General features: G+C 35.8%; 97 protein-coding genes, 1 tRNA gene, 1 other RNA gene, 7 pseudogenes and 1 riboswitch. Of the genes and pseudogenes, 45 read left to right on the top strand and 61 right to left on the bottom strand.

The genetic code is table 11. From position 1 onward, the window contains the following. Positions 1-107: 107 nt before the first annotated feature. The 10 genes and pseudogenes from eno to ilvI all read right to left on the bottom strand — a co-directional run bounded on the left by eno (position 108) and on the right by ilvI (position 15,404). Complete coding sequence (gene eno / locus A9G47_RS11325; RefSeq protein WP_065566679.1) at positions 108-1,409, bottom strand: phosphopyruvate hydratase; 1,302 nt, start codon at positions 1,407-1,409, stop codon at positions 108-110. 46 nt (positions 1,410-1,455) lie between these two features. Continuing rightward, positions 1,456-3,093, bottom strand: a complete 1,638-nt coding sequence (gene pyrG / locus A9G47_RS11320) for a glutamine hydrolyzing CTP synthase (protein WP_065566680.1) — start codon at positions 3,091-3,093, stop codon at positions 1,456-1,458. A 604-nt stretch (positions 3,094-3,697) separates the two neighbouring features. Then, entirely contained in the window at positions 3,698-5,815 is a 2,118-nt protein-coding gene (locus tag A9G47_RS11315) for a TonB-dependent receptor (RefSeq protein WP_065642911.1), read from the bottom strand. A gap of 314 nt (positions 5,816-6,129) precedes the next feature. Further along, positions 6,130-6,288 (bottom strand): annotated as a pseudogene (locus tag A9G47_RS11310) (MFS transporter TsgA); the annotation flags it as partial. Between the two features lie 112 nt (positions 6,289-6,400). After that, positions 6,401-7,023: pseudogene (locus tag A9G47_RS15065) on the bottom strand (phosphorylase family protein); the annotation flags it as partial. A gap of 669 nt (positions 7,024-7,692) precedes the next feature. Continuing rightward, positions 7,693-9,123: a hypothetical protein gene (locus A9G47_RS11295; RefSeq protein WP_141674851.1), complete on the bottom strand. Its 1,431-nt coding sequence runs from the start codon at positions 9,121-9,123 to the stop codon at positions 7,693-7,695. 456 nt (positions 9,124-9,579) lie between these two features. Then, positions 9,580-12,117 (bottom strand): IgaA/UmoB family intracellular growth attenuator, encoded by a 2,538-nt coding sequence (locus A9G47_RS11290; RefSeq protein ID WP_065642907.1) that lies wholly within the window; start codon positions 12,115-12,117, stop codon positions 9,580-9,582. Positions 12,118-12,582: 465 nt separating this feature from the next. Next, on the bottom strand, positions 12,583-12,882 hold the full coding sequence (locus A9G47_RS11285; RefSeq protein WP_065642906.1) for a hypothetical protein: 300 nt from the start codon (positions 12,880-12,882) through the stop codon (positions 12,583-12,585). Positions 12,883-13,191: 309 nt separating this feature from the next. Next, positions 13,192-13,686, bottom strand: a complete 495-nt coding sequence (gene ilvN, locus A9G47_RS11280; protein ID WP_065566682.1) for an acetolactate synthase small subunit — start codon at positions 13,684-13,686, stop codon at positions 13,192-13,194. Further along, a complete protein-coding gene (gene ilvI / locus A9G47_RS11275; protein ID WP_065642905.1) occupies positions 13,686-15,404 on the bottom strand; it encodes an acetolactate synthase 3 large subunit in 1,719 nt (572 codons plus the stop codon). The genes ilvN and ilvI overlap by 1 nt, the downstream gene beginning before the upstream one ends. A 284-nt stretch (positions 15,405-15,688) precedes the next feature. Between ilvI and ygfZ the strand changes: the two genes are divergently transcribed. Then, a complete protein-coding gene (gene ygfZ / locus A9G47_RS11270) occupies positions 15,689-16,564 on the top strand; it encodes a tRNA-modifying protein YgfZ (protein WP_065642904.1) in 876 nt (291 codons plus the stop codon). A 68-nt stretch (positions 16,565-16,632) separates the two neighbouring features. Here the strand turns inward: ygfZ and A9G47_RS11265 are convergent, their stop codons facing one another. The 5 genes from A9G47_RS11265 to ppdD form a co-directional block, all read right to left on the bottom strand. Then, positions 16,633-17,790, bottom strand: coding sequence for a M20 aminoacylase family protein (locus tag A9G47_RS11265; RefSeq protein ID WP_065642903.1), 1,158 nt, complete (start codon positions 17,788-17,790; stop codon positions 16,633-16,635). 185 nt (positions 17,791-17,975) lie between these two features. Continuing rightward, positions 17,976-18,689, bottom strand: a complete 714-nt coding sequence (locus tag A9G47_RS11260; RefSeq protein ID WP_176700704.1) for a prepilin peptidase — start codon at positions 18,687-18,689, stop codon at positions 17,976-17,978. 35 nt (positions 18,690-18,724) lie between these two features. Then, a complete protein-coding gene (locus A9G47_RS11255) occupies positions 18,725-19,900 on the bottom strand; it encodes a type II secretion system F family protein (protein WP_081303643.1) in 1,176 nt (391 codons plus the stop codon). Beyond that, positions 19,897-21,006, bottom strand: a complete 1,110-nt coding sequence (locus tag A9G47_RS11250) for an ATPase, T2SS/T4P/T4SS family (RefSeq protein ID WP_065642901.1) — start codon at positions 21,004-21,006, stop codon at positions 19,897-19,899. Before A9G47_RS11250 ends, A9G47_RS11255 begins: the two co-directional genes overlap by 4 nt. 40 nt (positions 21,007-21,046) lie before the next feature. Then, the gene (ppdD, locus tag A9G47_RS11245) at positions 21,047-21,478 is read right to left on the bottom strand and encodes a prepilin peptidase-dependent pilin (protein WP_065566688.1); all 432 of its coding nucleotides are present in this window, start codon (positions 21,476-21,478) and stop codon (positions 21,047-21,049) included. Between the two features lie 197 nt (positions 21,479-21,675). Between ppdD and ampD the strand changes: the two are divergent. Further along, positions 21,676-22,212: pseudogene (gene ampD / locus A9G47_RS15060) on the top strand (1,6-anhydro-N-acetylmuramyl-L-alanine amidase AmpD); the annotation flags it as partial. Next, positions 22,210-22,527 (top strand): YqcC family protein, encoded by a 318-nt coding sequence (locus A9G47_RS15055; RefSeq protein WP_442903249.1) that lies wholly within the window; start codon positions 22,210-22,212, stop codon positions 22,525-22,527. The pseudogene ampD and the gene A9G47_RS15055, both read left to right, overlap by 3 nt. Before the next feature lie 108 nt (positions 22,528-22,635). Here the strand turns inward: A9G47_RS15055 and mltG are convergent, their stop codons facing one another. Both mltG and alr read right to left on the bottom strand, forming a co-directional pair. Then, positions 22,636-23,658 (bottom strand): endolytic transglycosylase MltG, encoded by a 1,023-nt coding sequence (gene mltG, locus A9G47_RS11235; RefSeq protein WP_065580601.1) that lies wholly within the window; start codon positions 23,656-23,658, stop codon positions 22,636-22,638. Between the two features lie 7 nt (positions 23,659-23,665). Next, positions 23,666-24,751, bottom strand: coding sequence for an alanine racemase (gene alr, locus A9G47_RS11230; RefSeq protein ID WP_065642899.1), 1,086 nt, complete (start codon positions 24,749-24,751; stop codon positions 23,666-23,668). A 198-nt stretch (positions 24,752-24,949) separates the two neighbouring features. Here alr and A9G47_RS11225 point away from each other — a divergent pair, with 198 nt between their 5' ends. Further along, positions 24,950-27,097 carry a TonB-dependent receptor gene (locus tag A9G47_RS11225; RefSeq protein WP_065642898.1) on the top strand — a complete coding sequence of 716 codons (2,148 nt, stop codon included), beginning with the start codon at positions 24,950-24,952 and terminating at the stop codon, positions 27,095-27,097. 98 nt (positions 27,098-27,195) lie between these two features. Here A9G47_RS11225 and A9G47_RS11220 read toward each other — a convergent pair whose 3' ends face one another. Beyond that, the gene (locus tag A9G47_RS11220) at positions 27,196-27,525 is read right to left on the bottom strand and encodes a nitrous oxide-stimulated promoter family protein (protein WP_065581974.1); all 330 of its coding nucleotides are present in this window, start codon (positions 27,523-27,525) and stop codon (positions 27,196-27,198) included. A 73-nt stretch (positions 27,526-27,598) separates the two neighbouring features. Here A9G47_RS11220 and A9G47_RS11215 point away from each other — a divergent pair, with 73 nt between their 5' ends. After that, positions 27,599-28,429 carry a shikimate 5-dehydrogenase gene (locus A9G47_RS11215; RefSeq protein ID WP_065566694.1) on the top strand — a complete coding sequence of 277 codons (831 nt, stop codon included), beginning with the start codon at positions 27,599-27,601 and terminating at the stop codon, positions 28,427-28,429. Between the two features lie 1,344 nt (positions 28,430-29,773). On the opposite strand, the gene ycaO is transcribed toward A9G47_RS11215, so the two are convergent. Beyond that, positions 29,774-31,543, bottom strand: coding sequence for a 30S ribosomal protein S12 methylthiotransferase accessory factor YcaO (gene ycaO, locus A9G47_RS11210; protein ID WP_065642928.1), 1,770 nt, complete (start codon positions 31,541-31,543; stop codon positions 29,774-29,776). 123 nt (positions 31,544-31,666) lie between these two features. Between ycaO and A9G47_RS11205 the strand changes: the two genes are divergently transcribed. Further along, entirely contained in the window at positions 31,667-32,011 is a 345-nt protein-coding gene (locus A9G47_RS11205; RefSeq protein WP_081303641.1) for a DUF4282 domain-containing protein, read from the top strand. Between the two features lie 110 nt (positions 32,012-32,121). Here the strand turns inward: A9G47_RS11205 and tsaD are convergent, their stop codons facing one another. The 4 genes from tsaD to coaE are packed head-to-tail and all read right to left on the bottom strand — an operon-like array spanning position 32,122 to position 34,759. Then, a complete protein-coding gene (gene tsaD, locus A9G47_RS11200) occupies positions 32,122-33,156 on the bottom strand; it encodes a tRNA (adenosine(37)-N6)-threonylcarbamoyltransferase complex transferase subunit TsaD (protein ID WP_065566695.1) in 1,035 nt (344 codons plus the stop codon). Then, positions 33,156-33,374, bottom strand: a complete 219-nt coding sequence (yacG, locus tag A9G47_RS11195; protein WP_065566696.1) for a DNA gyrase inhibitor YacG — start codon at positions 33,372-33,374, stop codon at positions 33,156-33,158. The genes tsaD and yacG overlap by 1 nt, the downstream gene beginning before the upstream one ends. A gap of 37 nt (positions 33,375-33,411) precedes the next feature. Next, complete coding sequence (locus A9G47_RS11190) at positions 33,412-34,149, bottom strand: cell division protein ZapD (protein ID WP_065642897.1); 738 nt, start codon at positions 34,147-34,149, stop codon at positions 33,412-33,414. A 4-nt stretch (positions 34,150-34,153) separates the two neighbouring features. Further along, on the bottom strand, positions 34,154-34,759 hold the full coding sequence (gene coaE / locus A9G47_RS11185) for a dephospho-CoA kinase (protein ID WP_065566698.1): 606 nt from the start codon (positions 34,757-34,759) through the stop codon (positions 34,154-34,156). Positions 34,760-35,003: 244 nt separating this feature from the next. Here coaE and lexA point away from each other — a divergent pair, with 244 nt between their 5' ends. Together lexA and A9G47_RS11175 are read left to right on the top strand one after the other, a co-directional pair. Next, positions 35,004-35,630 carry a transcriptional repressor LexA gene (gene lexA / locus A9G47_RS11180; RefSeq protein ID WP_065580603.1) on the top strand — a complete coding sequence of 209 codons (627 nt, stop codon included), beginning with the start codon at positions 35,004-35,006 and terminating at the stop codon, positions 35,628-35,630. An 83-nt stretch (positions 35,631-35,713) separates the two neighbouring features. Then, entirely contained in the window at positions 35,714-36,100 is a 387-nt protein-coding gene (locus A9G47_RS11175) for a hypothetical protein (protein WP_065566700.1), read from the top strand. Positions 36,101-36,526: 426 nt separating this feature from the next. Here the strand turns inward: A9G47_RS11175 and A9G47_RS11170 are convergent, their stop codons facing one another. Next, a complete protein-coding gene (locus A9G47_RS11170) occupies positions 36,527-37,252 on the bottom strand; it encodes a hypothetical protein (protein ID WP_065566701.1) in 726 nt (241 codons plus the stop codon). Positions 37,253-37,397: 145 nt separating this feature from the next. Then, positions 37,398-38,285 (bottom strand): SDR family oxidoreductase, encoded by an 888-nt coding sequence (locus A9G47_RS11165; RefSeq protein ID WP_065566702.1) that lies wholly within the window; start codon positions 38,283-38,285, stop codon positions 37,398-37,400. Positions 38,286-39,146: 861 nt separating this feature from the next. On the opposite strand from A9G47_RS11165, the gene ilvG reads away from it, so the two are divergent. From ilvG to ilvA, 5 genes are all read left to right on the top strand, one after another. Further along, on the top strand, positions 39,147-40,823 hold the full coding sequence (gene ilvG / locus A9G47_RS11160; RefSeq protein ID WP_065580606.1) for an acetolactate synthase 2 catalytic subunit: 1,677 nt from the start codon (positions 39,147-39,149) through the stop codon (positions 40,821-40,823). Between the two features lie 3 nt (positions 40,824-40,826). Further along, positions 40,827-41,057 carry an acetolactate synthase 2 small subunit gene (gene ilvM, locus A9G47_RS11155; protein ID WP_081297880.1) on the top strand — a complete coding sequence of 77 codons (231 nt, stop codon included), beginning with the start codon at positions 40,827-40,829 and terminating at the stop codon, positions 41,055-41,057. A 167-nt stretch (positions 41,058-41,224) separates the two neighbouring features. Further along, positions 41,225-42,154 (top strand): branched-chain amino acid transaminase, encoded by a 930-nt coding sequence (locus A9G47_RS11150; protein WP_065566704.1) that lies wholly within the window; start codon positions 41,225-41,227, stop codon positions 42,152-42,154. Between the two features lie 117 nt (positions 42,155-42,271). Continuing rightward, positions 42,272-44,122 carry a dihydroxy-acid dehydratase gene (ilvD, locus tag A9G47_RS11145; protein WP_065642896.1) on the top strand — a complete coding sequence of 617 codons (1,851 nt, stop codon included), beginning with the start codon at positions 42,272-42,274 and terminating at the stop codon, positions 44,120-44,122. A 1-nt stretch (position 44,123) separates the two neighbouring features. Further along, positions 44,124-45,665, top strand: coding sequence for a threonine ammonia-lyase, biosynthetic (gene ilvA, locus A9G47_RS11140; RefSeq protein WP_065642895.1), 1,542 nt, complete (start codon positions 44,124-44,126; stop codon positions 45,663-45,665). A 168-nt stretch (positions 45,666-45,833) separates the two neighbouring features. Here the strand turns inward: ilvA and A9G47_RS11135 are convergent, their stop codons facing one another. Continuing rightward, positions 45,834-46,733: an endonuclease/exonuclease/phosphatase family protein gene (locus tag A9G47_RS11135; RefSeq protein ID WP_081301575.1), complete on the bottom strand. Its 900-nt coding sequence runs from the start codon at positions 46,731-46,733 to the stop codon at positions 45,834-45,836. 726 nt (positions 46,734-47,459) lie between these two features. On the opposite strand from A9G47_RS11135, the gene A9G47_RS11130 reads away from it, so the two are divergent. Further along, positions 47,460-48,335: a hypothetical protein gene (locus A9G47_RS11130; RefSeq protein WP_065642894.1), complete on the top strand. Its 876-nt coding sequence runs from the start codon at positions 47,460-47,462 to the stop codon at positions 48,333-48,335. A gap of 123 nt (positions 48,336-48,458) precedes the next feature. Here A9G47_RS11130 and A9G47_RS11125 read toward each other — a convergent pair whose 3' ends face one another. Further along, positions 48,459-49,379 carry an L-lactate dehydrogenase gene (locus A9G47_RS11125; RefSeq protein WP_065566708.1) on the bottom strand — a complete coding sequence of 307 codons (921 nt, stop codon included), beginning with the start codon at positions 49,377-49,379 and terminating at the stop codon, positions 48,459-48,461. Positions 49,380-49,770: 391 nt separating this feature from the next. Here A9G47_RS11125 and A9G47_RS11120 point away from each other — a divergent pair, with 391 nt between their 5' ends. The 4 genes from A9G47_RS11120 to A9G47_RS11105 are packed head-to-tail and all read left to right on the top strand — an operon-like array spanning position 49,771 to position 53,287. Then, positions 49,771-50,691 carry a metal ABC transporter substrate-binding protein gene (locus A9G47_RS11120; RefSeq protein ID WP_065566709.1) on the top strand — a complete coding sequence of 307 codons (921 nt, stop codon included), beginning with the start codon at positions 49,771-49,773 and terminating at the stop codon, positions 50,689-50,691. Further along, positions 50,691-51,581, top strand: coding sequence for a manganese/iron ABC transporter ATP-binding protein (locus A9G47_RS11115; RefSeq protein WP_065566710.1), 891 nt, complete (start codon positions 50,691-50,693; stop codon positions 51,579-51,581). The genes A9G47_RS11120 and A9G47_RS11115 overlap by 1 nt, the downstream gene beginning before the upstream one ends. A gap of 6 nt (positions 51,582-51,587) precedes the next feature. Then, positions 51,588-52,454 carry a metal ABC transporter permease gene (locus A9G47_RS11110; RefSeq protein ID WP_065566711.1) on the top strand — a complete coding sequence of 289 codons (867 nt, stop codon included), beginning with the start codon at positions 51,588-51,590 and terminating at the stop codon, positions 52,452-52,454. Then, positions 52,451-53,287, top strand: coding sequence for a metal ABC transporter permease (locus tag A9G47_RS11105; protein ID WP_065642893.1), 837 nt, complete (start codon positions 52,451-52,453; stop codon positions 53,285-53,287). Before A9G47_RS11110 ends, A9G47_RS11105 begins: the two co-directional genes overlap by 4 nt. 97 nt (positions 53,288-53,384) lie before the next feature. On the opposite strand, the gene dnaB is transcribed toward A9G47_RS11105, so the two are convergent. The 4 genes from dnaB to A9G47_RS11085 form a co-directional block, all read right to left on the bottom strand. Next, positions 53,385-54,809, bottom strand: coding sequence for a replicative DNA helicase (gene dnaB, locus A9G47_RS11100; RefSeq protein ID WP_065566713.1), 1,425 nt, complete (start codon positions 54,807-54,809; stop codon positions 53,385-53,387). 54 nt (positions 54,810-54,863) lie between these two features. Continuing rightward, positions 54,864-55,655: a tRNA pseudouridine(38-40) synthase TruA gene (truA, locus tag A9G47_RS11095; RefSeq protein ID WP_065642892.1), complete on the bottom strand. Its 792-nt coding sequence runs from the start codon at positions 55,653-55,655 to the stop codon at positions 54,864-54,866. After that, positions 55,642-56,661 carry an aspartate-semialdehyde dehydrogenase gene (locus A9G47_RS11090; protein WP_065566715.1) on the bottom strand — a complete coding sequence of 340 codons (1,020 nt, stop codon included), beginning with the start codon at positions 56,659-56,661 and terminating at the stop codon, positions 55,642-55,644. The genes truA and A9G47_RS11090 overlap by 14 nt, the downstream gene beginning before the upstream one ends. 266 nt (positions 56,662-56,927) lie before the next feature. Beyond that, a complete protein-coding gene (locus tag A9G47_RS11085) occupies positions 56,928-57,938 on the bottom strand; it encodes a hypothetical protein (protein ID WP_065566716.1) in 1,011 nt (336 codons plus the stop codon). 397 nt (positions 57,939-58,335) lie between these two features. On the opposite strand from A9G47_RS11085, the gene A9G47_RS11080 reads away from it, so the two are divergent. Continuing rightward, complete coding sequence (locus tag A9G47_RS11080; protein ID WP_065642891.1) at positions 58,336-59,382, top strand: LacI family DNA-binding transcriptional regulator; 1,047 nt, start codon at positions 58,336-58,338, stop codon at positions 59,380-59,382. 76 nt (positions 59,383-59,458) lie between these two features. On the opposite strand, the gene truB is transcribed toward A9G47_RS11080, so the two are convergent. The 11 genes from truB to A9G47_RS11025 all read right to left on the bottom strand — a co-directional run bounded on the left by truB (position 59,459) and on the right by A9G47_RS11025 (position 72,562). Continuing rightward, positions 59,459-60,361 (bottom strand): tRNA pseudouridine(55) synthase TruB, encoded by a 903-nt coding sequence (gene truB / locus A9G47_RS11075; RefSeq protein WP_065642890.1) that lies wholly within the window; start codon positions 60,359-60,361, stop codon positions 59,459-59,461. 60 nt (positions 60,362-60,421) lie between these two features. Beyond that, a complete protein-coding gene (gene rbfA / locus A9G47_RS11070) occupies positions 60,422-60,799 on the bottom strand; it encodes a 30S ribosome-binding factor RbfA (RefSeq protein WP_065566718.1) in 378 nt (125 codons plus the stop codon). A gap of 66 nt (positions 60,800-60,865) precedes the next feature. Beyond that, positions 60,866-63,502, bottom strand: a complete 2,637-nt coding sequence (infB, locus tag A9G47_RS11065) for a translation initiation factor IF-2 (protein ID WP_065642889.1) — start codon at positions 63,500-63,502, stop codon at positions 60,866-60,868. 17 nt (positions 63,503-63,519) lie between these two features. Next, positions 63,520-64,995 carry a transcription termination factor NusA gene (gene nusA, locus A9G47_RS11060; protein WP_065566720.1) on the bottom strand — a complete coding sequence of 492 codons (1,476 nt, stop codon included), beginning with the start codon at positions 64,993-64,995 and terminating at the stop codon, positions 63,520-63,522. A gap of 16 nt (positions 64,996-65,011) precedes the next feature. Next, entirely contained in the window at positions 65,012-65,473 is a 462-nt protein-coding gene (gene rimP, locus A9G47_RS11055) for a ribosome maturation factor RimP (RefSeq protein WP_065566764.1), read from the bottom strand. A 192-nt stretch (positions 65,474-65,665) separates the two neighbouring features. Beyond that, a tRNA-Met gene (locus A9G47_RS11050) sits at positions 65,666-65,742 on the bottom strand. A gap of 201 nt (positions 65,743-65,943) precedes the next feature. After that, positions 65,944-66,756: a tryptophan synthase subunit alpha gene (trpA, locus tag A9G47_RS11045; protein ID WP_065566721.1), complete on the bottom strand. Its 813-nt coding sequence runs from the start codon at positions 66,754-66,756 to the stop codon at positions 65,944-65,946. Further along, the gene (gene trpB, locus A9G47_RS11040; protein WP_065566722.1) at positions 66,753-67,946 is read right to left on the bottom strand and encodes a tryptophan synthase subunit beta; all 1,194 of its coding nucleotides are present in this window, start codon (positions 67,944-67,946) and stop codon (positions 66,753-66,755) included. Before trpB ends, trpA begins: the two co-directional genes overlap by 4 nt. 24 nt (positions 67,947-67,970) lie before the next feature. Then, positions 67,971-69,353, bottom strand: coding sequence for a bifunctional indole-3-glycerol-phosphate synthase TrpC/phosphoribosylanthranilate isomerase TrpF (gene trpCF, locus A9G47_RS11035; RefSeq protein ID WP_065642888.1), 1,383 nt, complete (start codon positions 69,351-69,353; stop codon positions 67,971-67,973). Positions 69,354-69,368: 15 nt separating this feature from the next. Next, on the bottom strand, positions 69,369-71,000 hold the full coding sequence (gene trpD / locus A9G47_RS11030) for a bifunctional anthranilate synthase glutamate amidotransferase component TrpG/anthranilate phosphoribosyltransferase TrpD (protein ID WP_065642887.1): 1,632 nt from the start codon (positions 70,998-71,000) through the stop codon (positions 69,369-69,371). After that, entirely contained in the window at positions 71,000-72,562 is a 1,563-nt protein-coding gene (locus A9G47_RS11025; protein ID WP_065642886.1) for an anthranilate synthase component 1, read from the bottom strand. Before A9G47_RS11025 ends, trpD begins: the two co-directional genes overlap by 1 nt. Positions 72,563-73,173: 611 nt before the next feature. Here A9G47_RS11025 and A9G47_RS11020 point away from each other — a divergent pair. Then, complete coding sequence (locus tag A9G47_RS11020; protein ID WP_065566726.1) at positions 73,174-74,082, top strand: SPFH domain-containing protein; 909 nt, start codon at positions 73,174-73,176, stop codon at positions 74,080-74,082. Positions 74,083-74,187: 105 nt separating this feature from the next. After that, complete coding sequence (locus A9G47_RS11015; RefSeq protein ID WP_218057469.1) at positions 74,188-74,655, top strand: NfeD family protein; 468 nt, start codon at positions 74,188-74,190, stop codon at positions 74,653-74,655. 58 nt (positions 74,656-74,713) lie between these two features. Here A9G47_RS11015 and yqfB read toward each other — a convergent pair whose 3' ends face one another. The 6 genes and pseudogenes from yqfB to dapD all read right to left on the bottom strand — a co-directional run bounded on the left by yqfB (position 74,714) and on the right by dapD (position 79,894). Then, on the bottom strand, positions 74,714-75,022 hold the full coding sequence (gene yqfB / locus A9G47_RS11010) for a N(4)-acetylcytidine aminohydrolase (RefSeq protein WP_065588098.1): 309 nt from the start codon (positions 75,020-75,022) through the stop codon (positions 74,714-74,716). Positions 75,023-75,273: 251 nt separating this feature from the next. Further along, positions 75,274-75,453: a hypothetical protein gene (locus tag A9G47_RS14020; protein ID WP_141674850.1), complete on the bottom strand. Its 180-nt coding sequence runs from the start codon at positions 75,451-75,453 to the stop codon at positions 75,274-75,276. A gap of 269 nt (positions 75,454-75,722) precedes the next feature. Continuing rightward, positions 75,723-75,902 (bottom strand): annotated as a pseudogene (locus tag A9G47_RS15050) (hypothetical protein); the annotation flags it as partial. Between the two features lie 62 nt (positions 75,903-75,964). Next, positions 75,965-78,241, bottom strand: a complete 2,277-nt coding sequence (gene bglX / locus A9G47_RS11000; RefSeq protein WP_065642885.1) for a beta-glucosidase BglX — start codon at positions 78,239-78,241, stop codon at positions 75,965-75,967. Between the two features lie 233 nt (positions 78,242-78,474). Next, positions 78,475-78,966: a YajQ family cyclic di-GMP-binding protein gene (locus tag A9G47_RS10995; RefSeq protein WP_065642884.1), complete on the bottom strand. Its 492-nt coding sequence runs from the start codon at positions 78,964-78,966 to the stop codon at positions 78,475-78,477. Positions 78,967-79,069: 103 nt separating this feature from the next. Further along, positions 79,070-79,894, bottom strand: coding sequence for a 2,3,4,5-tetrahydropyridine-2,6-dicarboxylate N-succinyltransferase (dapD, locus tag A9G47_RS10990; protein WP_065566731.1), 825 nt, complete (start codon positions 79,892-79,894; stop codon positions 79,070-79,072). A gap of 335 nt (positions 79,895-80,229) precedes the next feature. Here dapD and A9G47_RS10985 point away from each other — a divergent pair, with 335 nt between their 5' ends. Genes A9G47_RS10985 through A9G47_RS10970 form a run of 4 tightly spaced genes read left to right on the top strand, consistent with a single transcriptional unit; the run spans position 80,230 to position 82,003 of the window. Beyond that, positions 80,230-80,706, top strand: coding sequence for a prepilin-type N-terminal cleavage/methylation domain-containing protein (locus A9G47_RS10985; RefSeq protein ID WP_065642883.1), 477 nt, complete (start codon positions 80,230-80,232; stop codon positions 80,704-80,706). Next, positions 80,700-81,263: a prepilin peptidase-dependent protein gene (locus A9G47_RS10980; RefSeq protein ID WP_065566733.1), complete on the top strand. Its 564-nt coding sequence runs from the start codon at positions 80,700-80,702 to the stop codon at positions 81,261-81,263. Before A9G47_RS10985 ends, A9G47_RS10980 begins: the two co-directional genes overlap by 7 nt. Positions 81,264-81,300: 37 nt before the next feature. After that, the gene (locus tag A9G47_RS10975) at positions 81,301-81,681 is read left to right on the top strand and encodes a DUF2509 family protein (protein WP_176700703.1); all 381 of its coding nucleotides are present in this window, start codon (positions 81,301-81,303) and stop codon (positions 81,679-81,681) included. Next, a complete protein-coding gene (locus tag A9G47_RS10970) occupies positions 81,674-82,003 on the top strand; it encodes a prepilin-type N-terminal cleavage/methylation domain-containing protein (RefSeq protein ID WP_065580630.1) in 330 nt (109 codons plus the stop codon). Before A9G47_RS10975 ends, A9G47_RS10970 begins: the two co-directional genes overlap by 8 nt. Positions 82,004-82,024: 21 nt before the next feature. Here A9G47_RS10970 and A9G47_RS10965 read toward each other — a convergent pair whose 3' ends face one another. Continuing rightward, a complete protein-coding gene (locus tag A9G47_RS10965) occupies positions 82,025-82,774 on the bottom strand; it encodes an alpha/beta fold hydrolase (RefSeq protein ID WP_065566736.1) in 750 nt (249 codons plus the stop codon). A 136-nt stretch (positions 82,775-82,910) separates the two neighbouring features. Between A9G47_RS10965 and A9G47_RS10960 the strand changes: the two genes are divergently transcribed. The 13 genes from A9G47_RS10960 (at position 82,911) to A9G47_RS10900 (ending at position 96,740) form a co-directional block, all read left to right on the top strand. After that, positions 82,911-84,854 (top strand): exoribonuclease II, encoded by a 1,944-nt coding sequence (locus A9G47_RS10960; RefSeq protein ID WP_065642881.1) that lies wholly within the window; start codon positions 82,911-82,913, stop codon positions 84,852-84,854. Between the two features lie 203 nt (positions 84,855-85,057). Beyond that, complete coding sequence (locus A9G47_RS10955; protein WP_065566738.1) at positions 85,058-85,297, top strand: YecH family metal-binding protein; 240 nt, start codon at positions 85,058-85,060, stop codon at positions 85,295-85,297. Between the two features lie 223 nt (positions 85,298-85,520). Beyond that, a complete protein-coding gene (locus A9G47_RS10950; RefSeq protein ID WP_065642880.1) occupies positions 85,521-86,183 on the top strand; it encodes a hypothetical protein in 663 nt (220 codons plus the stop codon). Positions 86,184-86,257: 74 nt separating this feature from the next. Then, positions 86,258-87,760 carry a glucan biosynthesis protein G gene (locus A9G47_RS10945; RefSeq protein WP_065642879.1) on the top strand — a complete coding sequence of 501 codons (1,503 nt, stop codon included), beginning with the start codon at positions 86,258-86,260 and terminating at the stop codon, positions 87,758-87,760. 21 nt (positions 87,761-87,781) lie between these two features. Continuing rightward, a complete protein-coding gene (gene mdoH, locus A9G47_RS10940; RefSeq protein ID WP_065642878.1) occupies positions 87,782-90,142 on the top strand; it encodes a glucans biosynthesis glucosyltransferase MdoH in 2,361 nt (786 codons plus the stop codon). Positions 90,143-90,205: 63 nt separating this feature from the next. Further along, a complete protein-coding gene (epmA, locus tag A9G47_RS10935; protein WP_218057372.1) occupies positions 90,206-91,180 on the top strand; it encodes an elongation factor P--(R)-beta-lysine ligase in 975 nt (324 codons plus the stop codon). A 2-nt stretch (positions 91,181-91,182) separates the two neighbouring features. Next, positions 91,183-92,538 (top strand): DNA recombination protein RmuC, encoded by a 1,356-nt coding sequence (rmuC, locus tag A9G47_RS10930; RefSeq protein ID WP_065642877.1) that lies wholly within the window; start codon positions 91,183-91,185, stop codon positions 92,536-92,538. A gap of 100 nt (positions 92,539-92,638) precedes the next feature. After that, positions 92,639-92,884, top strand: coding sequence for an exodeoxyribonuclease VII small subunit (xseB, locus tag A9G47_RS10925; protein WP_065566743.1), 246 nt, complete (start codon positions 92,639-92,641; stop codon positions 92,882-92,884). Next, positions 92,868-93,746, top strand: a complete 879-nt coding sequence (gene ispA / locus A9G47_RS10920) for a (2E,6E)-farnesyl diphosphate synthase (protein ID WP_065566744.1) — start codon at positions 92,868-92,870, stop codon at positions 93,744-93,746. Before xseB ends, ispA begins: the two co-directional genes overlap by 17 nt. 22 nt (positions 93,747-93,768) lie before the next feature. After that, entirely contained in the window at positions 93,769-95,625 is a 1,857-nt protein-coding gene (dxs, locus tag A9G47_RS10915) for a 1-deoxy-D-xylulose-5-phosphate synthase (protein ID WP_065566745.1), read from the top strand. A gap of 7 nt (positions 95,626-95,632) precedes the next feature. Next, entirely contained in the window at positions 95,633-95,917 is a 285-nt protein-coding gene (gene zapA, locus A9G47_RS10910; RefSeq protein ID WP_065566746.1) for a cell division protein ZapA, read from the top strand. Positions 95,918-95,982: 65 nt separating this feature from the next. Next, positions 95,983-96,164, top strand: a non-coding RNA gene (gene ssrS / locus A9G47_RS10905) — 6S RNA. A gap of 30 nt (positions 96,165-96,194) precedes the next feature. Beyond that, positions 96,195-96,740, top strand: coding sequence for a 5-formyltetrahydrofolate cyclo-ligase (locus tag A9G47_RS10900; RefSeq protein ID WP_065642876.1), 546 nt, complete (start codon positions 96,195-96,197; stop codon positions 96,738-96,740). A 505-nt stretch (positions 96,741-97,245) separates the two neighbouring features. On the opposite strand, the gene clpB is transcribed toward A9G47_RS10900, so the two are convergent. Continuing rightward, entirely contained in the window at positions 97,246-99,816 is a 2,571-nt protein-coding gene (clpB, locus tag A9G47_RS10895) for an ATP-dependent chaperone ClpB (RefSeq protein WP_065642875.1), read from the bottom strand. 272 nt (positions 99,817-100,088) lie between these two features. Beyond that, positions 100,089-100,134, top strand: a riboswitch (PreQ1 riboswitch). Between the two features lie 3 nt (positions 100,135-100,137). On the opposite strand from clpB, the gene queD reads away from it, so the two are divergent. From queD to pbpC, 4 genes are all read left to right on the top strand, one after another. After that, positions 100,138-100,566: a 6-carboxytetrahydropterin synthase QueD gene (gene queD, locus A9G47_RS10890; protein WP_065566749.1), complete on the top strand. Its 429-nt coding sequence runs from the start codon at positions 100,138-100,140 to the stop codon at positions 100,564-100,566. Further along, positions 100,563-101,177: a 7-carboxy-7-deazaguanine synthase QueE gene (locus A9G47_RS10885; RefSeq protein WP_065587870.1), complete on the top strand. Its 615-nt coding sequence runs from the start codon at positions 100,563-100,565 to the stop codon at positions 101,175-101,177. The genes queD and A9G47_RS10885 overlap by 4 nt, the downstream gene beginning before the upstream one ends. Positions 101,178-101,678: 501 nt before the next feature. Continuing rightward, entirely contained in the window at positions 101,679-103,412 is a 1,734-nt protein-coding gene (argS, locus tag A9G47_RS10880; RefSeq protein ID WP_065642874.1) for an arginine--tRNA ligase, read from the top strand. 76 nt (positions 103,413-103,488) lie between these two features. Continuing rightward, positions 103,489-105,849 (top strand): penicillin-binding protein 1C, encoded by a 2,361-nt coding sequence (pbpC, locus tag A9G47_RS10875; RefSeq protein ID WP_065642873.1) that lies wholly within the window; start codon positions 103,489-103,491, stop codon positions 105,847-105,849. Between the two features lie 340 nt (positions 105,850-106,189). Here the strand turns inward: pbpC and A9G47_RS10870 are convergent, their stop codons facing one another. Together A9G47_RS10870 and A9G47_RS10865 are read right to left on the bottom strand one after the other, a co-directional pair. Further along, complete coding sequence (locus tag A9G47_RS10870; RefSeq protein ID WP_065579658.1) at positions 106,190-106,465, bottom strand: DUF7710 domain-containing protein; 276 nt, start codon at positions 106,463-106,465, stop codon at positions 106,190-106,192. 408 nt (positions 106,466-106,873) lie between these two features. Beyond that, positions 106,874-107,299 (bottom strand): hypothetical protein, encoded by a 426-nt coding sequence (locus A9G47_RS10865; protein WP_065566753.1) that lies wholly within the window; start codon positions 107,297-107,299, stop codon positions 106,874-106,876. A 220-nt stretch (positions 107,300-107,519) separates the two neighbouring features. Between A9G47_RS10865 and A9G47_RS10860 the strand changes: the two genes are divergently transcribed. Together A9G47_RS10860 and A9G47_RS15045 are read left to right on the top strand one after the other, a co-directional pair. Next, positions 107,520-107,852: a transposase gene (locus A9G47_RS10860; protein ID WP_065579659.1), complete on the top strand. Its 333-nt coding sequence runs from the start codon at positions 107,520-107,522 to the stop codon at positions 107,850-107,852. A 169-nt stretch (positions 107,853-108,021) separates the two neighbouring features. Beyond that, positions 108,022-108,105 (top strand): annotated as a pseudogene (locus A9G47_RS15045) (hypothetical protein); the annotation flags it as partial. 39 nt (positions 108,106-108,144) lie between these two features. On the opposite strand, the gene A9G47_RS10855 reads toward A9G47_RS15045, so the two are convergent. The 5 genes and pseudogenes from A9G47_RS10855 to A9G47_RS10840 form a co-directional block, all read right to left on the bottom strand. Then, the gene (locus A9G47_RS10855; protein ID WP_141674849.1) at positions 108,145-108,687 is read right to left on the bottom strand and encodes a hypothetical protein; all 543 of its coding nucleotides are present in this window, start codon (positions 108,685-108,687) and stop codon (positions 108,145-108,147) included. A gap of 233 nt (positions 108,688-108,920) precedes the next feature. Beyond that, on the bottom strand, positions 108,921-109,271 hold the full coding sequence (locus A9G47_RS10850; RefSeq protein WP_065642871.1) for a hypothetical protein: 351 nt from the start codon (positions 109,269-109,271) through the stop codon (positions 108,921-108,923). After that, positions 109,246-109,626 (bottom strand): annotated as a pseudogene (locus A9G47_RS15040) (RHS repeat-associated core domain-containing protein); the annotation flags it as partial. The pseudogene A9G47_RS15040 and the gene A9G47_RS10850, both read right to left, overlap by 26 nt. 15 nt (positions 109,627-109,641) lie before the next feature. After that, the gene (locus A9G47_RS10845; protein WP_065642870.1) at positions 109,642-110,199 is read right to left on the bottom strand and encodes a hypothetical protein; all 558 of its coding nucleotides are present in this window, start codon (positions 110,197-110,199) and stop codon (positions 109,642-109,644) included. 1 nt (position 110,200) lies between these two features. Continuing rightward, positions 110,201-111,499, bottom strand: coding sequence for an RHS repeat-associated core domain-containing protein (locus A9G47_RS10840; RefSeq protein ID WP_065642869.1), 1,299 nt, complete (start codon positions 111,497-111,499; stop codon positions 110,201-110,203). Between the two features lie 344 nt (positions 111,500-111,843). Here A9G47_RS10840 and A9G47_RS10830 point away from each other — a divergent pair. After that, positions 111,844-112,925 (top strand): IS3 family transposase gene (locus A9G47_RS10830; protein WP_442903248.1). Its coding sequence is split into 2 segments (ribosomal slippage): positions 111,844-112,084 and positions 112,084-112,925, totalling 1,083 coding nucleotides; the frame shifts between segments, so codons are not numbered across the junction. A gap of 472 nt (positions 112,926-113,397) precedes the next feature. Here the strand turns inward: A9G47_RS10830 and A9G47_RS10825 are convergent. From A9G47_RS10825 to A9G47_RS10815, 4 genes and pseudogenes are all read right to left on the bottom strand, one after another. Beyond that, the gene (locus tag A9G47_RS10825; RefSeq protein ID WP_065588209.1) at positions 113,398-113,751 is read right to left on the bottom strand and encodes a hypothetical protein; all 354 of its coding nucleotides are present in this window, start codon (positions 113,749-113,751) and stop codon (positions 113,398-113,400) included. Between the two features lie 12 nt (positions 113,752-113,763). After that, entirely contained in the window at positions 113,764-114,189 is a 426-nt protein-coding gene (locus tag A9G47_RS10820; RefSeq protein WP_065642868.1) for a cysteine peptidase family C39 domain-containing protein, read from the bottom strand. 132 nt (positions 114,190-114,321) lie between these two features. After that, positions 114,322-114,606, bottom strand: a pseudogene (locus A9G47_RS15035) (RHS repeat-associated core domain-containing protein); the annotation flags it as partial. Between the two features lie 76 nt (positions 114,607-114,682). Continuing rightward, positions 114,683-115,343, bottom strand: a 661-nt coding sequence (locus tag A9G47_RS10815) for an IS3 family transposase (protein ID WP_065642867.1), incomplete at its 5' end; no start/stop codon positions are given.

Below are 115,343 nucleotides of genomic sequence, written 5' to 3'. Positions count from 1 at the left end.
GTTGGTGCAACTATTCCTACATTAAGCAGGATTAAATTATATGAAAATAAAAAACGGTGAACTAGTCACCGTTTTTATAAGTGATAATTTAGTTTATCAAAAACTAATTATTGACCCTTAACTTCTTTTAAACCGTTAAATGGTGCTTTTGAACCTAAAGCTTCTTCAATACGGATTAATTGGTTGTATTTAGCAACACGATCAGAACGGCTCATTGAACCCGTTTTGATTTGGCCAGCAGCTAAACCAACAGCTAAATCAGCAATTGTTGAATCTTCAGTTTCACCACTACGGTGAGAAATAACCGCAGTATAACCAGCATCTTTAGCCATCTTAACTGCAGCAATAGATTCAGTTAATGTACCGATTTGGTTAACTTTAACTAAGATTGAGTTAGCGATACCTTTTTCAATACCTTGTTTGAAGATTTTAGTGTTAGTAACAAATAGATCGTCACCAACTAATTGGATTTTGTGACCTAATGCTTTAGTTTGGTATGCCCAACCATCCCAATCGCTTTCGTCTAAACCATCTTCAATTGATACGATTGGATATTGCTCAGTTAAGCTTTCTAAATAGTGAGTGAATTCTTGAGAGGTGAACTCTTTATTTCCTTCGCCTTTTAATACGTATTTACCAGTTTCTTTGTTGTAGAATTCAGAAGCTGCACAGTCCATCGCTAAAGTAATATCTTTACCTAATACGTAACCAGCTTTTTCTACTGCTTCTTTAATGCAAGCTAAAGCTTCAGCATTTGAGCCTAAGTTAGGCGCAAAACCACCTTCGTCACCAACAGCAGTATTCATGCCTTTAGCGTGAAGCACTTTAGCTAAGTTGTGGAATACTTCAGACCCCATACGGATTGCTTCACGTACTGATTTAGCACCAACTGGTTGAATCATGAATTCTTGAAGGTCGATATTGTTATCTGCGTGCTCACCGCCATTGATGATGTTCATCATAGGTAATGGCATTGAGTATTGACCTGGAGTGCCATTAAGATCCGCAATGTGTTGATAAAGCGGAACACCTTTAGCGGCTGCTGCTGCTTTAGCTGTTGCTAAAGATACAGCAAGAATTGAGTTAGCACCTAAGTTAGATTTAAAATCGGTGCCATCTAAATCAAGCATGATTTGGTCGATTACTGCTTGATCTAACGCATCTTTACCAACAACTGCTTTAGCAATTGGACCATTTACGTTTTCAACTGCTTTTAATACGCCTTTTCCTAAGAAACGAGATTTGTCACCATCACGAAGTTCTAGCGCTTCACGAGAACCTGTTGATGCACCTGATGGAACGATTGCCAGACCAACAAAACCGCCCTCTAAATGAACTTCAGCTTCAACAGTTGGGTTACCACGAGAGTCGATGACTTCACGACCATGTACTTTAACGATTTTTGCCATGTTATTTTCCTCTATATGACAGATATTGATATATATTAATTCAAAACTATTTTTGTTGCTGCTCTTGGTATGCTTTGGCAGCTTTTATAAAACTACTAAACAGTGGGTGCCCATCTCGTGGTGTTGAAGTAAATTCAGGGTGGAACTGACAAGCAACAAACCATGGATGGTCTGGAATTTCAATGATCTCAACCAACTTTCTATCTGTTGAAAGACCAGTGACTTTTAACCCTGCCTTAACCACTTCTGGTAATAAATTGTTGTTTACCTCGTAACGATGGCGGTGGCGCTCAGTAATTGACTCTTTCTTATACATATCAAATACTAATGAATCTGGCTCTAAATGACAAATTTGTGAGCCTAATCGCATCGTACCACCTAAATCACTATCTTCACTGCGTTGAACAACGTTACCTGATTTATCGCTCCATTCCGTGATTAAAGCAATGATTGGATTTGAGCAATCTTTAACAAACTCAGTTGAGTTAGCATCTTTAATGCCAGCAATATTACGTGCATACTCAATAATAGCCACTTGTAAGCCAAGGCAAATACCTAAATATGGGATTTTGTTTTCACGCGCATAGCGAGCAGCCATAATTTTACCTTCGACACCACGATAACCAAATCCGCCAGGGATTAAAATCGCATCTAAACCTTGAAGTAATTCTGCACCTCGAGATTCAAGATCTTCCGAGTCAATATAACGGATATGAACGGTTAAACGGTTTTTTAACCCCCCATGTTTTAAAGCTTCATTGACAGATTTATAGGCATCTGGCAAAGCAATATATTTACCCACCATACCAATAGTGACTTCACCAACAGGGTTGGCTTCTTCATAAATGACTTGCTCCCACTCAGAAAGATCGGCTTCTTTACATTCAAGATTAAATCGTTTGCAAACAAAAGTATCCAAGTTTTGCGATTTTAATAATGCCGGAATTTTATAGATAGAATCGACATCTTTAAGCGAAATAACAGCGCGCTCAGGCACATTACAAAATAACGCGATTTTAGCGCGTTCATGAGCAGGGATAATACGATCGGAGCGACAAATTAATACATCAGGTTGAATACCAATTGACAATAATTCTTTTACTGAATGCTGTGTTGGTTTAGTTTTCACTTCACCTGCTGAAGCTAAATATGGCACTAATGTTAGGTGCATAAATAGGGTATGCTCACGACCAACATCAACCGCTAATTGACGGATCGCCTCTAAAAATGGCAGTGATTCAATGTCACCTACCGTACCACCAATTTCGACAATCGCAACGTCAAATCCTTTTGCGCCATCAATCACTCGTGACTTAATTGCATTAGTGATATGTGGAATGACTTGCACCGTCGCACCTAAATAATCACCGCGACGCTCTTTACGTAACACATCAGAATAAATGCGTCCAGTCGTGAAGTTATTTTTTCGCGTCATTTTAGTGCGAATAAAGCGCTCATAATGCCCTAAATCAAGATCAGTTTCGGCACCGTCTTCAGTCACAAATACTTCACCATGCTGAATAGGACTCATTGTGCCTGGATCGACATTAATATAGGGATCAAGTTTGAGCATGGTGACTTTTAAATTGCGGGCTTCTAAAATTGCAGCTAATGATGCTGCGGCAATGCCTTTACCAAGTGAAGAAACGACACCGCCTGTAACAAAAATATAATTCGTGACCATTAATACCAGACCATTATTAATTTAATAGAATAATATCGCACTGATTTTAAACCTTAAAAACCAAAGCAATATACGATGAATCAGACGGGAAATTAGTATAACAGAATCTACTTTGTCTCACAATTGAATAATTAATTTTAACTGTTTCTTTAAGCGCGTCAGCAAAATTTATTTTTTAAAGGAACAACTTTTTATTAATACATTGAGAATTTATTATACCTATATTAATCGAGTTATTCTTTTTAGTGGCATTTTATACATTCATCAGCAATTTTTAACCATTTTAATGTTCGTAAAAAACCTTTGTTTGAATAACACAGTCTATTAAGGAATTTATCTTATTGAAAAATAAAATTTTTAAACATTTTTATTCAATTCATGTTTTATTCACTTGAAATTTTTAGACAATACTTCAATTGCTAAATTATTAGCATCTACATTCGACATTAAACTACTTGCTTTTGTGCTGTATAGAAAAGTGCTAATTAACTTATTTTTTACCTAAATACCCTCAATTTATTAACAACATACTGAATTATATTACTTATAATTATTTACCAATTTTAATCCTCAAATAATTCAGTATTTGTTTTTTTATATCACTTTATAGTTTATAACTTGCAGTCAGCAAGAAAGCTCTCGGAGTGCCTGGCATACTACTTGAGCGCCAATATGCTTTACCTAACAAATTAGTGAATGCCAACGTTACCTCAAAGGATGGCAATTGATAACCAACCGCAGCATTCCATACACTATAACCAGCACGTTTAAATTGATTTTTATCATCGTTATACATAGCTCCTTTATAATTGACTTCCAATTCTGTAAACCAATTATCGTAAGGTAAATAACGAATGCTTAAATAACCACTATTTTTAGCAGTATTAGGTAAATATTTTCCTTGGTTGGCTGGTGTTTTTTTATCTTTGTGAACTTTGGCTTGTTGATAACCAATACCACTATTTATATACCATTTTGATGCCAACTGACCAATAAGGCTTAACTCAATGCCTCGGCTACGATCACTACCTTTAACCGCCCAATTATAAGGATCGTTAATAGCATCAGGTTGATAACGGACATTGTATAATTCAAGATCATAAAGGGCTATTTGAGAAGAAAGCTTATCATCTAACCAATCACTTTTGACACCAACTTCATACTGACGTGAATATTGAGGTTTATCATCATAAACTGTTTTTGAGTCAGTAGATATAGTAATAAGCCCACGCCCGCCATAAGGTGCAAAATTTTTACTATAAGAAGCATAAAAACTCTGTGATTCTATAGGTTGCCAAATTAAACCAACTCGAGGACTTAACGTGTGTCCATCATATGAACGATTTTGGTGTTTTAATTTATCGTCTGATGCAAATTTATAATCGTCATAACGTAATCCTGCGAGTAACTTCCACTGTGTTGTAAAACTGATTAAATCTTGCCAATAAAAGCCTGTCGATGTTGCTTTATGGTTAGTTTTGGTATTTAATTTATTGTAATGAGGCTTTTGGGAATGCCAATGAGGATGAAAAGGATCAACGGCCTCAGGATAAGCGCTTGTTAAGGCTAATCTTGGCTGACGTTTTTCAATGTTATATTCCACACCAATAAGCATATCATGAACAATACTGGCCGTATTAAATTTTCCCATTAAATCAACAGTATTGCTATAGGTTTTATTGGCTGTCTCTTGCCAAGCGCGGCGAAATTGCAACTTCCCCGGATGGACACAAGCTTTGCCGTTGTTCAATTTTCCATTTAAATGGCAATAACTACCCGCATAAATGTGATCGAAGTTTTGAGCTGCTTGGCGGTATAAATTCGTTAATTTAATTGACCAATCATGATTAAATGCAAATCCCATAACAGAGCGTAATGAACTAAAATTATCTTTCACATAATCATCTGGATGAGCATAAGACGTTTTAGTTGACACGCCTTTGGGTAAATCATAATAAGCTGGCGGCCGATCAGGTTTACGCCACAAATGATCATGCGTGTATTGAACTAACCAATTAAATCCCTCTAAATTATCATAAAGTAGGCTTGGCGACACCATTGTATCTCTTTGCTTAATCCCTTTACGAAAACTTTTATCTGATTGATGATCAATAGTCATTCGCATTACCAGTTTATCATGTAAAATATGATTAATATCAATCATACCACCATATTTATCCCATGAACCTCCACGTAAGCTTAAGGTTGTTGGTGAATCAAAATTAGCTTGTTTACTAATCATATTAATTATTCCACCACCCGAACCCCGTCCATAAAGCACAGATGCAGGACCTTTCAATACTTCTATTCGTTCTATATTTGCAGTACTTTGCCTAACCTGCCCACTAGCACGAACGCCATCACGATAAATATCACCAGAGCTTGCCGAAAAACCGCGAATTTTTACCCCCTCATCACGCATATCATATGTTGTATCAACTCCAGGCAATTTATTTACTATTACATTTAAATCACTTTGCCCATAAATTTTCTGTTGCTCAAGATTCACTGAATTGATCGTTTGCGGAACATCTTTGATATCAAAAGGCATTTTTGTCGCTGTTGATGATTTTTTTATCCGCTGATCATTATTATCTTTAACATTAGCGATAACTTTCATGGTCTCGATATTAGTATCATCTTTAATATTTTCCTGAGCACAAACAATAACCGATGCTGTACTCAATAAGCCGAATATGGTTAATTGATTAACGAATTTCATTGTTTATTCACCCTATCGTTTATTATTTTACTTTATTAATTAAAACTAGAATAACAACGTTATGATAATGATTATCATTTGCATGATCAACCTATATTATATTTTTTAACCATCTTGCGCAAAAACTTGCACCATTTACAGTCAATTAAGCAATAAAGATAATCGGTAGAGGTAAAAACAAATACCTTATTACAAACAAGAGAAACGACGCCTATATCATAAAGAAAAATACTCTCACCAAGTTGCAATCTCTTGTCTAACCACACATAACAAGCTAAAAAACCAAATTATCCCGTCTTAATTAGTAGCACCCTATTAAGTAAAGAAAAGATAAATGCAACTGTATTGACATCAGCATTAAAACATTGTGATTGTGCAATGGGTTTTATTAACATACCAAATTGGCTAGCAAAACCATCCCTAATAAAATTAGTCAAAAAACGAATTAATGTAAGTGATAGCTTATTTTTCATAATATTATCCTGAAAAATAATTTAGCATGATAATTTAAGATTTAATGGCAACCTATAAGGCTATTTTAATCATATTGTTAAATGTTAGTTGTCGCTTTTCAGCAGAGGTTTATTCGCCAGTTAAACAGTGCTCAGAAATAGTTAAAATGGCTAAAGACTCAATATTAATTGTTGAGCAATACCATATAAAACCAGCCACCTCTATATCAATACCTAAAACGCCTGATGTTTCTAAAGTACTAATTAACGATTCATCAGGATCATAATAAAGATCACTACGAAAGACATTGCCAACCTTAACGGGGATATCCATAATTTTGACAGTTTCATAAGTCCTGTGTAATAAAGAAAAAGTAGCAGAAGTAGCAATGTTATAACCATTTGCTATTTTTTGATTAATCATTGAATCAGTACCAGCAGCAACCATTAAAATAACATCACGTATTTTTATGCTGTGCGGTGTTGCACCTAAAATACCGATACGAATAATACGCTTTATATTAAAATAATTCATATATATAAATCATAATTGACGAAATCCTCCATTCCGTGTTTCATGACACAAACTGGAATACCGTTATATATTCCAATATAACCTAACATGTTGTGTACATTACAAATTTGCTTTGCATCTGTTAAATAAGTTTCGGAAATAAATTTTGCTCGCCAAAGATCACCTGGCACAATAACGGTTTGTGCAAAATCATCTTTCTTTGCATTAATATGTACTGCCATAATATTTCCTAAACAATTGAAGAATTAACCATAATTATAGTAACGATCTTTCCTCTTTTTACTGGGACATAAGTACGAAGATCATGTCCTATACCACATCTCTATAAAATTGTTTGATGGCCAAATCGCTAGATGAATTAAATTAGGCGAGGTGATTCTTGGACATTTCTACTTTGGTGATAATATAGCTACAGTTATCTAAAACAAATTAGTGTGTTTTTAGAAAAAACAAAAAAAATCAAATCAATAATATTTCTGACATTTTTTGGCAGAAATAAAGCTTTCTTTGTATTGTGGTTGGAATGGATTGGGTGCAATGGTTTAGGATGTTTGTAAGTTAGTGTTCAAAATAGCGACTATGACCACGTCCGATTTAGGAGATGTTTTACGAAATCCCCTAAAAACCCCGAGTAGGTCTCATTTTGCAACCAAAAGGTAGGATTGCTAAGAGTATTCGGCTCGAATTCCCTTGCTCGGAGGTGATCACTGTAGCTATTTTGTTGACCAAAGACCAAAACATCCAAACCTTGCTGCACTAAAATAGACCACAAATTTAAAACCACAATAGCGTAATCCATGAACAGCCAACTACGGCTAGGCGTTATTCTTTGTTATATGGTCTTCTATTGGCACCATCCCCCCTGCTGCTTAAGGCTTAAAGGCTAAAAGCTAAGGTACGGTGCAAACAACATGATTGAGGATCTCTGGAAAATCAAAAAGGACCTTGCCGTCAATCGGGCTGACAGAAAACCCATTACTATTTGAAGCGTCGCTCGTCCAAAATTCGTAGCTACCGAAGCCAGGGCCTTTGTAACTTGTCATATTTCCCCACTCAGTGAAAAATCCTGCACCTATTTGTCGTTGATAATGATTATGAGATGACAATGGCATTGCGCCATCGATTTCTCCTACACAAAGAAAATCAGATTGTTTACCACATTTCGCGTTAGTTAAATCCTTTACTTGTGGCATTCGATAACCCAAACTACTACACCAAGCTGTTTGAATTGAAAGATTAGAGAAATTATACCCCCGATTGACAAACCACTGCCTCAACACAAATCCATACTTGACCGCCACATTACCACTGCCATCTTTGCCCACTAATTCAAAGGTCTGTGGCAAAGATGGCAGTGGAATAAGCGGGCTAGGGTTATTTGATTGTATTTGAGAATTATCTGCTCTTGGCCCGCTTAACGTTACCCGAGCTACACTCCTGTATCTATCATTAAGCCAATCATCACTGTTGTTTGGTCTTACCCATGTGACTGTAGCAGTTATCCCACCCAAGGTGACAGGTGACCACGTCAACTGACTTTCATCATTTTCCCCCATGACTAAATCAAAATATAAACCATCAGCACCCGTTGTCGGAAAATTACGACTGTAAGATGACGGACTGGTTGACTGAACTAAAAAACCCTTACTAGGATTCCATATGTCGTCAGGACCGGCAAAACTATATGAGCCTATCATAAGATTCGGTCTTACGTAACAAATGCTAGATTCATATGGACTGATAAAATACCACACTGAGCGACCTTTGAAGTAGCTTGTATTGGGGATTCCGTACTGTGTAGTTAAACTTCCATTAGGACTACTTAATATGATCCTATATGGAGCCTTACAGGCATCTAATGCATCATTACGGCTTACCGCATTACCATCTTTATCAGTAACTTTCACCGATATATTCCCTGTAACAGTAACACCATTAGAACCATCTCCATCAGCATCTCCCCAATAATGATAGGTGTTCACTAAATCATTTAAACTTACTGAATCAACTGATGAAGGTATTGACATACCTATATCACCTAATGTATTTCCTGCATAAGGTAACTTTATTGGATGTATCACACTTGATCCATTAAACGACGGCGATAAGATTTGTCCATCCGGCAACGTAATAGACAATAAACTATCCATTGAATCCACCTGAGTTTGCCCCTCATCAAAGGTTAAATACGGCGCACTACCTTCAATAACCTTTGATGTACTAGCCGATAACGCTTGTGTGCCAAACGAACACGATAATAACAATCCCCCCGCAAAGACCAATGAAAGCGTTGATAAGGAGGATAAAAGCTTGAGCCTCAACCTTAATGACAACCTTACCGATGACGCCTGGCTTGATGATTTCGATAATAAAAATGAAATATATTTCAGACTATAGAGGTAATTAAAACGGCAGCGCACTTCGTTCATCCTGTTGATTAATGCTACGCTACTTTTTTGTTAAAAATTTGTAATTTTTTGTTAAATGAAAAAAGTTAAACGTTTGTTGCCTGTTTTGGGAGGAAATGGTTTTGGTGGCATAAAAACCACCAAATAAAAACATCAATAAAATCAATGTGTTTTCTGACTGATTTTTAAAGATGAATTTGCTCCTATAATCCAATTACTTATGCACTAAAAGCAATAAATAAAATATAAAAGCCAAACGCCTTACGGCTTTATCAAATAACATTGACTAAAGTATTCCTATACAAATGATTTAGTTATCGTTCTTCGATAAAGCTTTCGTTTTTGCTGTAAATTAGTTACAAATAGTCATTATATTATTTTATTTTCATATGATTTTATGATTTTGTTTTTTCTCTGCTGATTCGCAATTAATTTATAACAAATGGTTATGCCATGAAGCAACGCTATTAAGGCAGTGATAATAAAAATAGAAATACCGATAAATATAGGTGATGTGAATGACAATAACTGTTCTTGATGGAATCTATATAAAAAATCATCATTTATAGTTAGATCTAAAATTGTGTTATCATTTTGATAATTAACCCCTGTCACTAGTCCTGAAACCTTGATTTTTCCGCCCTTTCCTAATAACGCATTATAGTATATTTCTGTCAGATTTATGTCTTCGTCATCGGGATAACTGATTTTTATCTCTTGTGTTTTTGCTAATGCTAAACCGACACTTTGTGCAGAGTGTTGATAATTAATTAGCGCTGTGTTTGCTTTTTCTAAGTAGTAAGATAACACACTTCTTTTTAAGTTATTGATTTGTGGTTCTAGGTGTGCAAGTAAACCGGCAACAATAATCTTTTCGTAGTTTGGGTTTTGTTTGCTATATTCAACAAGTTGAGCCCATTGGTCGATTGTGCTGGCGGTTGGTTTAATTGTTTTGATTAAAATCTGTTTAACTCGTCTACATTTGTCCTCTTCTAACAATTGGCAGCTTTCGTCAACGGTTAGAATTAAGTGATCAATATGTAATAGTTTGGTTAATATTACGCCCGCTTGGTAATCCGCGTTGTAGTCTGTGTTCTTTCTGTTGCTTAGCTTTTTTTCAAGCTCTTTTACGTCATTATCTCGTGCTATTTCAATTAAGTTATCACTAAGAAACGCGCTTAATAAATCACTCTCAAATGAAGCATCTTCGGTATTATTTGCGGTTTGCTCGTTGATAAACACTTTATCACAATGTTCTAAATACATATTGCTTTCCGCATTACATGATGCGCCGTTGAGTTTTATATTAATCAAGTCGCCTTTTTTGATTGGGCTGTTTTTTAAAGATCCGGCATCTTTAATTTTCCAAATGCTGACATTGTCATTAAAAGGATAACTAGCCAGTGTCAAATTATCTGTGACATTAACTAATTTAAAAATGTTAATAGATAAAATAAAAGCTGTAACAAATAGGATTAGATTGCGCATTATAAATTTTGGTGGCCCAAATTCTTCTATTTCACGACTGATGGATAATAAATTGCCATAACGAAGCAGCTTTTTGCTATTTACAATGATATCCATATCGATATTTTCATTCGTTTTATCAGGCAGAAATGGAGTCCAATAAGCGGGATATTTTAAAGTTAGATTATCCCCAACGATCATTTGGTTTTTTATATCGCTTTTGTATCGAATTTTCGTTTTTATGCGGTTAACATCTAATGTGTAAGATTCAGCCTTACGCAAGTAAAAGAAAACAGTAGCAGATAAACTAAGCGCAATAAGTACAGGTAAAAAGTTATTAAAAGAGTACCAATACATTACAAATAACATCGCAGCTACTACTAAAAAAACGGCGGTAAATATGCCATTGTTTTTTTTACTTCGATTCGCCGATTCTAAAGGTGTTTCTTCACGTTGTTCAACTATTTCACAAGTAAACTTGCTTTTTAATTCAACGTCTTTATCAATTTTAATTATACTGTCATTTGCGTCGGTTAGATTTTGTTCGTGCTCGGCTTCTGCTTTTTTGTTTTGTTGCTTTTGATTTTGTTGTGCAGTTTTTAGGTCATATTGATTAAGTTTGACGACTAACGCATAGCGTTCAGTAAATACGACTTGTGCAATATTAATATCTTCAACATATTGTTCCATGTCATAAGGAAAAAAGACAACTGTATCACCAATTCGATAAGTATAGATAGGATCATTACGCTTATCAGACTGGTTAATAGCAATACAGGAACCAACGATAACTGAAACAGTTGGACTAACTAATGAAGCCCCATGTTCATAAGGCCCTACCATAGATGGGTCGTTAAGATAAGGCTCAATTAGCTGGTATTCCTCTTCTTTTATTGTTCGACTTAAGTTAGAGAAAAAAGATAAACCAAGAGATAAACCATATATGTTATTTTCATCATTGGAATTATCATTAAAACCCGCTAACGTGTCTAAACTATAGCCATTAAAACTAATGGCTATAGCATAACGTGATGTGAAAACAACTTCCGCAATATTATGAGCTAAAGCAAATAGTTGTAAATTATAAGGAAATAGAACTTCGATACCATCGATCTTGTAATAAAATTCAGTTTCCTTTGAATCGGTATAAAAACTATGACGAACACAGTCTCCCTCAATAATAGATACTTCAGAATTCACTAATGAAGATTGCAATTTATAAGGTTTTACCAATTTTTTATCGGTGAGATAAGGAGTTATCAGTTCAAGTTCTTCTGATGTTAATCTTCTTGTTGTTTTGCAATTATTTATACGCTTTTCTAGGTTTCTTCTGTTTTGTCGACGTTCAGATTTAAATTCACTCCACTTTGCAAATCCGATTAAGGAACTAAATAACATAATTAAGAGTAAAATGATTTTTAAAGTAAAAATAGTATCCATTGTTTGGCGTTTTCCTTTTTATTCCAGAGTATTTCTATTTTTATGTTTAATAAATGTAGAAAACCAAAATACGATTATATTTAATTTTCTACATAATAATATGTTATATAATAATTATATTATTCGTTTTTTATATATAGCTAAAATTTTATTCTTGCGTTGATGATTAGCCAACAAATTGCAACGCTATTTAAAATCGAGACTAAAGCCGTAATCATAAAAACAGCAAGACTAACAAAAATTGGAGATATGAATGAAAATAGTTCATCTAAATTCGTACTGTAATGAGAATTTGCATTAATCTTCAAACCCGATATTGAATTATCATCTCGATAATAAATATCGCTAACTCATCCAACAATATTTCCCCGCTATTGCAAATAGCACATCATAATCGTGTTCTACATTTAATAATGAAATAGGTCCCGATTTGTCATTATTCATATGATCTAGTTTGCCTAGTGCTCAATAACTATTTTTGGGTAAATCAATCCTAAAACTTGATTTACCATGCTGATAATGCGGAACACTGTTCTTTAATCTTGCGGATGAATCTGCTTTCAATCTTGAGATTAAACTTTCAAGCTTAGAAACAATTTTAACGAAAATAATTTCATCATAATTTGGATTAATTTCAGATTCATTAACAACTTTTTCCCAATCAGATAAATCATTTGAAACCTGAATATCAAACAAGGCAGTCAATTCTTTCTTAGCACTAAAATAATCAATTTCAGAAGCTTTGCAAACTTTACTCACAGTCATTACGACTTATCCAATATCTATTAGTTTTATATTTTCTTATTGATATGTAGCCATTAACGACATCCTTTTAATTTTACTTATTTGTATGTCTTTTTGAGCTGTAACTAATCCAAGAAAATAAAGCAAGGCCTATCAAAAAATCTAAATTAACCAACAAAACTCTATTTTTCTATTTTTCTATTTTTCTTATATTATTGTTTGTAATAGATAAAAATAAAGTTCAAACATTTATAATTTTTTATTTTAATATATTTAACGATATTAAGGCACACAACGCGCCTTAATTAAATATATTAACTAAAAATACAGTTATTTGACTGTTCTTTCACTACGCGATAAACCAATGATCCCAGATCGAACCATTTCAACAATATTACATGTTTCGCGAATTGAAGCTAAAAATGAGTCTAGCTTTTCACTGGTGCCCGATAATTGCACAATATAATGCGTTGCGGTGACATCCACGATCGATCCCCTAAAAATATCGGCACAACGTTTTACTTCGTCACGCGCATCAGCACCTTTTGCGGCAACTTTGACTAGCATGATTTCTCGCTCGACATGTGGTCCTTCGGTTAAATCATGCACGCGATAAACATTAACCAATTTATGCAACTGTTTTTGGATCTGTTCAAGCACATGCTCATCGCCTGTGGTTTGGATTGTCATACGATGCATAGTTGGGTCTTCAGTTTGTGCGGTGGTTATTGTTTCAATATTAAAACCCCGCTGTGAAAACAAGCCAATAATTCGTGACAATGCGCCCGGTTCGTTTTCAGTTAAAATTGATAATATATAACGCATTAGGTTCTCTCCGTTTTACTAAGCCACATTTCGTTCATTGCGCCACCTCGCACTTGCATTGGGTAAACATGTTCAGTAGCATCAGTCATGACATCAACAAAAACCAAACGGTTTTTAATTTCCAGTGCTTGTTTAAGTTTAGACTCAAGCTCTTCACGCTTAGTTATTACCATACCTACATGGCCATAAGCTTCTGCAATTTTAGCAAAATCAGGAAGGGACTCCATATAAGAACTCGAATGTCGGCCAGCATAAATCATATCTTGCCACTGCTTAACCATGCCTAAAAAACGGTTATTTAAATTTAAAACCAGTACAGGCAAACCATATTGCAAAGCCGTTGAAAGCTCCTGTATATTCATTTGAATACTACCGTCACCTGTCACACAAACAACGGTTTTTTTAGGAAATGCTAACTTAACACCAAGTGCTGCTGGCAAACCAAATCCCATCGTGCCAAGTCCACCTGAGGTAATAAAATGGCGTGGTTTATCAAATGGGTAATAAAGTGCCGTGAACATTTGATGTTGCCCTACATCGGTTGCCACAAAGGCATCCCCTTTGGTCAATTTATATAATACTTCAATTGCTTCTTGTGGTTTGATGCTTTGCCCTTCATGACTATAAGCTAGACAGTGACGAGCGCGCCAGTGTTCGATCTGCTTCCACCAATCAATCAAAGCATCAAGATCTCGTTCAGTATTTAATTCATCTAACATTGACAACATCGTTTCAAGTACAACTTTTGCATCACCCACCACAGGGATCGAAGCCAAAATAGTTTTAGAAATAGAAGTAGGATCAATATCAATATGAATAATCTTGGCTTTTGGGCAATATTTTTCAACATTGTTGGTAGTTCGATCATCAAAACGAGCACCAATTGCAAAAATCACATCAGCGTTATGCATAGCCATATTGGCTTCATAGACACCATGCATACCAATCATGCCAAGATAATGTTTATCGGTACAAGGAAAAGCGCTAATCCCCATTAATGTTGAAGTAACAGGTAAATTGAGTTTTTCAGCCAGCGTTTTAATTTCCTTACTTGCATCAGAGGCAATTGCCCCCCCGCCAATAAACAACACCGGTTTTTTTGCAGTTAATAGCGTCGTTAATGCTTTTTTGATCTGCTTTTTATGTCCTTGAATAGTTGGGTTATAAGATCGCATTAAGACAGATTTTGGGTAGTGGTAATGATATTTATTAGCTGGATTAACAATATCTTTTGGCAAATCAATCACCACTGGGCCTGGTCGTCCAGTCGAAGCGATATAAAACGCTTTTTTGATAGTTTCTGGAATATCTTTACTGTCTTGAATCAAAAAACTATGTTTAACAATGGGGCGTGAAATGCCGATCATATCGCATTCTTGGAATGCATCATTACCAATTAGGTTACTGGCGACTTGACCAGACAAAATAACTAATGGCACAGAGTCCATATAAGCGGTTGCAATACCAGTAATTGTATTGGTTGCCCCAGGGCCTGAGGTAACTAATACAACGCCGACATCACCTGTTGCTCTAGCATAACCGTCTGCCATATGTACCGCTGCTTGTTCATGACGAACTAAAATATGCTCAATGCCACCTAACGTGTGAATTGCATCATAAATATCAAGAACACTACCACCCGGATAACCAAAAATCTGCTTTACGCCTTGGTCAATCAAAGATTGAATAACCATTTCTGCACCTGACAGTTTTGCCATGGTTGTTGCCTCCAATGTAACTGATTTGTCATTTTCTGAATCATTTTGCATCAACTTGTAAACAAAATCAATAAAGTCAATTAACTAAGTACATTACAGGCAAAATTAGGTGCTGACAAAATTAATTTTTGCAATATCATGAATAATATTCATAAGCTATCCCTATTTATTTAAATATTGCTAGTTGATTTGATTGTTAATTTTTTATTTTTTATATACACTCAAAGCCTAAGTTTTTCTAGTCATCATGCTACTAGGATTCTTCATTACCTAAAGGTACTAATATGAGCAATATTTTTTCTAAACCAACTTCCCTTGCTGATTGGCAATTAGTTAAAGTTTCAGGCAAAGACAACCGAGTTTTTCTGCAAGGGCAAATAACTAACGACATTAACAGACTTTCTGAACAGGCAACACTCTATGCTGCTCATTGTGATAATAAAGGCAGAATGTGGAGTACTTTACTGTTATTTCAGCGAGGCGATGATATCTACTATATTGTGCGTAAAAGCGTTGTAAAAAAACAGATTGCTGAGCTAGCAAAATATGCTGTTTTTTCTAAAGTAACTATTGAGCCAGTCCAAGATTTGAATATAATTGGGTTGGTCGGTAATGCGATTCCGTCAACAATTGCAAGCAAATTAAGTAATATCAGCTGTTTTACTGAAAATAACATTACCTATATCAAACTTCCTTTACCACAAATGCGCGTTATAATGGTAACGCCAGAGCCTATTCAAGATGATTTACTACCATGCGATGAGTGGTTAAAACTTGATTTACAAGCAGGCTATCCTATTATTGATGATAACAATATGGCAACGTTATTACCGCAAGCCTGTAATTTACAATCTTATGATGCAATCAGTTTTGAAAAAGGCTGTTATTGTGGTCAAGAAATGGTAGCAAGAGCACAATTTCGAGGTGCTAACACTCGTGGTATGTATGTAATAAAAGGTACCAGTGATGTCCTCCCTGAAATTGGTAGCACGCTTGAATACAAGCTTGCTGGTGGCTGGCGAGAAGGAGGAATTGTATTAGCCGCTGCAAAATTAGACGAAAAAGACGGCGTTTGTGTCCAAGTTGTACTTAATAATGGGATTGATTTAAATACCCCATTTAGAGTTTATGGAAATGATAACAGCCGAATGACATTTTAGTTATTTTTAGCGATAAACTGGAATAATATAATGCTTATTCCAGTTATCTTTATGCCCATCTTTTAAAATTAGTTTGCAAGTTCTTGGTTAACAATTGCTATAAAATAACTTACCCCCGTTGTTAACACTTCATCATTAAAATTAAATGCTGGATTATGCAAATTAGCACCACTACCTGCACCTAACCAAACATAAGCGCCTGGAATTTTTTGCAACATAAAGGCAAAGTCTTCAGCCCCCATCGACGGATTGGGATCGATGATCAAGTGATCTTCACCGACGACTTTTTTAGCGGCTGTCATTGCAATTTTGGCTTGTTTAGCGTGATTGATTGTCGCAGGATAACGTCGCTGATAATCGACTTCGGCTTTGGCTTCAAATGTTGCGGCAATACCTGTTGCTATTTGTTTAATGCGACTTTCAGCCATATCTTGCACTTGAGCACTAAATGCCCTAACCGTTCCACGAATCACTGCGTGCTGAGGTAATACATTCCAAGTATCCCCGCTGTGAATTTGCGTCACGCTAACGACTAATGTGCTAAGTGGATCAGCATTACGGCTAACAATACTCTGTAAACCATTCACAATCTGAGTAGCCGTTAAAATAGTATCTTTACCTAAATGAGGAGCTGCTGCATGCGCGCCAATACCCGTTATTTTAATTTCAAATACATCATATGATGCCATCATTGGACCGTGGTTAATGTAAAAGTGATTTAACTGCATATTAGGTTGATTATGAATACCATATACAGCTTCAATAGGAAACCTATCAAATAAACCATTTTCAACCATAACACGAGCGCCACCCTCATTTTCTTCAGCGGGTTGAAAAATAACAACAACTGTGCCAGAAAAATCACGATGCTCACTAAGATATTTGGCTGTACCTAGTAATATTGCCGTATGCCCATCATGACCACAGCCATGCATTTTGCCTGAGATAGTGGAGCAATAATCGATATTATTTTCTTCAATAATATCTAATGCATCAATATCAGCTCGCAGAGCAATCCATCGCCCTTCTTTATTGCCTTTAATAACACCAACTACGCCAGTTGGCGCAAAATCCGTATATAATTGAGTAATACCAAATGATTGCAGTTTTTCGATAATAAATTGCGTAGTTTTGACTTCTTCAAAAGCCGTTTCGGGGTGAGCGTGAATATGATGACGCCATGCTATCATTTCACTTTTTAGATCATTAATATTATTTGATATCATGAGTGATTCCTTAATGGGTAACTAACTTACAGCATAACACGCTGTTTTTATCAACACTATAACGTGATTCCCACTTTTATAAAAATAACTATTTTTACTATGAATATCAATTTTAGTTATATCTTACATATATTGAAAAAGATAATAAATTTATACATTGTTAACAGGTTAATAATTAATAAATTTTAACTAAAATAATAGATCGCATAACCAGAAATTAATAAAAAAGGACCAAATGGAATAATCGTTAAGGTATTTTTATTAAGTACATATCGCAACAAAAAATAATATATCATCCCCAGTAGTGAGGAAAAAATCAACAACATGGGTAAGCTTGTATAAGGGAGCCAAGCGCCTAATGCTGCAAGCAATTTGATATCTCCTCCGCCTAAGCCCTGTTTTTTAGTGGCAAAATAAAATAAAGAAGCAGGGACTTTTAATAATAGATAACCCCCAAATATACCTAATAGAGCCTCAGTTAAGATGATATTTGCCATGTCTAAATAGGACAAGATTACACCAGCCCACATCAACGGTTGAGTAAACAAATCAGGTAATAAATAATATTTAAAATCGATTAAGGCTAAAAATAAAAAATAACAACTAAGCATCATCAACATACCACTTTGATAGTTAATACCATAATCAAAATAAATAATAGTAAATAGCGTTGCTACTAATAACTCTATAATAAGATAATGATGCGAAATCTTAGCATGACAGTAATAACAGTGCCTTTTTAATATTAACCAAGACACAACGGGCACCAATTGCCACGCTTTGAGCCTATTGTGGCAATGTGGACACGCTGACCGATAAACACTAATACGGCATAAATATTGGCATGGTGTCAGTGTTGGCAAATAGCGACAGTATGCAACATAAACAAAGCTACCCATACACAGGCCGAAATAAATAATTATAAACGTTAACATTAGTGAATCACATCACCCATTTGAAATATTGGTAAATACATCGCTACAATTAAGCTTCCAATAATTAAAGCTAATACCAGCATAAGTAGTGGTTCAAAAGCTTGCGATAAATTATCGATTAAGATTTGATTTTGTTCTTGATAATAGATTGCTAACTTATCGAGCATTAAATCCAATGTGCCTGACTCTTCACCTACGTGAATTAATTGTGAGCATAAATTAGGAAAATATAATTGCTGGTGTAAAACATGACTAAATGAATAACCTTGTTCAATACCCGCAATGATCTGTAAAATACTATTACGATAAAGGCTGTAATAAGTGATATTCGTTGTTGCAGCTAAACCTGTTAATAATGGTATACCTGCTTTTTGAGTAATCGCAATGGTTTGAAAAATCTGGGTTAAGCAACTAGTTTGAACCGCCTTACCAACAATAGGGCATTTTATTATCATCGCTTCAATTTGCAGTCGATAGCGCATTTTAAAATAGCGTTGATAACAAAAATAACTGACCATAAATCCTATACACCACATTAACCAACTTTGTTGCAAATTGTTGGAAAAATCAATAATACATTGAGTAAAAGCAGGTAATTGAGCATCGAAATCTTGATAAATATCTGAAAATTTTGGCAACACAAATAGCAACATGACTAAACTGACGATCATCGCAACCGATAATAAAAACAGAGGGTAACGCACTGCTTTTTTAAAACTTTTTTGTAATTTGATTGATTTTTCAAGCAATAATGCTAGCTGTTCAAAACTCTCATCAAGTTGTCCTGTTAACTCGCCAACTGCAATAATTTCACAATATAAAGGAGAAAACACCGAATGATGTTGATGTAGTGCATGAGACAATGCTTCACCTTTAGCGATTTGTTGCTTGATATCAGATAACAAATATTGCCAATGCGGTTTAGGTTGTTCTTGGACTAACAAATGTAATGTATCAATAATAGATAATCCCGCTTTTAACATAGTAGCTAATTGTTTGGTAATTATTAGCAAATCAGCACAGTGAAAACTGCGTGCGGTAATAATAGCGCCTGCTTTAATCTTAATAGCAATTTTACCTTCCAGTAATAACTGACGCTTAGCAAGTTGTTGTGATTGAGCGATGATTTTATGTTGATTAAAATCTAGATCATACCAATAATAGAGTCTTTTCATGCTTTATCTCCCAAGACTCGATTTAACTCCGCTAAGGTTGTGATCCCCTGCTTAATTAAATTTTGACCTGCTATTTTCAACGACGTCATATTTGAAGGCAAAATAGCTTGGTTTGCTAATATTTGCTTTTGAATGTCGGGGGTAATAACTAAAAATTCATATAGTCCAATTCGCCCTTTATAACCGCCAATACAATTTGGGCAACCCAAAGCTTGATAATTTGCTATTTGCTCTTTACCCAATCTAATTAGCTCACTTGCCCTAACCTTACAGTGTGGGCACAGCTTTCTGACTAGTCGCTGAGCGATAACTAATTTTAGGCTCGATGAAAGTAAATAATTTTCAATACCCATTTGATTTAACCGTGTTATGGCTTCAATACTAGAATTAGTGTGCAAAGTTGATAAGACTAAGTGCCCTGTCTGTGCTGCTTGAATAGCAATTTCAGCCGTTTCATGATCGCGGATCTCACCTATCATCATCACATCAGGATCTTGTCGCAATAAGGCTCGTAATACGATACCAAATGTCAATCCAGCTTTGGGATTAATTGCCGTTTGATTAACACCTTCAAGAGGAATTTCTATAGGGTCTTCAACACTACAAAGGTTACGCTCAATTTTATTTAATTGTTTTAGTGCGCTATATAACGTGACCGTTTTTCCACTTCCAGTTGGTCCCGTCACCAATATCAATCCTTGTGGATAGTCTAAAATTTGTTTGAATAGAAAAAGATCTTCATCTGTTAATCCCAAATCATTAATGGTTAGTTCAGATTCATGATTATCCATAACTCTTAAAACTATTTTTTCACCATTCATTACCGGTAAGGTAGCAATACGCATAGTATAACGACCAATGATCAATTGACCATCTTGCGGTAATCTGTGCTCAGCAATATTTAGCTTAGACATAATTTTTAATCTTGCGGTTATTTGTTTAGCCAATGCAAGAGGTGGTGACAACATATCATGTAAGACCCCATCAATACGCATGCGAATACGATAACTATGCAGGTAAGGCTCAAAATGAATATCCGAAGCTCGCTTATCTAATGCTTCAAGCAATAATTTATCAATACTTTCAATGAGCTGATCTTCTTGCATAAAAGCGCTTCCTTATCCATAAAAGATTAAAGAGTTAACATCAAAATTTGAATATATCTTCACAAGCACGGGTTAAACTAGCATCGGCTGGCGATGTCGTACAAACCCGGTGCCAATCTAAATTACCGTGGGTAGCACTTACTGTTGGTGTTAATGTGGCCGTTAATCCAGTTAAAGCACTGGTGCCAACTAAGGTAATAACGCCGTTATTGACCGTAATTGATGTGACATAATTAGACGTTCGGCTTGCCGGTATACCATTATTACCACTACTACAGTTGGTTAAACTGCCTTGTTCTACTGCGCAGATTTCGACGGCTGTTTTATATGACGTCATGATTTGCAACATATCTGTCAACGCAGCTTTTTTTACATATCCTTGATAAGCAGGCACACCAATAGCCGTTAAGATAGCAATCACAATAATAGCAATCATCAGTTCAAATAAAGTAAAACCCGCTTGTTTAGCCATAAATACCTCAAAATATCAATGAATGATTCAATAGAAAGAGTCTTTATAGCAAAACAAAAAAGTGGAATAATAACGAAGTGTTAAGCGTGGAAAAGAAAATCCATAACGCAATGAATGATTACTTTAAATGTGCAAGCTATGAGAAGCTGATCGCAAAAATATTTAGGCATCGGTTTATCAGATAAGTTGGAGTCAATATGTCCTTAAAAATTGTTAATGGTTGGTTACAGGGTGTTAAGCAAGTTATTTCACCTTTTTATGATGAACGACCAATCAATCAGCCGATATCGCTACTTGTTATCCATAATATTAGCTTACCGCCCAATGAATATGGCGGACCTTATGTTGAACAGCTATTTACAGGGCAACTTAATCCTGAGGAGCACCCGTACTTTGCTTCGATTTATCAACTTAAAGTGTCAAGTCATCTATTTATTCGGCGTGATGGTGAAATTATTCAATTTGTTCCATTCAATAAACGCGCTTGGCATGCAGGAAAATCAGTATTTGAAGGCCAAGAAAATTGTAATGATTTTTCAATTGGTATTGAAATGGAAGGATGCGATACCGATAGCTTTACTAGCATACAATATCAACAACTAGCAAAAATCACTTTATTACTTCAACAACACTATGCTATTGAAAATATTGCTGGGCATAGCGATATTGCCCCTGATCGTAAAACAGATCCAGGGCCTTGTTTCGATTGGCAATATTATCAAAGTTTGCTAATGCAACAATCACAAGAGTATATGCTACTGAATCAACTTCAAAAAATAACTAACGAATTACAAAAAATCAATTTATGGCAAACAATGCCACCAAACCCAGATGCCTTTTTAAGTCAAGAACCCTTTGCTCTAGACACAATGCAACCACACGAATGGTTACAATGGGTTTTTATTCCACGCATGCAAGCACTAATTGATGCCAAAGCTAATTTACCTAAATTTGCCTTGCATCCTTATTTTGAAGAAGCGCTAAAAGAGCAAAAACAAAATGTTAATCATCTACTTTCTCTAATTAAGCAACTTGATGAATTATATTGATTTAATCATAAAAAGTTACCGCATTAATATGCGGTAATGGTTAAAGTGAACGTATTTAAATAAAATACTTTTACAGAGTTAATTATATTTAACGCTGTTTTTAAAACGCTAATTCCCACCGCTAGTCATTCGGCGATACTCATTCACCGCCTGCTGGTGATTGCTGTAAGTACTTGAAAACGTATGCCCACCAGTTCCATTAGCAACAAAAAACAGATAATTAGTTTTAGCTGGGTGTGCCGCAGCTTCAAGCGAGGCAAGACTTGGCATGGAGATTGGCGTTGGCGGTAATCCTTCAATAACATAAGTATTATAAGGGTTTTCAGTATCAGTCAAATCGACACGTCTAATAGTACCTTTATAGTTATCACCTAAACCATAAATAATTGTTGGATCAGTTTGTAACTTCATTTTGGCATTTAAGCGATTAACAAATACTGAAGCCACATTAGCTCGCTCAGAACTGACGCCTGTTTCTTTTTCAATTATTGATGCAATAATCAATAATTCATAAGGTGTTTGATACGGTAAGTTGCTATCACGATTATCCCAAATTTTTTGTAGATTACTTTTCATCGTCATGTGCGCACGTTTGAGAATATTGATATCTAATGTGTCTGCTGTATAACGGTAAGTATCGGGCGATAACCAACCTTCAATAGATCCGTCAATGCCTAACAACTTCGCTATTTCTTCATCTGTTTTACCTACTAAAGTTTGCTGAATGTAAGGCGTATTTTGAATTACTTTCAACCAGTCTTTAGCACGTTTACCTTCAATAAATTGAATTGAAAAATTACTTTCTTTGCCAGACACTAACAATTTCAAAAACTCCTCAACAGTCATATGTGGGTGTAATTGATAAGAGCCTGCTTTAATTGATCTTAATGACGGATTTAGCTTACACAAATAAGGTAACAAATAAGCTTGTTGCATTAACTTGCTTTCTTTTACTTGGGCAACTAATTGATGCATAGATGTACCTTTCTTCAAAATAAACATCTGATTTTCATCATTTACTTGCATTTGCTGTTGAGAAAACTGGTGTAAAAAATAATAACCAATAGTCATTGAACCTCCCACAATTAATACTAGGGGGAGTAGAGTGTATAAAAATATTTTTTTAATCATAACTTATTTATCTACTATAATGAATTTTTGCGCGTGAAGTTAAGTGTGTTATTAACTCGTAAGCACTTATACCTGTATGCTTAGCGATTTCCTCGACGGGGAGTGCTGGTCCCCAAAATATGACTTCGTCACCCGGTTTTTCACTGCTATTTATTCCCAAATCAACCACAATCATATCCATTGAGACTCGGCCAACAATGGGGACTTTCCGTCCATTAATCAAAACTGGGGTATTTGGTGGAATACTTCGAGGATAACCATCGCCATAACCCATCGCAACGACGCCAAGAAAGGTATCTTGCTGACTACACCAAATTTGCCCATAACCAACCGATTCCCCTTTTTTGTGTTTTCGTACTGCAATTAATTCAGATTTAAATGTCATGGCTGGTTTAAGTCCCGCAACTGGCGCCTCAAAGGGCGAGACACCATATAAAGCAATTCCAGAGCGAACCACCTCATAATGCGCTTGTGGCCAAGCCAATGTGCCACCCGATGCAGCAAGCGAACGCTTTCCAATCAGTGATTTGTCATCAATTGAAGCAATAAACTGATCAAATAGCGCTATTTGTTTTAACGTTTGTTCAGAAGTGAGATCATCGGCCGAACTAAAATGACTCATAATATTAATTGGCTGGCAAACCACTGAACAACGAGCTAAACGATAAAATTCAGCTTTAGCCTCGTCAATACAAAATCCTAACCGATGCATTCCTGTATCAAGTTTAAACCACGGAATAATTTGCTCACTCAAAGGAGAGCAACACAGCGCATCGATTTGCCATTTACTGTGGATAACAGGTTGAATATTAAAATCAATCAAATCATCAATGCGTTCGTGAGGGAAAAAACCTTCCAAAGCCACGATAGGCGCATTAATGCCATTATTGCGCAACGCGATTGCTTCGGAAATTCTCGATACCCCTAAATAATCGACTTTATCACATAACAACTGTGCAATTTCTTTTATTCCGTGTGAATAAGCATTGGCTTTAATGATGGCAACTAGCTGGCTATTAGGCGCTATACTTTTAAGATATTCAACATTATGAATAACTGATTGACGGTTAACTTCAACAACTGCAATAGACATGTACTTACCTGAATTTTGATTGAATGACTATTTTAAATTCTGTTTGTAATAATAACAAATTTTTATTTTTATACATATCTATTAATAGGTTAAGCCTTTTTTGATTTACAAAGCTTTTTATTTACATATCAAATGATAATGATTATTATTTAGATTATCATTTGAATAACTTTTTGCTAGTATAGGATAAAATAAACAATGAAATTAGCTACTTCAAAAACTTATATTAAGCCAACATTATATATTACACTACTAAACCTTTGCTTAAGCACAAATACTTTTGCGGCAGAAAACCGAACCTCCCCACAAGACACAATTATAGTGACCGCAGATCGTAATGAAAAAACCGTATGGGATAGTTCGGTATCAGTTAACGCAATTAATCGTGATGATATCGAAAAACAAAATGGTGATTCTGTTGTCGAAGCGTTACGTGATATTCCAGGTATTGAAATTACGGATAATTCACTCGCTGGACGTAAGCAAATTATGATCAGAGGCGAAGCTCCAGCACGAATTTTAATGTTAATTGACGGGCAAGAAGTAACATATCACCGCCCAGGACATGGTTCTGGTGCTGGTGTATTAATTGATATGGAATCCGTTGAACGAGTAGAAGTGATTAAAGGTCCGCATTCCGTTCTTTATGGCTCACAGGCTATTGGTGGTGTCGTTAACTTTATTACACGTAAAGGGAGCAAAAACAACGCTCCGCTTAATGGCGATGTTAAACTTGTTTATAACCAATCCACCGATGGCTTTACCGAAATGGGTACCGTTAATGGCACCATCGATAGTATTTTTGATTATAGAATTAGCGGCTCTAACGCTAAAAATAACGATCGTAAAGCCTATCAAGGTAAATTGCACAATACTGATTTTGGTAATGAGAGCTTAAGTTCATGGTTTGGGCTTAATATCGACAAACATAAATTTGGGCTTTCACTTGATCGTTACCAGCTTGATACTAAAACCTATTTTGCTAAAGATGATAATTCACCTTCAATTAAGGATTTTTCTGTTAAATTACCTAAATTACAACGTGAAAAAATGGGGCTATTTTATGACTATGATCTTGATAACCCATTCCTGAAAAAAATCCATTACGATGCTTATGTACAAAAATTAAATCGACAATTTATAAATCATGTTGTCGTGTCACCACGCCCGATAATGAATGTCAACACCCATACCGCCACAAATGATGAACAAAAAACGTATGGCATGACATTCCAATCTGATTTTGTTCTACATGAAGATATGAAATTGATTATGGGCTCACAATATCAACAAGACAATGTTGATCAACATTCACATAATACGGTTGTAGCAAAAATGCCGTCGCCAAGAGCCAGTTATACTCAGCACAAATATTTAGCCAATAAATGGCAACAATCGAGCTTTTCGCTATTTGCTCAAAACGACTGGGCTATCACTGATGATGTATCATGGAATATAGGAACTCGCCAATATTGGGTAACATCAAAACTTAAGCATGGTTCAAGCTCAATCAATAAAATCTCAACAATCGGACAACCATTAGTAACACACAAAATTGATAGTAAAAAGAAAGACAGTGATAATAACTTTGTTGTGTCTTCTGGATTAACTTATTCTGGCATTAAAAATGCGCAATTAAGAGCCTCTTTTGCACAAGGCTATGTTTACCCGACGCTTTCTCATCTTTATGCTGTAACTTCAGCAGCAAGCCAAACACTTTATGGAAACTCAAAATTAAAAGCGGAAAAGTCAAATAATTACGAAATTGGATTACGTTATAATAATAGTAAATGGTTAGTTGATACGGCCATTTACTATTCAGCGGCTAAAAACTATATTACAGAAATAAGTTGCAATGGTTCTGCAATTTGCGACGGCGCATCAGGGGCTAATTTTAATTATTACAATAATGCCAACAAAGCCAAAACCCATGGTTTAGAATTGAGTATTGAATACCTTGATTTTGCATTTATCCCTTATATTAAAGGCAATTATCTACGTCGCCAGATTAAAACTGACCGATATACTACATATGATTCAGGTAACCCACGTTTTACTGGCCGTGTTGGCGTAAAACACACCGCCTATTTTGATCACTTTGATCTTGATTCAGATCTATTTATGCGATTTGCCAGCAATGCAACTCAGCGTAGCGATTCGTCGGTTTATCGTTATCGTGGTTGGTCAACATTAAATTTATCTACCAGCACGACATTTGGCGATAATCGGCAATATAAAATTGGTTTAGATATCAACAATATATTAAATAAAAACTACACAACCGCCTACGAAAGCATACCCGCTGCAAAATTTCACGCTATAGTGAGTGCTAGCATAAAATTTTAAAAATAGAAAACTTAACACGATAAGCACTATTTACATCATAAATGATTACTGTAATTGTTACTATGCGATTTACCGCATAGTAACTGTTAGCTAACAAACTACTTACTCAACAAATTTTTATAAAGATGTCGCAATGCCATGATAGGATGATAAATCATCATTCTTGGACCAGAAAACCGCATGACTTGCTTTATTTTTTGTTTATAATCTTTACGATAACAATGCTTAGGACATCGTTCACACGTCGTTTTATTCTCACCAAAGCGGCACATGGTTAAACGTTGCATAGCATATTGCAACAGATCGTTGCATTCATTACATAACTGATGATTTTTGCTATTATGCTGTTTATGACAATATAAATAGAGCATGGCACTCACCGTTTTTTTCTCTTGAATAATCTTTGGTCCGGTATTATTGGCAACCATAACTAAAAAACCACTGAATAAAGTGTTAAACTAAAACTAAAACATACCTTTATCATCACAAGGAATAGTAAAAATGGCAAGAATTATTAATAAAGATACCACGGTTTGTATGTCACTTTCAGCAAGGCCAAGCAATTTTGGTACTCGGTTTCATAATTATTTATATGAAAAACTTGATCTTAATTACTTATATAAAGCCTTTACTACCAATAATTTAAAAGATGCAATTTATGGCATTAAGGCCTTAGCTATTCGAGGCTGTGCCATTTCAATGCCGTATAAAGAAGCTTGTATTGAGTTTATTGATGAATTAGATGATTCGGTAAAATCGATTCAATCGGTGAATACCATTGTTAATACCAACTATCACTTAAAAGCTTATAATACAGATTATATTGCTGTTGCTAAACTTATTACAGCCAATAAAATTGATCATACTACGCCCTTTGTTTTAAAAGGTAGTGGTGGTATGGCTAACGCGGTGATTGGGGCTTTTTATGATGCAGGATTTAAAAATGGCATTATTGTTGCGCGTAACCAACTCAAAGGTGAAGCTTTAGCCAAAAGATACAACTACACATGGGTAAAAAACGAGCAGGACATATTACCACAGCAAGCGAAATTAATTATTAACGTCACTCCAATTGGGATGCTAGGTGGGGTTGAAGCTGATGAATTAGCTTTTCCTCAACCCATGATAAACAATGCCGATATTGTTTTTGATGTGGTTGCATTGCCAGTTGAAACACCCATGATAAAATATGCTAGAAAACTAAATAAAATCATTATTTCTGGAGCAGATGTTGCAACAATACAGGCACTAGAACAATTTGTGCTATACACTGGCGTAACACCTTCTGCCGAATTGGTTAAACAAGCCAGTGAGTTCGCAAGGCAAGCTTAATTGATATTCCCCCTAAAGAACGGGGGATTGTTATCGCAGTTGATAGCAAATTACCTTGGTGGTTTTCTACTATCTACTCTTTTCTTTTTATCCCAATAGATTGAACTAATCGCTTAACAAAAGCACAAGTGGAAGATTTCGATTTTGTTTTTAACACTTAAATTTTAAGCTAAAAATCGTTCAGAAAAGCCATTGATTTTATTAAGGTTTTTGTTTTGTTAAATCAATGCGTTGGATAACTATCTGTAAAACTACCTGTAAACAAGACTTTTTATTCTTTTCTTTTTATCCCAATAAATTGAACTAATCGCTTAACAAAAGCACAAGCGGAAGATTTCGATTTTGTTTTTAAGACTTAAATTTTAAGTCAAAAATCGTTCAGAAAAACCATTGATTTTATTGAAGTTTTTATTTTGTGTTTTTTAGTTAAATCAATGCGTTGGGTAACTATCTGTAAAACTACCTGTAAACAAGACTTTTTATTCTTTTCTTTTTATCCCAATAAATTGAACTAATCGCTTAACAAAAGCACAAGTGGAAGATTTCGATTTTGCTTTTAATACTTAAATTTTAACCCAAAAATCGTTCAGAAAAGCCATTGATTTTATTGAAGTTTTTATTTTGTATTTTTTTAGTTAAATCAATGCGTTGGGCAACTATCTGTAAACTACCTGTAAACAAGACTTTTTATTCTTTCTTTTCTTTTTATCCCAATAAATTGAACTAATTGCTTAACAAAAGCACAAGCGGAAGATTTCAATTTTGTTTTTAATACTTAAATTTTAAGCCAAAAATCGTTCAGAAAAGCCATTGATTTTATTGAAGTTTTTATTTTGTATTTTTTTAGTTAAATCAATGCGTTGGGCAACTATCTGTAAAACTACCTGTAAAAAACTTTTACTCTTTTCTTTTTATCCCAATAAATTGAACTAATCGCTTAACAAAAGCACAAGTGGAAGATTTCGATTTTGTTTTTAAGACTTAAATCTTAAGCCAAAAATCGTTCAGAAAAACCATTGATTTTATTAAAGTTTTTATCTTCTGTTTTTTTAGCTAAATCAATGTGTTGGGCAACTATCTGTAAACTACCTGTAAACAAGACTTTTTATTCTTTCTTTTCTTTTTATCCCAATAAATTGAACTAATCGCTTAACAAAAGCACAAGCGGAAGATTTCGATTTTGTTTTTAATACTTAAATCTTAAGTCAAAAATCGTTCAGAAAACCCATTGATTTTATTAAAGTTTTTGTTTTATGTTTTTTAGTTAAATCAGCGAGTTAGACAAATAAACAGATAAATTTAACTATTCCACCGAATTGATTCGGTGGAGTTTTAATAGCGATGCTATAGCATCGCTTGATGTAATTTATGATACACGGCTAACAACTTTTGATGCATTGCAAACTGCTCTAAATTGTTATTGGCTAGTTCATCGACTGAGGCAAAATCCGCCAAGCCAAAAAATGTTTTTTCACCATTGGCATATTGCCACATTTCATCAACACAATCTTTGCCATACATTTTGCTAAATGCATTTTGGTATTGAGTAAATGCTTGAGGATCACGTTCAATCATAAAATTAACCAGTGTTTGCAAGCAACGATAGGCATGATTACGTGCTGGTGTAAATATCGAAGCATTCATTTCAATCGTCCAGTCAATCCATTGTTGTGCTTGATCTAAATCTTTACCCGCCAAGGCCAGCATCGCCTTTAATTCGCCAATTCGCAATGTTAACCAAGCATTATCGCTACCGGTTGCAATGCCCAGTAATTCACGAACACGCGCATAATCATCCAGACCTTCATCATCAAGCTGTTCAATCATTGCCAAATACTGTTTTGTGCTAAATTTCTTATGAGGTAATGACAAAATAAGATCGCGTAGACCAATTGCCATGTTGCTATTGGCAAGTAACAGATCTTCCGGCGGGTAAATTTCGGACATGCCAACAGCTAAAATACGACAAGCATAAACGCCCAGATGCTCATAGTCCATGATGAGTACTTCTGTATTGTGGCGCTGGAAAATAGACATTAAATTAGTGAACTCTTGATCTGTGGTACCCGAAAAATCCCAATCTACAAATTCATAATCGGCTTGCTCTTTAAATAGATCCCATGAAATCAAGCCACTTGAATCGATAAAGTGCGTTTCTAAATTACTAAGATCCGCTATCTCATCATTATCAAAACTTGGCGGAGAAAACACATCAAGATCTTTTAAACTGCGCCCTTGTAATAGCTCGGTGACGGTTCGTTCAAAGGCAACTCCAAAATTTGGATGTGCACCAAATGACGCATAACACGTTCCATTTTGCGGATTAAATAACACAACACAAATCACGGGAAATTCACCACCCAATGAGGCGTCAAAGCAATAAAGCGGAAAACCTTCACTTTCAAGTGCGCTAATGGCTGCCAAAACAGCTGGGTACCGGTTAATCACTTCGGTTGGAATTAGAGGTAAGCTAATTGCTTCGGCTATGATTTTGTTTTTGGTATAACGTTCAAAAATTTCTGATAACCCCTGCACGCGTGCTTCATTTCGAGTATTGCCCGCTGACATACCGTTAGATGCATATAAATTAGCAATTAAATTAACTGGCACATAAACCGTTTGCTTATCGGATTGTTGCTCAAATGGTAACGCACAAATACCCCGCTCGCCATGACTTGATTGTAAATCGATTAAATCGGTTGCACATAGTTCATTATCCGGATCATAAAACTTCAGCAAGTTTGGGGTTAATAATCCTTTAGGTAAGGAATTATCCTCAGGAATGGTAAACCATTTTTCGGTTGGATAATGCACAAAATCAGCATTTGCTACTTGTTTTCCTAAATAAAAATCGGAAAAAAAGTAATTAGTAGATAACCGCTCAAAATACTCACCCAAAGCCGATGCTAACGCCGCTTTTTTGCTTGCACCTTTACCATTAGCAAAGCACAAGGGGCACTTTGTATTTTGAATATGCACTGACCATACATTCGGTACAGGATTAAGCCAAGAAGCTTCTTTTACATCTAAATCATATTTTGCTAATTGTTGCTGAAAATAGTTAATTGAATCTTCAAGTGCAGCATCTTTTCCAGGAATATAAGTTTTCATAATTAATCTCAAAATAATTTCATGTTACAATAATCACGCTTTACAGCTTTAAAGGCTTATAACTGTATACGCAAATTAGAAAAAATAGAAGTCAAAAATTAATCTCCCTTTCAATAAGGAAATAAAATGAACAAAAAAATAAATTTTAAAGATCTTTCCATCAAAGACTTTTTTTTCTTTGATAAAATGATGACACCTGTATTTATCACTATCGTATATTGGATTGCTTTAGTGCTTGTTGGCTTTAGTGCATTAAGCATAATAATAGGTAGCTTTGCTATATTTCCCTATAGCGCTTCCGCAGGAATAATTGCGTTTTTCACCGGTATCATTACTTTTGTTGTAGGATTTATTTCGACTCGTATTGGTTTTGAATTACTTTGTGTATTATTTAGCATCAACAATAACATCAGAAAACTCGCTGAAGAAAAAACAGGCGTTGAAAATACTAATTCGGAAAAAACAGAATAATCATCGAGCCAAATACAGCAAATTAACAATAAGTAAACTGATTATTTATGCTAAAAAGCGGGAACTTATTCCCGCTTTTTATTGCTTTATCAATAAAATTAAAACCACAATTATTCATTAACTACACTAAGCTCGTTAAGTGGCCACCTTGGTCTAACATTAATGGCCAAATCGGAATACTGCTTCGCTTTTAAATGAATCATACCGGCATAGGCAATCATAGCGCCATTATCGGTACAAAACTCAAGTCTTGGGTAATAAACCTGACCTTTACGCTGTTGCATCAACTGAGTTAATTTATCACGTAAGGTATTATTAGCACTAACACCACCAGCAATGACTAAACGGTTAAAGCCCGTTTGATCAAGCGCTCGACGTGATTTAATTAATAAAGTATCAACTAAAGCATCTTCAAAGGCTCGCGCAATATCCGCTTTAGTTTGGCTGTCAAGCTCATTGCCCTCTGTGCTATGCTGATAAATGGTATTAGCCGCCGCAGTTTTTAGCCCCGAAAAGCTAAAATCAAGCCCTGGTCTATCCGTCATTGGGCGAGGAAACGAAAAACGTGACGCATTGCCTTGTTGGGCTAACTTTGACAATTTTGCGCCACCAGGATAATCCAACCCGAGTAATTTAGCTGTTTTATCAAAAGCTTCACCAGCAGCATCATCAATGGATTCACCAATAAGTTCATATTGACCAATACCTGTAACGCTAATAAGCTGTGTATGCCCGCCAGAAACTAATAAGGCAACAAATGGAAATTCAGGTGGGTTATCTTCAAGCATTGGTGCAAGCAAATGCCCTTCCATGTGATGCACTGCAATAGCTGGCACATTCCATGCATAAGCAAGCGATCGCCCAATTGATGCACCAACCATCAAAGCGCCGATCAAACCAGGACCCGCAGTATAAGCGACACCATCGATATCAGCTGAATCTAAATGTGCTTCTTTTAATGCGGCTTGAATTAACGGCACTGTTTTACGTATATGATCGCGTGAAGCAAGCTCAGGCACAACGCCACCATAATCAGCATGTAATTTAACTTGAGAATAAAGTTGGTTTGCAATCAAACCATGAATATCATCATAAATGGCGATGCCTGTTTCATCGCACGAGGTTTCAATGCCTAGGATCTTCATTAATGTCTACCTGCAAAATCAGTAAGATCTTCTTCACTCCAGAGATCTTGGTCAGTGCTATCTTTATCGGAGATGCGGTGCGCTTCAGTTGCCCAATCGCCTAAATCAATAAGTTGGCAGCGTTTACTGCAAAATGGACGATAAAGACTATCATTATTCCATTCCACTTTTTTTTGACAAGTTGGGCAATTAACAAATATAGCTGTATTTTTATTCATTTCGACTCTTTCTTTTCAGTAATCAGTATTTAAAGTACTAACAGCAAGCTAATTCAAATTCAAGCTTATCGGTATTGACGTTATCACAAACATCTAGCGATAAAAAACGAATACTAAAGCGCGACATATGACCTGATACTTGTGGATACACATTTTTATCTGACGAAACTCGAATCCGAACCAAGTTTACATCACCATTAGTTTCTTGAAAAAAATTGTTAAAACAAACAAATCGCTTAAATTCGCCCATTTGCCTAATTAGTTGCATATAGTATGTTAGAGATTTATCCAGCGTTGACAAGTGCTCTAGCCAACTTTTAACTTGAATATCGCGCTTTTCTTGTGAAATATTGAGCCATAAGTGAAACGAAGGCAAATCAAAACTACAACACCCACCTGGGATCATCAAACGTTGGCGAATAGCAGTAATAAAACGATCATCTCTTAATGGCTGTCCCAAGCGTCCTATCTCATTAAATTGAGCTGAAAAACCATCAAACTGGCGGATCAATTCATTAATGAGATCATGATCAACACAATCAAAAGTTAGCCACAAAGTTAACTTTTGTTTTTGCGATTCAAGCTCTTTAGTCAAATCGCCTTTAACATCATTACGCTCAATAATTTCTAACAGTTCGGACAATGCATGAAAAAAAAGTAATGCATTATTCTGATCAAAATGGCAATGTGTATTTAATTGATTTAATAAAAATTCGATACGGAGCCAAGTACGCATTTTTTCGTTTAATGGATGTTCAAAAATAATGTCATTCATCTATCTAAATCTTACCATTAAAGTTATGTAAATATTGTTGATGCAATTGATCAACTTGCGCAGTTAGCGACGTAAAATTATCATCATTAACAATGATATCATCAGCATAAGATAAGCGTTTTTGCAAAGATACTTGCGATCGTATCATCTTTTCAGCTAGTGATTGACTAATATTATCCCTTTCTATTAATCGCGCCAATTGTAACGAGATCGGGGCATCGATTATTAATACGCGATCTGCTAATGTGTGTAAATTGTTTTCAATCAATAGTGGTACAACCCAAATAACATATGTTGAATTTTGCCTAGCAATTTGTTTTTGTGTTTCTTGTTGAATTATGGGGTGCAGTAAATGATTAAGCCAAAGGCGTTCATGATCATTATTAAAAATAATCTCGCGTAACTGACTGCGATCGAGTTCGCCATTGGCAAGCAAAATTTCTTGGCTAAAGTGCTTAACAATTTGGTTAAGCGCATCGCTACCAACTTGCACAACTTGCCTTGCAATAATGTCTGCATCGATAATAGGCACACCTAATTTGGCAAACAAATTGGCAATAGTACTTTTACCACTGGCAATACCGCCACTTAAAGCAACAACATAAGGCATAAAGTCAATTCCAATCCAACAAAAATATTAAGTTATTATAGCATACAAGTAGATTGATTATGTAACTCAAACCATAAGCTTGAGTTAATAATTCAGCTAACAAAACTATTCATCCAAATAGTACATAATAGCTATAATTCGAAAAATTTATCCACGATTATAAAATAAATTAAATAAAACAGTTGTTTTATATCACTAGCTGTATATAATTACATGTATCTGTATATAAAAACAGGAAAAAATAATGAGGCCACTAACCGCACGTCAGCAACAAATTTATGATCTAATAAAAGACAACATTCAAACCACAGGTATGCCACCAACGCGTGCCGAAATCGCCAAAAAATTAGGGTTTCGATCCGCTAATGCGGCCGAAGAACACCTTAAAGCTTTAGCTAAAAAAGGAGCTATTGAAATGATTGCAGGATCTTCACGAGGTATCCGCCTTTTGCTTGAAACTCCTGTTGAACAAAATGATTTTGAAGGTTTACCGCTTATTGGTCAAGTTGCCGCAGGATCACCAATACTAGCGCAAGAGCATATCGAAAGCCATTACCAAGTCGATCCTTCACTGTTTAAACCTCATGCCGACTTTTTATTAAGAGTGCATGGCATGTCAATGAAAGATATCGGAATATTAGATGGTGACTTATTAGCAGTACACAAAACTCAAGACGTTAAAAATGGTCAAATCGTTGTTGCTCGCATTGATGACGAAGTCACCGTTAAACGTTTATCTTGCAAAGGTAAGCATGTCCGTTTAATTGCCGAAAATGAAGAGTTTTCACCAATTGAAGTTGATTTAGAACAACAAAACTTTGCCATTGAAGGACTTGCTGTTGGTATCATCCGTAACGGATCGTGGATGTAACAATAAACATCATTGCAAGTGTATAGATGTATAAGAAAAGTTAGTATAAAATAACAACCACACTAAAGTGTGGGGAGACAACTATGTGGCTATTTTGGTTATACGAATTTTTAGGATTTATTGCAACGCTATTACTTATTTTAGGCTACTGCCGTTTTAGAGGAATTGGATTTTGGTCCTTAATATGGAAACAATTAAAATGGGTATCTTTAGCTGTACTCATTGTTTGGTTAATCATTGCTGTGCTTTGCCGAACTGATTTATACAATGCAACTCACTGCTATTTTAGAGGTGAAAGCATGCATGCCAACACCAAATATTCTATCTTTTTGGGTGAATGCCAAGTTGAAACGCCAAGCGGTAGTTATGTGCCTATCGAACGCTCTAGAGCAATACCAGGATCAAGTAGCCACGATCACGAAAGTGACGATAACAGCGGTGTTACAAATGATTTTTACCCAGTTGATTAACCGATTAACTTATAAAAAACAATAAAACAACTACAAATCCAGTATCAAATTACTGGATTTTTTTATCCTAAAAATAAATTAAATAATAAATCGATACAAGCAGATATAACGCAACAGATGAACTCTCCCATGCATGACTACAAAATGCGATTATTGATAGTTGCTCATATCATCCATAATACTCACTTTTTTGAGTGATTGATTCTTGTCAAAATATTAGACTGTGCTCGTCGCTATAAACGCTATAAATACGTTATTAACATTAAGATAATACTGCTTTTCAACTCTGCCTATAGCCGCCTGTTAGCGCGCTGTTTTTGCTATACCCTGAATTATCTTGAAATTAGTGAAGAACGTTAAAAAGGGCTTGATTAGCCCTTTTGTGATTAGTCAATTTTTACTATTTTTTATTTAATCAAAGTCTATTTAATCATCTTCACAATCACTTGGTTTTACATCCACTGAAAAAACTTTATCATTATTGATATAGTAATTATGGTTAGCGCCTCGTGGAAAGACTAATCGTAGTGTTTTCATACTTGCACTATCACCACAATAAAACTCAATCAAGTTGTTTTTTACCTCTTTTTGAGTGCTTTCATTTTGTAATGCATCTTTAGTGATATTATTCACATTATATTTATAATTAATAGTATTATTCTCAGCTGATACATCAACTAAAGTAGTACTTGAATCCATTGTGGCCGGTAATTTTGTTTTGATCGCTTTAAGCATTAAATCTTGAGCAACGCCATAATGACCTTCTCTTACCTTATTAAGCATATCATCCTTTTCAGATTTTGTTTGTTCATACAAATCTTGAGCTTTATCACTAACAGCTGAACTAACTTGCTTAACTTGCTCGCTGACTTTTGCACCTAATTGACTGGCCTTATCACTAACTTGTGAGCTTAATTGTTCAGCTTTCTCTTCAATTTGCGAGCCTAATTTACTAGCTTTATCACTAATTTCACTACCTAATTGCCCAGCTTTATCACTCATTTCACTGCCTAATTGCTCTGCCTTATCACTCATTTCTGAGCCTGTTTGCTCACTTTTTTGTTTAATATCATCAGTTGTTGATTTTGAATTATCACAATTAACTAAAAAAAAGCCTAACATTGCTAACGTAATCACTTTTAAAAGTTTCATTTTATTGCCCTTTTGGTTTTCTATTTTTATATTGTGACTATAATGATTTTATACATCATAGCCTGTTGATTTTAAATCATAAATTATATCATAGCATAAACAGCAAAAGGACTTAAATCCGCCCTTTTGCAGTAAAAAATATCAATTAATTAATATGCATACCACCTGTAACGCCATAGGTTTCGCCAGTGGTATAACTGGACTCTTCTGATGCTAAATGTACATAAACACCAGCAAGTTCAACTGGCTGACCTGCTCTTTGTAATGGAGTTTGTTGACCAAATTCAGGAATGACATCACTTGGTTGACCACCACAAATTTGTAATGGAGTCCAAACAGGCCCTGGTGCCACGCTATTCACACGAATGCCCTTATGCGCTAATTGCTTAGCTAAACCACGAGTAAAAGCGATAATGGCCGTTTTGGTGGCGGCATAATCTAATAAATTACCACTCGGCTGATAAGCTTGAACAGACGAAGTAGTAATAATTGTTGAACCTGGTTTTAAATAACCCAACGCCGCTTTAGTAACCCAAAAAAGTGAAAACACATTAATTTCAAAGGTTTTCTTAATTTGCTCAGTTGTGAGATCCATAATATCTTCAACCGCAGTTTGCTTACCCGCAACCAAAGTTAAATTATCTAATCCACCTAATTGATGGTGCGCTTCATCAACTAATTTTTTGCAAAAAGCTTCATCGCTTAAATCACCAGGAATTAGCACCGCTTTACGTCCAGATGCTTGAATAACTTTGGCGACTTCTTCTGCATCTTTTTGCTCAATTGGAAGGTAGTTTATTGCCACATCAGCGCCCTCTTTAGCATAAGCAATTGCTGCTGCACGGCCAATACCTGAATCGCCACCAGTAACAAGTATCTTACGTCCCTCTAGGCGCCCGTGACCTTGATAACTTTTTTCACCACAATCTGGAGTTGGGGTCATTTCGCACTGTAAAGCGGGAGCAGTCTGTGTTTGTTTTGGGAAATTAGTATGATGATATTTGGTAAGTGGATTATAGATGTGTTTGCTCATAATTTTCTCCTAAGTTAACCATGTATTTGAAAACAAATTCAATATAACTTAAATAAAATTAATTAATGATCACAAAATCCTATTGCTAAGCATATTTTAATCTTTAAAATACCTAACTAATTCAATAAATTATATTTACCGATAATAAAAAATTAGAATATTTATTTCTTAAAGCTTAATAGTATTTCTCAATATCATTGCCTCAAACTTTTAAACTAAATGCATAAAAACTAAATGAATAAAAATTTTAGGCGACTAAATAATAAAAGGTGACTTTCCATGATTGGCTTGGTGGAGTCAATAAAAGCAATAATACCAAAGCCATAAATGCTGCATAATCTTGCACCTGATTAAGTGTAGCAAATTACGATATATTAAGCTAGTGATAACAGGCTTAGTACAGCAAATTATTTTCATTAATAACCAATTGATTTAAATTAAATTATAACGGTTTTATTATAATTAATATCGTAGCAATAGTTAACACCATCAAGAAAATGTTTTTAGCACTTTTACTCTATCGCTGTTTTCAATATTGAAACTTTTTTATCAATTCTTCATTTCATATTACAAATCATATTACAAAAGCTAAAAAAAACTGTTGCACTTTTTTTTAAAACGAGTATTTTGTTAGAAATAGTTTTTAAAAATGACAAAAAAGTTAATTATACAACATTATGAAATTTTCACTCAAACTCGTCCTCATCAACATTATTATTGTCAGCGTGGTCATTATTCCAACGCGGGGGCGTTTTTTGAATTAAAAATATGTTCGTACATAACTCAAAAACCCCCGCTCTCCAAAAGCGGGGGTTTTTTTATGAATAACAATTGAACAAAAAAAGCACAAGTGAGGAATAAATGTTAGGAACACAGTGGATAGTAAAAACCTTAAAAGAAAAAGGCGTAACCACCGTTTTTGGGTATCCTGGTGGACAAATTATGCCTCTTTACGATGCACTTTATGATGGCGGCATTGAGCATGTGCTGTGTCGGCATGAGCAAGGAGCCGCTATGGCCGCCATTGGCTATGCGCGTGCAACTGGAAAAATCGGGGTTTGCATCGCTACATCAGGGCCTGGTGCAACTAACATCATTACAGGTCTTGCTGATGCCTTAATTGATTCAGTTCCTGTTGTTGCTATAACAGGGCAAGTACCGACCAAGTTAATTGGCACCGATGCCTTTCAAGAAGTCGATGTTTTAGGATTATCGCTAGCTTGTACCAAGCACAGTTACTTAATTGACGACGCCAAAGACTTACCAAATACCTTAGAACAGGCGTTTAATTTAGCCTGTTCAGGCAGACCTGGGCCAATATTGATTGATATTCCCAAAGATATACAGCTTGCCAACCTTGACTATCAACAATATTTAACACCATCCTCATTAAAAACCACTCAAGATAAGACTCAACTCTACCCAATCAGGCCTAGTGATATAAAACACGCTAAAGAAATGATTGCCCAAGCCAAAAAGCCAATACTTTACATTGGTGGCGGGGTTGGGCTGTCTGGTGCAATATCTGAGCTAAGAGACTTTATGACATTCACACAAATCCCAAGTGTATCAACCCTAAAAGGACTTGGCGTTGCAGATATAAATAACCCTTATTATTTAGGATTAATTGGTATGCACGGAGCCAAAGCGGCGAACTTAGCGGTGCAAGAGTGCGATTTATTAATTGCTTTAGGCGTTCGATTTGATGACAGGGTGACTGGTAATCTTAATGAATTTGCGCGATATGCTAAAGTGCTTCATATCGATATTGATCAAGCCGAAATCAATAAATTACGCCAAAGTCACTTAGGATTACAAGGGGACATAAAGCAGGTATTACCATTGCTTAATCAAAGCGTATCGATACAAGCTTGGCACCAAAAGATTGAAGAACTAAAAGCTCAACACCCAACTCGTTACGATCATCCTGGTGAGGCTATTTACGCCCCAACATTATTAAAAATGATTTCGGAACGCAAATTGGCCAACACCATTATCACAACAGATGTTGGGCAACACCAAATGTGGACAGCCCAGCATATGCGTTTTAATCATCCACAAAACTTTATTACATCAAGTGGGCTTGGCACAATGGGCTTTGGTTTACCTGCAGCAGTTGGCGCACAAATGGCAAGGCCAACTGATTGTGTGATTTGCGTATCAGGTGATGGATCTTTTATGATGAATGTCCAAGAATTAACCACGATTAAACGTAAAAAATTACCAATAAAAATTGTATTAATTGATAATCAACGCTTAGGCATGGTTCGCCAGTGGCAAGAGTTATTTTTTAACGAAAGATATAGCGAAACCAATTTATCAGACAACCCAGACTTTTTAATGTTAGCCAAAGCGTTTGACATACCGGGGCAAAGTATCAGTAAAAAATCACAAATCAATACAGCGCTTGATAACTTGTTCAATTCAACTGGTGCTTACCTTTTGCATGTATGCATAGATGAATTAGAAAACGTATGGCCTTTAGTACCGCCAGGAGCGGCTAACGAAAACATGTTAGATAAAAGTGGTAAGGAGTAAGTGATGAACGAACAGATGCAACATCAATTGACCATAAAAGCTTATGACAAATTGGGCTCGCTTGAACGTATATTACGGGTGCTCCGTCATCGTGGTGGGCACATTACATCAATGCAAATGCAAACTATTGAAAACAATTTATTGATTCTAACCATCACTCTAACAACTGAAAGATGGCTTTCCACATTACAAAAGCAAGTCGAAAAATTAGAGGATGTAATAGCAATTGAATAAAAGCCATTAAAAATAACTTATTATTAAATAGATAGTTAAATAAATCAAACAAATATTTTAGCCGTTAAATAAACAAAAAAGTATAGTATAATGCTTGACCGTTAAAGCAAAAATACCTAAAGCAAAATACATGCTTAGCAAATAGTAAAATTGAAGAGGAAAACACAATGAGTTCGACAACAAAATCTGATTATATTTGGTTAAATGGTGAGATGGTTCCATGGGCAGATGCCAAAGTGCACGTTATGTCGCATGCCTTACATTATGGCACATCAGTATTTGAAGGTGTTCGTTGTTATAATACACATAAAGGACCTGCAATATTTCGTCATAAAGAACACGCACAAAGATTATTAAATTCAGCCAAAATTTATCGTTTTCCTGTTCCTTATTCACTTGAAGAAATCATGGAAGCGACTCGCCAAGTCATCAAGAAAAACAATTTAGAAAGCGCTTACATTCGCCCTCTCGTGTTTATTGGTGATGTAGGCATGGGCGTTAATCCACCTGCTGGCTATAAAACTGATGTTATGATTGCCGCATTTCCATGGGGCGCCTATTTAGGTGAAGAAGCATTAGATCAAGGTATTGATGCTATGGTATCTTCTTGGAATCGTGTTGCATCAAATACCATTCCAGCTGCTGCTAAAGCAGGTGGTAACTATTTATCATCATTATTAATCGGCTCAGAAGCGCGCGCTAATGGCTTCCAAGAAGGTATTGCATTAGATGTGCATGGTCACTTATCTGAGGGGGCTGGCGAAAATCTATTTATTATTAAAGACGGTATTTTATATACGCCTGTTTTATCGTCTTCAGCGCTACCAGGTATTACGCGCGATGCAGTATTAACGCTAGCACGCGATATTGGTATTGAAGTTCGCGAACAAATACTATCACGTGAATCACTTTATCTAGCCGACGAAGTCTTTATGACAGGTACTGCTGCCGAAATCACACCTGTGCGCAGTGTTGACCGCATTCAAATTGGTATTGGTCGTTGTGGTCCAATTACCAAACAAATTCAACAAGCATTTTTTGGCTTATTTAATGGTAATACTGAAGATAAATACGGTTGGTTAGATCCAATTAAATAAACTATAAAATCAAAATCCGCCAACGTATTTGGCGGATAGCATGTTAACTTGATGATAGATTTTAAAGAACTATAAACCGTTACACACGGTTACTTGCATAAAAATTGGGAGCAAGAAATGCCTAAATATCGTTCAGCAACCTCGATCGAAGGCCGAAATATGGCTGGCGCCCGCGCATTATGGCGTGCAACTGGCGTTAAAAATGAAGACTTTGGTAAACCCATCATTGCGGTGGTTAACTCATTCACACAATTTGTACCTGGGCATGTCCATTTAAAAGATATTGGACAACTGGTCGCCAAGCAAATTGAAGCATCTGGTGGCATTGCCAAAGAATTTAATACTATTGCCGTTGATGATGGTATCGCTATGGGGCATGGTGGGATGCTTTATTCCTTACCATCACGAGAACTGATTGCTGATTCAGTAGAATATATGGTTAATGCACATTGTGCTGACGCCATGATCTGCATTTCAAACTGCGACAAAATCACGCCGGGTATGTTAATGGCCTCGCTTCGCTTAAATATTCCAACGGTATTTGTATCAGGTGGACCAATGGAGGCAGGTAAAACCAAATTATCTGACCAAATCATCAAATTAGACTTAGTCGATGCCATGATCCAAAGTGCCAATCCCAATGTTAGCGATGAAGATAGCAAAACCATTGAAGAATCAGCCTGTCCTACCTGTGGCTCTTGCTCTGGCATGTTTACCGCCAATTCCATGAACTGCTTAACCGAAGCTTTAGGGCTTTCACTACCTGGTAATGGCTCGCTGGTTGCGACACACAAACAACGTGAACAACTCTTTTTAAATGCAGCTAAACGTATTGTTGAAATCACCAAACGTTATTATGAACAAGATGATGAATCTTATCTTCCTCGTTCCATTGCCACCAAAGCCGCATACGAAAACGCCATGTCACTTGATATAGCTATGGGCGGTTCAACGAATACAGTATTACATTTATTGGCAACCGCGCAAGAAGGCGAAATTGACTTTACCATGTCTGACATTGACAGACTATCACGCAAAGTCCCTCACTTATGTAAAGTGGCACCAAGCACGCAATTATATCATATGGAAGATGTGCACCGTGCGGGTGGCGTTGTAGCTATTATGTCAGAATTAAACAAAGCGGGGTTACTCAACCGTAATGTTCATAATGTACTTGGGCTTTCGTTAGAGGAAACTTTTGCTAAATATGACATTACACAAACCACTGATGAATCCATAAAAAAAATGTATCGTAGTGGACCTGCTGGCATTCGAACCACCAAAGCATTTTCACAAGATTGCTACTGGGATACGCTTGATGATGATCGCCAAAATGGTTGCATTCGTAACAAAGCACATGCCTATAGCCAAGATGGCGGGCTTGCCACACTCTATGGTAACGTTGCGCTTGATGGCGCTATTGTAAAAACCGCAGGGGTTGCCGCTGAAAATCTCGTTTTTAAAGGACCAGCAAAAGTGTTTGAAAGCCAAGAAGACGCCGTCGATGCGATTTTAGGTGGCAAAGTCGTGGCTGGTGATGTGGTTGTCATTATTTACGAAGGTCCAAAAGGGGGACCTGGTATGCAAGAAATGCTCTATCCAACAAGCTACTTAAAATCAATGGGGCTTGGCAAATCCTGTGCACTAATTACCGATGGCAGATTTTCGGGTGGTTCATCGGGCTTATCCATTGGTCATATCTCGCCAGAAGCGGCAAATGGTGGATTAATCGGTCTGGTACGAAATGGCGACATGATTGATATTGATATCCCAAATCGCAAATTAGTATTAGATGTGCCTGCTGATGAACTTGAGCGCCGTCGCGTAGCCGAACTTGCCCGTGGCGACAAAGCCTTTACTCCGCATAACCGCAATCGCTATGTATCATACGCGCTTAAAGCTTACGCCAGTTTAGCAACAAGTGCCGATAAAGGCGCCGTTCGTGATAAAAGCAAACTAGGAGGTTAATATGAAACAACACAACAACAAGCTCACTGGTGCCGATTATTTAAAAGCAACACTATGTAGCGCCGTATACGATGTGGCCGATGTTACACCTCTTGAAAAAATGGAAAAAATCTCAACCAGATTAAAAAACCAAATTTTTGTAAAACGAGAAGATCGTCAATTAGTCCATAGTTTTAAAATTCGTGGCGCCCAAGCCATGATAGCTAGCCTGAGCGAAGAAGAACGCCAATGTGGTGTTATTGCTGCATCAGCGGGTAATCATGCTCAAGGTGTTGCATTTTCGGCAAGTAAGCTAGGTATAAATTCATTAATCGTAATGCCATTAACCACCGCCGATATAAAAGTCGAGGCCGTTAAAAGTTTTGGTGGTGAAGTGCTCCTTTATGGTGCCAATTTTGACGAAGCCAAGGCCAAAGCCATGGAGCTTGCCAAACAACAAAATCGCATTTTTATTCCACCATTTGATCATCCACTCGTCATTGCAGGACAAGGCAGTATTGCCATGGAGTTATTACAACAAAATGCTAAACTTGATCGCATCTTTGTACCTGTTGGCGGTGGAGGGCTTGCTGCTGGTATTGCGGTATTAATTAAACAGATCATGCCAACAATAAAAGTCATCGCCGTTGAGCCAGCCGACGCTGCTTGCTTAAAGACCGCACTTGATGCAGGTAAGCCCGTTGATTTAAGCCGTGTTGGGCTATTTGCTGAAGGTGTCGCTGTTAAACGAATTGGCGATGAAACATTTAGACTTTGCCAACAATATATTGATGACATCATCACCGTTGATAGTGATGAAATTTGCGCTGCTGTTAAAGACTTATTTGATGACGTGCGGGCAATCGCTGAGCCCTCTGGCGCTGTGGCTCTTGCTGGTTTAAAAAAATATGTAGATCAACATAACATCTGCGGTGAAAACCTTGCGCATATACTATCTGGCGCTAATTTAAACTTCCACAATTTACGTTATGTATCAGAGCGTTGTGAGCTAGGTGAAAAACGTGAAGCACTTTTCGCCGTCACCATTCCCGAAAAGAAAGGCAGTTTTTTAAAATTTTGCCAATTACTAGGCGGGCGGGCGGTAACCGAATTTAATTACCGCTATCACGATGACCAATCAGCTTGTGTTTTTGTTGGGGTTAAAATTGCCCAAAGCAATGAAAAGGACGAAATCATACAAGAATTAACTGCAGCAAATTATGCCGTTGTAGATTTAACCGAAGATGAGATGGCAAAACTGCATGTGCGCTACATGATTGGCGGCAAACCTTGCAAGCCTATTCAAGAGCAAGTTTACAGTTTTGAATTTCCAGAATCACAAGGTGCATTACTTAAATTCTTACAAATGCTAGGTACCAATTGGAATATCTCAATGTTCCATTATCGTAGCCATGGCACCGATTACGGACGTGTGCTTGCTGCATTCGAAATCGACGAATCAACCATTAGCCAGTTCAATCAACACCTAGCCGAGTTGGGTTATGGCTTTCACAACGAAACGCATAATCCATCACTTAAGCTATTTTTGATCAATCAAGATTAAAATCAATAATCACTATCCCCCATCAGGTCGGATAGTGATTTAGCCAAAATTATTCGCTAAAATAAAGGTAAAACAACTAAACTCATTATCGTTCAAACGTAAAAATAAGGTAGCTAAAAACGACACTATATTAAAAAGCTTTATGTTTATGTTAAGATTAATGTAAAACTAATTATTTTTTATAATCATTTGTACTGGGTAGTGATCAGAATAGTTATCGGTAAACTCATCTTTTAACACTTTTACATCCATGACATCATTTTTAAGCATTGGTGAAATATAAATATAATCATAGCGTAATGGTGTTGATGCTTGATCGTAAAACACTTTAGTTGGCGCGGTAGCAACAAAATTTTTATTTTTTAACTTCAAAGCATCAATAAACCCAGCATCTAAAAGATTTTGCTGCACGGTATAACTTAACTGACCATCAACTAAATTTTCTAAAATTGGGCGCTTTTTTTGTTTTTCTTTTATATCTTCAAGCAAATTACTTTTGTCATATTCGGTTTTATCCGCAGGTGAAAACGAATTTAAATCGCCCGCTATAATCCACTTGCCATTAGGATCATGGCTATATTTTATTGAATCAATAATAAGATTTATTTCATCTATTCTTTTCGCTGTCCAAAATGGGTTCATATGCGTAACAACAAAATGATATTTGCCAATATCGGCATACAAAGCACCATGCCACATATTATCAATCACTTTATTTACATGAATAATTGGATATTTTGATGTAATTGCAACAGGGAAAAATGCAGCATCATCGGGGGATTCTTTCAATAATACGGCATATTTATGCCCATAACTGGCAGCGAATTTCTCAAGCTTTTCACGAGTAAAAAAATTCATTTCTTGCCAAGCAATAATATCGGCATCTTGTGCTTTTGCCCATTGAATAAACTTTTGTTTTCCTTCTGATTGATCTAATTGCATGCCATTATAGGCATTATAGCTAATCATCTTTAATTGTTTTACATCATCAAGTGCAGCAAAAGCCGTTGAAGTACTGAGCATTATACCACTTATAATCGCGGCAAATTTTAATTTACTTTTATTCATAATAATATCCCTTTCTTTTCTTTATCTATTCAATAGATATTATATTGATTTAGCATCCAGCAAATCTTTTTTTATAATTTATGTGATATGGATCAATAATTTATCGAATTATTGTTATATAGTGGCTTTTTACTTGCTTAATGTTAATTAATAGCGCCACTATTTTTTGCTAAGGTTTATAAAGGTTAGACGCTTTAGAAATAAACACATTTTTGTATTTAAAAATAAGTCAGAAAACCCATTGATTTTATTGAAGTTTTTCTTGGTGTTTTTAGCGTGATTTTTAGCTATAGAAATAAAACTAACCTATTGATTAAAAATCGCTTTTATTGCTATTACAAAAACATTTAACTGGAAGAGCATAATTCAATCGCCACCTGACTACAGGACGCTTTACTTGCTTGACTTAAATTCACTTGATATTACTTTTGGCAAAGTTAGAGCATTTTATCAATACCCAACGTTAGGGTTAGGCACATAGGAAATACCCATTGCCATCATTCCAGCGAGAATCAACACGACTTTCCGCTAGGCTTACCATTATATGCCCGCTTACATTGAAAACGCCACTTGCCCAATGCCAATCAATGGTTATACGTTATACATTGCTTGCAATTGCTTTTATTAACGCTATATTATGCAACTCATTGATATAATCAATATTAAAATAAGAAAAACCGTGTAATATCCTGCCGGTAAAAAAATTAACTTGGGAAACCGTTTGCCATGCAAAAATTAATATTGTTATTAGCATTATTGTTATTTAACTGGTTTAATGCTCATTATTCTTTAGCCAATACCCAAAAAGCATCATCTCAATATAAACATAGAGAGCACTTTGATACTTTCGATGACTTTTACCAAAGTTTACCCAACTTAACCTTACCATTTGATACTCATGCTCTGGCGAAAGGTAAATTTGTAGATAGCAAGTTTTTTCATTTTAATGACGAAGATTATCGTTATTATGATAATCCTTCTGATAAGGAACGGCGTTATTTTACTTTAGAAAAGCTTACCGCTATTGGACGCTTTGAAATTGATAATATTCGATTTGTGATCTATCGCTTTACCTTTGATAGTGAAGGTGAAGGAATTATGGAAGATTTGACTATATTAAATGCTTTTGATGAAAATGGAAAATATTTAGATGAGCTTATTTTAACTGGGAAAACTGGGCATGAAGATCATATGTTTTTGTATTCGGCTTTAGCTCTCGATAATTTATTTCACGTTCATATTAAGGCAGATTATGAGCTAGGGTATTTTATTGATGTCACTGATAATCATTATGATTATACAACAAATGTTGATTTAACTTACCAATTTAAAAATAATCAATTTTGGTTAAAAGAACATGAGCCGAACTGTCAAACACTTAATCTTAATAACTATTTAAATCAGCTTAACAAAAAGCAGTTTGCTGATGTTACCGATGTGATAGCTTTTAATAATTATATTGCTTGCTATCCCGTATCAGAAAATCTTCAAATATATAAAAAGATAGCTGATTATATCAGTGGCACTCGTGACCACTTTTTAAGTAACGCAGAATATTATCAGCTAAAAGATAGACTTAAAATCATTTTGGATGATAAGTGATCCTAACTAGGTTAGAATATTATGATGATCAATATGATTGACATCATCCCCCCCCCCTTTCTAAAGGAAGAAAATGCCAAATATGACGGTTTACTGCATGTAGTAAACCGTTTTTACGATTCGTTATTTAATTTGTTCAATATACCCTTTTACAATATTGATACTTTTTTCAAAGAGTTGTTTTTCGTTGTCAGTAAAATCAAGTTCAATGACTTTTTTTATTCCATGCTGATCTAAAATAGCTGGTACACCGATAGCGACATTTTTATAACCATATTCCCCATTTAAAACACAGCTAAGCGCTAAGGCACGGTGGCTATTAGTGAATATGTGCTGGCAAATTTCGGTGATGGTGCTAGCAATACCATATTCAGTACAGTGCTTTCGGTTAGCAATTTCAAACCCCATTTTTCTTGCTTGCGTTCCTATTGCTGCAAAATCAATTTTATTTTTTTCTAGATGATTAAGATTTATTCCATAAACGGATGAATGTGACCAGACCGGAAATTGTGAATCACCATGTTCACCAACAATAAATGCGTCGATGCTTTGCGGACCAATATCCATTTGTTCGCCCAATAAGCGACGCAATCGCACCGTATCAAGCCACACCCCAGTGCCAATCACGCGGTGGCGTGGTAAGCCAGAGAGTTGCCAAACTTGATAGGTTATGGCATCACAAGGGTTAGTCGCAATGACAAAAATACCTTTAAAGCCGTTTTTCATCATATTAGGCACGATACTGGCAACAATTTTGGAGGTACCCGCAAGCTCTTCGGATCGACTTTTTTGCGCAATGCCTGATGTAACAGTAATAATTGCGATATCAATATCAGCACAATCCGTTGATTCACGCAAACTCACTTTAACCATATTTTGTCGATAAGCCGCAGCATCTAACAAATCTTGCGCATGCCCATAGGCTAACTCTTTATTGAGATCAACAAGCGCAATTTCTTCACAAATGCCTCGGTTAACAAAGGTATAAGCAGTGGTTGAGCCCACATTCCCCACACCGATAATCATCACTTTACGTAATTTCATACTAACCCCTCGCTTGATTTTAAAAATAAGGTAAGGTATAACAATAAAGGTTCTTTTAATAATATACCTTTCGATATGTTCAATAAAGCAACATTGTTGTGATTTAATCAATTATATCTTTTGCTCTAGCTATTATTTAAATAGATGGAAGTATCTACTATTTAATTAAGTTTTATATAGAATGAACGAGTAATATAGCTCTATTAGTAATCAATGACGATAAGTAATGTGGATTTTTTAAAAATTTGACTTCCATTTGTTAATGATAATAATTATCATTAATGTTTGTTTTGTAATACAACTAATTCAAATACTAAAAATGCTCTTGATTTACAAATCACTTTTACAAAATTAGACAATTTTATTATTTGTTAATCCCAAGGAGTCGCTAATGAAGTTCAAATTATCTAAAAAACAGACAACATTATTAAAGGTTGTTTTAACTTCATTTATCGCTTTGCTCACTCTGTCTAAATCGGCTCACGCAGAAGAAAAAAAATTCAAAGCGGTTACCACTTTTACTGTGATTCAAGATATCGCGCAAAATATCGCTGGGGATGCAGCTATAGTTGAATCTATTACCAAAGTAGGGGCTGAAATCCATGAATACGATCCCACACCTCAAGATATTACCAAAGTGCTTTCAGCCGATTTAGTTTTATGGAATGGGCTAAATTTAGAACTATGGTTTAAGCGTTTTTTTGAAGATGTAAAACATGTTCCGTCAGTTATCGTCACTGAGGGCATTGAGCCCATGCCAATTCAAGAAGGTAGTTATAAAGGGAATCCAAACCCTCATGCTTGGATGTCACCGACGCTTGCATTAACCTATATTGAAAATATTCGTGCTGCGTTTGTTAAATATGATCCTAAAAATGCAGAAATTTATAATAAAAATGCTGCTGATTATATTGCCAAAATTAAAGCACTTGATGCCCCACTGCGTGAACGTTTAGCGAAGATCCCTGAAAGCAAACGTTGGTTAGTGACAAGCGAAGGCGCGTTTAGTTACTTAGCCAGAGATTATCATTTAAAAGAGGCTTACTTATGGCCAATTAATGCAGAACAACAAGGCACACCAAAGCAAGTTAAAAACCTGATCGATCTTGTACGAAAAAATAGTATTCCTGTTATATTTAGTGAAAGCACCATTTCCGACAAACCCGCCAAACAAGTGAGTAAAGAGACGGGCGCTAAATATGGCGGAGTTTTATATGTTGATTCACTTTCCACACAAAATGGTCCCGTGCCAACTTATATTGATTTGTTAAAAGTGACTGTTGAAACTATCGCTAAAGGATTCGAACAATAATGACTCAAATTTGCTTAAATGTTGATGATATCACCGTGACTTATAATAATGGTCACACCGCAATTTATGATGCCAGTTTTTGCTTAAATGGCGGTACTATCTGTGCTTTAGTCGGCGTTAATGGTAGTGGAAAGTCGACTTTATTTAAGAGTATTATGGGAATGGTTCGCCCAACCCGAGGTAAGGTAACTTTTAATGATATCCCCGTAAAACAAGCCTTAAAGCAAAATATTATTGCCTATGTGCCACAAACAGAAGAAGTCGATTGGGATTTTCCTGTGTTAGTTTCTGACGTGGTGATGATGGGGCGATACGGCCATATGTCTTTTTTACGTATTCCAAGTAAAGAAGACAAAAAACAAGTCAATATGGCACTTGAAAAAGTTAATATGTTGGATTTTAAACATCGGCAAATTGGCGAACTTTCTGGCGGACAAAAAAAACGGGTTTTTTTAGCGCGCGCCTTAGCGCAACAAGGCAAAGTACTATTGCTAGACGAGCCTTTTACTGGCGTTGATGTTAAAACTGAAAATGCCATTATTGATCTTTTGAAAGATCTGCGTAAAGAAGGTCATTTAATTTTAGTTTCAACCCATAACTTAGGTAGTGTGCCTGATTTTTGTGATCAAGTCGTATTAATTAACCAAACTGTTTTGGCTTTTGGTCCAACGAAAACGACGTTTACACCACAAAATTTAATGACTACTTTTGGTGGTGCATTGCGTTATCTTAGCTTATCTGGCGATAAATTGCATGAGGATGAAGATCCTCGTAAAGTATCAATACTAACTGATGATGAACGTGCCGCAATTTTTTATGGGGAAGGAAAACACGACTCACCTCATCGAAATTTGCTGGTTGATCATACCCAAAACAGATCAAAAAGGTAACATAAAATGGAACTTTTACTTGAACCATTCACCTACGGCTTTATGCTTAAAGCCATTTGGGTCAGCAGTATTGTTGGTGCAGCTTGTGCTTTTTTGTCAGCTTTTTTGATGCTAAAAGGTTGGTCACTAATGGGAGATGCGCTTTCCCATTCTGTCGTGCCAGGTGTGGCTGGCGCATATGCACTGGGCTTGCCTTATTCAATTGGTGCCTTTTTTACTGGTTTACTTGCTGCGCTCGCCATTACTTTAGTTCGTGCCTTTACGCGATTAAAAGAAGACGCCATCATTGGCTTTATTTTTTCAACTTTTTTTGCGATTGGATTATTAATTATTTCGCTCAACCCAACCTCGGTTAATGCTCAAACCATTATATTTGGAAATATCCTTGGAATTGATGATAATGATATGTGGCAAGTCCAAATTATTATCTTAATTTCATTTGTCTTGTTACTGCTTTTTTGGAAAGATTTATTAGTGGTTTTTTTTGATGAAACCCATGCTAGATCAATTGGATTAAAACCTTTAAAACTTAAAATCCTATTTTTTACTATTTTAAGCGCATGCACTGTTGCGGCATTACAAACTGTTGGAGCAATTTTAGTGATTGCCATGGTTGTCACCCCAGGAGCAACCGCTTATTTACTGACGAATCGATTTTCGCGATTATTGATGATTTCTGTTTTCATTGGCGCTATAACGAGTGCTGTCGGTGCTTGGATTAGTTACTTTTTAGATGGCGAAACTGGTGGCGTTATTGTGACATTGCAAACGCTAATCTTTATTGCTGCCTTTTTATTTGCACCAAAACAAGGGTTAATTGTAAACCGCCTCAAAATTCGTCAAAGTCGATTAAACAAAGGGGAAAAGGTATGACTGAGTGTTGGGAATTTATTTATTATCCACTTACCCTTCCTCTTATTCAACGCGCAATTTTAGCTTCATTAGCAACGGGCCTAGTTTGTGCGCTGCTTTCTTGTTTTTTGGTTTTAAAAGGCTGGTCACTAATGGGTGATGCGGTTTCACATGCCGTTTTACCCGGCATTGTGCTAGCCTATTTAGCTGGCATTCCCATCATTATAGGCGCTTTTGCCTCGGGCTTATTTTGCTCGGTTGCAACCGGTTACATTAAGGAAAATAGCCGAATAAAAGAAGATACCGTCATGGGTATTGTCTTTTCAGGCATGTTTGCCTTTGGATTAGTACTTTTTTCAAAAGTAGATACTTCACAACATTTAAATCATATCTTATTCGGTAATGTGCTTGGTACGAGTTATGACGAACTTAAACAAATTATTTTCATTGCCGTTATAGTATCAATTTTAATTATTATTAAACATCGTGATCTCATGCTTTACTGCTTCGATCCTGTGCAAGCTAAAGTTGTTGGACTGCCTGTTAAACTATTGCATTATGGTTTATTGAGTGTGTTAGCATTAACTATTGTAGGATCGCTGAAAGTAGCTGGAATGATTTTAGTGATTGCGATGCTCATCGCTCCAGGCATCATTGCTTTTTCGCTAACAAAACGCTTTGAACGAATGTTAATAATTGCCGTATTGGTTTCGACGTTTTCAACCGTTATGGGCACCTTAATAAGCTATTATGCTGATGCGTCAACCAGTGCCTGCATTGTGATTTTACAAGCAACTATCTTTTTGATTGCCCAAATTTATCAGTTTATTGCTAGCAAAAAAACTCGCCGTTAATACTGTTGCTAAAACGGCTGTTTTAACAACAAATAACAGCGTAAAAGATATCTTTCATATTTTTTACGCTGTTGCTAATGTTTATTAACTTTAATCGTTATTCATCATCAAAATATTTACTGGAATCAGCATAATTATCAAAACGCGAAAATTGACCTTGGAATTTTAATCGTACTTTACCAATTGGACCATTACGCTGTTTACCTAAAATAATTTCTGCAATGCCTTTATGTTCAGATGCTTCATTATAAACCTCATCACGATAGATAAACATAATCACATCGGCATCTTGTTCAATTGATCCTGATTCTCGTAAGTCTGAGTTAACTGGTCGTTTATCGGCACGTTGCTCTAAGCTACGGTTAAGCTGTGATAATGCTACAACGGGAATTTGTAGTTCTTTGGCTAAGGCCTTTAACGAACGTGATATTTCGGCAATTTCAAGCGTTCGGTTTTCAGATATATTTGGTACGCGCATAAGTTGTAAGTAATCAACCATGATCATACTTAACCCTTTGTGTTCGCGATAAATTCGCCTTGCTCGTGAACGAAGTTCCATTGGCGTTAAACCCGATGAGTCATCAATATAGATGTTTTTCTTTTCAAGTAATAATCCCATCGTACTTGAAATTCTTGCCCAGTCATCGTCTTGTAATTGCCCTGTTCGAATGCGTGTTTGGTCAACACGTGAAAGCGAAGCTAGCATACGCATCATAATTTGTTCTGATGGCATTTCTAAGCTGAATATTAATACGGGCTTTTCTTGCTCTAAGGCGGCATTTTCGCACAGGTTCATGGCAAAAGTGGTTTTCCCCATTGATGGACGAGCAGCAATAATAATTAAGTCTGAACGCTGTAAACCTGCTGTTTTTTTGTCTAAATCAATATAACCCGTTGAAACACCTGTCACGCCATCATGTGGGCGTTGGAACAGCTCTTCAATTTTAGCGACAGTGGCTTCTAATACTTCGGTAATGCTTTTAGGACCTTCGCCTTGTTTCGTTCGGCTTTCGGCAATCTGAAAGATTTTACTTTCTGCAAAGTCTAAAATTTCAGTGCTATCTCGACCCTGAGTAGCGTAACAGTTATCAGCAATTTCGTTAGAAGCGCTGATAAGCTCACGCAAAATGGCTTGTTGGCGAATAATATCACTATAAGCAACAACATTAATTGCACTTGGTGTGTTTTTAGAAAGCTCAGCCAAATAAGCAAAGCCACCTACATCCGTTAATAGATCCTTACTCTCTAAGCTTTCCGAGAGCGTAATTAAATCGATCGGCGTTCCTTTACCAACCAAAGTATGCATTTCAGAAAAAATAAGCTGATGATGACGCGAGTAAAAATCACGCTCAGTAATCATTTCAGATACTGAATCCCAACGTTGGTTGTCAAGCATTAAACTACCAAGCACCGCTTGTTCAGCCTCAATTGAATGTGGTGGAAGCTTAATATTATGCAAATTTGATTTTTTCGCTTCTTGATTTTTATAATCTTTGTTTATGCTTGTTTCATTAGTGTTCATTACATTCATCTTTTTAATTCATTCATTTTTAAATAATCTAATTTATTTAATCAGTTATTTTAGAAACAAGGGACCTAAATCCTGTGTTGGTATTTGATATTCAGATGGGTAATCCACCTGAACCAAGTATAACCCGTCAGGTTTTGCCGTTGCAGCAGCTTGCGTTCTGTCTTTAGCTTGTAATAACTCATCAATCCATTTTGGATGTTTATTACCAGTGCCAACTTCAAGTAAACTGCCTACAATATTGCGCACCATGTGGTGAACAAATGCATTGGCTTTAATATCAACAACAATATATTCACCTTGTCGCCAAACTTCAATATGATGAATATTACGCCATGGGGTTAATGATTGACACTGCGCCGCTCTAAACGAGGTAAAATCATTTTCACCTAATAAATATTGTGCAGCTTGATGCATTAAGGTTTCGTCCAGTGGCAAATAATAATGTGATACTCCTTTAGCTAAAATCGCCGGTCTATAACGGTGATTATAGATCACATAACGGTAACGCCGAGCCGTTGCGCTAAATCTCGCATGAAAGTTATCATCAACCGTTTGCGACCAACGCACTGCAATATTATTAGGTAAATGCGAATTAACGCCCATTGTCCAAGCACTAGGTGATCGCACTGTTTGGGTTTCAAAATGAATAACTTGCCCTGTTGCATGTACACCGGCATCGGTTCGACCAGCGCAAAATACGTTTATTGGTGAATTAGCAATAATCGATAGCGCAGACTCCAGTCGCTCTTGGATGGAGGCAACAGCGCGTTGCCGTTGCCAACCAAAGTAATCACTACCATCATATTCAATACCCAGAGCAATTTTACAGGTAGTCATTAATGAGGATCTCAAGTGTCTCAATTAGCATTAGCGCCCCTAAATAACGGATATTATCAGCAACAGACCAAAATTGAATTTGTTCATAATGACCATAACTGTGTCTTAAATTCGATAATTTAATAGTTAGCTGATTTTCTGATTCAGCGCTGACTTCAGTTACCGGAGTTGGTAAGTTATCGTTTTGCACCTCAACACCAAACTCACCAAAACGGCTCATATCTAATTCAATTGGCAAGCTACTTGATACATTAATGGCTTGTGACACGCCATAAAACACCGGCACAATAACTGACTCAATCGAGACCGGTAAATCATAATTACTAAGTACTTTACGAATTTGGTTAACTTGTGACTTTTCACCTAACATTGAGTCATGATGTTCGTGCGATATAGGTAATAAGTTAAATGCTAATTGTTTGTCAAATAGTTCATTATCAACTGGCATACCATTTAGTAAACGAGCACTTTGTCCAGCAAGCTCATCAACACCAGGCTTACCATACAAAGATGCAGGAATAAAACTGGTAGCATGTAAATTAGTTAATAATTCAATGTCAGTTAAAGACGCAACACATCGCAACAATTGGCATACAGTCGCACTTGCTACCGCTATAATGTTTTCATTACGATATTCGGTTAATACACTATTATTAACTTTTGGCACGACTAATGGAATGTGGTCTTGCTCGGCAAAATAACCACTTGCATCAATAACCACACAACCCGATTCTGCCGCAATTTGCGCATAAGTTTCACTAACTTTAGCGCTAGCCACAAAAAAGGCAAAATGACACTGGCTCCAGTCCATTTGTGCACTATCGGTGACAGTTAAATTTTTGCCAGCATAACGAACAACTTCGCCAGCACTATTATCACTACCAACTAAATAAAGATTGTCAATTTTTAAACTATTCTCTTGTAAACTACGTTGTTGTAATAATTCAACTAGCGCAGAACCCACTTGTCCTGTCGCACCAACAATAGCAATATTCCATGCAGACATATTTATAACCCAACTAATAAAAAAATTTAGCAATAATTATACCACTATATTGCTCAATATAGCGGAAAAAGATATTTGGTAGTAGCAATAGATGATTAGATCTTAGCGAATAGTTTATATAAATGTCTAAATAATTCATTGTGTTAAATTTACTTTATTGTTTTAACCTTTCAATGATTTAGTCTTATTCAAATCTGCATGAACTAATTTATCTTTTGCAAATAAATTTTATGATAACCAATGAGTATAGGTTATTACCTCCCATACTAATTGGCTAACTCACTTTCTATGTGTTTTATTGCTTGTCGTTGCTGTTCAATTAAGCAAGTCAACACTTTGTTTAAATAAGGATCAATATCCCGTTCATAAATTGGCGCTAGCGTTGTTAAACAAGCTTTATTCATATTTTCATTTAACAGTGAAAACGATTCTTGCTGATGTTTTTTGTTATCAAGCAATTTTATTTTCTTTTTTAGCTGATCTTGATAATAATTATATACTCTAAAACCAAGGCTATAATCAGAAGAACCAGTACTAGGCAATTGATTAAAAAGTTCAATTGACTGTTCTAATGTTATACCGTACTCAACAGCGCCTTCATGAAAATAGGTATTAAATTGATTTGGGTAAATGATTTGGTAAGTTGCTTCTGGCGCTCCAATTAATACTTCTTTAAGCATAAATTTCATATTACTTGTATCAATATTGTAATGTTTCCACAATCGAGGAAACGTTCCAGACTGAGATTCTATTGGTTCTGATTTTATAGACGATAATGTATAAATATCGCCACTTGGTGCTATATAGTAATATTGAAAACCATGCCAAAGATCTGGATTATCAGAAAAAGCGTTATTTGCTAATAATAGTTTATCACTTACCTGATTTTTGTTGATCAAAGATAATGTAATATTTCTTCCTAAATTAGGTAAATATTCTTGATTTTTGCTATCAGGGTTAGCTAGAGCAATGCCCAATTTCAGTTGAAAATCGTTACCATTATAAACAAGAGAATCATCATTGATTAAATCATCTAATTTTTTAAAATCAAATTTTAAATTATGCAATGGGCAACGACTGTTATATTTTACCTTTTCTTTTTTATCAAGTTTTTGATATTCATCTTCGTTCCTTAAACAATCCTGTTCTAATTGATATAAATCAACCTTAGCAAAGAATGGCTCACCACGATATTTGGGATTAATATCAAGAGTATGACCATAAGTAAAAAAACTCAGTATCAATAGCATTGCATTAAAGAAATGTATTAGTTTCATATATTATTGTTACTACCTTATTATTAGCGAAGTAATTCAATTATATATTTTTTGTCAATTAAGTAAAACTTGCTCTTTATCTGTTTATAGTGCAAAGCGCAATATCGATAACTAATGCTATATTCACTATACATTAAATGCATCCCTAGCTGTTGATTAATTATTTACTCATATTTTTAATTACCAAGCTGACATTACACTCTAATTTTGTCATGTATTAAGGTGAAAATATGGTTGCTTCCATAATTTTCAATCAAACATATTAATTTGAGCTTTATTAAATAAATTATGATGGATGTTTTGGAACACAGATCCAAAAAATAAATGCTATCGGATTACAAATTGGAAGCTTACCGCTAAAGTAATCAATCATAGTTATCACTTAAGATTATTCATTATGGCAAAAAGCACTCTATCAACCATTGCAAAACAAGCTAATTTATCAATAGCCTCAGTATCAAGGGTTTTAAATAAACCCCATTTAACCTCGCCAATAACGCAATCTAAAGTGTATAAGGCCATTGAAGAACTAAATATTGACATTCATGACAATTTTAAATCATCGATGAATGCTAATGGCTCAAATAAAATACTTGTACTTGATAATCAATTTATCACTCGAACTTTAATAAATTGTGGTTTGGAACAAACCTTGAAACAGGCAGGTTATATCATTTTTTATTTTCGCTTTCCTTATCAAACTAAAAAAGATATTTATTATTTAATTAAATATATTAACCAAAACAATTTTGCAGGCATTTTAATCATTAATGATGCAGCCTATTTATCAGAATTAAGGCATTTTAAAAAAATCTTACCACCACTTGTTCTCATTAATCATTTTTCGCTTAATTATGCATGTGTCTATTTTGATCATTTAGTCATTGGCTACCAAATAACACAATATTTGCTAAATAATTCACATACTAAAATCGCAGTTTTATTTAATGATAACAATAATCATAGCTCCATACTTTTTTTGCAAGGCTATAAACAAGCTTTGTTAAGAAAAAATATAACGATTAATACAAATTATCTTATTCCAAATTGCATTACTTATGAGCATGGCAGATCAGCAATTAAAAGGCTAATCAATAGTAATAATCCCCCAACAGCTATTGTCTGCTGTGATAATACAAATTTAAATTATTTGGATGAGAATTACCACAACGAACAACATTACCTATCGCCTTATAGTGTCGTTTTAGGAGCCGTACATCAGGCCAATGAAAGTGAAGCGCAACTTATGCAACCATTAATCATTACTTATCTTAGTCATTCGCAAAATAGGCAATATAATGAATTAGATAGGTTAAGCCGAATAAATAAGCCTTTGTATGAAATGGGGAAAGCGTCCGCAACTTTGCTTTGCAAACGCATAAACAATAACAAGAAAACAATCAAACAATGTCATATTATTGAAGCTGAATCAATATTTTATTGAGCTATACATTTACATGTTCTTTTCACTAACTTTTTTAGCCAATAACACTAAAAACTATATACAATACAAAAGGATATTAAGAGATTGATACTAAGCGTTTTGGTGACAGTTGCCTAAATCGTTGCGTTCCTACGCCAATAAATTGTTTGCCTTGATAGATTCTTACTTGTGTTTCAACTGGTATGCTATTATCAAGTTCAATACTCCGCCCGAATAAAATGTCTTTACCTTGCTCATCAGTTAATGTTACTTTTTGGCAATCTTGTAAGGCGCTATCAATTGGCATTAGCAACTCATCTTTCAACACCATATTTTGTAAATCATCTAAAGTGACCATTTTTTCAATTGGGTAATTAGCAACTTGTAATCGTCTTAAATAAATAACATGTGCCCCACACCCCAGTAGCTCACCTAAATCATCAATAATGGTTCGAATATAGGTTCCTTTAGAGCAATGTATCTCTAACGTTAATTCGTTTTTTACGGTATCAAATTGGATAAATTGATTGTCATAAACGGTAATAGGTCTTGCCTCTCGTTCAATAACAATACCTTGGCGAGCATATTCGTAAAGTGGTTTACCTTGATATTTCAATGCCGAAAACATAGTTGGCACTTGTAAAATGTCACCGCGAAAATGCGTTAATGCTTCATTAATTTGCGACTCGCTTATATTAACGGGTTTGCTACAAATAATTTGACCGTCAGCATCAGAAGTATCAGTACGCTCGCCGAGTTTAGCTATTACTCGATAACGTTTGTCTGAATCTAATAAATACTGAGAAAACTTAGTCGCTTCACCAAAACAGATAGGCAGCATGCCTGTCGCTAATGGATCAAGTGCCCCTGTATGCCCTGCTTTTTTGGCATTAAATAGCCTTTTCACCTTTTGCAGTGCGTCGTTTGATGTCATACCTTGTGACTTATCTAGCAACAAAACGCCGTGAATATCACGGCGGGCTTTTTTTATATTCATCATTTTATATTGAAACACATGTTTACCTGAAAATTTTGACAAATATCAGGGTTGTTTTTAATATTAATCTTTGTGACGCTCATTATCTTGTTTAATCACATCCGCAACCAAACTCGACATCTGCATACCTTTAACTAATGACTCATCATAAAAGAATTTGATTTCAGGAATGATTCGCAAGCTCATAGCTTTGCCAATTAAGGTACGAATATAACCTTTAGCTTCATTAAGGACTGTTAAACCTTGTTCGATAACTTGTGGATCATCATCATTTAAGAACGTCACAAAAACTTTAGCGTACGAAAGATCACGCGAAATATCAACACCTGAAACGGTTACCATGCCTAAACGTGGATCTTTAATTTCACGTTGTAGGATAATTGCAATCTCTTTTTGTAATTCATGTCCAACCCGAGATGAACGATTAAATGCTTTTGCCATATCTATTTTCCTTAAAATATGAATAAGCAAGGCGTAAACCTTGCTTATAACATGATAGCGTAATAATTAGATCGTACGCTTGATTTCGATAGTTTCAAAGACTTCGATCGCATCACCGACACGAACATCGTTGTAGTTACGCACACCAATACCACATTCCGTTCCGTTGCGAACTTCGTTGACATCATCTTTAAAACGACGCAATGACTCAAGTTCACCTTCGTAAATAACCACATTATCACGCAGTACACGAATTGGATTATGACGTTTAACCACACCTTCAGTGACCATACAACCGGCAATTGCACCAAATTTAGGCGATTTAAATACATCACGCACTTCAGCAAGACCGATAATTTGTTGTTTATACTCTGGCGCAAGCATACCGCTCATCGCTTGTTTAACTTCATCAATGAGATCATAAATCACTGAATAGTAACGTAAATCTAAGTTTTCTGATTCAATCACTTTACGTGCGGATGCATCAGCACGAACATTAAAACCCAAAATAATCGCATTTGATGCAGCAGCTAGAGAAGCATCGGTTTCTGTAATACCCCCCACCCCTGAGCCAATAATTTTAACTTTAACTTCATCTGTTGAAAGTTTAAGCAATGAGTCAGAAATCGCTTCAGCAGAACCTTGAACGTCCGCTTTTAATACGATATTAAGTTCAGAAACATCGCCTTCTGTCATGTTAGTAAACATGTTTTCAAGTTTCGCTTTTTGCTGACGAGCAAGTTTTACATCACGGAATTTACCTTGTCGATAAAGAGCAACTTCACGCGCTTTCTTTTCGTCACGTACAACGGTAGCTTCATCACCAGCAGATGGCACACCAGACAAGCCGAGGATTTCAACCGGTATTGATGGACCCGCTTCTGTTACTTCTTTACCAAGTTCATTACGCATAGCTCGAATGCGTCCATATTCAAATCCACAAAGAACAATATCGCCTTTACGTAAAGTTCCTGATTGAACAAGCACTGTTGCAACAGAGCCTCGGCCTTTATCAAGGAACGACTCAATAACTACGCCACTTGCCATACCTGATTCGTATGCAGTCAGTTCAAGTACTTCAGCTTGTAATAAAATAGCTTCAAGAAGTTGATCAATACCTGTTCCCGCTTTTGCCGAAACATGAACAAACTGCGTATCTCCGCCCCAATCTTCTGACATGACACCATATTGAGCTAGTTCACCTTTTACACGCTCGGGATCGGCTTCTGGTTTATCAATTTTGTTTACCGCAACAACCATTGGCACATTTGCCGCTTTAGCATGTTGGATAGCTTCAATGGTTTGTGGCATAACGCCATCATCAGCTGCAACAACAAGTACAACTATATCAGTTGCTTTAGCTCCACGAGCACGCATTGACGTAAAGGCCGCATGGCCAGGAGTATCTAAGAACGTAATTTCACCATTAGCGGTTTTCACATGGTAAGCACCAATGTGCTGAGTGATCCCACCTGCTTCGCCTGAAGCAACTTTTGCTTTACGAATATAATCAAGTAATGAAGTTTTACCGTGGTCAACGTGCCCCATAATGGTTACAACAGGAGCGCGTGCGACTTTTTCTGCACCAGTATCACGATCACTCATCAGTGATTCTTCTAGTTCATTTTCACGACGAAGCACAACTTTATGCCCCATCTCTTCAGCAACAAGTTGCGCTGTCTCTTGATCAATGACCTGATTGATGGTTGCCATTGCACCCATTTTCATCATTGTTTTGATTACTTCTGAACCTTTTACTGCCATCTTATTAGCTAATTCAGCCACAGTGATGGTTTCACCAATAACAACATCGCGATTAACCGCTTGAACAGGTTTATTAAAACCCTGTTGTAAGGTGCTTTTGCCTTTCTTTTTATGGCCACTACGTGTTGCTGCGCGAGCTTCTTCTCGCTCTGCTTTACCTTCTGATAATTTGCTACCTTTTTTCTGCTTGGTCTGTTTAGTGTTGCGACCTCGCCCACGAGCGCTTTCAACTTCACGATCAGTATCGTCTTCAGCTGCTCTAGCGTATTTAGAGGTTGTCACATGATAATCTTCATCTTCGGTATTATCATTATCTTCAACATCGTTATATTGTTCAGCTAGCTTACGAGCTTCCTCTGCCATACGTTTAGCATCTTCCTCTAATTTTCGGCGACTTTCTTCTTCAGCTTTACGTTTAATTTCGTTAGCTTCTGCCTCTAAACGTGCTTTTTCTACTTGGGCTTTTTTCACTTTTGGATCAACTGAATGTTCTTGCGCAGCTTTAGCTTTTTCTTCTTGGGCACGTTTTTTCGCTTCTTCTGCAGCTTTCTTCTCTTTTTCTTCAGCTTCTTTACGAGCCTTTAATTCGGCTTCTTCCTTCGCTTTTTGCTCAGCTTCAAGACGAGCCTTTTCTTGCTCGGCAGCAATTTCAGCTGGATCGCGTTTGACAAAAGTTCGTTTTTTACGAACTTCTACTTTGATTTCTTTGCTTTTGCCACCACCGCTCGACACATTCAAGGTTGAGTGCGTTTTACGTTGCAATGTTAACTTTGTTGGGCCTTGCTGAGGTTTTAAATGAGCAAGCAAAGCTTCTTTTTCCTTTTGTGTCACAGTATCTGATGCTGATTTATTCATACCTGCATCGGCAAACTGTTGCAAAAGTGTTTGCACTGGAGTGTTTATCTCTTGAGCCAGTGTTTCGATTGATACTTTGGTCATGTATTACTTTCCCTCAATTATTCATCTGCAAACCAACAAATATTACGTGCAGCCATAATAAAATCGCCAGCTTGTTCGCTTGTTAAGCCTTCAATATCATTTAGATCATCAGTACCTTGTTCTGCTAAATCTTCCAAAGTAATGATGTCATGTTGCGCTAGTTGATAGGCTAATTCTTGTGTCATACCTGGCAATTCAAGTAAATCTTGCGCAGGCTGTTTATCACCACTATTTGCTAGAGCCATTGTTGTCAATGCGTCTTTTGCTCGGCTTCTCAATGCTTGAACTAAATCTTCATCCAATTCATCAATTTCAAGCAACTCGTCAACTGGCACATAGGCAAGCTCTTCGAGCGAAGTAAAGCCCTCTTCAACTAATAACTGTGCAAGCCCTTCATCAATATCAAGATGTTTAATTAAATTATTGATTGCAGCAAAAGATTCTGCATGGTGTTTTTCTTGCAAATCTTCAGTAGTCATCACATTTAGTGTCCAACCAGTAAGCTGAGAAGCTAAACGAATATTTTGACCATTTCGACCAATAGCCTGCGGTAAAGTTTCGGCATTGACTGCTACATCCATGGTGTGCTTATCTTCATCAACAACAATCGAAACAACATCGGCAGGTGCCATGGCGTTAATTACGTATTGTGCTGGATTATCATCCCATAAAACAATATCAATACGCTCACCACCAAATTCATTCGAAACAGCTTGAACTCGTGCACCGCGCATTCCCACACAAGCACCAACAGGGTCAATACGGCGGTCATTACTACTCACCGCAATTTTAGCGCGAGAACCAGGATCACGAGCCACGCCTTTAATGTCAATCATTTCTTCACCAATTTCTGGTACTTCAATACGGAATAGCTCTTCCATCATTTCTGGATTTGAACGACTAACGCAAAGTTGTGCGGGTTTATTGTTTTGCTCAATTAAATATAAAATACCACGTACACGGTCACCAATTCGGAAGTTTTCACGCGGTAACATATCATGACGCGACATCATGGCATCTGCATTATTGCCTAAGTCTAGGATCACACTGTCACGATTGGTTTTTTTGACAATACCAGTCACAATATCACCAATACGATTTCTAAACATGTCAATTACCATAGCACGTTCAGCTTCACGTACTTTCTGCACAATGACTTGTTTCGCTGTTTGTGTGGTAATACGGTCAAAAGCTACCGATTCAATTTGCTCTTCAACATAATCACCCAATTTGACAGATGCATCTTCATATTGTGCTGCATCCAATGTCATTTCTTTAGTTGGTTGCGTAACTTCATTAACCACAAGCCAACGGCGGAAAGTATCGTAATCACCTGTTTTATGATCAATTTTTACTATAACATCAATATCAACAGCGTGCTTCTTTTTAGTGGCCGTTGCTAATGCGGTTTCTAATGCTTCAAAAATTTTGTCACGCGTAAGCGCTTTCTCATTTGATACCGCTTCAACAACAGCTAAAATTTCTTTATTCATCCTTTACACCCGTACTCTATTTAAGGTTAAAATTAGGTACTATATTCGCTTTTTGAATATTACTAAAAGCAAACACTTCATCATTATCATCCACAGTTAATGTAATCATCTCATTATCAATAGACTTAATTCGCCCTTTCCACTTACGCCGGTTAGCAACAGCAATACGTAAACTAATTGCGACTTCTTCACCAACAAAACGTTGATAGTGTTCTATCGTAAACAAAGGTCTATCCATGCCAGGCGATGAAACTTCAAGATTATAAGCATCTTTTATAGGGTCTTCGACATCAAGCACTGAACTAATTTGTCGGCTAACATCAGCGCAATTATCAACAGTTATACCATTTTCACTATCAATATAAACACGTAACACAGGATAACGGCCACGAATGTATTCAACACCAACTAATTCAAAGCCTAGTGCATTCACAGGTTCTTGAATGATATCGGTCAATTGCTGTTCTATATTAGCCAAACAAACCTCCACTGCAGAAAATAAAAAAAGGGCATAAAGCCCAACATTCTTTTTAAACTTACGCTTAAATCTCAACACGCAAAAAAACCTCGACATGCGAGGCTTACATTTAAAAACTAACTATTAATGAAGCCACTTTATTTTAACTTCCAAACAATAACAGAATAGATGGTTTATGAATGAAAATTCAAGTGGTTGCGGGGGCTGGATTTGAACCAACGACCTTCGGGTTATGAGCCCGACGAGCTACCAAGCTGCTCCACCCCGCGATAGATGAATGACAATTATACCGTATTTTGAATAAAATGCAACTTAAAATCCTATTAATTTTATTAAATATGCTTGAAGTTATCAAACAAAATTACTGGTTACTTTAGATGTGGGTATCAATAAATTCAAGCATAACAATAAAATGAATATTGGCGCAATAACCATTTTTTCAAGCCGATTATTGCGACCATTACTTATTACTATAATGACTGATTCGTTGCCTTTTTCATTGTTTGAACAAAATGGGCTAACTGGCTAAGCATTTGTTCAGGATTATCAAGATTTTTTTCAATAATTTTAACCGTTGCCGAACCACTAATGGCTCCTGCCGCGCCTGATTTAATAGCTGCGCTAACTTGATCTGGTTCGGAAATACCAAACCCTTGGATAGCAGGAGGAGCTCCAAACTCCGTCAATTTTTGTAATAAATGAGTCAGCGGTTTATTAGCACGATTTTCCGCACCTGTAACTCCAGCACGTGAGACTAAATAGGTATAACCTTTACCGTGCTTGGCAATATTTTTAATTACATTATCATCTGCATTAGGTGGGCAAATAAATATTGGCGCTATATTATATTTTTCGGCTACCGCAGTAAATTCTTTTGAATATTCAACAGGAACATCGGCAATTAATACCGAATCAATGCCCGCTTTAGCGCATTTGGCGTAAAAGTTATCAATCCCGTTTTTGAATATTAAATTTGCATAAATGAGTAATCCTATTGGAATATTAGCGTAATGCGCTCTAACATTACCTAACATCTCAAAACACTTTTCAACGGTTATTCCACCTTTAAATGCACGTATATTGGCATTTTGAATCGTTGGCCCATCCGCCATTGGATCTGAAAATGGGATGCCTAATTCTAAAGCGTCAGCCCCTGATTCAATCAAGGTTTGGATGATTTTAAAAGACAGTTCTGGCGTTGGATCTCCAACAGGTACAAAAGGAACAAAAGCACCTCTTTTTTCGGCTGTCAATGTTGCAAACAGTTTTTGATAACGGTTCATTCAACTTCTCCTTTTGCTTTTAAAATGTCATAAACGGTAAAGATATCTTTATCACCACGGCCTGATAAGTTCACAATTAATAATTGTTCTTTGTTTGGGTTTTCTTTGATCATTTTAATAGCATAGGCCAAAGCATGCGATGACTCTAATGCCGGGATAATACCTTCACTACGTGATAAAGCCTTAAAAGCGTCTAATGCTTCATCATCAGTAATTGAAACGTAATCTGCTCGACCGATACTATCTAAGTAAGCATGCTGAGGACCAACTGATGGAAAATCTAATCCAGCTGAGATTGAGTAGGATTCTTCAATCTGTCCTTCATCAGTCTGCATCATAGGTGATTTCATACCAAAGTAGATACCAAGCTTACCATGTTTTAATGAAGCGCCATGTTCACCACTTTCAATACCATGTCCACCAGGTTCAACGCCAATTAATCTGACCGTTTTTTCTTCAATAAAATTAGCAAACATACCAATTGCATTTGAACCACCACCAACGCAAGCAATTACCGCATCAGGTAGGCGCCCTTCTTTTTCAAGGATTTGTTGTTTAGCCTCACGACTGATCATCTGCTGAAATTCTCTCACAATGGTTGGAAAAGGATGAGGCCCCGCTGCCGTGCCTAGCATATAATGCGCTTTTTCGTAACTCCCCGACCAATCGCGCAATGCTTCGTTGCAGGCATCTTTTAACGTTGCAGATCCTGTTTCAACAGGGATCACCTTTGCTCCCATTAAACGCATTCTAAACACATTTGGTGCTTGACGTTTAACGTCTTTAGCCCCCATATAAATTCGGCATTTTAAACCAAGTAGCGCGCAGGCTAAAGCCGAAGCAACACCATGTTGCCCAGCACCTGTTTCGGCAATAATTTCAGTTTTCCCCATTCTTTTAGCTAGTAACGCTTGTCCTAAAACTTGATTAGTTTTGTGGGCACCGCCATGCACTAAATCTTCTCGTTTTAAATAAAGTTTGGTTTTCGTGCCAGCCGTTAAATTTTTACATAGCGTTAATGCCGTTGGCCTACCGGCATAGTTAACTAATAAATCGTTAAATTCTTTTTGGAAGCTAGGATCATTGATTGCAGAAACAAAAGCATCTTCAAGTTGTTCAAGTACTGGCACTAATATTTGGGGAACATATTGCCCACCAAATTCACCAAAATAAGGATTTAATTTAGACATGACCATTTCCTTTTAAATAAAAAATTAAATTTGTTCAAATGCAGCTTGTATTTTCTGTTTATCTTTTATTCCGGGCAAAGCTTCAACGCCTGAGTTAAGATCAACACCAATGACACCCGTTGCTATAGCTGATTTTATATTTTGTGGGTTAATGCCACCAGCTAGGATGACATTACTTAAATTATGATCAGTAAGTATAGACCAATCAAAATGTTTGCCCGTACCACCAGCTCCATTATCAAATACGTAGCGAGAAACTAATGAATTACTATATTTGGGCATAACATCACCAATACTCAATGCTTTCCATATTTGGCAATCTTTTGGTAATTGGTGACGTAATTTTTGTATATAATTGTCATCTTCATCGCCATGCAGTTGAACTGCATATAGAGATAGTTGTTTTGCTATTTGGCACACAATTTCGATTTCTTCATTTTGAAAGACACCTACCCAATTAAGTGGTGCTCCTGCAATCACTGTTCGAGCTTTAACTGGTTGTATATAACGAGCAGAATTTGGAACAAAAATCAAACCGCCATAGACTGCGCCCGCTTGATAAGCACTTACAGCATCTTCGGCACGGGTTAAGCCACAGACTTTATTTTCACCTAGCGTCACTTTACGAATTGCTAGTTCTAAATTAGGTTCAGACATCAATGCACTGCCGATTAAAAAGCCATTAGCGTAAGTACTGAGCTCTTTAACCTGATTGTGAGTATAAATGCCCGATTCACTAATAATTATGCGATTATCAGGAATGGATTTAGATAACACTTTTACCCGATTTAGATCAACCGTCAGATCCCTTAAATTACGATTATTAATGCCGATTACTTTAGCACCAAGTTGAATTGCACGCTCGACTTCATCTTCAGTACTAGCTTCAGTTAATATCCCCATGTTAAGTTGATGAGCAATATGGCTTAAATGCTGATATTCATCATCAGTCAATACCGATAGCATTAATAATATCGCATCGGCTTGATAATAACGCGCTAAATAGATTTGGTATTCGTCGATAATAAAGTCCTTACAAAGCACTGGCTGTGCGACTTGATTACGGACTAACGGCAAAAATTCAAAGCTACCTTGGAAATATTTTTCGTCAGTCAGTACCGATATTGCCGAAGCATAATTTTTATACACTCTAGCGATATGGATTGGATCAAAATCATTTCGAATCAATCCCTTTGATGGTGATGCTTTTTTACACTCTAAAATAAACACGTTTTTGCGTTGGCTTAGTGCCTGATAAAAATCACGATCACTTGGCATTACCATTGATTTAAATGTATCAAGTGGTTTTATAGCTTGTTGTTTAACGAGCCATATCTGTTTATCTTTGATGATCTTTTTTAATACTGTTGCCATTTCAACATCTTTTGCTAAAGCTGAAATTGTCATGTTATTCTCCACTTGTTATCTTGCGGCTAATTGTTGTAATAGCAAATAAGCTTTACCGCTATGTATCATTTCGATTGCTCGCTGAGCATTTTGTTTTAAATCTGAATCGCCAAACAAACTCATTAACATCGCGACATTAGCGGCAATTGCCGATTCATGTGCGGGTTTACCATGACCTTGTAAAATAGCAATTAACATATCACGATTCTGCTCAGGTGTCCCACCTTCAATATCTTTTAAGGTAAATGTCGGCAATCCAAAATCATCTGGAGTCAGCGTAAAATAGCCAATTTGACCATCCTTAACTTCGGCCACTTGAGTTTCACCATGAATAGCAACTTCGTCCATACCCGCACCATGCACCACATATGCATGTTGGTAGTTAAGCATTTTTAATGTTTCAGCAATCGGTTTAATCAAATCTGGATGGTATACGCCTAATAAAATCCGTTTTGGACGAGATGGATTAATCAACGGCCCTAACACATTAAAAATAGTCCGAGTTTTTAACTGCTGACGAACTGACGCTGCATGACGAAAACCTGAATGATATTGCTGAGCAAACAAGAAGCATACGCCAAGATCGTCTAATGCCTGCCGAGATGCTTGTGCAGACATATTTAATTTAATACCCAAAGCGGAAAGCACATCTGAAGAGCCTGATTTGCTTGATACACCACGATTACCATGCTTAGCCACTTTATAACCTAATGCAGCTGCCACAAAAGCACTTGCCGTTGAGATATTAATACTATTAGTACCATCACCACCAGTACCAACAATGTCGGTAAAATCATAATCTGGCACATCAAAAACATCTGCATTTTCAAGCAAAGCCTGCGCTGCACCGGCAATTTCATCAGGTGTTTCACCGCGCACTTTCATACTAATAATTGCGGTGGCTAATACTGTTGGTTCAATCTTACCTTGAATAATTAAATTGAATAATATTTTACTTTCTTCTTGTGTGAGCAATTGCCCTAAATATAATTTATTTAGCACAGGTTGAATATTGTACTCTTGCTTATCAACTATAGCTTCTTGTTGTAACTTTCCTTTTGTCTCTGATGAATTAAGCGCCCACTCAATAGTTTGTTCTAGTAATTTTTCCCCTTGAATAGTTAAAATCGATTCAGGATGAAACTGAAAACCACAAACCCGATCTTCATCATTACGCACCGCCATGACAATATTATTGAAAATCGCATTAATAGTCAGATTTTTTGGGATATTTTCACCTTTTAAAGAGTGATAACGCGCAACAGGTAGTGGGTTTGGTAATCCTGTAAACATGGCTCGCTCATCATGCTCAATTTGTGAAGCCTTGCCATGTAAGATATCGCCTGCAGGAACAATTGTTCCCCCATAAGATTCAACAATAGCTTGGTGCCCAAGACAAATCCCAATAATAGGCAATTTACCTTTTAATCGTTTAAGCAATTCAGGCATACAACCTGCTTCGCTCGGCGTACCAGGTCCAGGAGATAACATTAAAATAGGATGTTGCATGTGTGATAATTTTTCAATAATGACATCAGCAGGAATGGTATTACGATAAATAGTCACACAATGTTGGCTATTTCGCAATTGATCAACTAAGTTATAAGTAAACGAATCAATATTATCAATAAATAAAATATTAGCCATTACAATACACCCTCTACATTATGTGCTGCCATGATAGCTTGAATTACTGCTCGCGCTTTGTTGCGCGATTCATCGGATTCTAACTGAGGTTCGGAATCTAATACCACACCACTACCTGCTTGAACTGTCGCAATACCATCTTCGACATAAGCGCTACGAATCACAATACAGGTATCAAGATCGCCATGAGCAGTAAAATAACCAACCGCCCCACCGTAGCTACCCCGTTTAACTTTTTCTGATTCAGCAATTAATTGCATAGCACGCACTTTTGGCGCACCAGTTAATGTCCCCATATTCATAGTCGCTTGGTAAGCATAAAGTGCATCTAAATCATTACGTAACTGACCAACTACCCGTGAAACTAAATGCATCACAAATGAATAACGATCTACTTTTAATAAGTCTTTGGTATAACGCGTGCCTGGCTGGCAAATGCGAGCTAAATCATTACGTGCTAAATCCACTAGCATTAAGTGTTCTGCAAGCTCTTTTTTATCAGTGCGCATTTCAAGCTCTAAACGGCTATCTAAATCGTGATCAATTTCGCCGTTTATGGTTAATCCTCGTGGGCGTGTACCAGCAATCGGATAGATTTCAACTTGATTTGTTGCTTTAGTATATTTAAGTGCGCTTTCTGGTGATGCACCAAATAAGACAAAATCTTGATCTTGCATATAAAACATGTAAGGGCTTGGGTTATGGATTTTTAATACCTGATAAGCAGATAACGGCTCAGGACAAGGTAGTGAAAAACGCCGTGAAGGTACAGCTTGAAAGATTTCCCCCTGCTGAATCGCATCTTGCATCTTTTTCACCATCGTGTTGAAATCATCATCACTTTTATTACAAGTCACATTAATATTAGCAAACGATTTTGTATAAATGGGCTTCATTGGTTGATTTAACGTTGCTTGTAGGTCAGCTAATCTTAATGTCAACCGTTCAATTTCTAGTGCATCAGACGTAAAGGCTGTTGATTTTAAAATTGACACATGATCTTGATGATTTATTTCTAATAGTGTTTCAGCTAAATAAAAACAGAAATCTTGGCAACGTTGCTCACTCGGCAAAATGGGAAGCTGTTCAAAACTAGCGACAAGATCATAACAAAATAGACCGCCAAAAAAAATTGCATCTTGCCCATATTGTTCGGTATTATCTACAATAGTTAATAAGGTTCTTAATACATCAAAGACGGATAATGACTTTAATCTTGAATCTTCATCTTGCATATTGTTGATAGTAGGAAATACCAATTTAAGCGTTTGTTCATTCAGTTGGATATTATCTAACTTATCTAAAAAGTTCTTTTGTAATAAAGGTAATAATTTTTCGCCATTTGTAGTCAAAGCCTTAACAGTTACTTCATTGTTAATTGCCGAAATACGTAAGGCACTATCAACAATCATGACACTTTTAATTCCTTGCTTATTATCTATTTCAGCAGATTCAAGCAACAATGTTGCAGGTCTACTATCACATAATTGATAAAACACTTGGGAAGGATTTTGATAATAATCAATCGTTTTGGTGATCTGCGTTAGTACGTGCTTGTTCATTGTTGTCTCTCTATTTATGTTTAATTTTAATTCATATCGATTTTTTCTTTGCTTAAAACGAAAAAACCCGCCTAGTGCGGGTTTTGTAAATTAAGACAATACTTCACTACATTACCCACAAAAAGTAATGCACCACCAACCAAAGCTAGCGACTTGACAAAAGTGAGTAAAGAAATATTGACGTTTCATTATATTATCTGTTTAAAGTAAATTTTGTACTATTAAACTAGTTCATTGATTCAATGTCAAGTAAATAATAACATATAAAAACTTATCACTTCATAATGTAATAAACGCGATAAAAATAAAGATTCAATTATTCTTCAATTTTTTGATCAAAACGATAATATCCCATGTCTTTTTTAACATAAGCGTCTCACACTTGACTCAAGGATAGCCTTCTTTAATTTCTTGTTCTAAATTACTTTGCTTATTCCATGGTAAATTTTGAGATTTAACATTTTGTAACTTATCAACGCATGAATTATAGGTATTAACAAATTCGAACAATCATAAATTTCATTATAAAAATCAATTATAACTAGTCAAATAATAAAATAATGCTTAGAATAACTAGTCATATTTAATTATAAATATAAGGAAATTAAACTATGCCAGTATTTTATATCGCCATCTTTATTATTGTTTTACTTGCTTTAATCACCGTTTTGAAAGGCATTACTATTGTTCCCCAAGGTTATCAATATACTATTGAGCGTTTTGGTAAATATACACATACACTTGAACCAGGTTTAAACATCATTATCCCTTTTATGGATGGTGTTGGTCGTAAAATTAATATGATGGAACAAGTTCTTGATATTCCATCACAAGAAGTGATATCGAAAGATAACGCCAATGTACAAATTGATGCTGTGTGTTTTATTCAAGTGCAAGAAGCAGCAAGGGCAGCATATCAAGTTAATCAATTAGAACGTGCTGTGATTAATTTAATGATGACCAATATTCGTACCGTTTTAGGTAGTATGGAATTAGATGAAATGTTATCCCAACGTGATCACATTAATTCTAAGTTACTAAATATTGTTGATGATGCAACAAGTCCTTGGGGAATAAAAATCACACGTATCGAAATTCGAGATGTTCGCCCACCGGCAGAACTCATTGCGGCAATGAACGCACAAATGAAGGCTGAACGTAATAAACGTGCGGAAATTCTTGAAGCGGAAGGTATTCGTCAAGCAGCGATTTTACGCTCAGAAGGTGAAAAACAATCTGAAATTTTAAAAGCTGAAGGTGAAAAACAATCAGCCTTTTTACAAGCCGAAGCGCGTGAACGTGCTGCCGAAGCTGAAGCTAGAGCAACTCAAATGGTATCAGATGCCATTGCAGCAGGTAATATAAATGCCATTAACTACTTTGTTGCACAAAAATATACTGAAGCGCTACAACAAATTGGTTCAGCTGATAACAGTAAAGTTATTATGGTGCCTCTTGATGCGTCAAGTTTAATGGGCAGTATTGGTGGTATTGCTGAATTGCTTAAAAATACGAAATAGAAATCGAACTTTATACTTAAACACAATATTTCCTAAAACTTTTTGATAAAAGCCATGGATTATATGTTTGAGTTTTTTAACTTAATCGATTTTGAAGGTAGCGTAATGACTGATTTTTTTATGGTTTTCTATAATTCACCTCATTGGGTGTTTATCGCTTTAGGCGGTATTTTACTGATTGCTGAATTAATTGGCACAAGTGGGTATGGGCTTTGGGCTGGGTGTGCAGCCATAATTGTTGGTTTAATGGCTTGGGCATTATCACTTTCTTGGTCAACTTTATGGATCTTATTTGCAATTCTGACGGTTATATCTGCTTATCTTTGGTGGTTTTGGCTTCGAAGAAATGGACAAGATAAATCTAGCAAAAGTGAAATCAATCAGCCTCAACAAGATTTAATTGGTATAAAAACTATTGTCACTGTCCCTATTATTAATGGTTCGGGAAGAGTAAAAATCAAAGATGGGACTTGGCCAGCCAAGTGTAATCAAGATCTTAACGCGGGCCAGTATGTTGAGGTTATTTCTGTTGATGGTTTAACTTTATATGTGCAACCCTTAAATAGATCATGACATTAGATTGTTTTTATCAAAAATAAAAATACGCGTTCAAACGCGTATTTTTTTATGATCATAAAAGAGAAAAACGAATTACAAAAAAATGTCTTTCATCTGGGTAAATATCTAAAATCACCTTTTTTAAATCACTCAATGTCATATTCTCTTGTTTTGCATGTTCTTCAGTTAATTGTTCAATAGTGATTGGTGTAACACTCACTATTTTTATGGTACAAAAGTATTCATTAGTTTCAAAAGTACCAACACGTAGCTCATCACCAACTTTAAAGTGTGATTCACTCCTATCGCGAATAGTAATAATTTTTAAACCAGCCAAAATATCAGACTTAAAGCGTTGGTAAAAAGTAATATCATTTTGCATAGTAATTCTCCTTGTAGTTAGCCATTCTACAGTTACTCTCCTTATTTACGCTAGGTGTAATTTGAATTTTATGTAATAAATTATTTGCAAATTTAAAACAATATCAACTTGAGAATATCTTTTACAAAAAGATATTCTAAAAAAGGTTTATGGGATTTTTAGTTTTATCATAAAGGATTTTCTATTTTTTGCTGTCCTATTTTGAGGGCGGTTAAACTAGGATGCTATCATGAATAGCATCCTACCAATACTTAGTGTGACATTGACATTTTAATGCCACCTTTTGGAATTGGTACATAAGCGATTTCTTTAGCAGTCCTTTGCTTATTATTGCGTACTTTCAGCACGGTTTTAACACCAAAGAAGATAATATCGTACACAACGAAAATGATTAATATATGATGCATATTATCGTTTTGTTGTGCTGTCAAACTTCTATCTTCTACAATACGGCAATTATATTCCTCCGCTAAATAAAAGAATCTTTCTAGTTGAGGATCCGAATTGAATAGTCTCAATACTAGTGCCCAAGTGGTACAAATTAACAACCAGATAGCTAGAATGGTAGTTACCCTGATATTAGGTTAGGATTATTGATAAAATCAGCTTGTCCTTTTTCATCAGAAATAATGCAATAATCCGCTAATCAATCCAATCAAAATTGTAGACGGTATACAAACCTCAGCGGTAATTTCTCCTAAATATGTAAGCCAAAATAGCTACTCATAATACCAAACAACGAAAAAATGCAGTAACAGACTAATTTATAAAACAAATGAACAGCCACTTGCATAAGAGGGATAATAATTGGTGTTTTACTGATTGAATAAGCAATCACCAAAAACACAATTTGTTGCAGAAGTGTAGGACAAGATCGAATTCAAACACCATACTGACCACAGAAATAAAAACGTCGACAGATGTCGACGAAAAATTAAAAATTTATTTATCAAGCAAAGTGAAAGTTTGCTTATTTTGTGTTGTAGAGTCACTACCAATAAACACATTAAATTTACCTGGCTCTGCAACGTATTGCATTTTGTCATTCCAGAATTTTAACATATCATATTTAATAGTAAATTTTACTTTACCTTTTTCATGTGGTTTTAAGGTGATATTTTCAAAACCCATCAACTCTTTAACAGGGCGACTAACTGAGGCTGTAACATCTTGCAAGTAGAGTTGAACTGTTTGCATACCTTCCTTATCGCCAATATTTTCAACATTGACTGTAACAACAATTTCACCCTCTTTGTCCATTTCAGGGCTAGATAAAGAAAAATCCATCGCAAAGTCGGTATAACTTAAACCAAAACCAAATGGAAATAATGGCTCGTTTGGGCTATCAAAATACGAAGTTGTATATTTCCCCATATTTTCGGTTCCACGTGGACGGCCAGTATTTAAATGGCTGTAATAAACAGGTATCTGCCCTACATTATTAGGAAAGGACATCGGCAGCTTACCAGAAGGGTTATACTGACCAAATAATACATCAGCAATAGCATTACCCCCCTCAGTTCCTAAAAACCAAGTTTCAAGCATTGCATCAGCTTGAGCATATTCTTCAGTTAATGTTAATGGGCGGCCATTCATTAATACAATAACCAATGGTTTTCCAGTTTCTTTTAATGCTTTGAGCAATCGTTTTTGGCTTGCTTGTAAAGATAGATCTGTTCGACTTGATGATTCATGAGCCATGCCTTCGGCTTCGCCAACAAAGGCAATAACAACATCAGATTTCTTCGCTATATTAACAGCTTCGGCAATGATTTTATCCGCTGGCCTATCATCAAATTTAGTGTTTTCTCCATATAAATTTAAAAAACGATATAAATTTACATCATCAGAAAGATTAGCACCAAATGCGTAGCTAACTGATTTTGGGTTCTTAACTGTGTTTTTGATGCCTTCTAATGGTGTTACCGCCAAATTAGTACGCCCAGCACCCGACCAACTACCTAAAATATCTCGTTTTGAATTAGCCAATGGACCTATTACCGCAATTTTCTTATTTCTGGCTAGCGGTAAGATCTTATTCTCATTTTTTAATAGCACAATGCTACGACGAGCCACATCTCGCGCTTCTTCACGATGTAGGCGGTTATTTGAAAACATTGTCTCGATATCTAATTTTGGATCTAAATAGCGATTAGGATCACTAAATAGCCCCATATCATATTTAAGCTCAAGAACTCGGCGGCAAGCTTGATTTAATTGATCTTCGGTAATAGCCCCTTCTTTCACTAATTCAGGCAAAAATTGTAAGAAATATTCATCATTCATACTCATATCAATGCCAGCTTTAATCGCAACGCGAACCGCATCTTTCGCATCGCTAGCCACACCATGGTTAATTAGCTCCCGAATAGCGCCATGATCACTAACCACAACACCATCAAAATGCCATTGATTGCGCAACACTTCGGTCAATAACCAATGGTTAGCTGTTGCAGGAATACCATTAACACTGACCAGAGAAACCATGACTGCACGGCTACCAGCATCAATTGCTGCTTTATAAGGGACAAGATATTCTTGGAACATTTTTCGTTCACTCATATCTGTACTGTTATATTCACGCCCACCTTCAACTGCACCATAAAGCGCAAAATGTTTTACAGCCGTTGCAAGCGATTTTTTATCAGCAAGCGACTGTTTTTGCATTCTCTCAACAAAAATACGTCCCGCTTCGGATGTTAAATAAGGATCTTCGCCAAAACCTTCTGACACACGCCCCCATCTTGGATCGCGAGTAATATCGATCATTGGAGCCCAAGTGATGTTCAATCCATCGGCTGTGGCTTCTTCAGCAGATATTTCTGCCACTTTAGCCATTACACTACGATCCCAACTTGATGCAATACCTAAATTAATAGGGAATATGGTTCGGTGCCCATGAATGACATCAAATCCAAAAAATAGCGGGATTTTATTCGGAGATTTTAAAGCTCGTTCTTGCATTTGCGACAGATCTGGCTCGACAATGGTATTAAAAATACCACCAACTTCACCCACTTCAATGTTATCAAGCACTTTATCTAAAGTTAAATCGCCCCCAACACTAATCAAACGTAATTGGCCTGCTTTTTCTTGAATCGTCATTTTCGATAATAAATTATCAATAAAAACTTTCTTTGCTTCGCTATTGAGCTCTTGTGCAGACAGATATCCAGAAAAGAGAAGAGGAAGTAAAAATAGAGCTAATTTTTTCATCATAATAAATATTGTTATAATTAAGAGGGTAGACAAGTAGATAGCATAACGTATTCATAAAAAAAAATCTTGTTCTTTACGCTACTTACATTAGTGTTTAAGAAACCGTTTCTGTGATTACCTAATAATTCCATGCTCAAATATAGATTTTCCTAGAAATTTTTTTACAAAATAAATTGTAATGTTTAAAAGACAATATTGTCGACATTTGCCGACAATATGAATTCCATAAAAGGTTAGTCTCTAAAATTAGTAAACTGAAAGGGTTGACCAAATTCGCCATTTTTAACTAACGCCATAGTAGCTTGTAAATCATCGCGCGATTTACCAGTAACGCGAATCTGTTCGCCTTGAACTTGAGCTTGTACTTTAATTTTGCTATCTTTAATTGCTTTTACAAGCTTTTTAGCTAATTCTTTATCGATACCCTGTTTTAGTTTAACTGTAACGCTATAGAGTTTGCCGCTATGCTCCATTTCTTCAGGAATTTCAAGCGATCCGCCATCAATACCGCGCTTAGCTAATTTGTCGCGTAAAATATCAAGTAATTGTTGTACTTGGAAATCTGATTGGCTTGTAACTTTGATCGTTTCATTTTTTTCATTTAATTCAAACGATGCTTCAACATTTTTAAAATCCCAACGGGTCGTTAACTCTCGGGTCGCATTTTCAACCCCATTTTTAACTTCTGGCATTTGGATTTCTGACACAATATCAAAAGAAGGCATAAATTCTCCTCTTCTAATGGTTAGGATTCTCAATTAAACCACTAATTGTAAATAAAATCATTGTCGCCTAATAATTTAGGCGACTTAAACATGTAAACGTAAATTAATCAATAGTACGAAGTAACTCATTAATGCCCACTTTACCTAAAGTTTTAGCATCTACTTTTTTCACAATAACCGCACAATAAAGGCTATACTTGCCATCTTTGGTTGGTAAGTTACCAGAAACAACGACAGAACCTGCTGGTACTCGCCCATAATGTACTTCACCGGTTGCTCTATCGTAAATTTTAGTGCTTTGACCAATAAATACGCCCATTGAAATGACACTGCCTTCTTCGACAATCACACCTTCCACGATTTCACTACGAGCACCAATAAAGCAATTGTCTTCAATGATCGTTGGATTAGCTTGTAATGGCTCTAAAACACCACCAATACCGACTCCACCTGATAAATGAACATTTTTACCAATTTGCGCACATGAGCCAACAGTTACCCATGTATCAACCATTGTACCTTCATCAACGTATGCGCCGATATTAACATAAGAAGGCATTAATACAGTATTACGCGCAACATATGCCCCTTTACGTGCAATTGCGGACGGAACAACACGGAACCCTTCTTGTTGGAATCTTGCTTCGTCATACTCAGCAAATTTTAATGGAACTTTGTCATAATAGTTAGTCGGACCACCATCAATCAGTTGGTTTTCATTGATTCGGAAAGAGAGCAAAACTGCTTTTTTTAACCATTGGTGAGTAACCCAATCTCCATCAATCTTTTCGGCCACACGCATCTTACCGCTATCTAATAAATGGATGCATTGGTTAATTGCATCGCGTGTTACTACATCTACATTAGATGGTGTTATTTCAGCACGACGTTCAAATGCTGCTTCAATAATAGTTTGTAATTGTTGCATCTCTCGTTTCCTTTAACGTTTAAGTCCGTTAGCAAATAATAAATGGATGAACAGTATAATATAATCCGCTTTGCTTTTTAAGTGGTTTAAGCAGATCACTAAATTCAGCACATTCTCTATCATTTTTTATAATTACCATTTGCGTAAAAAACTAAAACTCTACTATAAATAAAGCCAATAATATCGCTAGTATTCTTGATAAAACCTTATTCAACCTTTTTTATTAAAAATCGTAATTTATTTGGATAGTGGCTCACAAATTCAGATCTTTAAATAACTAGTTATTTTATTCAAATATATGCTCGAACTCTCACAATATTTACAAAAGACATACTATGCATGATTTGGGATTCTCATTATTAGAATTGTTAATAACTGTTTGTATCAGTGCTATTTTAGCCTCTATCGGTATTGAGCATTGGAAAGAGCAACAATTGCAAAATGAATTAGCATCTACAACTAAGCAATTGGCCTATTTTATATACGAAGCACAAATAAAAGCATCAAGTAAAAATGAAAACTATATTATTCATCAATTTTCATCACCTTGGTGTATCTCAATTACCAAGGCTGACAAACCACCTGCATGCAGTGAAGGCATACTTTATTTTATCAAGCCCAATAATTCTGTTCAAATTAGTGAGTTATCAAACAATAAAAGTGCTTTTATTCTAGGGCGTCGCAACATGGCACAAACCATGTCTTTTCAATTAAAAAATAAAATAGGGGCCAGTAGAATTTTTGTTTCTTTATTTGGGCGCATTCGATTTTGTGCGGAAAACAGTTATATAGCTAGTTTACCACCATGTTAAAAGTATCTGGATATTCCTTGCTAGAAATGCTCATTGGTTTGGTACTATCAAGTTTAATAGTTATTGGTATGACTGCTTTTTACGTCAAATTGCAAACAAACATCATGCAATATTATCAAAAGATTCGCTTACAACAAGCCATCGATTTTGGGTTAGCTGGTTTGAAAAAAGATATAAAAAGAGCGGGTTTTATTGCTAATGATCCAAAAAAAATGACAGATAAAGCTATTGAAATTAAGGAACGGGCAAAATGTATTATCCTTCGATATGATAGCGAAATTCGAAATTCTTGGGTTTGGAACAGAGCCAACCCAACAAAGTCAGATGTCTTTACTTATCGCTATAAAGAAAACAACATAGCCTATAGAACAGGATCGTTAGATTGTTTTGGAAGTAAATGGGAAAATTTATTCGATTCAAATGAAATCAAAATAACCCACTTTGCAATAAGGCAATTACCAAATGCTATTAGTTTATCAATCAATGCTGAATTAAGAAAAAACAAACAGATTAAATACTATGTAACTGAAATTATCAAAAATGAAAACCTATTTTAAAAAAAATTCTCCATCATCTGGATTTAGCACTATTTTAATGATGATAATGTTAATGACTGTAGGATTGGGATTATTAATTGGTTTTAATTTACTTATAACCTCATGGCAAAAAACAATCTTGATAGAAATTAAATACTATCAAAAATTTAATCATTCCAGTTCATCTTTAACTTGGGCAATAAGCCAAAATTGGCAACCACCTAAAGCCAATTGGCAATGTATGACTGAACCAACTTATCACTTAAAAGCATGCATAAAACAATCTTTATTAAAAATAGATGATTATGTATTAATAAGAGGCGAGGCCGATGACTTTTTTTTGTATGCACTTGCACATTTTGACAATAACCGATTGATTGTGGAAAAAGGACATTGGCTCGATTATTGCCCAGAAAAAAAGGCTATTTATTGTGAATAATAAAAATATAACTGGCTTTAGTCTAATTGAAGTAATGATAGCAACATTACTATTTTCAATGATCATGCTTGGCTTTATCAATTATCAACAAACATTGTTCAGCAAACATCGCTATTTTGCCAACAACTTACGTGCTAATAAAATTGCTTTTCAGCTACTCGATAGCTATCCTTATACTATCAGCCAAATAATCCCTTCTGGTTGGCAATATCACATCAACACTCAAATATATAATGCTCAATGTAACATGGTTGTTATAACGATTAAAACATCCAATAAGCAAACCATCCAACAGCAACGCCTTTTTTGTAATTCACCTTAATATTTATAGACTTCATGCCATTTAATTCCCTAACCAGCTATGTAAAATTTTCAGTACTTGCTGTGTTTTTTCAGCATGAACATTGTGACCTGCACCTTCAATCAACTCAATTTTTGAATCTGGAAATTGCGAAAAAATGGCTGGGTAAAATTCATCAATAATGTAAGAAGAATTGCCACCACGAATAAATAGCGTGGGTTTTAACCAAGGTGGTATTGTTTGCCAATCACAAATATGACCATACTGATCATTAATTGCTTGAATATTAAATGACCATTTTTCATTTTTAAAAGATTTTAATAAAAAAAGTATGGTTGGCATGTTAATACCTGCTTGTTCCATTAAATTCATGATCTGTTTTTTATCGGTAACATGATTTTTGAGACAATAAACTAATACTCTCAAAATAGTAGCATTAGCTGAGCGGTGATACTTTATCGGCGCAATATCAATGGCAACAATTTTTTGGATAGTATCTGATATCACTTGTGACAGTTGCAAAGCAACTTTGCCGCCCATAGAGTGACCAATTAATATCACATCATTTAAGCGTAAATCATGACAAAGCTCGGCAACATCTTCAGCCATAGCTTGATAACTTATCTGATCAGACCAAGGTGAATTTCCATGATTACGTAAATCAACTTGAATTGTTTGATAATGTTGCACAAAATCTTTTGCTAGCATATTCAAATTATCTAAACTGCCAAAAACGCCATGCAAAAACACTATCGGCTGCCCATCACCCTGTAATTTGTAATTTAATTTCATAGACTAATTTAATCCATTATTTTAAGTGGCATTATTATACGTCTATTTTCAGCGCTATTACCGATTAATTCAATAACCAAAACTTGCATAACTATGATAGAATTTAACCCAAATTTTTTAAATAGTGTTAAGGCATATGTTTCAAAATAACCCTCTACTGGCACAATTAAAGCAAGAGCTTCATGAACAAACCCCACGCGTTGAAGGCATTGTTCGAGCACATGAAAAAGGATTTGGTTTTTTAGATGTAGATAATAAAAAAAGCTATTTCATCCCTGTTGCTAAAATGAAAAAGGTTTGTAATGGCGATAAGGTTTCTGGGGCTGTAATCAGTAATAACGGTAAAGAAACTTTTGAACCTGAATGTCTAATCGAGAGTGCATTACAAAAATTTATTGGCAAAATAGGTTTTCAAGATCGTGCAATGGTTATTTATCCTGAAAATATGCCCGCTAATTTTGCCATTCGTTGTAAAGTACACAATCAAGTTAGCGAAAAGCTAAAAGAAGATGATTGGGTTGTTGCAATGCTCACTTCTCACCCGTTACAAGAAAAAAGTAACCATTTTTTTGCTGAAATTACTCGTTTTGTTGCTGACAGTAATTCTCCTTACCAACTTTGGCTAAAAACATTAGCTCGTTATGATTTAGAAACGGTCCCTCCACACACCGAAGTATTAGAAATTAACGATGCAGAGCTTAATAATCGTCAAGATTTAACTGATGTTAATTTTTTCACTATTGATAGCGAAGATACCGAAGATATGGATGATGCAATTACGGTTTCTAAAAATGAACATGGCCATTATCAACTTATGGTTGCTATTGCCGACCCCACCGCTTATATATTACAAGATAGCGCATTGGATAATATTGCAAAAATTAGGAATTTTACAACTTATTTGCCAGATTTTAATATTCCCATGCTACCCAAAGAGCTTGCTAATGAGCTATGTTCATTAAAAGCAAATCAAAAACGACCTGCTATGATATGTAAAATAAATATTGACCAAGCAGGCAATATGATTACCGATGACATCACTTTTATGCCGGCTTGGGTTGCATCGAAAGCTAAACTAACTTATCGTAATGTTTCCGATTTTCTAGAAAATAGTAATGAATTAGCAACTAACAACCCTAGTATTAAGCAGCAACTTAGCTGGTTAGCTGACTTAGCTAATATTCGCATAATATGGCGACAAACTCATGCACTCGTTTTTAAAGATAATGGCGATTATCGTTTTGATCTAAATGAAAACCGCCAAGTTAAATCAATCATTAAAGAAACTCGTCGAATTGCCAATCATATTGTTGAGGAAGTCATGATTCTGGCAAATCAAGCTTTAACATTACAATTACAAAATAAAATTGGCTTTGGAATTTTTAATATTCATGCGGGGTTTGATAATAAATATATCGAACAAGTGCTAAATTTTCTCAACGATAACGGGATTACTGAATTTGATAAAGAATCTCTATTATCTTTTGATGGCTACGTAAAGTTACGTCGGATGATCGACAATATCCCATTTTTAGCCACAAGGCTTCGCAAGTTTCAAAGCCCTGCAGATTTTTCAATTGAGCCAAAGCCTCATTTTGGTTTAGGATTTGATGCTTATGCAACATGGACATCCCCAATACGTAAATATGGCGACATGATCAACCATCGGCTAATCAAAGCATATATTCGCTTACAAGAGCTAATTCCACCAGATAAAGAACAACTAAAAACCATGAATGAAAGGCGAAAGATGTTACGCTTTGCTGAGCGTGATATGGCTGAAAACCTTTATGCTCAATACTTATCAGATAAAATCGGTGAAAGTTACACAGCTGAAATTATTGATATCAATCGTGGTGGAGCTCGAGTTCGTTTATGTGATATAGGCGCTTTTGCATTTGTACCGCTTTCAATGATTCATTCAGTCAAGGAAGAAATCACCGCCCTACCCGATGAAGGAATAATCAAAATCGAAAATAAAGTTTGCTACAAACTTGCTGATATTATTTCAGTTGTAATTCACCAAGTTAAAAGTGAAAATCAATCAATTATTGTAAAATTGGCTAATAATAAAGAGTAAAACAAGATTATTCTCGATTGAATGTTTTCCCTCATTTGTATTAGTTACCCCCCTGATATAAATCAGGGGGAAGCAATAAATAAAATTGACAATATTTTTAATATTTAACCACTTTTTTTTACTCATAATATTTGCTATCTTTCGCCATTCTAAATAGCGAATATTATGCTTTAAATAAACAAAAATTTGCAGAGGAGGTTTTAATGTCAATTCACGGACATGAAGTATTGCGTATGATGGAAGGAAACAATTACACAGAATCTTCCTTATTTAATGCTATCAAAAATAAGTTTGGTGAAAACGCCGTATTTCACACCTGCTCTAAATCTAACATGAATGCCGAGCAACTTATTGCTTTTCTAAAAGCGAAGGGTAAATTTAAGCCTTCTGTTGCTCATAAATCTGAATTTACCGTCGATAATAAAAAAATATGCAAACATTAGGAAGAAGTAATTATATCTAATGTAGGCTTTTTATAAATTTAATTTAATCTACTGGTATTATTTAAAAAAATAAGAGTATATAATTTCCGGCTATATTAATAATTGTTATAAGCGATTTTTGTTATAAAAATGCAACTAAATGAGTAATACTGTTACTCCCTTTGAAATTAACCGAATTGAAATTAACCGAAATAACTAAAAATATGCTCATGGAATTTGATAAATGAAAGTAAGTAAAATCCTTATATGCACCATTATTTCTATTCTTGCCGCAGGCTGTGCAAAAGAAAATTTGCCTACAAAAAATAGCGAGGCAATTTCAAAGACAGAGCAACTATCTTTATTAAAACAGCAAACAGAAGCTAATGACCCTTATGTCGTTGATGCTAAAACTCAATTGATCCAAATTATTGGCGATAAAAATTTCGACAACTATGTTATTAAACGTGGCATTTTAAATTGTAAAAGTGACAATATCCCATCATCTTGTGTATTAAGTTTTTATCTGAACGAAAATTATAAGTTAAAATATGATAGGCAACTTAAAAAAGTAGTTGAAGAAAATCAAGCTGAACATAATATTGAATTAAGCAAAATAAAAGCAACTGAAAACAATATTAAAAATTATTGCCAGTATTCGGCTGATTTTGTTACTGCAATTTATACCAAAGATACCACTAAAATAAAGCAATACTTTCAGCCACAATTCAAAATGTCTGAACAAGATATCTTATCCTTACAAACAAAGATTGCCAAAGATAACTATTCTCACTTCCTGATCGATGAAAATCCTAGCATTCTTCAAGAGATCAAAGTAGATTATGTTGAAAAATGCTTGAGTGATCCCCAAAAAAATATTATCAATTACTTCAATATTTTTAGATAATAATGCGAGTCTGTATGTACAACTTATTACCCAATACCCCTTTTAGTAAAAAGCTAATTAGCAAGGTGCTTTGCATGGCTTGCGTTTCTTGCATTAGTTTTTCTTCGTGGGCTTTCTCATTTGATGATGTAGCTGAAAAAGCAGAAAAACTCTCCAAAAAGGCTTATGTTCAACCATCTAAAAATATTCCAAATGAATTAGCATCTTTACAATTTGCTGATTATCAAAAAATCCTATTCAATCATCAAAAAGCCTATTGGGGCGATCGAAAAAATCGTTTCAAACTTGAGTTTTATCATGAAGGGATGTACTTTGATGTTCCAATAAAAATCAATGAAATTGTCGATAATAAAGTCAACCCAATCGAATATGATCCAAATTATTTTGATTTAAGCCCAATCAATCTCGATAAACTAAGCAGTAAAGATCTTGGGTTTGCTGGTTTTAAAGTCCATTATCCAATTAATAATCCAACAAAAACTGATGATGAAATTTTTTCGGCTCTTGGTGGCAGCTATTTTCGTGCCGTAGGAAAAGATCAACATTATGGTCTTTCAGCTAGAGGTCTTGCCATTGACACTGGTGAAATGTCTGGGGAGGAGTTTCCGCGTTTTAAAGAATATTGGATTGAAAGACCTGAACCTAATCAAAAACACTTGGTTATCTATGCATTACTCGATTCGCCTAGTGTAACTGGTGCTTATAAAATTACGCTTGTACCAAGTATTGATACGACGATCACCGTACAAGCAAGAGTATTTTTCCGCAATTCAGTAAAAAAATTAGGTATTGCACCATTGACTAGCATGTTCTTATTTGGCCCTAATTATCCATCACCATTGCTAAATTACCGCCCTGCAATGCATGATTCTAATGGCCTTTCGATCTTAGCTAGCAATAATGAGTGGATATGGCGTCCATTAAATAACCCTAAACGTTTATCGTTTTCATCTTATAGTTTAGAAAACCCGAAAGCATTTGGGTTAATTCAGCGTGATAAAGGTTTTGATGATTATCAAGATCTTGATGATCACTATGAACAACGACCAAGTGTTTGGGTAGAAATACTAAACAACTGGCAAAAAGGTCGTGTTGAATTAGTTGAAATCCCAACAGCTGATGAGACTAACGACAATATCGTTGCATTTTGGGTGCCAGAAAAACAATACCAAGCTGGTGATGTGCTTGATACTAAATATCGATTACATTATACCTTAAACGAAAAACAGCGTTATCCCAATAATGTTGCACAAGCAATTAGTACACGCTTATCGCTAGGCGATATAAAACAAGCTAATTTAATTCGTAAACTTGATGGCTCTAATGCATACGTAATTGATTTCGCAGGCCCTGAATTATCAGAAAAAGATCCAGTTAAAGTGATTTCAAGCATTAATAATGGTGCTATTGTAAGTTGTGACGTGCAATACAATCCAATAATTAAAGGTTGGCGAGTCATTGTTCGATTCAACATTGAAGATAATAAAAAAGCAACAGATATTCGTATACAACTTGCTTCGCAAGCAACCAATGAAGTGATTTCTGAAACGTGGAGTGGGCAATACCCCGCACAATAATTATTATAATAAGATAAAAATATGAAAAAAGATTACTTTGCAAATCTTTCTGGCGCTAAAGTTTGGCGTCAGAAATTTGAAGATAATGCGATTCCACCTGACGATGTCGAGTTTTTAAAATATCGTTTAAACCAAGTTGGCGATACTCGTTCTTTTATTGATGAGCGGCAACAACAACCAAGTTATCCTGAAGTGGATCGCGTTTCGATTCAACCCCAGATCTGGAACCAACGCTTTACTAGCAAAGCAAAGCATGGTACTAATATCCTTGCCTTAATTCGCCGTTTTATTATGTTTGCCCTCATTGCAGTACAAACATACTACGGAACCACTTATCTATCATCGTTATTGCCTTATCAAAGCTGGCAAAAAATCAATTTCATGGCTAATTGGGATATCAATCCTGAATTAGCTGTTTACAGCATAATACCTTATATTATTCAAGGCGCGATTATTATCTTATTTGCGATTTTATTTTGCTGGATCTCTATTGGATTTTGGACCAGTATTATGGGATTAATTTTAGCCGTAATGGGTAAAGATCGTTATACTATCCAAATTCCCACAGATCCAGCAGCGCATATTGATAGCAAGCATCGAACCGCATTAGTCATGCCCATTTGTAATGAAGATGTTGCTCGGGTTTTTGCTGGTTTACAAGCTACTTATCAGTCTTTAGCTGAAACAGGTCACGCAGCTTGTTGTGATTTTTATATATTAAGCGACACTAATGATCCAGATTTGTATGTTAACGAGCTAAAAGCTTGGGCTGAATTTAATGCAACGAAACAAAACAATGGCTGTAATATCTTTTATCGTCACCGAAAACGTAGAGTGAAACGTAAAAGTGGTAATATTGATGATTTTTGCCGTCGTTGGGGGCATCAGTACGAATACATGATGATCCTTGATGCTGATAGTATCATGACTGGCGATTGTATTTTGAAAATGATTGCCATGATGGAAATGACACCTAAAGCAGGTATTTTACAATCTCCACCAAAATCGGTAAGAATGACCACCCTTTACGGTCGTATTCAACAATTTGCCAACCAAATTTACAGCGATATTTTTTGCTCTGGTACACACTTTTGGCAATTAAGCGAAGCACAGTATTGGGGACACAATGCAATGATTCGCTTAAAACCATTTATTGAGCATTGCATACTATCACCGCTCCCAAAACGGAAAGAACCAATTCATATTTTATCGCATGATTTGGTTGAAGCCTCCCTTATGCGCCGTGCTGGCTATGGCGTTTGGATCGCTTATAATATGAATGGTAGTTACGAAGAACTACCAGGTAATATGATAGAAGATCTAAAACGAGACAATCGCTGGTGTATGGGAAACTTGATTAATTTAAGATTAATCTTCAAAAGTGGGATTAAATTGACACACCGCATAATGTTTGCAACCAGTGGCATGGCCTATATTTCGTCATTATTGTGGTTGGTGTTTTTAATATTCTCAACCTTATTATTATTAGTGTTTAATATTTCCGAACCTCAATATTTCTTCCAACCTAACCAATTTTACCCAACTTGGCCAAGGTGGGATGAGCAATTGGCTATTCAACTACTTTCAACCACGATGGTTTTATTGTTTGCACCTAAATTCTTCAGCTATGGCATTATAATAGCGAGAACGAGAGCAAAAGATGTTGGTGGTATTATTAAATTAACTCTATCGATATTTGTTGAAATGATTTGGTCAATGATCTTAGCTCCAATACGGATGATCTTCCATAGTAAATTTGTACTTAAAGCTTGGATGGGCAGTAAAATCCAATGGAAATCTCCGTCCCGAAGTGATGATGCGCTAACGTGGGGGGAATCATTTTATTTTTGTTGGCCATTATCATTATTAGGTATTGTATGGTTAGCTGTGATTATCTGGTTAAACCCACAATTTACTTATTGGTATATAGCCATATTGATACCTTTAACCATTTCTCCTTTAGTGATTAGAGTATCTGGGCTTTCAAGCATTGGTATGAAAGCAAAGAAAATGGGATTATTCTTAACACCAGAAGAAACACATCCAGCAAGAGCTGTCACACTCACTGGAGAATATTTAGTTAAAACCGAAGCGGCATTTGTTGAGCATGGCTTTATTATAGCATTAGTCGATCCTATCTATAACGCACTTGCTTGTGCATTATCCACTTCTCGACATTTACCTAATACTAAAAATCAGCAAAAACGTATTGAGCTTATTGAACAATATCTGCAAACTGATTTAGAAAAAATCAATAAAGAACAACAGTTAGCAATTTTAGAAGATCCAATTATTCTTTCTGCATTACATCACCATATTTGGCAACAGCAAGAAAAATACGACAACTTATTTGCTTTGTGGCAAAATGAACGCCAACAATAAAAAATAGGGCCTATGCCCTATTTTTCTTCTTTTTAGTAACTAATCAAATCCATGGATATTTTTATGACTTGGCAACCTTCCGCATCTATTAATAATTTACTTAAACGTGCAAAAATTATTTCTCAAATACGTCAATTTTTTGCTGATCGTTGTATTTTAGAAGTTGAAACACCAACCTTAAGCCAATATGCAGTTACCGATGTGCATTTAAGCTCTTTTCATTCTACTTTTTTAAAACCCGGTGAATTTAATGAACAGCAAGGGCAAAAGATGTCATTAATTACCAGCCCTGAATATCACATGAAGCGTTTACTTGCTGCAGGTAGTGGCCCTATTTACCAAATGTGTAAGTGCTTTCGTAATCATGAAGAAGTCAGTCGTTACCATAACCCAGAATTTACCATGCTTGAATGGTATCGCATCCAATTTGACATGATGCAAATGATCAACGAAGTCGATGATTTACTGCAAACTATTTTGGATTGTGAATCTGCTGAGCGTATTTCTTACCAAAAAGTATTTCAACGCCATTTGAATATTGATCCATTAGAAGCTGATCATACAACATTAATCAATGCGGCAAACCAGTTGGATATTGGCATTAATGCCGAAAGTTATGATAAAGATGGATTACTACAATGCTTGTTCACTTTTGGTATTGAACCTTATATTGGTCAAGATAAACCTATTGCAGTGTATCACTTCCCAGCATCACAAGCAGCATTAGCTGCTATCAGCACAGAAGATCATCGCGTAGCGAGTCGTTTTGAGTTCTACTACAAAGGTGTTGAACTTGCTAACGGCTTTAAAGAACTTACAAACCCACAAGAACAACGAATGCGTTTTGAACAAAATAATTTAGATCGTACCAAGCTAAATCTACCTACACAAAATATTGACATTGAACTCCTTGCCGCAATGGAAGCAGGGCTACCTGACTGTGCTGGTGTTGCTGTAGGGTTAGACCGTTTAATTATGATCGCGCTAGATGGCAATAACTTAAATGAAGTCATGTCATTTACTTTTGAAAGGGCTTAATTATGTTCAATGCTTTGGGATTAACCGAATGGCTCGCCATAATTATTGGCATAGTCGCCTTAATTTTACTTGTGATTTTAATAAAATCTAAATTATTAATTAATAATTTACATCAACTATTTGCGTTGCAACTAACCCAGAAAAATGAAGAGAATCGATCATTAATAACCCAAACAAAACAACTGGAACACCAGTTAGATGACTATCGACAACAAAATCTAGCGCAAAACGTTAAAATTAGTGAACTCAAAACACGTTTAGAAGAAACGTTAAGAGCAACACAAGAACGTCAAAGTATACTAGAACATAGTGAACAACGACTTACGACTCAATTTGAAAATTTAGCCAACCGTATTTTTGAACACAGCGGTAAAAAAATTGAACAACAAAATAAACAAAGTCTTGATTTTTTACTTTCGCCACTCAAAGAGCAACTAGAAGGTTTCAAAAAGCAAGTGCAAGATAGTTTTGGTCAAGAAGCAAAAGAGCGTCACACATTAACGCATGAAATTCGTAATTTACAACAGCTTAATGAGCAAATGAGCAAAGAGGCAAATAACCTAACTAATGCACTAAAAGGCAATAATAAAACCCAAGGGAACTGGGGCGAATTTATCCTAAGCCAAATTCTAGATAATTCTGGATTACGATCAGGTTATGAATATGAAACTCAAGTCAACTTAACAAACGAAAGCAATCAACGATTACAACCCGATGTCATTGTTCACTTACCACAAGGGGGAGATGTAGTCATCGATTCAAAAGTAACTTTAGTTGCCTATGAGCGCCATTTCAATAGTGATGATGAAACAGTGAAAACAAAAGCGATGAACGAACATTTAGCCTCTGTTCGTAATCACTTAAAACAACTTAGTCAAAAAGATTATCATAAACTGATTGGTATTAATTCATTAGATTATATTTTGATGTTTATACCTGTGGAACCTGCATTTCTTAGCGCTATAGACAACGATCCTACATTAATCAATGATGCTATGAAAAATAATATTATGATAGTCAGCCCAACCACTTTGCTAGTTGCATTAAGGACTATTCATAATTTATGGCGATTTGAGTACCAGAACCGTAATGCTGAACTTATTGCCGATAGGGCAAGCAAATTGTACGACAAAATGCGCGGTTTTGTTGAAGATATGGAAAACTTAGGTAACTGTTTAGATAAAGCTCAACATACCTATCAAAATTCTATGAACAAATTATCGAAGGGTCGTGGTAATGTAATTGGACAAATAGAACGGTTTCGTGAAATGGGTATCGAAGTAAAAAAACCGATAAACTCAGATATTGCTTCACTGGCAATAGAGGAATCGAATAACAAAGATGAAATTGAAACCTAACAGGCTTTAACAATACTTGTGACATGATAAATAAACAAAACCTAGATTCACGATTATTTGAAATAAGTGTATACTCATCGAACGTAACGAGGAATTGAATATGGCAAAAAAACAAGATAAAGAATTAAGTTTCGAGGAAACACTTAAACAACTTGAAACCATTGTAAATCAACTAGAAAACGGCGAACTGCCTTTAGATGAGGCTCTAAATGAGTTCGAAAAAGGAATAAAATTAGCAAAAGCAGGTCAAAAGCAGTTACAGAAAGCGGAACAACGCATTGATATTTTATTATCTGAAAATAGTGATGCCGAACTGTCAGAATTTACAAATGATGATAATGAATAGTTTAAAACCGTTACAAGAACGAATTGATTCGTTTTTAGCTACATGCATTGCGCAAATTGAAAGTTCAAAACTCCAACAAGCAATGAGTTATAGCTTACTGGCTGGAGGTAAACGAATTCGACCAATTTTAGTCTACTTAACAGGTCAATTGTTCAATTGCCCTCTTTCTAAATTAGATGAAGCTGCTGCTGCTATTGAGTCTATTCATACTTATTCATTGATTCATGATGATCTGCCGGCAATGGATAATGACGATTTACGCCGAGGCAAACCAACCTGCCATATCCAATTCGGTGAAGCTCAGGCTATACTTGCTGGTGATGCCTTACAAAGTTTTGCCTTTTTATTATTAGCAAAAAGTGAACGCCTTGATTCAAATGCCAAGATTAATATGATAACCGAACTTGCACATGCTAGTGGCGCTACTGGCATGTGCCTAGGTCAATCGTTGGATTTGCTAGCTACACATCAGTCAATTAGTGTGGAACATTTGCAAAATATTCATTGCTATAAAACAGGTGCTTTAATCAAAACAGCGATCCGTTTGGGCGCATTTGCTAGTGGCGAAATAGCGCAGCCTTATCAACTAATGCTTGATAACTACGCCGAATCAATTGGTCTGGCATTTCAAATTCAAGATGACATTTTAGATGTCATTGGCGAACAATCAATAATGGGTAAACCAAAAGGTTCAGATCTCATTCATGAAAAAAGCACATATCCAGCATTAATTGGACTGGATAATGCGATAAAGCTAACTCAACAACTTTATCAACAAGCTATCGATAGTCTTAAGCAAATACCTTATAATACGCAACCTTTGCATGACCTTGCTGGTTTTATTATTAATCGCAATAATTAGTAACTAACTAAAATATCACATAATGAATTTAAATAATTACCCTTTGTTAAAACAAATCAACTCGCCTGAGGATTTAAGATGTTTTCCTCAGTCGCAGTTATCCTCTATTTGCCTAGAGCTTAGGCAATATTTACTAACATGTGTTAGTCAATCAAGTGGTCATTTAGCATCGGGATTAGGTGTGGTTGAATTAACTACCGCACTACATTATGTCTATTACACTCCCTTTGATAAAATTATTTGGGATGTAGGGCATCAGGCTTATCCTCACAAAATTTTGACTGGTCGCAGAGATCAGATGCTAACTATTCGCCAAAAAGGGGGGCTTCATCCATTTCCTCATCGTAATGAGAGTGAATATGATGTGCTAACTACAGGGCACTCTTCAACTTCAATTAGTGCAGCGCTAGGAATTGCCATTAGCGAACAAAAAAAACAATCGGGAAAACAAGTAGTCGCGGTTATTGGCGATGGTGCATTAACAGCAGGTATGGCATTTGAAGCAATGAATCATGCTGGTCATATCAAACCTGATATGCTAGTGATTGTTAATGACAATGATATGTCGATTTCCGCAAACACTGGAGCACTTAACCAACATCTTACTCAAATTTTATCAAGCAAAGCCTATACATCTTTTCGGGAAAGTGGCAAACGTGTATTGGCCAATATTCCTCCTCTAAAAGAGCTCTTTAAAAAAACGGAAGAACACTTAAAAGGCTTAGTCACGCCTGCAACCTTATTTGAAGAGCTTGGTTTTAATTATATTGGCCCTGTTGATGGACACGATATAGATAGTTTAGTTACGACTTTACAAAAAGTTCGCCAATTAAAAGGTCCACAGTTGCTTCATGTGATTACGCAAAAAGGTAAAGGCTATGAGCCAGCTGAAAAAGATCCGACATTATGGCATGGAGTACCTAAATTCAATCCTAATGATGGCATATTACCTGCCACGCCAAGAGCAATCCCAACGTATTCGCAAATTTTTGGCGATTGGCTATGTGAAATGGCGAAAAATGATAACCGTTTAATGGCGATAACACCTGCAATGGGTGAAGGTTCAGGCATGACAAAGTTTGCCAATCGTTATCCAGATCAATTTTTTGATGTTGCAATAGCAGAACAACACGCGGTTACATTAGCGGCTGGGTTTGCAATTAGTGGTTTAAAACCTATTGTTGCCATCTATTCAACTTTTTTACAACGTGCTTACGATCAAGTCATCCACGATGTCGCCATTCAAAACTTACCAGTACTGTTTGCCATAGATCGTGCTGGGATTGTTGGTGCGGATGGCGAAACTCATCAAGGAGCATTTGACTTAAGTTATTTACGTTGCGTGCCCAATATGGTTATTATGACGCCAAGTGATGAAAACGAGTGTCGACAAATGCTTTATACCGGTTATTTACATAACGGGCCTGTAGCAGTGCGTTATCCTCGTGGTGAAGGTACTGGAGCACAATTAAAACCATTAGAAGTAATCCCTTTAGGGCAATCGAAATTATGTCGAGAAGGAAAAAATATTGCTTTACTTAATTTTGGCACTTTACTAACCGAAGTATTACAAGCAGCAGAGCAAATCGATGCTACAGTCATTGATATGCGTTTTGTAAAACCATTAGATGAAAAAGTCCTTTTGCAGATTAGCCAAACACATAATATACTAGTCACCATTGAAGAAAACAGTATTAAAGGCGGAGCCGGTAGCGGCGTCGGTGAATATTTATTATCGAAAAAAATAAAATGTGATATTTTAAATATTGGGTTGCCCGATAAATTTATTTCTCAAGGATCTCAAAACGAAGTAAGGCAAGAAATAGGGTTAGATCCAAAGCACATTATCGATAAAATTAATAATTTTATGAATCAATAGGTTAAATATGGAAACTCAAGCTGTCACTATTCAAATTTTTGGAAGAACATTAAAATTTAATTGTCCGATTGATGAAGTTAACGCACTTAATAGTGCTGCAAAAGATCTCGATACGCGCTTAACAAATTTACGAGAAAAATCGCCACAGATCACCAGTGATCAACTTATTATGACGGCTGCACTGAATATTTCTTATGAACTTACAAAAGAAAAAGAAAAAAGTAATGAATTTAGCGATCGACTAAAAATGTTACAACAATTACTTGATTCTGCCCTAAATACCAACAATTAATGTAATTAATTGTAAATTTAATACAAATAATCTTGTATGATTCGTCAAATTTTGTATTATGATATCTATCTCTGAGATGCTCGCGATATGGGTTAGTCCCCTGAGCCGATATTCTTATTTTTAGAACGGAGTGACTTTTAGTTGGTGTGTATGCCTTACTTGTAAGGAAACCTAAAAATTAAAACACGATGTTCACCTTGAACCTTGGGTTCAAGGGTTACGACCTTAACGGCATCTTGGAGTGCTTTTTCGACACTTTCAGCAAGTGTAAGAACTGATGAATATTAGGCAACTTATCCGTCAAAAAAGACGGCAATTATCCCCTACTGAACGCGACATTGCGCAACAAACTATATACCAAAAAATTGCCCATCATCAAGCGATAAAAACAGCAAACAATATTGCTATATTTTTATCATTTGATGGCGAGGTTGAAACTAAGCCCATTATTGAATATTTATGGGAACAAAATAAATCTGTCTACTTACCCATTATCAATCCTTTGGAGCCCAAAGATTTGCTTTTTTTGCAATATACTAAACAAACTTCACTTATTAAAAATAAATTTGGTATATTAGAGCCTGAATTAAATCAATCAAAGATACTGCCTTACCATCAACTTGATATCGTATTTACACCACTCGTGGCTTTTGATCAACGAGGTTATCGTATGGGAATGGGAGGCGGATTTTACGACCGATTACTAGCAAATTATCAAGCCCAACAAATTTTACCTATTGGGCTTGCTTTTGCTTGCCAAAAAGTACAGCATATTGACAACAAACCATGGGATATTCGGTTGCCAGAAATTATTTATGCTTAAATTTATTAATATATTTTATTTTTAGATATAAAAATAACTTACCACTAAACAATAATATTATTTTTAAACCTCTAAACCTATTTTTTATAGTATAAAAAGCTTACTTTGCCTTTTTACTATGCACTACCATCAAACATGTATATTTTAGTTATTTAATATACAGAAAATTAATTGAATATTTCATTTACTCAAGCATTGTTAATAAACTAGGGACGGCTATAGGCATGCATGCTATTGATAAATTAAATTTAAGAAACAAGGTTTTATTAATCAAGTGAATAACAAGGGATTGGCGGTAATTGATCAATCAGTTACAGATAAAAAACGCTATTCGCTACGTAATTCAACAAGCACCGTTAACTTGTCTGATAATGTAAAACGACATAAATTATAGGGTGACGCTATTATTCTTTATACAAAAAATTCAAGATTTTTGCTAAACGATAACGCCATTCTAATATAAAAAAACCGACCCTAACAGGTCGGTTTGTAAATTTATGTTTGCTTACTGTCTAGCTTCGATATTATCACCAACTAAATCCAAATGAATGGTTTTACCTGGGACTAATTTGCCTGACAGTATTTGTTGCGCTAATGGATTTTCAATCTCTTGTTGAATTGCGCGTTTTAACGGTCTTGCACCATAAATTGGATCGAAGCCCACTTTAGCAAGATGTTCAAGCGCTGCATCAGTAATATCCATTTGGTAACCACGTTCATCTAAGCGTTTTTCAACATGCGCCAACTGAATTTTTGCAATCGCTTTGATGTTTTCTTGACCTAATGGGTGGAATACCACTGTTTCGTCAATACGATTAATAAATTCTGGTCTAAAATGTTTAGTTACAACTGTCATCACTAGAGCTTTCATTTCGTCATAACTTAGATCAACTTGACCTTGAATTAAGTCAGATCCTAAGTTTGATGTCATAATTATGACGGTATTACGAAAATCAACCGTGCGACCTTGACCATCCGTTAAACGCCCATCATCTAATACTTGCAGTAAGATATTAAAGACATCTGGGTGCGCTTTTTCAACTTCATCAAGTAATATCACTGAGTATGGACGACGCCTTACTGCTTCGGTTAAATAACCCCCTTCTTCATAACCGACATAGCCAGGAGGTGCGCCAATTAAGCGAGCAACGGAGTGTTTTTCCATAAACTCTGACATATCAATACGTACCATGGCATCTTCGCTGTCAAACATAAAGTTAGCCAGTGATTTACAAAGTTCAGTTTTACCGACCCCTGTTGGTCCCAAAAATAGGAACGATCCAATTGGTTTATTAGGATCAGAAAGCCCAGCCCGACTACGACGAATCGCATTAGCTACAGCAACAACCGCTTCATTTTGACCTATTACACGTTTATGTAAGGCATCTTCCATATGTAATAATTTGTCTTTTTCGCTCTCAAGCATTCTAGAAACCGGAATACCGGTCGCTTTAGACAACACCTCAGCAATTTCGTTATCAGTCACTTTGTTGCGCAATAACTTCATTGTTTTGCCTTCTAACTGTGTTGCTGAAGCAAGTTTCTTTTCGAGTTCTGGAATTTTACCGTATTGTAATTCAGACATTTTATTCAGATCACCAGCGCGACGTGCTTGCTCTATTTCAGTACGTGCTTTTTCAAGTTCAGCTTTAATGCTTTGCGTACCCGAAACAGCCGCTTTTTCTGACTTCCATTCTTCTTCAAGTGATGCATATTCTTTTTCTTTTTCAGAAAGTTCATCATTTAGCATCTCAAGACGTTTTTTACTAGCATCGTCAGACTCTTTTTTAAGCGCTTGTTGCTCAAGTTTGAGTTGAATAATACGCCTTTCAAGTCGATCTAACGATTCCGGTTTTGAATCCATTTGCATACGAATACTGGATGCCGCCTCATCAATTAAATCAATCGCTTTGTCAGGTAACATGCGATCAGAAATATAACGATGCGATAACGTTGCCGCAGCGACAATGGCTGGATCGGTAATTTGCACATGATGATGCAATTCATAACGTTCTTTTAATCCTCGCAAAATAGCAATCGTGTCTTCAACAGTTGGCTCGGCAACATACACTTTTTGAAAACGACGCTCTAACGCAGGATCTTTTTCAATATATTGGCGATATTCGTCTAATGTTGTTGCACCAACGCAATGTAATTCCCCTCGAGCCAATGCTGGTTTTAACATATTACCAGCATCCATTGCACCATCGCTTTTCCCTGCACCAACCATGGTATGGATTTCGTCAATAAATAATATAATACGGCCTTCTTCTTTCGCTAAATCTTTAAGTACGGCCTTTAAACGTTCTTCAAATTCACCACGATATTTTGCACCTGCAATCAAGGCTCCCATATCTAATGATAAAACGCGTTTATTACGCAATCCTTCAGGTACTTCACGGTTAACGATACGTTGTGCTAATCCTTCAACAATAGCGGTTTTACCTACGCCCGGCTCACCAATTAATACGGGATTATTTTTAGTACGACGTTGTAATACCTGAATAGTTCGACGAATTTCTTCATCACGCCCAATAACAGGATCAAGTTTGCCTTGTTCTGCTCGTTGCGTTAAATCAATGGTATATTTTTTCAACGCACCGCGTTGATCTTCTGCATTAGGATCATTCACGTTATCACTACCTCTTACTTGATTGACGGCTTGGCTAAACTTGTCTTTATTGACACCTGATTTTTTAAGAATATCACTTAGGCTCCCTTTATCTTCTAAAGCTGCTAAGATAAAGAGCTCTGATGATATATAACTGTCACCATTTTTTTGCGATAATTTATCGCACAGATTAAGTGTACGGACAAACTCTTGTGATGGAATAACCTCCCCACCCACACCCTGAACTTGCGGTAATCGATCAATCGCCTGAGTTAATTCTTGTTGTAAAATAGCTACATTTGCACCCGCTGAAGCTAACAATGGCGCTACACTGCTGCCTTCTTGATTAAGCATGGCTGATAGAACATGCACAGGCTCTATATATTGATTGTCTTTACCTAATGCCATTGACTGCGCATCAGCTAAAGCTTGTTGAAACTTGTTTGTTAATTTATCTAACCTCATCGTATTTATCTCCTGAGCAATAGATTTGAGTTAAACGTGTATACATTCAACCCATTTGCATGATATCTAAATGAGTGTTGCAACCTAAATTTCAAGAGCAAATTTAAAATATTTTTTATAAAATTTGTACAGTAAATTAGCGAGTATTTAAAAAACTTAATTAGCATCAAAATAAAGTTGTTTGCAATATATAAATACACGTTCAACCAGTGTTGAAAGATGACAAATCAACTTTTATCCATTATATTAACACCTTTATTTTGTTAGGCGTGCTAACCGTGGTTCGTAACCCATCCCACGTAAAAAAACTAGGAATACAACATGTTCAAAATAGCCAAAGAGTTTCAATTTGATGCTTGTCATATGCTAGATGGACACAATAAAAAGTGTCATAACCTGCATGGTCATACTTACCGCTTATTAGTCGAAATTAGCGGTGATCTTATCGATAGTGGTTCAAGTCAAGATATGGTAATGGATTATGCCGATCTAAAAATGATTGTTAAAAAGTATATTGTCGATCCTTTTGATCACGCTTACCTTTATAATCAAAATAATAGAAATGAGTGCCGTATTGCTACATTATTGCAAGAAATGGATCGCAAAGTCTTTGCCTTACCGTGCCGAACAACTGCAGAGGGGATGAGTAAATTTATTTTTGATTGCTTATCTAAATATTTGCCTGTTTCGATGATCAAATTATGGGAAACACCAACTTCATATTGTGAATATTATCGGAGCCCAAAATGATCGAATTTCGCATAGTTGAAATCTTCGAATCTTTACAAGGCGAAGGTTATAATACGGGAATGCCTGCTATTTTTATCCGCTTTGCAGGCTGTAATTTAAATTGTGCTTGGTGTGATACTAACTTTCGCCAATTTACTCGATTTACCTTAGAGGCATTAATAGCAAAAGTAAGCGAATACAAAAGTAAAAACATTATTATTACAGGGGGTGAACCCACTAGGGTTAAAGCGTTACCACAGCTACTTTTGTCATTAAAAAATGCTGGTTATTTTATTGCCATTGAAAGTAACGGTCTTGGCAAAGTCGATGCGCTTATTGATTATATTGCCCTCAGCCCGAAATTTTGCTACCAGTCGCACTATCAAAAAATAGTCCAACCAACAGCCAATGAAGTGCGAATTGTTACCGAAAACCACCGTGATTTTATTGCTTTTTGCCAATATATCGAAACTCAGATACAGGCAAAACGCTATTATCTTTCACCTTGTGAAAAAGATGGTGCATTCAATATATTTGATACCATAAAACTACTGGGAAAAATTAACGAAAATCGATTAGATAATAAATGGTTATTGAATATACAAAGTCATAAACTTGCAGATATTGAATAGTGTCTATTTTTTAATCTAACTCGTTAAATATTGGAGAATGAGATTGAATAGAAATTTTTAAATAAAAAGATAATGAAAGTTAATTAGATAAGTCACTATTTGCTTAAATTAATAAAATAACTTCATTTTGCTCCATTTTTTAGTGGTTTTTGTTGGTATGAAGTGGCTTTATGTCGATTCTTTAAGCTTTGCTAGTAAAAAGGGGTATTGATAATCACAAATGTTCTCCAAACACATAATCCACAAAATAAGTTTATTTTTTTGTTTAAAAATCATTCAGAAAAGTCATTGATTTTATTGAAGTTTTTTGCAACCCTAAATATACTGACAAATAATCAAATAGGGTTATTTATAATAAATCATAAAGTAGCATATCGATTTTACTTAAATTTTTCACTTTTTCTTTAAGCAAAAACCATCGAGCCACTTATGCAATCAGTGACAATTATCGACTTTGTCGGTATTATATTGGTCATTTTATTATAATTAGTTAGGTTTAGTGTGAATATTCAACAATTATTAACACAACGTGTTTCGCAAGCAATGATTATGGCGGGTGCAGATAAGAACTGCGATGCGCTGATTAAGCAATCAACTAAAGTGCAATTTGGCGATTATCAAGCTAATGGCGTTATGTCAATTGCCAAAAAGCTAGGCATACCACCTCGGGAACTTGCTCAGACAGTTTTACAACATCTTGATGTTGATGATATTGCTGAAAAAGTTGAGATTGCAGGTCCTGGGTTTATCAATATCTTTTTAAAAAATAGTTGGATTGCTGAGCAAAATGAAATTGCTTTAAGCAGTGATAAACTTAACATTACTTTACCTGCAAAACCTCAAACCATTGTGGTTGATTATTCTGCGCCTAATGTGGCAAAAGAGATGCATGTTGGACATTTGCGCTCAACAATTATTGGCGATGCCAGTGTTCGTGTTTTATCTTTTTTAGGTCATCACGTTATCCGTGCTAACCATGTTGGAGACTGGGGCACTCAGTTTGGTATGTTAATTGCGTATCTTGAAAAAATGCAAAATGAGCATGCTAATGACATGGCGCTATCAGATTTAGAATCTTTCTATCGCGCAGCTAAAAAACATTATGACGAAAACGAAGTATTTGCCGAAAAAGCGCGTAATTATGTAGTGAAATTACAAGGTGGCGATGAATATTGTCGTGATATGTGGCACAAGCTAGTTGATATTACCATGACGCAAAATATTGCCACTTATCAACGTTTAAATGTTACCTTATCGCTTGAAGACACCATGGGTGAAAGCATCTATAACAGCATGCTACCTAATATCGTTGCCGATTTAAAACAGAAAGGGCTTGCGGTTGAAAGTGAAGGGGCGATTGTTGTTTTTCTTGATGAGTATAAAAACAAAGAAGGCGAACCAATGGGCGTTATCATCCAAAAACGTGATGGTGGCTACCTTTATGCGACAACTGATATTGCTTGCGTTAAATACCGTTACGAAACATTACATGCTGATCGTATTCTTTATTATATTGACTCCCGCCAACATCAACATTTAGAGCAAGTTTGGACAATTGTTCATAAAGCGAAGTATGTGCCTGAATCATTAAAACTAGAACACCATATGTTTGGTATGATGTTGGGTAAAGATGGCAAGCCATTTAAAACTCGCTCTGGTGATACCGTTAAATTAAATGATTTGTTAGATGAAGCGTGTGAACGTGCAACAACGTTAATTCGTAGCAAAAATCCTGAATTATCTGACAGTGAGCTTGCCCAAATAGTTGATGCTGTCGCTATTGGTGCTGTTAAATATGCCGATCTTTCAAAAAATCGTACTACCGATTATGTATTTGATTGGGATAATATGTTGTCATTTGAAGGTAATACCGCACCTTATTTGCAATATGCTTACACTCGAGTACTGTCCATATTTAAAAAAGAAAATATTAACGAAGACAGTTTAACAGGCAAAATTAGTTTAGACACAGACAAAGAACGAGCTTTAGCAATGCGTTTAATTCAGTTTGATGAAACTATTTCAATTGTAGCTAGTGAAGGAACACCTCATGTGCTTTGTGCTTATCTTTATGAAATTGCAACGCTGTTTTCAAGCTTTTATGAAAACTGCCCTATTTTAGCAGCCGAAAGCGAAAGTTTAAAACAAAGCCGTTTAAAATTAGCCTCTTTAACAGCGAAAACACTTAAAACTGGTCTTGACATGTTAGGTATTAAGACGGTTGATAAAATGTAGTTAAGTCGCCACCTATGCTAATGCATAAGTGGCATTTTTGCTTAAATATATTACATTTTAATTTTTATAACTAAATATGATTGGATTTATTGTTCGTCATCAAAATAAGTTAATGGCTTTATTGCTATTATTTATTGCTATCCTTGTGATTCGTTTGTATCCACATCCACCTCTTTGTGAACCACTAACTTTTTCAAAACGCTATTATGATGACAATAACCAACTCATTCGAATGACATTAGCCAAGGATGATCGGTATCGTTTATGGACACCTTTAGAGGATGTTTCACCCGATATTATTAATGGACTACTATTACACGAAGATCAGTGGTTTTATTATCATATCGGTATTAATCCATTTAGTTTAGCTAGAGCTTTTGGCGCAACCTATTTAGGTGGGGGTAATCGTCAAGGTGCATCAACCATTACCATGCAGTTAGCACGAATGCGTTGGCAGTTAAATACTAAAAATATTGGCGGTAAATTGCATCAAATTGCTCGAGCGATACAATTAGAGTTGATGTATTCTAAGCATGATATTTTAGAGGCTTATTTAAATTATGCGCCTTTCGGGCGCAATATTGAAAGTATTGGTGCAGCATCGATAATCTATTTTAATAAACCGCCATCGCAAGTGAATTTACCTGAAGCATTAACGCTAGTGGTTCTACCTCAATCTCCAACATACCGTATTGATCGTAAAACGGGATTTGCAGGTAAAGCATTAGTAAAAGCCAGAAATCAATTATTTGAACGCTGGCAAGAAAAATATGATGTAGATAGCAATATTGCCGCTCTTTTTTTGCAAAAACTAGTTTTACGCCAACCTGAACAAATGCCTTTTGGCGCGCCTCATTTTGTTAATCAGATAATTCAACAACACCATAGCAATGCTCAAGAAGTTAAAACGACGTTAGATAGTAATTTGCAAAAAATCATTAGTCGGCAAGTTAATTTGTTTATTGAACGAAGCCGTTTAAAAAACATTAATAATGCATCGGTGATTTTGGTTGATACACAAACAATGCAGGTTAAGGCGCTGATAGGATCGGCAAATTACTTTGGTAATTCTATTCAAGGTCAAGTTAACGGCACGCTTGCCAAACGCTCACCTGGCTCTACACTTAAACCATTTATTTATGCGCTAGGCATTGATCAAGGCGTTTTGCATCCTCGTACTATTCTAAAGGATGTTGCCACCGATTTTGGGGCATATACTCCTGAAAATTTTGATCGTAACTTTCGTGGTCCTATCTCAGCAACCGATGCATTAATTCATAGCCGTAATATACCTGCAGTAACGGTTGCTTCTAAATTACATAATCCCTCTTTTTATCAATTCTTAGTTAATGCCCACATTCAAAAACTTGCTGATGAATCACATTATGGTTTATCTCTAGTTCTCGGCGGCGGTGAAATTAGTGCGCAAGAATTAGTTGGACTGTATGCCATGTTAGCTAATGAAGGGCGTTGGCAACCATTAAAATTTACTGAACCAACGATATTACCCAAGCCACAACATACGTTACCCGAACCGCAACAATTGTTAAGCCCTCAAGCGGCATTTATGACAATTGATATGCTGAAACAAAATACTCGCCCACAAGATGTTCTTAGTAAAATGCAAAATAAAATAATTCCTGTTGCATGGAAGACGGGTACATCATGGGGATTTCGTGATGCTTGGACAGCAGGAACTTTTGGCCATTACGCTATGGTCGTTTGGCTTGGTAATTTTGATGGTAGTGGCAATAATGCTTTTGTAGGTGTAGATGCTGCTACGCCACTTTTTTTTAATATTGTTGATAGTATAAATGCTTATTATCCTAACTTACATAAACCGAATCGCCCATTACCACCTAATTTAAAGCGTATTGATATTTGCCTAACGAGTGGTAATTTATTAACTCAATGGTGCAAAGCAAAAGGCAAAACATGGTTTATTCCTGGCGTTTCGCCAATTAATCCAGATACGATTTTTAGACCCGTTATGATCGATAACCAAACAGGTAAAGCAGTTTGCCCGCCTTATGACTTAACAACATCTCACTTAGCTGTTTTTGAATACTGGCCTTCAGATTTAGCTGCTATTTTTGCAAGCGCCGGCATTCCTAAAAAAACACCACCATCAACCAAGCATTGCCGTTCATCACAAAACTATTTAGGTGAGCCACCCAAAATAACTTCACCACTTAAAAATGTGGTTTATCAATTTAGATCAACAAAACAAAAAAATGAACAAATCAGTTTTACTGCTACCAGTGATGGCAATGTAAAAACACTTTACTGGTTTGTTAATAATAATTTTATTGGGCAAACAGATCCAAGAAATGCAATTAACTGGATCCCAACACAAAGTGGCACATTCAAAATATTAGTGATGGATGATTTGGGACGAAGTAATTCTAGAAAAATTAAAATCGAGCTTTTTGATTAATCGATTATGATGATAGCTAACCTTAAATGGCGTAGGATCATAATGAGAATTTAAATTACATTACTTATTTAACTGTATTAATTGCTAATTCATTAATATGATTTTTAGTTCAGTTGACAAATTCAACAAAATAAAATACCGCATTATGCGGATCAACTGCCTACAACTAAGCCCACCTAGATTACACCATGAAGTGCAATTGGCCTTAACGCCTTAGAATAAAAGCAGGCAGGACTTTTAAACTTATGTCGTTTTCTTTGGCGTGAGTTCAATAAGCTGTATGAGTTTTTACTTAATCGAGAAGATATTGAATACACAAAGACCAAAGTCATTAGCATTTTTATTCCATCCTCTCGCCATTTTGATAATGGTAATGAACCAAATAAGCACTAGTAAAATTTTGAATAAACTTACCACTATGTTGATAATCCCTTTTAGGCTCAAAAAAACCTTTTTCAATAGCCCATTCATATACACTTTTATTTAGAGGCATCTTTGTTAAAATCCCACTTAAACAATATTTTTTTATAAAGTCTTCTGCCTGTTTTAACTCCTCATAAACACCTGAGCAAAACTGAGCTTCATTTCCATGAAAAATCCATATAAACGATTGCATTATTTTCTCCCACATACCCTACTACGATGATTTTTATATTTAAACCAACGTTTAATTGTATTTAAACCCTTTCCAATTTTGATATATTTCGATCAACAACACTGCGCTGTTGTTTATTTAACTCAAGTTCGCTTTTTACTGGTTTCCCATTAGCTCCACCCCCTATCATTCCACCTTCACCTTTTACGTGAACATGTGCTAGAGGGTGCCCCTACAATGATAATAGTACTCAATGATAATATCACTATCTTTAACTATTATAGTAGAAGGAAAAGTTGAGCTGGCATGTAACCTCCACGGATCGACTCAAGTCAATCCATTAGACGCATACTAATACAGATTAAATCCATCTAACAGCCCAATTGCGATTAGCAGGGTAAAGCGTCTGTAGTTGGATAAGTATTTATTCTATTTTTTCTCATGAAGAATATTAACAAATAAATTATGTATATTCTGACAAAAAACTGAATTTTCAATTAGTTCAGGTAATACAAGCACATAATAAAATACATTATCAAAATGCAAATTTATATCATAAGGTTCAAAATCCGAATCATTATCGAATTCAAATAGTGTAGCGATCCCATTCAACGTTGTATTTTTTGCCTCGATTCCAAAGCAACCTTCACCATTAATATCCAAATTATAGCCATTCTCAAGGTGAGAATCTTGCATTTCATCATTTTTATAAAAAAATAGAAACTCTTCATCTCGAAAACTATCTCGTTTATATTTATAATTAATAGATGCTATTTTTTTGATCAATGAAGAAAACACATCATCTATCGACTTATTAGTATAAAACCCATACATAACACCTGTCCATTCAGTCATATATTTATCTCCTAAACTATTTGCCTCCAAAAGCGCCATGTTTAATATAACTTCAGCGCTTATTATGCGCACTTCTGAGCTGTTTTTCTTCTATATATAGCCTTAAATCCTAAATTACACCATGAAGTACAATTCGTCTTGGATAGGTTAGGCTACACTAAATCATCCAACTTTTTTAAGGGGGTAAGGCAAACTTATCACAATTAAAAAAGGAGGTAACTTGAATAATATTAAACGAAAAAGGCGAACATTCAATGATGATTTTAAACACCAAATGGCTAGCCTTTATCAACACGGTAAATCACGTAGTAAAATCGTTGCAGAATTTGATTTGACCTCATCAACATTAGACCATTGGATAACGCAAGCCAGCCAAAGAGGTTCATTTAAAACAAAAGATAATCGCAGTCCGCAAGAACAAGAGTTGATAACTTTGCTCAAAGCGCTTCAACAACGCTGTATGGAAAACAATATTTTAAAGTTTGAATATGTGTTGCCATTCCATACAAAACCTACTACATTAAATTTACTTTTTATTAAACAAGGGGAATAAAGTGATAATTGTAAACCTTACATTTAAAAAACCTATGCCAGAAATTTTAGCAAAATTAGATGAGCATAATATATTTTTAGATGAATGTTTAAGGGAATTTAGCATTCAGCGGTCATTAAGTCATAAGGGATGACCCTATGATAATGCGGTTGCTGATGCGACATTTAAATCGGTGAAGACTGAATTTGTGTCAAACACGATTTTTGATTCACTTAAACAGCTTAGGTTACAATTTAATCACTATGTGAATTGATTTAATGGCAACCAGCTTCATCCATCTTTAAATTATCAGTCATCGATTGAATATAAAATGAATCGATGATCTTATCTTTTTGGTACTAAAAAGTGTGGACATACCAGTCTCTTTATCACCCTGAGTGAGGGTATAAATTTCCCCATGCAAGTAGTCATAATGAACACTATGCCCATCGGGATAAGTGATGGTATCTAACGCGCCAGTGATGGGGGAATAATCATAATAGGTAATATGACCTTCGCCATCAATTTCAGCTGTCAGTTGCCCTTTATCATTATATTCGTAGCTTTGTACATGACCCGCCGCAGATATTTTTTGGATTAATTTACCATGGGTATTATGCTTATAATAACTTTTACTGCCATCTTGGTGGATTATCGTGACACTGTTTTCTTCATCATTCCATTGATACTGACTATCCAATTGAGGAAAGTTCGCCCACTGCCGTAAACAGCGTGCCTGCTTACCTTCATTTTGCCATGCCCAATAAAAGGTTGCTCCACCCGCCATGACGCGTGATTGAATAACATGCTTATCATCATAAGTATAGTGCTCGGTCTCATTCGCGACATTCGTCACCGCAACAAGTTGGATTAAATTTATATTATTAGGCGGAATGTTTGGGTTATAATACTAGTAGCCTGACTATTTTTTTAACCTTAGCATATTTATTCCCCCCCCCTTAGATAAAACTGTACTGTATCATCACAGACTTACTGTGTAAGTGGCAGTTATATTTAAATAATAACCTATCAAATTCTTTGTTCTTTTATATAAAAATTAAGAGTATATAATATTTTCAATATCGTTATTTATCGAATTAGCGTTGAAAATTTAACTGAAATAAATGGTATTATTCTTATCTCAACTTTTGTTCTTGTATCCTCTAATTCAATTTCAGAGCTTAAATATTGACCAATATCATCTTTTTCTATTTTAAAAAATTCCACTCCCTCCATTAAATAGTGGGAAATTTGTTTTCCCTTAAACTTAATTATAGCTTGAATCCAACCAGCAGTTGCACTAAATGAAAACATAATGGACATTTCATTACTATCTGTAAATTCATACGCAAAGTGTAAATCAGCGACATTTTGAAATATAGGCTCACTTTCGAAAAAAGCAAGCAAATCGATATCATTTGGAAAACATTGAATAAACATTATTTTTTACCTTCTTTGGTATTGTTGTAACAAATCTTCTAGAACCATTAGGTAGAATTTCAAATGAACTTTCTAACTTCGCTGCTTTACCTGATGACCCTATTAGTAGTGATTCTCTGATTTCAAATTTTTGTGAACCTTTGATATAAGTATTTGTAATATTATCCTGTATATTAATAACTTTATCAAAATGCTCAGTTAATATTTTTGTTCCCGATTCATCTGTTTGTAATCCTAACGGATCAAACCAATTTATCGGATCACTACCGGCATATTGATAACTATTTAACCCACCCAGTATACCTAGTGGGTCTTGAGTGATATATCTACTAATAAACAGGTCGTAGTAACTGCTTAGGTTATAATGAGCTTATTTAAATAGTTTTCCTTTCCTGGGCAAGGGAATATCCATTAGGGCATTTAATTGACTTGTCCTATCAGAAAATGCTAGATATTCGTCATACAATTCACATTCATTAAGTTCGAAAGTAACCGTAACAGGATTATTACTTACAATATTAAGAACCATACCACCATAAGGTAGATTGATTGAAAATCCATAAATTTCATATATTTCATCTTTCTCATCTAAGTGGTAAGGCCATGTTTGATAACACGATTCAAACGGTTGTTTGTTTGTGCCAAACATGGCTACATCCATACCTTTAATCTTACCAAATTCAACGTGAGCTTGTTTGACAAGAAAAATTACATCCTCATTTAAATTATGAAATTTTGGATTATCTTGTTTATTTAATAATGAAATAATTTCATTATCCAGATTAAGTGTAAAATGAAAAAGGTTAAATTTAAGATCATTACAGACATCACGATACAATGGGATATCAATATAAGTGATTAAACTACTAATCCCTGAAGTATCTAGTGTTTCTGTGACTTTATTGGTAATATCCAATGTAATTTGCATATTATTTCTTCCTCAAAATTATTTCGTCTAATTTAGTATCTTTCATTTTATCACCATTAGATAATTTATAATTACTAGATGGTATCTCTCTACGTGAAATAATTTTTAAGTTGAGTTTTTTTAAATTATCCAGTTTAATTGCATTTCTAAAGTACTTATTAGCATTTAGATTACCAAGCAATTTAATTTCACCATCGTTAGATAATATGCGTAATATTTCTGGATTCAGTGGATCATAAAGGTATGGATTATCAATATTTATTTTAGCTTGGGAACCTGTTTTAACATTTGGTAGATTCATTGCATCTCCTTTATGTACAACTGATATTGTGGGTTCATAATCAATATTATAATACCCTTCTAATGGTGTTTTCCCTGCTCCGATGTTAATTTTTCCATTAATATCAGCTGGTTTATCGGGATAATGGGGCAATTTTAATGGCTGAGAGCTCCCATCTAATCCTTTAATCAACCCTAACGGATCAATCCAATTTATCGGATCACCATTGACATATTGATAACAATTTAACCCACCCTGTATGCCAAGTGGGTCTTGGGTAATATATCTGCCTATAAACGGATCATAATAGCGATTAAGATTATAATGTAAACCCGTTTCCTCATCATAATATTGTCCCTGAAATCTAAGTGGGTTTATGGGTTTAATATTATTTTCAGCTTGTGGCCAATGTTCATGGATGATTTCGCCATAGGCGCTGTATTCGCATTCATAAACAGTTTCGCTAAGGCTGTCTGTAAGACGATGAGGCGTACCTAAGTAGTTATTTTGATACCAATAGGTTTTTAACTTTTCTGACTGTCCTGTTTTTCCAAGGATTTGGGCTAGTGGTCGATGGCTATCGGGTTCATAAATATAACTTCGCCAGAATTTATCGTTATCGGCACATTCTGCTATTAATTTATGGTCTTGCCAGATAAACTCGGTAGTTTTACCCTCCACGGTTTTGCTAGTACGACGGTTAAAAGCATCATAAGTATAAGTGATGATAAGCCCTGTCGGTTTAATCACTTTGATAAGTCGATGCCGGCAGTCGTATTCATAGTGGGTAACTAGACGGTGGTCTTTTCCGCGCTTTTCCGCAATTAGGTTACCAAAACGGTCATAGTCAAAGTGTTTATCACTAAAAAAGGTTAACCGGTTGCCTTTGGCGATATTGGCATGAAAAGGTGTAGGGGCTAGCGCTTGGGTTTCACTGATTTTATTGCCCGTTGGGTCGTAATCAAACTGCTCGACTTTTTCAGCATGATATTGCTCGGGATTGACCTCAGGGTAAGTCACGGTGTGTAGCTGACCGGCGTTATCATAACGATAACGGCGTGGCTGATGTCCGGTGATTTCGGCAAGCTGTCCGTTAGGATTGTAGTGATATTGCTGTTGCCAAATTGGCGTTGGCGAGGTTTGGGTGCTGATATCATAACCATGATAACGTTGATGGGCAATAAGTTGCCCTAGCGGGTCATACTGGTAACGGTTAACCAGTCCATTACCCTGACGGCGTTCACACTCTCGCCCTTGTTTATCCCAACGAAAAGCGGCTGATGGTCGAGTTGTAACTATCCCCTAAAATAGTACAGCAAAAAAGTAGAAAATTCTCTATGATAAAAGTAAAAGAGGATTTAATGATGAAAAAAATGACTGAACATCAAATCGTCGCTATTTTAAAAGAAGCTGAAGCGGGTATTCCCGTTAAAGAACTGTGCCGTAAATATGGCATGGGTAATTCAACTTTCTATAAATGGCGAGAAAAATACGGCGGAATGGAAACGTCGGATATCAAACGTCTAAAAGAACTCGAAGCGGAAAACCGCAAGCTTAAACAGATGTTTGCCGAACTGAGCTTAAAATCTCAGCTTCAGGAAGAAATTATAAAAAAGCTTTAGTGCCAACTGGGGCACGTAAAACGTGGGCACAGCAACTACAACAAAATCATTCAGTTACTATTGCTATGAGTTGTGCCATTGTTGGTTTAAGCCGTTGTGCTTACTATTATCAACCTAAGTTACAGGATGATTCAGTGATTATTTCGGTATTGAATGCTATCACAGACCGGCATTTACGCTGGGGCTTTCCTAAATGTTTTAATCGTATCAGAAAGCTCGGCTATCAATGGAATCATAAACGGGTATATCGGGTGTATTGTGAGCTAAAGCTTAATCTTAAAACAAAACGTAAACAACGAATTCCACCTCGGGAGCCAGAAAAGTTATCGGTTCCCAATAAACAAGGTGAATGTTGGTCAATGGATTTTATGAGTGACAGTAGTCGTAATCAACGTCGCTTTAGGACATTCAATGTCATCGATGACTTTAATCGTGAGGCGTTAGGGATTGATATTGCAGTAAGTTTACCCGCAGGAAGGATTACCCGTTACTTAGATAAACTGGCCGAATATCATGGGTATCCATTAAAAATACGGGTCGATAATGGGCCAGAATTTACAGGAAAAACCTTTACCAACTGGGCTAAATTACATGGTATAACCATTAATTATATCCAGCCCGGTAGTCCTTATCAAAATGGCTATATTGAACGATTTAATCGTACCTATCGTACTGAAGTACTCGATTTATATCTTTTTAACAACTTAGCACAAGCAAGGAGAATAACCGAAGAATGGTTAACGATTTATAATACCGAAAGACCGCATGAGGCATTAAATAACATGACACCGATTGAATACAAAAAACTAAAACAGGCTGCTTAATTTTCTACGTGAGTTATGTACTAAGTTTGGGGTATTTACAGGTGCATTATCGGGAGAACCAAAGTTAATAATATGTGAATTAAGATCAATTAATTTTTTAACATCGTTAGGTGTTATTTTACTTTGCATAGCTTACTGCCTTATTTTTCCAAAATTCAAATTTAAATCTATTTATACCTGATGGTATTGTATTTGGATTAATGTGAATAATTGAATGATTTTCCTTGTGACGTTGCCAAATAAAAAACTGCAAATACATAAATTTATTTGCTGAGTCAGTCAATGACTGAGACTGAGTTATAACGCGCTTTTTCGGCTTATGCCTATTGGTATGATAATAATCGATTACATTCTTCGTTAGGCTACTTGCTTTCTGTTGAATTTAAAAAACACTTATCCCTTAATTTTTTTGTTTGAATATGTGTTGCCATTCCAATAAAAAAAGATCCCCACTTGTTAGGTGAGGTTATCCTTAAATAAGGATTTTCTGTGTATCATCATTCTCATACAGAATAATAATACTATTTTTATCCAGATATATCTTATCTTCAACTTGAAATACTTTGAGAGCTTCTATAATAATAGGCATTGCAAAATATAAAAACTCTCCGCCGACTAAGGCTCCAAAAGTTTCATCTTGCTCCATTATCTGAGTTATAGCTTGTTCTGTTAGAAATATTTTTCTATTTTCTTTAACTTCCTGAATGTTACTCACATTCGAAATAAAACCAAACAGATCATTATTTTTTGTTGATATAAATAAATATCCTAAAAGGTATTTATTTCCTCCTGATTGTCTGGATAACCAACTTAAATCAATATTCATTTCTATTCCTTATTATTTTGGGGAATTTGTTATAATAGCTTGCCCCATGAATTTTTCTTTAAACTCATTTAATGGGGTAAAATATTGTCGACCTAATGCAGGGTCTCTTATAGCAACAACTTGTTGACCATTTCTTACTGTAATACCATCAACAACAACAGCATGGCCACCCCGATCTAATTTCATTGCTACAATTACAGGATTTCCCTTTGATGTGGCTAAAGCCAAGTCTTCAATTGAAATTTTTGCTGTGAACTTCGCATCGGATAATCCTTGGTTACGCATTGCTGTAGCAAGGTCATTCATTCTTGCACCATTAGTCGTAACTTTTGCATCTGTGACCAATTTTCCTAAATCATATTTCAGTCCAACAGTGTCCATAACCATTGCGCAAGAGTTCGGCCCACAAGTTGGTAGTTGCCCTTGATTTAAAACCAAACGATCGCCATCTCTTGAAATACTTGTACTTGCTGGATTTCCTGGTTCAAGATTTCCTACTTTATTCCCATTCGTCCCCTTTCCAACAACCCCCTCAAACCCATTATTTTCAATCTTAATTAACCCTAACGGATCTATCCAATTTATCGGATCGCCATTGACATATTGATAACTATTTAACCCACCCAGTATACCAAGTGGGTCTTGGGTAATATATCTGCCGGTAAATGGGTCATAGTAACGGTTTAGGTTGTAATGTAACCCCGTCTCCTCATCATAATATTGCCCTTGGAATCTTAATGGGTTATCGGGCAGGGAATCTATATCGTCCTGATGGTAGGTTTCGTTTATTATCTGCCCATAAGCATTATACTGGCATTCGTAGAGGGTGTCACCTAAGCTGCCGGTAAGGGCAATGGGTGTGCCGAGGTGGTCGTTTTAGTACCAGTAGAGTGTAAATACCCCAAACTTAGTACATAACTCACGTAGAAAATTAAGCAGCCTGTTTTAGTTTTTTGTATTCAATCGGTGTCATGTTATTTAATGCCTCATGCGGTCTTTCGGTATTATAAATCGTTAACCATTCTTCGGTTATTCTCCTTGCTTGTGCTAAGTTGTTAAAAAGATATAAATCGAGTACTTCAGTACGATAGGTACGATTAAATCGTTCAATATAGCCATTTTGATAAGGACTACCGGGCTGGATATAATTAATGGTTATACCATGTAATTTAGCCCAGTTGGTAAAGGTTTTTCCTGTAAATTCTGGCCCATTATCGACCCGTATTTTTAATGGATACCCATGATATTCGGCCAGTTTATCTAAGTAACGGGTAATCCTTCCTGCGGGTAAACTTACTGCAATATCAATCCCTAACGCCTCACGATTAAAGTCATCGATGACATTGAATGTCCTAAAGCGACGTTGATTACGACTACTGTCACTCATAAAATCCATTGACCAACATTCACCTTGTTTATTGGGAACCGATAACTTTTCTGGCTCCCGAGGTGGAATTCGTTGTTTACGTTTTGTTTTAAGATTAAGCTTTAGCTCACAATACACCCGATATACCCGTTTATGATTCCATTGATAGCCGAGCTTTCTGATACGATTAAAACATTTAGGAAAGCCCCAGCGTAAATGCCGGTCT

The organism is Gilliamella sp. WF3-4, assembly GCF_001690275.1.
GTDB classification, from domain to species: domain Bacteria; phylum Pseudomonadota; class Gammaproteobacteria; order Enterobacterales; family Orbaceae; genus Gilliamella; species Gilliamella apicola_C.
The sequence above is the reverse complement of the archived record's forward strand: the minus strand, read 5'-3'. Positions and strand labels throughout refer to the sequence as shown.

Coding starts and splice junctions, on each gene's coding strand:
- eno (WP_065566679.1), bottom strand. CDS start 1,409: ATGGCAAAAATCGTTAAAGTACATGGTCGTGAAGTCATCGACTCTCGT.
- pyrG (WP_065566680.1), bottom strand. CDS start 3,093: ATGGTCACGAATTATATTTTTGTTACAGGCGGTGTCGTTTCTTCACTT.
- A9G47_RS11315 (WP_065642911.1), bottom strand. CDS start 5,815: ATGAAATTCGTTAATCAATTAACCATATTCGGCTTATTGAGTACAGCA.
- A9G47_RS11290 (WP_065642907.1), bottom strand. CDS start 12,117: ATGGATACTATTTTTACTTTAAAAATCATTTTACTCTTAATTATGTTA.
- A9G47_RS11285 (WP_065642906.1), bottom strand. CDS start 12,882: ATGACTGTGAGTAAAGTTTGCAAAGCTTCTGAAATTGATTATTTTAGT.
- ilvN (WP_065566682.1), bottom strand. CDS start 13,686: ATGCGTTATATATTATCAATTTTAACTGAAAACGAACCGGGCGCATTG.
- ilvI (WP_065642905.1), bottom strand. CDS start 15,404: ATGGCAAAACTGTCAGGTGCAGAAATGGTTATTCAATCTTTGATTGAC.
- ygfZ (WP_065642904.1), top strand. CDS start 15,689: ATGAGCAATATTTTTTCTAAACCAACTTCCCTTGCTGATTGGCAATTA.
- A9G47_RS11265 (WP_065642903.1), bottom strand. CDS start 17,790: ATGATATCAAATAATATTAATGATCTAAAAAGTGAAATGATAGCATGG.
- A9G47_RS11260 (WP_176700704.1), bottom strand. CDS start 18,689: ATGGGTAGCTTTGTTTATGTTGCATACTGTCGCTATTTGCCAACACTG.
- A9G47_RS11255 (WP_081303643.1), bottom strand. CDS start 19,900: ATGAAAAGACTCTATTATTGGTATGATCTAGATTTTAATCAACATAAA.
- A9G47_RS11250 (WP_065642901.1), bottom strand. CDS start 21,006: ATGCAAGAAGATCAGCTCATTGAAAGTATTGATAAATTATTGCTTGAA.
- ppdD (WP_065566688.1), bottom strand. CDS start 21,478: ATGGCTAAACAAGCGGGTTTTACTTTATTTGAACTGATGATTGCTATT.
- A9G47_RS15055 (WP_442903249.1), top strand. CDS start 22,210: ATGCAACAATCACAAGAGTATATGCTACTGAATCAACTTCAAAAAATA.
- mltG (WP_065580601.1), bottom strand. CDS start 23,658: ATGATTAAAAAAATATTTTTATACACTCTACTCCCCCTAGTATTAATT.
- alr (WP_065642899.1), bottom strand. CDS start 24,751: ATGTCTATTGCAGTTGTTGAAGTTAACCGTCAATCAGTTATTCATAAT.
- A9G47_RS11225 (WP_065642898.1), top strand. CDS start 24,950: ATGAAATTAGCTACTTCAAAAACTTATATTAAGCCAACATTATATATT.
- A9G47_RS11220 (WP_065581974.1), bottom strand. CDS start 27,525: ATGGTTGCCAATAATACCGGACCAAAGATTATTCAAGAGAAAAAAACG.
- A9G47_RS11215 (WP_065566694.1), top strand. CDS start 27,599: ATGGCAAGAATTATTAATAAAGATACCACGGTTTGTATGTCACTTTCA.
- A9G47_RS11205 (WP_081303641.1), top strand. CDS start 31,667: ATGAACAAAAAAATAAATTTTAAAGATCTTTCCATCAAAGACTTTTTT.
- tsaD (WP_065566695.1), bottom strand. CDS start 33,156: ATGAAGATCCTAGGCATTGAAACCTCGTGCGATGAAACAGGCATCGCC.
- yacG (WP_065566696.1), bottom strand. CDS start 33,374: ATGAATAAAAATACAGCTATATTTGTTAATTGCCCAACTTGTCAAAAA.
- A9G47_RS11190 (WP_065642897.1), bottom strand. CDS start 34,149: ATGAATGACATTATTTTTGAACATCCATTAAACGAAAAAATGCGTACT.
- coaE (WP_065566698.1), bottom strand. CDS start 34,759: ATGCCTTATGTTGTTGCTTTAAGTGGCGGTATTGCCAGTGGTAAAAGT.
- lexA (WP_065580603.1), top strand. CDS start 35,004: ATGAGGCCACTAACCGCACGTCAGCAACAAATTTATGATCTAATAAAA.
- A9G47_RS11175 (WP_065566700.1), top strand. CDS start 35,714: ATGTGGCTATTTTGGTTATACGAATTTTTAGGATTTATTGCAACGCTA.
- A9G47_RS11170 (WP_065566701.1), bottom strand. CDS start 37,252: ATGAAACTTTTAAAAGTGATTACGTTAGCAATGTTAGGCTTTTTTTTA.
- A9G47_RS11165 (WP_065566702.1), bottom strand. CDS start 38,285: ATGAGCAAACACATCTATAATCCACTTACCAAATATCATCATACTAAT.
- ilvG (WP_065580606.1), top strand. CDS start 39,147: ATGTTAGGAACACAGTGGATAGTAAAAACCTTAAAAGAAAAAGGCGTA.
- ilvM (WP_081297880.1), top strand. CDS start 40,827: ATGAACGAACAGATGCAACATCAATTGACCATAAAAGCTTATGACAAA.
- A9G47_RS11150 (WP_065566704.1), top strand. CDS start 41,225: ATGAGTTCGACAACAAAATCTGATTATATTTGGTTAAATGGTGAGATG.
- ilvD (WP_065642896.1), top strand. CDS start 42,272: ATGCCTAAATATCGTTCAGCAACCTCGATCGAAGGCCGAAATATGGCT.
- ilvA (WP_065642895.1), top strand. CDS start 44,124: ATGAAACAACACAACAACAAGCTCACTGGTGCCGATTATTTAAAAGCA.
- A9G47_RS11135 (WP_081301575.1), bottom strand. CDS start 46,733: ATGAATAAAAGTAAATTAAAATTTGCCGCGATTATAAGTGGTATAATG.
- A9G47_RS11130 (WP_065642894.1), top strand. CDS start 47,460: ATGCAAAAATTAATATTGTTATTAGCATTATTGTTATTTAACTGGTTT.
- A9G47_RS11125 (WP_065566708.1), bottom strand. CDS start 49,379: ATGAAATTACGTAAAGTGATGATTATCGGTGTGGGGAATGTGGGCTCA.
- A9G47_RS11120 (WP_065566709.1), top strand. CDS start 49,771: ATGAAGTTCAAATTATCTAAAAAACAGACAACATTATTAAAGGTTGTT.
- A9G47_RS11115 (WP_065566710.1), top strand. CDS start 50,691: ATGACTCAAATTTGCTTAAATGTTGATGATATCACCGTGACTTATAAT.
- A9G47_RS11110 (WP_065566711.1), top strand. CDS start 51,588: ATGGAACTTTTACTTGAACCATTCACCTACGGCTTTATGCTTAAAGCC.
- A9G47_RS11105 (WP_065642893.1), top strand. CDS start 52,451: ATGACTGAGTGTTGGGAATTTATTTATTATCCACTTACCCTTCCTCTT.
- dnaB (WP_065566713.1), bottom strand. CDS start 54,809: ATGAACACTAATGAAACAAGCATAAACAAAGATTATAAAAATCAAGAA.
- truA (WP_065642892.1), bottom strand. CDS start 55,655: ATGACTACCTGTAAAATTGCTCTGGGTATTGAATATGATGGTAGTGAT.
- A9G47_RS11090 (WP_065566715.1), bottom strand. CDS start 56,661: ATGTCTGCATGGAATATTGCTATTGTTGGTGCGACAGGACAAGTGGGT.
- A9G47_RS11085 (WP_065566716.1), bottom strand. CDS start 57,938: ATGAAACTAATACATTTCTTTAATGCAATGCTATTGATACTGAGTTTT.
- A9G47_RS11080 (WP_065642891.1), top strand. CDS start 58,336: ATGGCAAAAAGCACTCTATCAACCATTGCAAAACAAGCTAATTTATCA.
- truB (WP_065642890.1), bottom strand. CDS start 60,361: ATGATGAATATAAAAAAAGCCCGCCGTGATATTCACGGCGTTTTGTTG.
- rbfA (WP_065566718.1), bottom strand. CDS start 60,799: ATGGCAAAAGCATTTAATCGTTCATCTCGGGTTGGACATGAATTACAA.
- infB (WP_065642889.1), bottom strand. CDS start 63,502: ATGACCAAAGTATCAATCGAAACACTGGCTCAAGAGATAAACACTCCA.
- nusA (WP_065566720.1), bottom strand. CDS start 64,995: ATGAATAAAGAAATTTTAGCTGTTGTTGAAGCGGTATCAAATGAGAAA.
- trpA (WP_065566721.1), bottom strand. CDS start 66,756: ATGAACCGTTATCAAAAACTGTTTGCAACATTGACAGCCGAAAAAAGA.
- trpB (WP_065566722.1), bottom strand. CDS start 67,946: ATGTCTAAATTAAATCCTTATTTTGGTGAATTTGGTGGGCAATATGTT.
- trpCF (WP_065642888.1), bottom strand. CDS start 69,353: ATGACAATTTCAGCTTTAGCAAAAGATGTTGAAATGGCAACAGTATTA.
- trpD (WP_065642887.1), bottom strand. CDS start 71,000: ATGGCTAATATTTTATTTATTGATAATATTGATTCGTTTACTTATAAC.
- A9G47_RS11025 (WP_065642886.1), bottom strand. CDS start 72,562: ATGAACAAGCACGTACTAACGCAGATCACCAAAACGATTGATTATTAT.
- A9G47_RS11020 (WP_065566726.1), top strand. CDS start 73,174: ATGCCAGTATTTTATATCGCCATCTTTATTATTGTTTTACTTGCTTTA.
- A9G47_RS11015 (WP_218057469.1), top strand. CDS start 74,188: ATGACTGATTTTTTTATGGTTTTCTATAATTCACCTCATTGGGTGTTT.
- yqfB (WP_065588098.1), bottom strand. CDS start 75,022: ATGCAAAATGATATTACTTTTTACCAACGCTTTAAGTCTGATATTTTG.
- bglX (WP_065642885.1), bottom strand. CDS start 78,241: ATGATGAAAAAATTAGCTCTATTTTTACTTCCTCTTCTCTTTTCTGGA.
- A9G47_RS10995 (WP_065642884.1), bottom strand. CDS start 78,966: ATGCCTTCTTTTGATATTGTGTCAGAAATCCAAATGCCAGAAGTTAAA.
- dapD (WP_065566731.1), bottom strand. CDS start 79,894: ATGCAACAATTACAAACTATTATTGAAGCAGCATTTGAACGTCGTGCT.
- A9G47_RS10985 (WP_065642883.1), top strand. CDS start 80,230: ATGCATGATTTGGGATTCTCATTATTAGAATTGTTAATAACTGTTTGT.
- A9G47_RS10980 (WP_065566733.1), top strand. CDS start 80,700: ATGTTAAAAGTATCTGGATATTCCTTGCTAGAAATGCTCATTGGTTTG.
- A9G47_RS10975 (WP_176700703.1), top strand. CDS start 81,301: ATGATGATAATGTTAATGACTGTAGGATTGGGATTATTAATTGGTTTT.
- A9G47_RS10965 (WP_065566736.1), bottom strand. CDS start 82,774: ATGAAATTAAATTACAAATTACAGGGTGATGGGCAGCCGATAGTGTTT.
- A9G47_RS10960 (WP_065642881.1), top strand. CDS start 82,911: ATGTTTCAAAATAACCCTCTACTGGCACAATTAAAGCAAGAGCTTCAT.
- A9G47_RS10955 (WP_065566738.1), top strand. CDS start 85,058: ATGTCAATTCACGGACATGAAGTATTGCGTATGATGGAAGGAAACAAT.
- A9G47_RS10950 (WP_065642880.1), top strand. CDS start 85,521: ATGAAAGTAAGTAAAATCCTTATATGCACCATTATTTCTATTCTTGCC.
- A9G47_RS10945 (WP_065642879.1), top strand. CDS start 86,258: ATGGCTTGCGTTTCTTGCATTAGTTTTTCTTCGTGGGCTTTCTCATTT.
- mdoH (WP_065642878.1), top strand. CDS start 87,782: ATGAAAAAAGATTACTTTGCAAATCTTTCTGGCGCTAAAGTTTGGCGT.
- epmA (WP_218057372.1), top strand. CDS start 90,206: ATGACTTGGCAACCTTCCGCATCTATTAATAATTTACTTAAACGTGCA.
- rmuC (WP_065642877.1), top strand. CDS start 91,183: ATGTTCAATGCTTTGGGATTAACCGAATGGCTCGCCATAATTATTGGC.
- xseB (WP_065566743.1), top strand. CDS start 92,639: ATGGCAAAAAAACAAGATAAAGAATTAAGTTTCGAGGAAACACTTAAA.
- ispA (WP_065566744.1), top strand. CDS start 92,868: ATGATGATAATGAATAGTTTAAAACCGTTACAAGAACGAATTGATTCG.
- dxs (WP_065566745.1), top strand. CDS start 93,769: ATGAATTTAAATAATTACCCTTTGTTAAAACAAATCAACTCGCCTGAG.
- zapA (WP_065566746.1), top strand. CDS start 95,633: ATGGAAACTCAAGCTGTCACTATTCAAATTTTTGGAAGAACATTAAAA.
- A9G47_RS10900 (WP_065642876.1), top strand. CDS start 96,195: ATGAATATTAGGCAACTTATCCGTCAAAAAAGACGGCAATTATCCCCT.
- clpB (WP_065642875.1), bottom strand. CDS start 99,816: ATGAGGTTAGATAAATTAACAAACAAGTTTCAACAAGCTTTAGCTGAT.
- queD (WP_065566749.1), top strand. CDS start 100,138: ATGTTCAAAATAGCCAAAGAGTTTCAATTTGATGCTTGTCATATGCTA.
- A9G47_RS10885 (WP_065587870.1), top strand. CDS start 100,563: ATGATCGAATTTCGCATAGTTGAAATCTTCGAATCTTTACAAGGCGAA.
- pbpC (WP_065642873.1), top strand. CDS start 103,489: ATGATTGGATTTATTGTTCGTCATCAAAATAAGTTAATGGCTTTATTG.
- A9G47_RS10870 (WP_065579658.1), bottom strand. CDS start 106,465: ATGCAATCGTTTATATGGATTTTTCATGGAAATGAAGCTCAGTTTTGC.
- A9G47_RS10865 (WP_065566753.1), bottom strand. CDS start 107,299: ATGACTGAATGGACAGGTGTTATGTATGGGTTTTATACTAATAAGTCG.
- A9G47_RS10850 (WP_065642871.1), bottom strand. CDS start 109,271: ATGTTTATTCAATGTTTTCCAAATGATATCGATTTGCTTGCTTTTTTC.
- A9G47_RS10845 (WP_065642870.1), bottom strand. CDS start 110,199: ATGCAAATTACATTGGATATTACCAATAAAGTCACAGAAACACTAGAT.
- A9G47_RS10825 (WP_065588209.1), bottom strand. CDS start 113,751: ATGAATATTGATTTAAGTTGGTTATCCAGACAATCAGGAGGAAATAAA.